The sequence below is a fragment of the Trichococcus sp. TS_SC_9 genome (assembly GCF_056156325.1).
In genome coordinates, this window is record NZ_CM149591.1 from 2,695,224 (window position 1) to 2,810,566 (window position 115,343).

Here is a 115,343-nt window from a genome sequence, read left to right on the forward strand (position 1 = left end):
CTTTCGATTAATTCAGCTTTGTTTGCCATGTTGTCCTTTCACCTCCTTTAAAGAAGAAGAATACATGCTTTCTTTGATAACACAACAAAACATGGAAAAACTATTTTTGAGTGGTCCAAAAACAGTTCTGAAATACCGCAGTCAAGTTGAAAAGATATTTCTAATAAAGAATATCACACAAACCGTGCTACTGCAACGATTATAGTGGATTTAATGCCTTCGGGAAGGTAATTTATTTTTTTTGACGGGCAATCAAATGGAATGGTGTCCCTTCGAAATCAAACGAATCTCGAATTCTGTTTTCAAGGAAACGCTCATAAGAGAAATGCAGCAATTCTGGGTCGTTGACAAAAACAACAAATGTCGGCGGTTTTACGGCCACTTGCGTCATGTAGTAAATCTTCAGACGACGTCCTTTGTCGGACGGCGTCGGATTGTGCGCGACAGCATCCATCAGGACATCATTCAACAAGGATGAAGAGATACGGCGGTTTTGATTTTCGCTGATCTCCTTGATTTTAGCAGGAATATTGGACAATCGCTGTTTCGTTACCGCTGAAACATACATGATTGGCGCATAAGAAAGATACTGGAATTCTTTGCGGATTTTGTCCTCGAATTCCTTCATTGTATGATTGTCTTTTTCTAAGGTGTCCCATTTGTTCACGAGAATGATGATCCCTTTGCCTGCTTCATGCGCATATCCGGCAACCTTTTTATCCTGCTCCTGGATGCCCTCTTCCGCATTCAGCACGACCATAACGATATCCGAACGCTCGATGGCACGGATGGCACGCATGACGCTGTATTTTTCCGTTGATTCGTAGACTTTGCCTTTTTTCCGGATTCCGGCTGTATCGATCATCCGGAATTTGGCACCCTCATCATCAACGAACATCGTATCGATAGCGTCACGGGTTGTGCCTGCAATATCCGATACGATTACGCGTTCTTCTCCCAAAATGGCATTCACCAAGGAAGATTTGCCTACGTTCGGACGGCCGATAAAGCTGAAGTTGATGATGCCTTCTTCTTCCGCATTCTCTTCTTCTGTTGGGAAATTCGCTACAACCGCATCAAGCAGATCTCCAAGACCTAAGCCGTGGCTTCCTGAAACAGGATAGGGTTCGCCTAATCCCAGACTGTAAAAATCGAATATTTCGGCGCGCATTTCCGGGTTATCCACTTTGTTTACCGCCAATATGACAGGTTTATCGGATTGGTACAGGATTCTTGCGACGTTTTCATCTGCATCCGTCACACCTTCTCTGACGCATGTCAAAAAGATGATGACGTCGGCTTCCTCGATCGCCACTTGCGCCTGCAATTTGATTTGGCTCATAAAAGGCTCATCCGTGATATCGATCCCGCCTGTATCGATGATATTGAATGTTTTGCCCAACCATTCTCCTTTTGCATAAATTCTGTCGCGTGTGACACCTGAGACGTCATCGACTATGGAAATTCTCTCTCCTGCCAGTCTATTGAATATTGTTGATTTTCCTACGTTTGGTCTGCCTACTATGGCTACTACTGGATTTGGCATCTAACCTCCGCCTTTCTTTTCCTCTACAACACAAATCTTTTTGGGTATTTGCTCACTGTGTATGGTTTTCTCAATGTTTTCGTCCATGTCAGTTATAACACACATCCGTCAATAATAACAACAAAAAAAGGGCATGGATGGAATTCCATGCCCTCACATGTTCATTTTCCTTGCTGATTAGGCTTCAGAATCGTCTTTCAAACCTGAAAGTTTGTCGCCTAATAAATCTGCTAATGTGAAGTTTCCGTCTGAATCGTCAGCAACATATTCTTCGGTTTTTTTCTCTTTTTTCTCTCTTTTCTCATCAGCTGCGGGTGCTTCAGTCACAGCTTTTTCTTCCAAAGCCTTGATGCTTAGAGATAGGCGTTGCTCATCTTCTTTGGCATCCAACACTTTGACTTGAATTTCTTGGCCTTCTTGCAGCACTTCATGCGGAGTCGCGATGTGTTGATGGGAAATTTGGGAAATGTGAACCAAACCTTCAACCCCAGGGAAAACTTCCACAAATGCACCGAAGCTTGTCAAACGTTTGACAACACCAGTCAATACAGCTCCGATTGGTGCTTTTTCAGCGATCGCATTCCAAGGACCAGCCAATGTGTCTTTGATGCTTAAGGAAACACGGCCATTTTCTTTGTCGATGGATAAAATTTTGACTTTGACGGATTGCCCGATCGCCAAAACATCACCCGGATTTTTCACGTGCTCGTGGGCAATTTGTGAAATGTGGACCAAACCATCCACGCCGCCCAAATCAACGAATGCACCGAAGTTGGTCAGACGAGCGACCGTTCCTTCGACAACGTCTCCGGCTACCAATTCGTCCATCAATTTGCCTTTATTGGCTTCTTTTTCTGTTTCCACAACCGCTTTATGCGATAAAATCAGACGGTTTTCGCTAGGTTCAAGTTCAACAATCTTGAAGGTCATCACTTTGCCTTTATAAGAACTGAAATCTTCCACAAAATGGTCTTCTACCATTGAAGCCGGAACAAAACCTCTCACGCCGACATCAACGACCAATCCGCCTTTAACGACGTCTTTGACGGGTGCTTCGATGATTTCGTTGTTTTCGAATTTATCTTGGATATCTTTCCAAACGATTTTAGCATCAACGCGACGCTTCGAAAGTAAGAAGCTTCCATTTTCTTTATCTTTGATTTGTTTTATGACAACCAAATCCACAACGTCACCTACGTTTAGGATTTCTGTAACTTCATCGAATGGTTTTGCAGATAATTCGTTGTAAGGAATAACCCCTTCTACCCCGCCCCCAATGATTCCTACGATGGCTTGTCTATCTTGGATACTTAAAACTTCTCCCTTGACAGTATCGCCCACCTCAATGGATAATGCTTCATCCAACACATCTTGCATAGTTTGCTCAACTTTATTGGACTCTTCTTCATTTAACTCTGGGTTTTCAATGTAATCTGACATGTAACTATTCCTCCTAAAAGTCTGCGGCAACCGATTGGCTAGTTCCCTTAACTCCCCGCCTTTCGGCTAAGAAATTAATCCTTGACTCTATATTTTTGAAAGCGTAATACTGCATACAATCATTCTAACATCTTTGCTTAAAATCGTCTAGTATTGTTAATCCAATGTTTGTAAGGGTTTTAGGTTCGCTTCGATAATGCCGAGAATCCGCTTCACCACTTCGTCGATCTCCAGATGCGTTGAGTCCAAAACGATGGCATCATCGGCTTTTTTCAACGGGGATATCGTCCGGGTGCTGTCCAAATGGTCGCGGCGCTTCATGTCTTCCGTCAGCTCTTCCAAGGAAGTGGTCATACCCTTCGCCATGTTTTCTTTGTAGCGGCGCAGCGCTCTTTCTTCGGCTGTGGCTGTCATGAATATCTTGACCTCAGCATCAGGTAACACGACCGTACCGATGTCCCTGCCGTCCATTACGACGCCGCCGGACCGTGCGATGCTTTTCTGGCGGGCAACCATCTCTTCACGCACTTTCGCGAACGACGAAACCAGGGAGACGTTTTGGGTCACTTGCTCCGACCTGATCGATTCGGTCACGTCCTCCTCATTCAGAAAAACACGCTGCATTTCGTTTTCGGCAGTCGAAAAGGTTATCCTGATTCCTTGCAGCAATGTATGCAAGACGTCTTCATCATGCAGATCACTTCCGTTGGATAAAGCTGCATAAGTCAACGTTCGGTACATCGCGCCTGTGTCCAAATAGATGTATCCCAACTTTTCCGCAACTTTTTTCGCGATGGTGCTTTTCCCTGCTGATGCTGGACCATCGATGGCAATATTCATTTTTTTCACAATAAACCTCCGACTTCATTCTGTTCGATTTCATTGAAAAAGCCGCCTTGACAGACGGCTTTCACTATTTAACTTTCAATGCCATACCGATTTGTGCTTCTGTGCTGCTCAACCCGTTGGCCTGCATCAATTCATCCAATGTCATCCCGTGGTTAATAGCAATCCGGTAAAGATTGTCACCCGCTTGGATGGTGTATGAATTACTGTATACCCCAGTAGTCGTTTCCGGTTCTTTAACTGTTTCAACAGGTGTTTCGACCACTGCAGGCGCGGCGCTCGAACTTGGCGTTTCCGCAATCGAAGCTTTGGGCTCCTCTGCGCTCTCGACCACTTCGCTGGAAACCTCTTCTGAAGCCTCTTCGGAAGACGTTTTCTCACTGCTTTCGACACTGGAACTGGCCACTCGCTTGTTGATCATCACTTGTTCAGCACTCTTAGGTGCGGGAGTATTTTGATTCTGTTTGTTAAAATAGATGGTTGCAAATGGAATAATCAGAATAGCCAAAAAGAGAAACAGCAATACTTTTAATAGAGGTGCTACTTCTTTGTTTTTTGTATTTCTGGCCGAACGTGAATACTGCCGGCTCTTCAGATTTTCATCTTCGCCGAATTTACGTGACCAAGGCTCTCCATTATTGCGATTGCGATTCTTTTTATCCATTCGGGTTCCTCCTATAAGTGATTCATGCTAATTGTAGCACATTTTCGTAATTTTTGGGTTAAATTTTATAAAAGAAAAAGGTCTGACAGGATTTTTTCCCAATGCGGTGTTTCTGTCATTGGAACCGTATTCCTGGTCCTGAATTCCCCCACTAAAGGCGGGTCTTCGTTCCCGCAGCTATCACAGCAGTATTCAGGTTTGACGAGACTGCTTTTCCCGAAATAGGCGGAAATAAAGTCTCGTTTGCATGTGTCGGTTTCGGCAAATCCCTTCATGCCCTTCAGTAAGTTTTTCTTCAGATCGTGGCGGGCTGCGATAAAATGCTTCGCCTCCTCTTTTGTGAATCGCTGGCGCAAGATATGCGACAACAAGGTTTGCTCAGTCGAACTCCCATGCTCTGGATTGATCGTCTTATTTTTGATGACACTTTCAATTGCATGATCGTTCGGAAAATCACTTTGCAGCATCTTCACTTTAAAGTTGAAGTCCGGTTCTGAATACAATAGGACCGCCGTGCTCTGTTGCTCGTCACGCCCCGCTCTCCCTATCTCCTGCACATATTCCTCAAGGGAATTCGGCATGTGGTAATGGATCACATAGCGAATGTTCGGCTTATTGATCCCCATTCCGAAAGCACTGGTGGCACAAATGACGTCCAACTCATCCTGAAGAAATTGATGCTGGATAGTGATCCTATCTTCATTTGTCCGGTCGGCATGATAGGCTTCTGCGCGCAAATTTGTTTTTTTCCGGATCATGAATGCGACCGCATCAGCTTGTGCCTTGCTGGAGAAGTAAATGATGCCCGGAGATGGATATTTCTCCAGAAGCTCCAGGAGGTACTCCTGCTTTCCCACTGGAGGCACTGCAACGACTTTGTAATAAATATTGGCACGGTCAACCGGGCCCTCAAATACGTTCAATTCACTTCCATCAATATGCAGGGAACCGATGATATCCTCCATCACGGTAGGCGTCGCTGTCGCAGTGAGCGCCAACGTCAAAGGGTTGCCCAATTCTTGCCTTGCAGCGCCCAAAAATAGATAATCGGAACGGAAATCCAAGCCCCACTGGGAAATGCAATGCGCTTCATCGACCACAAACAAAGCGAGCGGGATCTGCTTGAGTTTGTTCAACACAACTTGGTTCTGCAGCATCTCGGGAGAAAGGAACAAAAACTTGATTTGATTCAGGTTGCTTAATAATCTTTGCCTTTCTTCGAACTGCAGCATGCTGTTCAATGAGGCCGTCTTTTTTTCACCCATGAATTTCAGTTGGGCCACTTGATCTTCCATCAAAGATAAAAGAGGCGAAACGATAACGACTATCCCTTCCAAAAGGTATCCGCTCAACTGATATATCAAGGATTTCCCGGTTCCCGTGGGTAAAGTTGCCAGCGTGTGCTTGCCCGCCAAAACGGATTGGATGGGCTCCAATTGCCCGTCCTTGAATGCCGTGTAGCCGAAGTATTTCTGAAGTTCTGATTTCAATTGTGCTTCATCCATATTTAGCCGCAACCTCACTTCTTATTTGTATCAACCGGGACTCGAAAAAGTTGATTTCGGAAAATACTTTTTGGATTTCCCGATAATCGACACGTTCTTTTCGTTCCACGAGTTGTTGCAGATAGTGCAATTTTTCCTTATCCAAAAATTCTTGCGTTGGGAATTCTCGATAGATCAAGGCAATTTCAGCAAAATGATCTTGGATTGTGCTCTGTTTCAATCCACGCATCGAGATGATTTCATTTATGCTATGCCCGTTCATGAAATAACGCATAGTCGTTTCAGCACTGGCGGAAGCCAAGCCGTTTTCCTTTATCGTCATAAGCATGACCGAAGCAAGGACAGGGAACTTTTCTGGTTCTTTTTCCAATGCAGCATACAAACTCAGCCAATTTTGGTGAAGCAGTATTTTCACTTCGGCTTCATCCAACGAGAACAGGCCGGCCATCTGACCGGTTGTTTTCCTCAGGTGGTCCGTGCCTTCAAATTGCAGTGCAAAGAGCCCTGCATCCCTTTCAGGCAGCCGTGACAGGTAAGTATGCCATTCTTCTCCACAGGCGCGCGCAAAAGTGGCTTTATCTCCGGCATGCTGAGTCAACAAGCGCTTCATCCAAAGCTGCTCTTTCGCTTCCCTCTCAATGGGATAGTAATGCTTATTTTTATGCAGCATTTCGGAAAGGATTTGGATCAGAAAAAGCATCCGGCGGTGCAAAACACTCTGAACGAGGGCAAATCCCATTTGGTTTGGCAAAGAAAAATGCGCGTGACTGCTGAAAAAATCAGCTTGTATCTCGCTTCCCGCTTTGGTCAGAAGATAGCCCTCGCCATCGTTACCGATGATCAAACCATCCGAAAGCAATCGCTCGAGGCCTTTTTTCAACACGATCGGTTTCATGCCCGGCATGACAGTGAAATAGGCTTCCAGATCATATTGACGGCACTGGAGCATGGTGGACACAGTCCGTTTGCCAATCAGGTTATAAAAAAGAGTCGCTTCCTTGATGGGGCGTTCGGTTGAAATGCAATCCAAAAAAAGATACTCTATGTATGTCAAACTTTTCATGTTATCACCACCAAATTTTTGTAAAGAAGGTTACTCTATGTATTATACCAAAGTAAATCAAGATAACTGCATCGCTTGTGGACTTTGCCAAATAATTTCACCGGCTCTCTTCGACTATACTTCCGAAGGGATTGCTTTCTCCATAATGGATTCGAATACGGGCAAAGCACCGATACCCCCCGAACATTTTGGTGCGTTTCTGGATGCCTACCGAAAATGCCCCACTGGCGCCATCTTGCGCTCAGAATCTCCGTTTCCTCCTGTGGAACAGTGATTCCGAGACTTCCATACGGAGGGGACAACGCAAAAGAGGCTGCACTCTGAATCATCACTGATTCGGGTGCAGCCTCTTGTTCTTGAAACAATTAAAATATCAGTCCCTAATGATTACTGGGCAAAAGGAACTTTGTTATGCGCCAGCCAAGGTTTCAGCTTCGGCATCACCAAGAGGATGACCGCACTGACGACAAGTCCTTTGATGATATTGAAAGGCACTATGCCAGCCAATACCAATTCTTTGACAGAACCCATTTCAAAATTCAAAAGATACATGTACAACGGGGTGATGATGAACCAATTGGCCACTGATAAGACAACCGTCAAAACCAAAGTACCCGTCAACAGCGCCAAGATAACGGCTGTTTTTGTTTTTGCTTTTTTCAATAGGTAGTAGATAGGCAACGTGTAAGAGAGCGTCGCCAAGAGACTTGCGAAGTCCCCGATCGGATAGCCCATATCCCCGCCCGTCTGAAGGTAGTGCAAAATGGAGCGGATGACAGCAGAGATGATTCCGCCGGCTGGACCGTAAAGGAAAAATGAAAGCAGAATCGGTAAATCACTGAAGTCGATCTTCAGATAAGAAAATGCTGGAATTACCGGGAAAGCGATGAACATCAGCACAAATGCCAATGCCCCAAATAATGAAATACCGACCAATCTTTTTGTTTTGTTTTGTTGCATGTTAATGAATCCTCCCTGTTGACTGTCTCAGAGATGGGTTTCTCCAAATCCAAAAAGACCCTATTCTTATCATCCTCAAATGGACACATAAAAATAGAGCCTTTGAAATTGCAATTCAAAGAAACCCCATCTTCTCCCATCCAGACTGTACTGTCGGTACTGGAATTACACCAGTTCAGCCCGCAATGAACTATTGCGAGGTCGTGGACTTTTACCACCGGTCGGGAATTTCACCCTGCCCTGAAGACGAATCTTATTTATATTTTGTTATACACAAACTATAAGCGATGCACACACGATTGTCAAGGATAATATCACAGTTTCGAGATAATTATTTTCAGACTATCTTCCGATCGCTTTTCTCAACTTGCGTGAAATGGAAAACGGACCAAGAAAGTCGTCCCTACCCCCGGTTCGCTATGGACTTCTATTTCCCCGTCATGCGCTTCCACGATTGTCTTCACAATCGAAAGCCCGATGCCGGTTCCCTTTTGTTTCGAGTATGTCCGCGATTTATCATTTTTATAAAAACGCTCGAAAATGAACGGTAAACTTTCAGCCTGGATACCGATGCCGTTATCGCTGATTTCAAAGACAACTTTATCCAACATATCATCCAAACGGACCGTGATATGGATGAATTTTTGTCTTCGCGTACCGATTTCGGCTGAATAGCGTACCGCATTGTCGATCAGATTGTAAAACACCTGATTCATTTTCTCTTCGTCAAAAGAATAGACTTTGATGCCATCCGCCAGTTCATAAGAAAATTGGATGGCCGCTTCTTTAAAACTGTTTTCGAACCTGCCCGCCAAATGTTTGAAGAAGGCATCGAGATCGACATTTTGCTGGTTCAATTCTATGTAACCCGCTTGCATTCGCGACAAATCCAGAAGGTTGTTCACCATTTTGTTCATCTCGGTCGTTTCATCCAAAATGATTTGGGCCATTTCGATTTTCTCCTCATTGCTTTCAGCGATGTTATCGATAATGGCTTCGCTGTACCCTTTTATCATCTGCAACGGCGTCCGCAAGTCATGGGATACATTCGTGATGAAATCACCGCGGATAATATCCAATTGCCTTTCGTTCGTCACATCCTGCAACACAATCAGAACCCCGGCAGTTTTTTGCAGATCTGTTTGGATGACCGGCGTCACTTTAACGTTATAATGCCGCTGGGACCAACTGAGCTCCACTTCCGATCCGGATGTTGTGTTGAAGGCATGTTGGACCATTTCCTTGAACTGGTGCGGTATTGCTTTAGCTTCTGCATTCGGATCCACCCTTCGCCAAAAATCCAAAAATTCTTGGCCAGGTCCATTCACTAATTTCAAATGAAAATTTTGGTCAAAGTAAAGGATTCCTGCCGGCAAAGAATCAAACAGATGATTCAACAGTTCCCGCTCTTCCCTGTTCATCAGCGTCGTGGCTTGGAGAGTCTTTCCCAGCTTATTCATGGCGGTGCCCAATCCGGATATTTCATCATAGGATTCGAACGTAATCCGCTTGGAAAAATCATTCCGGGAGTATTTGAAGGCGATATCCTTCATAACCTCCAACGGTTCGGCAACATTCCTTATCAGGTACTGATAATAGATGATCGTCCCCATTAGATAGACTGTCAACAACAACAAAGTAATGCTTTTTGCGTTCAGTTCATAAGCCTGAAATTCGTCCAGCTCATAACTGATGACGAGCATTCCGGCTTGTCCCTGCAATTCAAAAGTATGAACAAAAACCATCAAAAGCAAGGGATTATTTTCCTCGTCCTCTATGGTGATCCGGCTGAAATCATCTACTTTACCATCGATTGCATCCAGAATTTCATCATTCGCCAGAATGTTCTCAAGAAGCAGTTCAGACTGCTCTTGAAGATCCGGTTTTTGTACGACGAAACGGCTCTGATCCGCTATTTTGATGTAATAGGATAATTCAGGATCCAGCGATTGCACAACCCCTGTTTGGGCGAGATAATCTTCGGGATCGGTCATAATCGTATCCTTATACGCAGTGATTTTCTCCTGCAGCAGTTTATTATAAGTATCTTCGATCGAGTTCACACTGATGATTGCGTGGCCGATATACATCAAAGTCATGATGGCTACAGTCAAAAAAGTCAATAGAACCCATGATTTGAGGAATATGCTCGTCCTTTTCATTGTTTGTCGTCTGCTGCTTGGTCATCATTCGGGGAAAATTTATAACCCATCCCCCAAACGGTCACTATCATTTTTGAAACTGGTTTCGATTGCTTCAACAATTTTTCTCGCAACCGCTTGACGTGCGTGTCGACTGTGCGCAAGTCTCCGAAAAATTCGTATTTCCAGACTTCTTTCAAAAGAACTTCCCTCGTAAAGATTTTCTCCGGGGACTTCGAAAGATAAAGAAGCAATTCAAATTCTTTAGGAGTCAAATTGATCGCCACCTCGTCAACCAGCACTTTCCTTGCATCCGGAAAAATCTTCAGCAGCGGATATTCGATTGTGCTCGATTCCGTTTCTGATGGCTTTGTCCGCTTCAGGATGGCTGCGACCCGCAACATGACTTCTCTTGGACTGAAAGGCTTCACGATGTAGTCGTCCGCTCCTGACAAGAATCCCTCTACGCGATTGTTCTCTTCGCCGCGGGCAGTAATCATCATGATCGGTATTTCTTTTTCCTTGCGGACAATTTTGGCTACTTCAATGCCAGTCATTCCAGGAAGCATGATATCCAACAACACCAAATCGTAATGGTTGTTCAAAATCATTTCCACCGCTGTTGTTCCATCCTCTGCTTCGGCTGTTTCATAACCATCCTTTTCCAGATAGAGTTTCAATAATCTTCGGATACGCTCCTCGTCATCCACAATCAATATTTTCCCGCTGGAATTTGTCATCGTGATCATCCTCTCCGATTAGATAAGAAAACTACCTTTTTGATGTTTTTTCGTTCGCAAGAGCCATGTTTTTCAGCTTATCGATTTCAAACGCCTTCAGCTCTCGGTGTTGCCCTGGCTTCAGATCACCGAGCGTAAGGAACCCAAACGATTCTCTTTTCAGTTTTTCGACGGGACAATCAATTTTTTCGAACATTTTTTTGACTTGATGGTTCCAACCTTCATGGATGGTCAACTCAATGATCGCTGTATTTTTTTGGGAATTGGCAGAAATCAACTTAGCTCGCGCTTTTGCAGTTTTTTTGCCGTCAATCACGATTCCGTTTTCCAATTTGTTCAGATCGGAGCGCGTAGGGATACAACCAACCTTAGCAACATAGGTTTTATCGATGTGGTATTTCGGGTGGGTCAACAGATTCGCAAATTCACCATCATTGGTCAAAAGCAGCAACCCGGTCGTATCATAGTCCAATCTGCCGATCGGATAAATCCGCTCTTTTACATTGAAGAAATCAGTGACGACAGTCCGATCTTTATCATCTTTCACAGATGATAGGGTATTCTTTGGTTTGTAGAACAAATAGTAAACCGGCTGTTCGCGATAAATCGGTAAGCCGTTCACTTCCACTCTATCATTTTTTGAAACTTTGACTCCTAATTCCGTTACCTTGTTTCCGTTAACGCTGACTGCACCAGAAGTGATCAGTTCTTCGGCTTTCCTCCGTGAAGCTATTCCTGCATGTGCAATGACTTTCTGTAATCTTTCCATTTATTCACCTATTATTCTTATTTGTTTTTGTCTGTCATTCTTGTTCCGATATGATGGAATCATTCTTAAAAAAAGCAAGTTGGTTATCTGTATCTTCGTCCGCGGGAAAATCAAAAAGATCGAAGGATTCGTTATCCTGCATCTGGAATAATTCGTCCACATTCGGCAGATCCTCTATTGTGGTCAATCCGAAATAATTCATGAAATAATCGGTTGTGCCGTAAATGATCGGTCTTCCTGGTGTTTCCGAACGGCCGATTTCCTTTACCAACCCTCTCAGCAACAACCTTTGGACCAAGCCTGCTGACTGGACGCCGCGGATCTGATCGATTTCCATCCGCGTCAAAGGCTGCTTGTATGCGATGATCGCCAGTGTCTCCAGGGCAGCTTGTGATAAATGGGTCGCGAATGGCGACACAGCGTACATTTTGATTAGTTCTGCATACTCTCTCTTTGTGGCTAGTTGGTATCTTTTGCGGGTTTCGAGAAGCGTCAAACCGGAGTGGATATTGTCGTTATGACTCGCACGCATTTCGGTCAACAAATTTTGTGCTTCCAGTGGTGTGGTCTCCAATAAAGAGGTGATTTCATCCATACTCAAGCCATCATCGCCTGCCACAAACAACAGACTCTCCAGTGCCCCTTTTTTATTCATTTATTAAAACTCCCATATTGCGTAGTATATAAATATCTCCGAATGTGTTCTCTTGCGAAAAATTGATTTTTCTTTCTTTAACCAATTCCAGCATTGCCAAAAATGTATTCACAATCTGCGATTTGGTTTGCACTTCAAAGAAGGCCGTAAAGGGAAGCCTTGGGTCAGAATCATAAGGCAGGTTTTCCAACTTCTCCATGATCCAAGTCATCGTCTGATCCACCGTATATTGATCCTGTTCCATTCTGGCCTGAAGTGGCTTCTTTTTCTGCAATTTTTGATACATTTTCTGAAGCGCGGCAATCAGATCCGCCGCAGAAACTTCGCCTGGAGCAAGAGGGACCGCTTGTTGGAGGTCCTCAAGATCCGTTGCCGGCTTCGTGAAATACAAGCCGCGTTCTTGTTCCATGGTTTTCAATGCCTTGGCGGCTTCCTGGAATTGCTTGTATTCCACCAATTGTTGAATCAAGCTCTCCCTCGGATCCTCGCCGTCTTCATAAAAATCCTCTTCGAAGGTCACTTCTTTTTTCGGAAGCAACATGCGGCTTTTTATCTCCAACAACGTCGCAGCCATCAGCAGATAATCGCCGGCGATATCCAATTTCATCTCCTGCATCGTGTCCAAGTAACGCAGATATTGAAAAGTCACTTCTGCAATCGGAATATCGAAAATATCGACTTTCAACTCTTTGATCAAGTGCAGGAGAAGATCCAATGGTCCCTCAAAATCCGGCAATATGAGGGTGAGTTCATTTTGTTCGCTCACAATGATCCACTCGTTTCCTCATCGCTTCGGTTCGGCTGTTTCTGGTTCCATTTGGCGATGAACGGCGCGGTTTCCAGAGTCCCGTTGATCGCGCTTGTTGGATAGTGTTGCTGCAAGCCATCCAACAACCGATGCACGATGCCTTCCTTCCGAAACGAAGGCGAGACAGCGATATGACGAACCAACACCATTGCTTCATGTATTTGCACACCTATCAAAGCAACGATATTCTCTGTCTCTTCATCTTTCCACAAGAATAGTTTCCTATCGACATTATCAATGTAGCTTTCCATTTCCGGCTTCAGCCTCGCTACATTTTTTAGATCTGTCACATAAGAAAGCAGACCCATAGCTATTTTTTCATATGATTGATTATAAGAAATGAACACTTCGATCTCCTTCTCACTTTGTATTTACCCTGACAGCCGTTCTGGGATGCACCATTCTGAACGGCTGCAGCTCTGCGCAGCAACGTTGTACGAGAGAGTTGTTTTCATGACCTGTTTGTTACAGGGTAGCCAATACATTCTTCAATAAGGCTTTGAATGTTTCCTTGACTCGAGTTGTCGTTTCAACGACTTCTTCATGATTTAGGGTCGCTTGCATTCCTGAAGCTAAATTAGTTATACAGGAAACACCGAAAATGCGCAAACCCGCATGACGCGCTACTATGGCTTCCGGCACTGTGGACATGCCGACAGCGTCAGCACCCAGCACCCGGCACATACGGATTTCTGCTGGCGTTTCATAAGTGGGACCTGTCAGTCCAAGATATACACCTTCCTTCAGATCCAATCCCATCTCGGAAGCGACTTGTTTTATTTTCTCTTGGTATTCGCCATCGTAGGCTTGGCTCATATCCGTAAAGCGTGGCCCCTGCTCAGGATCGTTCGGACCGATCAATGGATTTTGACCCGTCAGATTGATGTGATCCGTAATCAGCATCAAATCCCCCGGTGTAAATGCATAACTGATGCCTCCGGCCGCATTTGTCAGCGCCAAGGAATGGATACCCAGATACTTCATTACCCTGATCGGAAAAGTAACCGCTTCGAGCCCGTAGCCCTCATAGAAATGAAAGCGGCCTTGCATGGCGATGACTTTTTTCCCACTCAGGTTCCCGTATACGAGTTGGCCTTTGTGACCTTCAACCGTCGATACAGGGAAGTAAGGGATTTCCTCATATGGGATCGCAATCGCGTCCGTTATCTCATCAGCCAATTCGCCCAAGCCTGAACCCAAAATCAATCCAAATTCAGGTTCCAATAAACCTTTTTCTTCCAAATATTTGGCAGCTATCCGCACATTATTTTGATCATTTGTCATATTCCCACACCTCGCTAGTCCAATTCATCCAAAAAGCTGCGGCCGTTTTGAGTAGCGGCCACTCGAAAATTATCGGATACGGTTGCGCCGATATCCGCAAACTTGCCCTGATCCATCTTACCGCGGCCCGCCATTTTTTTCGAATAGGCCAATAATGGAACATATTCACGCGTATGATCTGTCCCCGGGAAAGTTGGATCATTCCCGTGATCTGCAGTGATCAACAACAAATCATCATCCGCTAAAGCAGCCAATATTTCAGGGATGCGCGCATCAAAGTCTTCGATTGCCTCAGCATACCCTTTCACATCCCGGCGGTGTCCGAACAGCGCATCGAAATCGACCAAGTTCAAGAAGCTTAAACCCCGAAAATCTTTTTCCATGATAGTCAACAACTGGTCGACACCGTCCATATTGCTCTTAGTGCGCACATATTCCGTTATGCCCTGGCCATTATAGATGTCATTGATTTTGCCGATTGCGATGACAGCGTAGCCGCCTTCCTTCAGATGATCCAACGTTGTTTGCCCGAATGGGTCCAAGGCGTAATCGTGCCGATTGCTTGTGCGGGTAAAATGGCCCGGAGTCCCGAGATACGGTCTGGCGATGATCCGCCCAATCATATAGGGGTCCTCCAAAGTGATTTCCCTGACATATTCGCAGATCGCGTACAATTCTTCAAGCGGAATGATCTCTTCGTGCGCAGCAATCTGCAGCACCGGATCCGCCGATGTGTAGACGATCAGATCACCGGTCTTCATTTGGTGCTCACCGAACTCATCCAGGATTTCAGTCCCGCTTGCCGGCTTGTTTCCGATAATTTTGCGGCCTGTATGATTTTCGATTTTTTCAATCAAATCCTGCGGGAAACCTTCAGGAAAAACGCGGAATGGCGATTGGATGTTCAGCCCCATGATTTCCCAATGGCCTGTCATCGTATCTTTCCCGACGGACTGCTCCTCGAGTTTCGTGTAGTAGCCGATGGATGCGCTGTCCGGCTTGACGCCGCTCAATTCGCGGATATTGCCCAAACCCAACTTTTCCAGATTAGGAATGTTCAGCCCGGCGACTTCAGCGATATGCCCAAGCGTATCCGAGCCGACATCTCCGAATTTGTCTGCATCAGCTGCTTCGCCAATGCCGACTGAATCCATCACGATCAAATGGATGCGATTAAATTTCATGATTCTATTCCTCCCTTATCCTCAGCGGACTTGAGCTGTTGCGCTTCAAGCGCGCGGATGATACTTTTGATAGATTTCTGCCATTCTTTCTGTTGTGATGTGCGTATAAATCTGAGTTGTTGAAATATCAGCATGCCCCAACAGTTCCTGCACAATCCGCAGATCCGCTCCGTTTTCAAGAATATGCGTTGCAAAGGAATGGCGCAACATATGCGGCGATACATTTTTTTGAATGCCGGCATCCCGCACGGTTTGCTTCAGATTTTTCCAGATCCCTTGGCGGGTGAACCCATTGCCATGGAAATTCAGGAACAGGAAGGCCGTTTCTTTCCTCCCATGCGCCAAAGCTGGCCGACTGTCCGACAAGTATTCCGAAATCCAGAAGGCGGCTTCCTCCCCCAAAGGCACGATTCTTTCTTTATCGCCTTTACCGATTGTTTGGATGAACCCGATATCCAGATGGATTTCACTCATCGTGATGTGGATGAGTTCACTGACGCGAAGACCGGTGGCATACAACAATTCTAATATGGCGCGATCCCTTAGTCCCAGGACAGTTTTGACATCCGGTGCAGCCATCAAGCGTTCGATTTCAGCCATCGAAAGCACTTTCGGCAACTTTTGTTGTTTTTTTGGCAGCTGAATGGTGACCATCGGATCATTTTCGATCAATCCTTCTTGCTTCAAGTATTGATGGAATCTCCGGAGACTGGTGATCATCCTTCCGATTGAGGCTGTCGCTAATTTTTCTTCATTCAAAAATTGAAGATACAAAAGCACGTCCGGTTTGGTCGCATCCCCGAATGCATGAATAGCATTCTTTTCCAGAAATTGACTGTATTTTCTGAGGTCTCGCAGATAACTGATGATTGTGTTATCGGACAACCCTCGCTCGATCCTCAAATAACGCCCATATTCATTGATTTCTTCTTCCATGTCGGTAACCCATTTCATCCTTTTGAGGCTATTTATTCCTCAGTTTTTGTTGGCATTCGCGGCAGATGCCATGAAAAGTCAAGCGATGGTCTTTTACCACGAATTGATAGCGGGATTCGACATCTTTTTCGACCTCACCTAACAAATCTTCGTGTATTTCCTCGATGTTGCCGCATTCGATGCACAAAAGATGATGATGGAAATGCTCATTGCTGGTTCTTCTTAAATCGTATCGAGATAACCCATCTTCAAAGACTACTTTGTACGTGATGTTCAATTCGGTCAAGATTTCCAATGTACGATAGACCGTCGCAAGGCCGATATCAGGATGTTTAAGCCGCAACAGCAGGAAAATTTCCTCCGCACTGAGATGCTCTTTTTCCTTTTCCAGCAGCACGCCGACAGTCGCTTCCCGTTGTGGAGTGAGCTTGAATCCTGCCTCTTGCAATTGTTTTTTGATGGTGTTTAATGACAATTCCGTCACTGCTGTCGGCTCCTTTGAGGACAGGCTGAATACCTAATCCTTTTTGATTAATTTTGTGTGTCCATCTTCTTGGATGATCAATCTGGCTTTCAACAAATGGCCCAACGCTCTTTTGAACTGCGCTTTGCTGATGCCGAAGTATTCTTTGATTGCTTCAGGATCACTCTTGTCCCAATAAGGCAAACTGTGCGTGGGACTCTGCTCCAACAATACCAAAATCATGGCTGCATCTTCACTGATAGCTTCATGCGCCCGCGGTTTCAGGGATAGATTCAGCATGCCGTGTTGACTGATTCCGACGACTCGCCCGCTGACGACTTCGCCCAAGCGCGGTTCAATCTCCCGCTCGGATGGGTGAATGAATCCGATATAATCATCATCCGTCAAAATGAACGTTCCCACTAATTTCAAACGGAAGACGGTTCCGGTAATGTCCTTGTTTTTCAATTCCTCACCCGGAGTACGGGAAATGGAACGGAATACCGGTTCGTCGGCGATGATGCCCCACAGACGATCTTTGCTGTCCTGTTCAAGGGCGATCAGAAGTCGGTCTCCCTTTTTCGGCCATAGCGATTTGATATCGGGCAAATTATCCAAAGAAACTACAATTTCTTTGTCATCTAGACCAATGTCCACAAATACGCCCAAATCTTTCCGGACAGCTACAACTGTTCCCCAACCATACTGTCCTACTTGGCTAGCCGGTTCCTTTAAGGTCATGCGTAGTTGCTTGTTCATTCCTTCGTAGACAAATCCTTTGACAGTGTCACCTAATTGCAATTCCGTTTCTGACTCTTCTTTATCCAATCTGTAGGTGATGCCGTCTTTCTGAACGAAGACACTTTTCTCGTTCTCGTCCACGATCACACCTGTAATGATTGTACCCAGTACTTTACTCATATTTTTCCTCCAGACGGTCTTTCCGTCGCTGTATTTCTTCCATTTTATCATATCACAAAATGATTTCCAAAGCGTCGTTGTTATGCGCTTGTTATATTTGTGATATTTCTGTTATTAAGCAAAGCAAATGGGTCCGAGACTCTCGTCCCAGACCCACAGATGCTCTCTAATTTAGTTAAGCTTAGATGGTAGTTGTTGCACCACGGTAGATGATGCCGCGACGTGAATCGATTGTGATCAATTCGTTGTCTTGCACTAATGTAGTCGCATTTTCTGCTCCTACGATTACTGGAATGCCGCTTGCGATTCCGACAACAGCAGCATGACTAGTCAAGCCGCCAGCTTCAACGATTACCGCTGCAGCTTTCTCAAATGCAGGCGTGTAGTCTTTATCAGAGTTCTTCAACACTAAGATGCAGTCCTGTGTCACTTTAGCGATTGCTTCTTCAGCTGAAAGAGCCACAACAGCTTTACCGATGACAGATTTGTCGCCGATACCTTGGCCGGAAGTCAATTTTGTTCCGATCAATTGAATCTTCATCAAGTTGGTAGTACCACGTTCGCCTACTGGTACGCCGGCAGTGATGATGATCAAGTCGCCTTCTTTAGCGAAGTTTTCTTCTTTGGCAACTTTTGCAGCCAATTCCATCATTTCATCAGTTGAATCCGGTTTTTCGGTAACGAACGGATACACACCCCATGAAAGGGCCAATCCACGTCTTTGACGTTCCGAGAAAGTGATTGCAACGATGTGTGATTTCGGACGGTATTTAGAGATCATGCGCGCTGTATGTCCAGACTCGGTAGCGGCAACGATAGTTTGAATGTTAAGGTTGCGTGCAGTATGTCCAACTGATTGACCGATTGCTTCAGCCATATCCGTGTTGCTGTATGCTTTCAAAGCAAATGCATCTTGTCCAACGATCGCTTCTTCCGTGCGGATAGCGATTGTAGCCATTGTCGTAACTGCTTCAACCGGGTAATCACCAGCAGCTGTTTCTCCGGATAGCATAACTGCATCCGTTCCGTCGAAGATAGCGTTGGCAACGTCTCCTGCTTCAGCACGTGTAGGACGTGGGTTGCGTTGCATAGAATCCAGCATTTGAGTTGCTGTAATGACTGGTTTGCCTAAAGCGTTACATTTTTTGATCAACATTTTTTGTGCGATAGGAACTTCTTCAGTAGGGATTTCTACTCCTAAGTCACCACGGGCAACCATCAAACCTTGAGAAACTTTCAAGATTTCATCGATGTTATCAAGACCTTCTTGGTTCTCGATTTTAGGGATGATTTGGATGTGGGTTGCGTTATGTTTTTCCAAAATTTCCGTGATAGCCAATACATCACTTGCGCGACGCACGAAGCTTGCTGCGATGAAATCGACGTCATTTTCGATACCGAAGATGATATCGTCAGCATCTTTCTGTGTAAGACCAGGGAAGTTTGTTTTGATACCAGGTAGATTAACGCCTTTTTTGTTTTTCAAGATGCCTGAGTTTTTGATCAAAGTTACAATTTCATTGTTCTCTTTGTCAAGTTCAGTCACTTCAAGGTCAATCAAGCCGTCATCCAATAGGATGTGGTTTCCGACAACAACATCGTTGATCAATTCTGGATAAGTGATAGAGAATTTATCCTTCGTGCCTTCAACTTCTGTCATAGAGATTCTTACTGTTTCGCCGGTGATCAACGACACGATGCCGTCTCTCATGTTGTTAGTACGGATTTCCGGACCTTTTGTATCCAATAAGATTGCGCACATTTTGCCTGTGATTTTTGATGCTTCGCGGATGTTGACGATACGAGCGCCATGCTCTTCAAAGTCTCCGTGTGAGAAGTTCAAGCGGGCAACGTTCATACCGGCATTCATCAATTTAACAAGTGTTTCTACAGATTCACTGGCAGGCCCGATCGTACATACAATTTTTGTCTTTTTCATAGAAAATAAGCACCTCATTTTATATTTTGTAAAACGTAAGTCAACTTTTCGTTAGAAAGAAATTTCTTTGTTGATTTGGTAAAGCGACAATAACGGCAAGTGTTTTTGGTTTTCAAGTGTGTCGATGATGTCGTTGAAAACAACTTCATCGCCCTTGACGCCTACACAGATTCCGCCTTTGCCTTCTTCCAACATTTTAACGGCATTGTAACCGAAGATGCTTCCCAATACGCGGTCCTTCGCTGACGGAGATCCGCCGCGTTGCACGTGGCCCAGAACAGTGACACGTGTGTGGAATTCTTCGAATTTGGAAAGTTTCTCTGCGAATTCATTCCCTGACATTACGCCTTCAGCCAACATGATGATCGTATGTTTTTTGCCGCGCGCTCTGCCTTCTTGAATTTCAGCAACTACTTCTTCCATTGTAAATTCTTTTTCGGGAATGACGATGGATTCCGCGCCACTGCCGATACCAGTCCATAAAGCGATGTCGCCGGCATTTCTGCCCATTACTTCAACAACGAATGTACGGATATGGCTTGTTGCCGTATCTCTGATTTTGTCCACAGATTCCAATACTGTATTGATCGCAGTATCAAAACCAAGCGTGTAATCAGTTCCTGGAATATCGTTATCGATTGTTCCTGGGATACCGATTGTCGGGAAGCCTAATTTAGTAAGCGCAGCTCCTCCACGGTAGGATCCATCTCCCCCGATTACGATCAGGCCATCGATGCCGAATTTTTTCAACTGCTCGATCCCTTTAAGCTGTCCTTCGACTTTTGCGAACTCCGGATAGCGGGCAGAATATAAAATTGTGCCCCCACGGCTGATTGTGTCTCCAACGTCATCAATCGTCAGACGACGGAAATCTCCGGCTACCATACCTGCATAACCATAATTAATACCATATACTTCCAAACCGTCATAAATGCCTTTGCGCACAACGGCGCGAATGGCTGCATTCATTCCGGGTGCATCTCCACCACTAGTTAATACTGCAATACGTTTCATTAGACTTCACCTCATCAATAAAGTTAAAAACTCTCAATTTCCAAAAAAAATCATGTGTTAAATATTTTTTGAATTTGTCCTTCACTATCTTATCATCTTTTTATGAAAATGTCTTTTAATTTCACGTTTTTTTGATTGTTAAAAAGGAAACAATGAAAAATAATGGCTTCTTGTCCGGAATATCGCCACATTCGGACAAATTGTTATTACTACTGCCTCGCTCTGGGGGAATTGTTCCGGGGAAGCTCAAACCAAACGGCAGAACAAGTCTAGGAAGCTTTTGCTTTTATGAAAACAGTATCCGGATATCAACTTTTAGCTTTCATTTGACGGCAATGTTTCCATTTCCAAAAATAGCCTGTAGTGCTTCCAGCAGATCTGGAGAAATCGCCACCCAGTTTTCAGCTGTTAAGCGCATCGTTTGTTTTGTGGATTCGTTGTAAAGGATCACAGGATGGTCCCCCGCTTGATTGTTCAGTATCCGATACATTTGCGCGAACAATTCAGGCGTGTTGTTTTCCGCCGTCAAACGGATGAAGACATTCTCCTTTTTTTGACCCATCATTTCCTGATAGGCTTCGGCATCCCAGATGTGCGTGACCAAAAAATTCGTTTTTTCGGCTTGTTTTGATCGCTCCAGCTTGCCTTCAACAACAAGCAACTGGTTTGCCTTCAGCAGTTTCATGAACCGGATATAGTACTCGGGGAAAATCGTGACACTGATTTCGCCGGTACTGTCTGTCATGTTTGCGAATGCCATTGGGTCGCCCTTCTTTGTCTGGATTCTTCGGATATCTTTGATCAATCCCATCGTGCTCATTTTTTTGTCGTAGACAAGCTCGGTGACGTACACAACTGCACCATTGTTGTACAATTTGCCGAATTGGTCGATCGGATGCCCTTTCAAAGAATGGCCCAGTGCCGCTTCCTCCAAATCCAGCAGTTCCAACAAGGGAAGTTCTTCCGTTTCGACATATTTCGGTTCCAGTATCGAAAAGAGATCGACGTTGTTTCCGCTGTAATCGATGCTGTTCAGCATACCCGGCAGCGACTCCAACAGCGTCGCGCGCGAATGCCCGAAACTGTCGAACGCTCCGCTATAGATGAGCGGTGCGATGTTTTCGTTCTTCAGCCACTTCGGATGGATCCTTCTCAAAAATTGAACGAAATCCTTGTAGTGCCCGTGACCTTGGCGTTCTTTGATGATCTCCTGGATGAAATCGCGTCTGAGGCCTTTGATCCCGCCCAAGCCGAATTGGATCGTCTGCTGTTGCAGCGCAAACCTCCAGTTGCTTGTGTTGATGTCCGGATAGGAAATGCTGATGTTGCGCCTTTTCAGTTCGATGAAATACTCCCTCATTTTATCCGAGTGCTGGTTGACGGAATTCAGCAACGCGGCGAAAAATGCTTCCGGAAAGTGCGCCTTCATGTAGGCAAGTTGGTAGGCTATGAAAGAATAGGCTACCGAATGCGAACGGTTGAAACCGTAATTGGCGAAGCGCTCGATATAGTCATAGACTTGCTCGGCCGTCTGATTGGAATAGCCTTGTTGCAGCGAGCCTTCAATGAAGTGTTTTCTTTCTTCATCGATGGCCGATTTTTGTTTTTTGCCTATCGCTCTTCTGAGGATATCCGCTTCCCCCAGGCTGAAGCCAGCCATCCGGGAAGCCACCTGCATGACCTGTTCCTGATAGACCATTACCCCGTAGGTTACCTCAAGGATCGATTTCAGATCGGGATGGAGATAATCGATTTCGGCCAACCCTTTTTTCCGCGAAATGAAGAGGTCTATCTGTTCCATCGGACCCGGTCGGTAAAGCGCGTTGACGGCGGCAATATCTTCGATCGATTCCGGACCGAGCTTGCGCAATACATTTTTAATGCCAGGGGATTCAAACTGGAACACCCCATTCGTGTCCGCTCTTCGGAATATATCGAGCGTCCGATCATCATCCATCGGTATTTCCCAAATGTTGATGCTCTCTTTGTGGTCATCGCTGGCCAACTGCACCGCATCGTTCAGTATCGTCAGATTTTTCAGCCCCAGGAAGTCCATTTTGAGCAGGCCGATTTCTTCGATGTTCCCCATCGTGTACTGCGTCAGATACAGATCGCTGTTTTTCTTCTGCAACGGCACGATGTCCCTTAACGGATTGTCGCTGATGACGACGCCCGCCGCATGAGTGGAAACATGCCGGGGAACGCCTTCGATTTTTTCGGCAGTCTCATACAAAAGACGATTCACATCGTTCGTACTGATCAGTTTCTGCAATTCTTTTGATTTCTGCTTTGCCTCTGCCAGACTGATGCCTAATTGATTCGGAATCGCATTCGACCAGGCTTGCGCCTCCGCTACAGTAAGGCCGAATACTCTGGCAGTATCCCGCAAAGACATTTTGGCGGCCAGCGTCCCAAATGTGGCTATCTGGGCGACATGGTCCGAACCGTATTTGTCCCTGACATAATGCAGAATGTCGTCCCTTCGGTTGTCCGGGAAATCCAAATCAATATCCGGCAGGTTGTAGCGTTCCTTGTTCAAAAAACGCTCAAACAAAAGATTGTATTTGATGGGATCGACATGGGTGATGCGTAGGACGTATGACACGAGTGAACCGGCGGCAGATCCCCGACCGGCTCCCGGCATGATCTTCGCTTTTCGGGCATACGCCATCACATCCCAAACGATAAGGAAGTAATCATCAAAACCCATTTCGTGGATGACTTCCAATTCGTACGCCAAGCGTTTTTCATACTCTGCTTCAGGAGTGGTGACCCGCTGACGCAGCCCTTCTTCACACAGCCTTCTGAGGTATGCCTGCGGTGTCGTCCCGGCAGGCAGCGGATAACGCGGCAACAGCGACTGATGCAACGGCAAATCGATTTCAATTTCGTCCGCAATTTTCTGGGTTGTTTCAGCCGATTCCAGCAAGCCAGCTTCCCGAAACTTCCTTTCGATTTCTTCGCAGGACGGCAAGTAATACGTGCCATCCAAAGCTTCCGATTGCAGATCCACTTTCTCATTCGCTTCAATCGCCTTCAGGACACGACAACTAAAATTGTCGCTCGGTTCCAAGTATCTGACATCATGCATAGCTGTAGTCGGAATATTTGTTGCCTGCGATAAACGCTTCAATTGCGGAATGATCGGTTTCATTTTCTCGTGGAGCTGAACACCTAAATAAAAATTGCCGTGGGTGAAGATTTTTTTCCATGCCAAACTGGCTGCTTTGGCGTTTTCCTGATCATTTCCGTTCAAAAAACTTTCGATTTCACCCTTTTCTCCGGGCGTGATCGCGATGATGCGGCTTGAATCATCCTCCAAAAGGGAAAGTAATTCCTTATCCGGAACATCCTGATTCCTGACCGTCGACAAAGCCATCAACTTTTTGTAGCCTTCAAAATCCTTTGCCAATAGGACCAAAGGAAAGGTGCGATCTTTACTGATGATTCCGGGCAAATCCAGTTGGATTCCCAGAATGGGTTGGATAGCATATTTTTTGCAAAGTTTGAAGAAGTCGACTTGACCATAAAGGACATTTTGGTCCGTCAATGCGATGGCCTGATAGCCTTTTGCCTTGGCGCTGCGCACCAAATCCTCTATTCGGCTAGTCGTCTGCAAAAGAGAATAGGCACTGATGACCTGCAAATGCACAAAAGACATGTCTGAGACCTCCTTTTTCTAATCAATACTATCATTATAGCGTACCCGTCCTAATCCAAGAAGCGAAAAAGTCGTTGGGCAAGTAATGCTTGTCATCTCCAAAAAAAGTGATAAAATGAATTTCGAGAAGAGGTGTAAACGACATGAAATATATTGCAATCATTTTTTGGGGATTTATCTTAGGGCAAGTATCTGTTTATCTGGGCAGCGCCTTATCCGGCGGCAGCTATGACTTTATGATCGCAACCATGACGGGTATCTTTACCGCGCTGATCGTAGTTCTTGTTTCTGCGTTGATGCCGAAGACGGCCTCCCATAAATAACCGATAGTTCGCTTTAGACACGGCAGAGAAAACGAAAAAACCTTCAGGGATAAATTTCCTGAAGGTTTTTTCCATTTATTTGATGAACATGGCATCGCCGAAACTGAAGAATCGGTACTTTTCTTTGACTGCGTGCTCGTAAGCAGACAAGACGTTGTCTCTGCCGGCAAAAGCACTGACCAGCATGACCAAGGTCGATTTCGGCAGATGGAAATTGGTGATGATGCCTTGGACAACCTTGAATGAATAGCCGGGCGAAATGAAAATTTTGGTCCATCCGCTATCCGCCTTGATTTCCCCATCAAATTTCGTGCCGATCGTTTCCAGTGTCCGCACGGAAGTCGTGCCCACAGCCACTATTTTGCCTCCGTTGGAACGGACCTCATTCAGCGTTTGCGCTGCCTCGTCCGTCAGTTGGTAGAATTCCGAATGCATTTCGTGGCTGGCGATGTCATCGACCGATACCGGGCGGAAAGTCCCCAAGCCCACATGCAATGTCAGATAGACGATCTTGACGCCTTTATTGGCTACTTCCTCAAGCAGTTCGGACGTGAAATGGAGCCCTGCTGTCGGTGCCGCTGCGGAGCCGACTTCTTTGGCGTAAACCGTCTGATAACGTTCCTGATCGTCCAGCGTCTCCTTGATGTATGGCGGCAACGGCATTTCGCCCAGCGATTCCAGTATTTCCAAAAATACGCCGTCATATTTGAAATCCAAAATGCGGCCACCGTGATCCAACGATTGGGTCACTTCGGCCGTCAAGCGTCCATCCCCGAAAGAGATGACTGTCCCGACTTTGACCCGTTTGCCTGGTTTGACGAGGGTCTCCCACTCATCCCCTTGGATATTGTTCAAAAGCAGGACTTCGATATGCCCGCCCGTGTCCGGTTTGACGCCATGCAGTCGTGCAGGCAGCACACGTGTATTGTTCAGCACCAGCGCATCGCCTTCTTGAAGTTCCTCCACCATGTCGGTGAAATGTTTGTCCGTGATTTCTCCAGTCTTGGAGTCCAGGGCAAGAAGCCGGGATGACGAACGATCCAGCAGCGGTGTCTGCGCAATCAACTCTTCCGGTAAATTAAAATCAAAATCACTTGTCCTCATTGATAAAATACCTCACTTATTTTTCTGTATCATACGTGATCCCCAAATGGTCATAGGCCATAGGGGTCGCTACCCTGCCGCGCGGGGTGCGCTGCAGGAAGCCCAATTGGAGCAGATAGGGTTCGTACATGTCCTCTATCGTTTCCATTTCTTCGCCGATGTTGGCGGCTATCGTCGAAAGACCGACGGGGCCGCCGTTATAGAACCGGATCATCGTCGTCAATATTTGCCGATCCAAGTCATCAAGGCCTTTGTTGTCCACGCTCAAAATGGACAAAGCCTTGTCGGCGATTTCCTTCGTGATCAGGCCGTCGAGATAGACTTGGGCGAAATCGCGCACACGGCGGAGCAGCCTGTTGGCAACACGCGGGGTGCCTCTGGATCTCAAGGCGATTTCGACAGCGCCTGACTCATCGATTTTCGTTGACAAAACATCCGAAGAGCGATGGACGATCTGTCGGAGATCCTCGAGGCTGTAATATTCCATCCGCGAAACGATCCCGAACCGGTCACGCAAGGGAGCCGAAAGACTGCCGGCTTTGGTCGTGGCACCAACCAGCGTGAACGGCGGCAAGGTAAAGTGGACCGGATGGGCTGTCGGCCCTTGCCCGATGATGATGTCCACATAATAATCCTCCATGGCAGAGTACAGCACTTCCTCCACGATCCGCGGCAAGCGATGGATTTCATCGATGAAGAGGACATCCCCCGCTTCCAGCTCATTGAGCAATACCATCAGGTCGCCCGGCCGTTCGATTGCGGGCCCGCTCGTGCTGTGGATGCGGACATCCAATTCATTGGCGATGACCATCGCCAGTGTCGTTTTACCCAACCCGGGCGGCCCGTACAACAACACATGATCCAAGGCTTCACTACGCGCTTTCGCGGCCTGGATGTACACTTTCAGTTCATTTTTCACTTTGTCTTGGCCGATGTATTGCGCCATCATTTGCGGCCGCAATGTTTTTTCGATCAAATCTTCTGTTAGGTCTTCCGTATTCCCGGAAACGATTCTGTTTTCAGCTGTCATCTATATCACCCTTTTAAAAGTAGCTTGAATGCCGTACGAAGCACTTCTTCGGCGCTGGAATAGTTTTCTTTTTCCAACAGCGGCAGTATTTTCTTCACTTCACGGTCCGAATATCCTAAACCGGCCAAAGCCTCCAAAGCTTCCGTCAACACAGCCGACTGTGCGCCAGCAGTTTCATGGACCGGATGCTCTTCCATCCAATACGTATCGGGGAGCAATTCGCCGAGTTTGCCTTTCAAGTCCAAGATGATCTGCGAGGCTGTCTTTTTGCCTACACCCGGGAATTTCACCAAATAACCCACATTATCCGTTTCGATCGCTTGAATCAGCCCCAGATGATCATCGCTCGCCAATATGGACAAGCCACTCTTCGGTCCGATTCCGGAGACGCTGATCAGTTTCAAGTACAACTGCTTTTCCGTATAATCCTTGAAACCAAAAAGTGTGATTGCATCCTCGCGGACTGCCTGATAGATGTAAAACGTTATCTCTTGGTTCAGGCTTCCGGAGAACCGGAAAGGATTCGCCACCTGCAATTGGTAGCCGATGCCACCGTTCTCCAGAACCACATAAAGCGGCCCCACATAGACTAATTTACCTTTTATGTATTCGTACATCATCTGACTCCTACTCTTCATTTCCTGATTGTCATTCATTTTCTATCATAACATAAAACGGAACGGAAATGACAGCCACTCGGCCATCTTATATGCGGGAACATTCGTTTGGTCTGTATGAGCTAAAAAAAGTCCCAGGACCGGTAGCCATGGGACGTGTCTTTGCTGCCTATTCGAATAATTGTTTATATTCAGAGTACCCTTCTGCATCCAATTGATTATAAGGAACAAAGCGCATCGCTGCTGAATTGATGCAATAGCGCAGTCCGCCCAATTCTGCAGGGCCATCCTCAAAAACATGCCCCAGGTGGGAATCGGCTTGAGCGCTGCGGACTTCTGTACGTTTGCGCATCAATTTTCGGTCTTCCAGCTCCTTCAGAGTAGAAATCGGTTTTGCAAAAGAAGGCCAACCGCAGCCGGCATCATACTTGTCGGCAGAACTGAATAAAGGCTCGCCGCTCACGACATCCACATAGATCCCTTTTTCATAAAAATCATCATATTCGCCGGAAAAAGGTCTTTCCGTAGCTTCGTTCTGGGTCACTTCATATTGTAAAGGCGTCAAGCGCTTCAATTGATCCTCTTTATTGTCCATCGTCATATCAGACCCCTTTCTTTTCATTGCTCCAGTATATCAAAAAATACAAAAAAGCAGAACAAAAAAGTCTTGTTCTGCTTCGCACGTACTTCAACAGGTTTGGATCAGAATAGATTCCCCAAAATGCTTCCCAGAATGCCTCCCAATCCGCCGGTTGCAGCTGGCGTTGTTGTTCCGGATTGTTTAGGGAAGAGATCGGTGATGTCGAAATTTTTCGTGGCTGCTTCCTCAGCTTGTTTGGAGAAGATGTCGGTCTGTTTAGCAACACCGTCGGAATCCAATCCATCAGCATCCTTTTTGTCAGCCAGCATGCCCAGGATCATCGGCGCCATGGAAGCCAAAACCTTGGAAACTTCGGATTTGCTGATGCCTGTTTGGGCAGCAATCTGATCCACGACTTTATCCTTATCCCCAAAGGCATGATCCAATATTTTATCGCCATCATCCGTATCGGCTTTCTTGACAACATCTTCGATAGAGGATACGTCTTTCGTCTGACCTTTGTGTTTTTCCAATGCATTTGATAAGGAATCTTTTCCGGATTTTGACTCTGCGTTTTTGCTTAATGCCCGAAGGATCAAGGGAATTGCCACAACAGCCAATTTCGGCAAAATGCTTGCATCAACGCCCGTTTTGCTGCCTAGAGCCTGGATCGAACTTTCTTTGTTCAGTTCCCCCATCATTTCGGAAATATCATTGATTTGCACCATTTTTTCCACTCCTATCTCTTATTTAACTATCCTGATTTTACAATAAATAAGCAGAAATAAGAAATGATACGCTTTTAGTGCGGGTCCTGAATCCGTTTGAACATCTTCTCCATATCCTGATTGGAGAATTGGATCAGCACCGGCCGGCCGTGCGGACAATTGTATGGGTTATCCGTTTTTGCAAGATCAATCAATAATTGTCGTGCTTCATTGTCGCTGATGAAATGATTCGCCTTGATCGAGCGCTTGCAGCTCATCATGATGGCAGTGGCTTCGCGAAGTTTCTTGATGGAGATATCTCCTTCAGTCAAAAACATCTCCACCAGTTCCTTCAAAATTTCTTCCTCCTCACCCGGTGTAAACCAGGCAGGATGTTTTTCGACGATGAAACTGTTTTGGCCGAACGGTTCCAGGAACAGGCCCATTTCTTCCAACACCTCGCGGCTTTCCTGGATCAGATGAAATTCATTCACCGGATAATCCAACATGATCGGTATCAACAAACCTTGGAGGTCGGTAGAAACCTTGCCTATCTCCTCGCGGTAATATTCATATTTGATGCGTTCTTGGGCAGCGTGCTGATCGATGATGTAAAGGCCATTTTCGTTCTGCGCGAACAGGTAAGTGCCGTGCATCTGGCCAAAAAAGTGCAAATCTGGGAACGGCCGCTTGCTCACCGGTCCCTTCTCCGTCTCGGCTTCGACTTTCTGAACGGTTTTCATGATTGGTTCTTCATGGGCAGCCGGATTTTTTGGCTCGGAAAATAGATAAGGTGCGCTCGGTTCGGTGCGGTCCAACTTTGGCTGGTCACTGAACGGCACAACGTAAGTTTCTTGTTCTTCACTTGAAAGTGGCTGTTCTTCACGAGTTTCAGATTCTGCAGAATCTGTAAAGGACTTTATGGATTCGTCATTTTCATTTTGAAGCGGCGCGTTGTCCCATGATGTCTCCAAAGATCGGAAATCCTCATTTTCACTTGTCGCCGGCAGCTTCGTTTCCGTTTCTTGCACGAACTCTTGATCGAATGACCGGAAAGAGACGCTCAATTGCTCGGTCCGGACCGGTTCAACAGGACTCTGGCGTTTGAATTTCAGATTTTCGATGCCGCTCGGGATGCGTTCTTCGGTCCGCAAAACAGCAGCGATTGCGTTTTGGATCAATTCCCCGAGCTCTTTTTCTTTGCTGATCCTGACTTCTTTTTTTGAAGGGTGGACGTTCACATCCAACAGCAGGGAATCCGCATCCATCACAATGACAGCGAGCGGATACCTTCCGACCATCAACTTGGAACCATAGCCATCGATGATGGCTTTATTCAAAGCGTAATTTTTTATGAAACGCCCGTTCAGTATCAAGGTTATGTAGTTGCGGCTTGCCCGCGTCGTGTCCGGCAAGCTGATGTAGCCCTTCACTTTGAAGTCCAGATTTTCGCCCTCGATCAATTTCATCTTCTTGGCCGTCATCGTCCCATAGACGCCCGCGATGGTCTGGCGCAGATCGCCATTGCCTGCCGTATGCAAGAGTTGGTTCCCCTCATGATGCAAACGGAAAGCGATTTCCGGATGACTCAAGGCGATCCGGTTCATGATGTCTGTGATGTTCGACAGCTCAGCCTGGAGGGACCGGATGTATTTCAAACGGGCTGGCGTGTTGTAGAACAGGTCTTCGACGATGATCGTGGTTCCTTTACGCGATTTGTTGGGCCTTTCCTCTCCGATGACACCGCCCCTTATGGACAAGTAAGTGCCGCTTTGATCGGCGACAGCCGTTTCGATCGAAACTTTGGCAACCGAAGCGATACTGGGCAATGCTTCACCCCGAAATCCCAGCGAGTGGATGCGGAAAAGATCATCCTGCGTATAGATTTTGCTGGTCGCGTGCCGCGTAAAGGCAAGTTTCACCTCGTCCGCCGCGATGCCGTCGCCATTGTCGGTGACCTGCACCTTTTTTAATCCTGCCTCTTCGATGAAAACATCGATCTGCGTACTGTTGGCATCGATCGCATTCTCCACCAATTCCTTAACGACCGACGCCGGGCGTTCAATCACTTCCCCGGCAGCGATTTGGTTTGTCAATATTTGGGAAAGCTCCCTGATTTTGGCCATCGTTCTCACCTACTTTTTTTGCGATTTCAGCAATTTTTTCCAACTGTCTATCATCAGCATGGCTTGCATCGGTGTGCAATCCTCCAGAGCCAAGTCCGACAATTCATCGAGAATGTGCTTCTCGTTCGGATGCATCGCGCTCTCTTGGAACAGCGCCAATTGTTCGATCGTATCATCCGGAACAGGCACGTCCGATCCAGAATGCAGCACGTGCTGTTCATTCAATGAATTGAGGATGACTTGCGCCTCTGAAATCAACTCATTCGGCATACCAGCCAGCTTGGCTACATGTAGGCCATAACTTTTGTCTGCTGGTCCCTGCATCAGTTTATGCAGAAACACCAATTCTCCGTCTTTTTCAATTGCCCCGACATGAACATTCTTTGTCCCCGCCAAATCGGCTTCGAGTTGGGTCAATTCATGGTAATGCGTCGAAAATAGCGTTTTGCCTTTGATGGTGCGATCGATGTAACGCAGAATCGCTTCCGCCAAGGCCATGCCGTCATACGTGGCAGTCCCTCTGCCGATTTCGTCGAATAAAATCAGACTCTTATCGGTCGCGAATCGAAGCGCTTGGTTCGTTTCGACCATTTCGACCATGAATGTGCTCTGCCCGGAATAGAGGTCATCCGCCGCACCTATGCGGGTAAATATTTGGTCAAAGATAGGCAAATGGGCCTTTTCGGCCGGCACAAAACAACCCATTTGGGCCAGGATGACAATCAGCGCAACCTGACGCATGTAAGTGCTCTTACCTGACATATTCGGTCCGGTAATGAGCAAGATATGATTGTCCTTATCCATGGAAATACTGTTGGGCACAAATTTATCTTTGCCGATGACACGTTCCACAACCGGATGCCGGCCTTCTTTGATGGACAGGTTCCGGTCGCTGTTGCTCAATTCCGGCTTGGAAAAATGATAGGCTTCGCTGACGTGGGCGAACGATTGAAGTACATCGATTTCTGCGACCAGTTTGGCCAGTGCCTGCAACTGTCGGCTGTATCCTTTTATCTCTTCCCGCAGTGCTACGAACAGCTCATGCTCCAATTCGACAGACTTTTCTTCCGCCTCCAAAATAAGCGTTTCTTTCTCCTTCAATGCAGGCGTGACGAAACGTTCTGCATTGGCGAGCGTCTGTTTGCGCTCATACGTGCCTTCAGGCAGCGCCGCAAGGTTCGCCTTCGTCACCTCTATGTAATAGCCAAAAATACGGTTGTAGCCGATTTTCAGCGTTTTGATGCCGGTTTTTTCTCTTTCCTCTTTTTGCAGCATCGCTATCCAAAGTTTTCCGTTGTTCATCGCATCGCGGTAGCGATCCAATTGTTCATGGTAGCCGTCGCGGATAATATTGCCTTCCGTGATCTGGATCGGCGGATTATCCGTAATCGCCCGCTCAATCAGTTCGATGACTTCTGGGTAAGCTTCCAATTTGTCGATGACAGCCTGCCAAACATCCGGTTCATCGATTGCAGCGATGGCTTGGACCAATCCTGGAATCTGCTGCAAAGAGGTTTTCAGCTGGATCAGATCTCGGCCGTTGATATTGCCCAATGACACTCGGGCGACCAAACGTTCCAGATCATACACCGATGTCAAGGCGTCATTGATGTCCATTCGTTCAAAGTAGTGATTGACTAGCGACTCTACTTTCCGTTGTCTTTCGAGTATGTCGCTCAGGTTGATCAACGGCTTTTCCAGCCATTGTTTTAGCATTCGTCCGCCCATAGCCGTTTTGGTTTCATCCAGCGTCCACAACAGGCTGCCTTTCTTCTGCTGCGTCCGGATGGATGCGGCCAGCTCGAGGTTGCGCCGCGCATAGGTATCCATCTTCAGGAAAGCATCCGTTTGATAGGCGACGGCTTTTTGGAGGTGGGACAGGCTGCGCTTTTGGGTATCCGAAAGATAGCTCAACAACAGGACAAGCACATCTTTTTCCGACTGTTGCGGCAATTCCGCAACCAGATCGTGGAAGTCCGTTTCCGGAATCAGCTTCGCCTGGATGGAAACCAGGATACCGAAGTGTTTTTCCAACTTCTCTTCAAGCTCTTCGGCTGTTTTTGTGTCCATGACGATCTCTTTGAACGGCAATGTCTGGAGCTCATTGAATACGGCGTCTTCATTGGTCAGAAGGGTGACTTTCAGTTCCCCCGTTCCGATATCGACATATCCCAGCCCATAACCGCCTGCTTCGTTTTTGATGACGCTGGCCAAGTAATTATTCGTCTTGCTTTCGCTGCCGTTCTCATTCAGGAATGTCCCGGGCGTAATGACCCGCACGACTTCCCGCCGTACCATGCCTTTTGTCAGTTTGGCATCTTCCATCTGTTCGCAAACGGCGACTTTGTACCCCATTTCCACGAGTCTGCGGATGTATTCCGCCGCCGCATGATAAGGAACCCCGCACATGGGAATGGGTTCATCGGCATTTTTGTTGCGGCTTGTCAGCGTGATTTCCAGTAATTTTGCGGCCTTCATGGCATCATCATGGAACAATTCATAGAAATCGCCCAAGCGGTAGAACAAAAACGCATCCGGATACTGTTCTTTTATGGATAAGTATTGCTCCATCATGGGCGTGTTTTTAGTCTTCTGTGGCATTCTTTCACCTCAATTAATATATCTCTTCAATCCTCATGCTTCATCTTTTTCGATAGCGTCATCGATGCCGCGTTGGATGATGCTGATGACATTTTCCAATAGTTCGTTGGCATCCCATAAAGCTTCGCGGTATTGTTGGACAGCTATGCTGTCCTTCAATTGCTTGTTCAGCTCCGCTAATTCAGTGGCTGTTTTTTCTGCCGCTGCCGGCTTAGCATAATGTTCAAAAGCCGCGGCTTCTTTCTGCTTGCTTTTGATGGTTTCAACCAATTGTTCCAGCGCCCGATTGTCTTTTGTGTTTTCTTCGGCCTCTTGATAGTGGACGATCACTTCATTTTTTTTCAGAATTTCGATCAGGCTGTTCAATTCTGCTTCTGCCGGGCCTTCGATAGGCAGTTCATGGGTCAATAGAATTCCCCTCCAAATGGGCGATCTTCATTAATTACGATGTTCTCGATTTTTACGCACTTACCGGTCTGATCATTGATTTCAATATAGCACCCGGAAAGCAATTTCCTGCCTTTTTCGGGCACTTCATGCCGAATCGGCATTTGCGTCAGAAATTTCTGGATGATGATTTCTTTTTCGACGCCTAAAATGCTGTCGTAAGCCCCGGTCATTCCGGCATCCGTCAAATAGCCTGTCCCGTCCGGCAAGATACGCGCATCATTTGTCTGCACATGCGTATGCGTACCGACCACAGCAGAAACGCGCCCATCCAAATACCAGCCCATCGCTTGTTTTTCGCTGGTCGTTTCGGCATGAAAATCGACAAAGATGCAATTCGTTTCTTTCCGTACCTGCTCCAGGATTTCATCCGCTTTGCGGAAAGGGTCATCCAGACTGTTCATGAAGACACGTCCGTGCAGGTTCACCACAGCCAATTTCAGTTGGTTCACTTTTATGATCGTAAAGCCGATGCCGGGAGTCCCTTCCGGGAAATTAGCCGGACGGATCATTTTATTGGCTGTTCCGATGAATTCGAATATGTCACGGTTATCCCACGTATGGTTCCCCATGGTGATGACATCAACACCGGTCTGCAAAAATTCTTTGTAAATTTTTTCCGTTATGCCTCTGCCGCCAGCCGCATTCTCCCCGTTCACGATAGTCACTTGCGGACGGTAATGTTTCTTCAGTTGTGGGAGTGTATCCTGCAGCATCTGTCTGCCGATTGAACCTACGACATCCCCAATAAATAATACTTTCATCTTCAGCCTCTTCTCTAAATTCTAGTCTTTTTATAGTAACATATTTTATCTGTTTAGATAAGCCGGTGCACCCTTGCCCATCAACTGGGATATCCATAAAAAGCAAAAAACGGGACAAAAGCATGTCCCGTTTGGTATTTCATTATTTGGCATATTCAATTACTCTTGTTTCGCGTATAACCGTAACCTTGATGTGTCCCGGATAATCTAGTTCTTCTTCGATTTTCTTTCTAATCTCACGAGCTACACGAATAGCTTGAGAATCGTCAAGTTGGTCTGGCTTGACCATGACGCGGATCTCTCTTCCTGCTTGGATAGCAAAACTGCTTGCTACGCCTTCAAAACTGTTCGCAATTCCTTCCAGTTTCTCCAAACGACGAATGTAGTTTTCCAGAGATTCACTTCTTGCGCCCGGACGAGCAGCAGATAAAGCGTCAGCAGATGCGACCAATACTGATATGATTGAGTTTGCTTCAACATCACCATGATGTGAAGCAATTGCATTGATGACAACCGGATTTTCTTTGTATTTCTGGGCGATTTCTGCGCCGATTTCAACGTGTGAACCCTCTATTTCATGATCGAGAGCTTTTCCGATGTCATGCAGCAGACCTGCACGTTTGGCCAGATTGATGTCTTCGCCTAGTTCCCCAGCCATTACGCCGCAAAGTTTTGCGACTTCGATGCTGTGGTTCAGGACATTTTGTCCATAACTAGTGCGGAAATGCAGACGTCCCAAAATTTTAATCAGATCAGGATGCAAAGAATGGATGCCAACTTCAAAAGTTGCTTGTTCGCCGATTTCTCTTATGCGTTCATCCATATCCTTACGGGCTTTCTCAACTGCTTCCTCAATTCTTGCAGGATGGATACGTCCATCTTGAATTAATTTCTCCAAAGCCATTTTCGCAATTTCTCTTCGGATAGGATCAAATCCACTTAACACGACAGCTTCTGGCGTATCATCGATGATCAGGTCAATACCTGTCAATGTCTCCAAAGTCCGAATGTTTCTTCCTTCGCGGCCAATGATACGGCCTTTCATGTCATCGTTAGGCAATGTAACAACTGAAACGGTTGCTTCCGAAACCAGATCGGCTGCACTTCTTTGAATCGCCTGCAGGATAATGTTTTTCGCATTACGATCTGCTTCATCTTTCGCTTTTTGGTCGGATTCTCTGATCATGACCGCAATTTCATGCGAAAGTTGATTTTCCGTTTCCTTCATGATGATGTTTCTTGCATCTTCACGGGATAAGGTAGCGATTCTTTCCAGTTCATGTTGTTGCTCTTCCACCAATGCTTGAATGCGATTTTCCTCAGAAACTAAAGCGTTTTGTCTTTTGACAAGATTATCCTCTTTTGACTCGATAGATTGCTCACGTTTCGAAAGACTGGTATCTTTTCTATCCAAATTTTCTTCTCTTTGGATCAATCGATTTTCTTGTTTTTGAACCTCACCGCGTCGTTCGCGCAATTCATCTTCTATTTCCGAGCGGTATTTGTGGTTCTCATCCTTCGCCTCTAACATAGCTTCTCTTTTTGTTGTTTCTGCTTCTTTACGAGCATCTTCAAGAATTAGGGAAGCGGTATTTTTGGCACCAGCTATTTCTTTTTCGTGATTCGATTTTCGATATAAATATCCGACAACGACACCAAAAATTAAAGCTATGATAGCGAAGGCTAAAGTCCATATATCCATAGTTTCACCTCCGTATCTATTTAATTTTGTTGTCAAAAAAAATGAATAAAAATTAGTTTTACAATGTGCAGAATGAAGAGATACACATAAATTCATTCTAAACGTAGAATACTGACATGTCAACGATAAAACGGTAACATAACCAAAATACATTTAAACCTGTTTCGATATTGCCCTTTTTTCCGATTTTGAAAAAAGAAAGAGGCCCGGATTTTGGTCCCGGCCTCTTGAAAAAAATTGTTTACTCGTCCAACAGATCGACCGATTCAACCGGCTCGTCTTTACTTTTTATTTTTGCCTCTACCACTTTTTTATCGCCTATGCCATATTCATCACGGACAAGCTTCTCGATTTCAGCTCTCATCTCTGGATGCTCAGTCAGGAATTTTTTTGCATTTTCGCGGCCTTGGCCGATGCGTTCCCCTTTGTAGGCATACCAAGCGCCACTCTTGTTGACGATATCCTTCTCTGAAGCCATATCGATGATTTCGCCGACTTGGGAAATGCCTTCCCCGTACATGATGTCCACTTCAGCTGTCCTGAATGGGGGTGCAACTTTATTTTTGACCACTTTGATTTTTGTGCGGTTACCCATAATCTCTGTTCCGCTCTTGATCTGTTCAGCTCTTCTGACTTCCAGACGGATAGTAGCGTAAAATTTAAGCGCTCTTCCTCCTGGCGTCGTTTCCGGATTTCCGAACATGATACCGATTTTCTCACGGACTTGGTTGATGAAGATTGCGATCGTTTTTGTTTTGTTGATCGATCCGGACAGTTTCCGTAAAGCTTGAGACATCAGACGCGCTTGCAGACCCATGTGAGAGTCTCCCATTTCGCCTTCTATTTCAGCACGCGGAACCAAGGCAGCAACCGAGTCGATGACCACAATATCGACGGCACCGGATGAAACCAAAGCGTCAGCGATTTCCAGCCCTTGCTCGCCTGTATCCGGTTGGGAAAGCAACAATTCATCGATATCCACACCCAAAGCTGCAGCATATTTTGGATCCAAAGCATGCTCAGCATCGATGAAGGCAGCAACGCCGCCTTTCTTTTGCACTTCAGCAATCGCATGGAGCGCAACGGTTGTTTTACCTGAAGATTCAGGACCGTACACTTCGATGATACGTCCTCTCGGATAGCCGCCTACGCCCAACGCAACATCCAGAGCCAACGAACCACTCGGTACAGTGGATATTTGTGTGTCCACTTTTTCGCCAAGCTTCATAACGGAACCTTTACCAAAATTTCTTTCTATCTTTTTCAGAGCCTCATCCAAGGCTTTTTGTCTATTTTCATTTAAATTAGCCATCTATTATTTCCTCCAAGCTTTCATTTGCATGCATTAACACCACAACGTAATACTATCCTGTTCCGGACAAAAAAGCAAGAATAAAGTGAACAGATGTTCGTTTTTTTATTGTTCAAAACCAGAATCCGACAAATTCCGCCGAATCATATCAAATCCCTGCATCACTGCCTGTTCCCTGTTTCCGAGGCGATCACGGGAGAATCGGAAGCCTTGGACGGCTGTCGGTCCATTTTTTTGGCTTAAGGCAATCCATACCGTCCCGGCTGGCTTGTTCTCCAGTTGATCAGGCCCGGCAACGCCCGTGAAAGAAATGGCCAACTGAGTATCAAACAGCTCGCGCGCACGTTCCGCCATCGCCATCGCGCATTCCGCGCTGACCATCCCGTATGTCTCGAGAATGTGTTCCGGAACGCCAAGGACCTTTTGTTTAGCGTTTTCTTGGTAAGAAACGATGCCGCCCGCGAAGACCTCGCTTATGCCGGGAACCTTGACGAGTTCGGCTTGAAAAAGCCCTCCGGTCAAGCTCTCAGCCGCACTGATTGATTGTTTGCCCTCCAATAATTTCTTCCCCACCACTTCGGCAAGGCTGGATTCGTCACCGTCGCCGTAATGATATTCCCCGACAAGCGCCAATATTTCCGCTTTTTTTTGATCCAATAGCTGTTCGCAGATCGCCTCTGTTGCAGCGTTTGCGGTGAGTCTCAAAGTCACTTCGTATTTCCCGGCATACGGGGCTACCGTTGGGTTGGTCTGATTGCGGATCAGCTCATCCAGCAGCGTAGTCAAGGTAGATTCGCCGATTCCGAAAAAGCGGAGCGTCTGCGATGAGATGACTTGCTGATCTTCATACTTGCTGGAAAGGAACGGCTTCACAAATTGCAGGAACATCTGCTCAAGTTCTCTTGGCGGGCCCGGCAGCAGCAAATAACCTTTCCCATCCTTTTCAGTATAGGTGCCCAGCGCTTGCCCGATCGGATTCGGGAAGACAATACCGCTCCCGAACACTAAAGCTTGAAGCTCATTGTTTTCCGTCATGTTCCTTCCCGAACGTTCGAACCATTGCCGGATATGCGCCAAACCCGCTTCATCCATGGCGAGTTCTTCCTCGAGGTGATCCGCCACGGTTTGTTTGGTCAAGTCATCTCGGGTGGGTCCGAGCCCTCCTGTGAAAATCAACAAGTCGCTTCGTGATTCAGCTATTTTGATCACTTCTTTTATTTTCCCCGGATTATCGCCGACAACCGTCTGGAAATACGAGTCTATGCCCAAACCTGTCAGTTCCTTGGCGATGAATGCCGCATCCGAATTCACTATTTGCCCCATCAACAATTCCGTGCCGACTGAAATGATTTCTGCATTCATATTTAATCCCTCACATTCATAGTATTCGCTCAAATAAAACAAAAACTCCAATTGCATAAAAAAGATAAAGAAAAAGAAGGGCACAAAAGAATCGCGTTTCCTTTTGTTCGAGTTGCAACCTGATGCAACCCAGCCCTTCTTATTTATAAAAACTACATGGATCCGACAAAAACATGTTTATTCTTGACGAAATAATCCACCCCTGAGTAGATGGTGAAAACTAAGCAAAGATACAACATGATGTCCGCAACCGGAATACCGGTTGCCTGAAAAGGAAAATTATCCACGAACAACAAAATGATGGCTACCATTTGCGTCGCCGTTTTGATTTTCCCTGGCCACGCCGCTGCCATGACTTCGCCTTCTTTCACAAGCAACAGGCGCAAGCCTGTGACTGCCAACTCCCGGCTGATGATGATGCTGACGACCCACGACGGAGCCAGACCTTGGCCGACCAGTACGATCAAGGCGGTGGCAACAAGCATCTTGTCCGCCAAGGGATCAGCAAATTTCCCGAAGTTGGTGACCAACCCGTCCCTTCTGGCGATGTAACCATCCAACCAATCCGTAAAACTGGCGATGGCAAAAATGATGGCTCCGACCAGTTGATTGACGGCAATCTCTGATTGGGCAACCTCAAGCGTTCCCCAATCGAAAGGAACCAAGGTGATAATCATGAACAAGGGAATCATCATAATCCGCAACGCTGTCAATTTATTAGGTAAATTCAACTTCTGCAACTCCTTTAATGTACCCTGCCTTATTCCACACCTTTGACGGTAAAGGATAAGGTTTGGGTCTGAATCTCTTGATGATCGGCTGGCATCGCAACAACTGTCCCATCCAGTTCGATGATCGTTGCCGGCATGACGCCGACTATCACTTCGATTTCACTTGTGTTCAACGGCAGAGTGACCGTCAACGGATTTTCGCTGCCTACGATCCCGGAAGGCTCTTGGACAATCCCGTTCACGCTTACGCTGATCCAAGAACTGCCTCCTGCCACCGCCGAGATTTTCAACTCTGATGGTAACGACAAACTGGTGACGTCATATTCCGCATAACCATCGGCAGACGAGACCAAGGTCACTTGCGCTGTTTGTTCTGCGACAACGGCACTGTCTATCTGATCTGTGCCACTGGTAACTGTCGCTTGCGATGCCATAGTTGTTTGGCTGATGTTCGATGCCACTTCGATCTGAACCTGCTCATCGTCATCGTTCAATGTGGCCTTCCAGACCACAAGTACGATGGCAATTACCGACACCGCCAACAGAAAAGTAGGCAACTGACTCTGGACGGAGCCGCCATAATTAAAATTCGTCTTTTTTGAAGCTCTTTTGGACTCGGAGCGACTGGGAGAAAAAGAACCGGATTCTTCCACTTGATTGCTCCCATGTATTTCCGGGATCACACTTGCATGATCCCCCAACAAGCGATCGCCATCCAAGCCCACAATATCCGCATACTGCTTGATGAAGGCACGCACATAGAAATTGCCCGGCATAATCTCAAAATCGCCTTCTTCTATCGCAATCAAATACCGCTTCTGTATTTTAGTCATCTGTTGCAGATCATCCAATGTGTATCCTTTGGAAAGTCTGGCACTTTTTAGTATTTCCCCAATTTGAACCATTTATTCACCTGCCTTCACTTGCAAATCCCGAAGTTACCATGGATATTATACCATAAAATTCCTTCATCAGGAGTTCCAATACTGTTTTACCTGAGCCATCCACCGGATACATAAATAGCTTGTCCCGTCATATAGCGACTGTCTTCCTTCAGAAGTTGGGATACCCAGAAACTGATTTCATCCGGTTTCCCCATTCTCCCTAAAGGGATTTCCTCAAGCAGAGCCTCTTTTTCATCATTATCCAGATGAGCGTTCATTTGCGTATCGATTGCTCCTGGGCAAATGGCATTGACTGTTACTCCCAGTGAAGCTACTTCCTTGCTGTAGGCTTTCACGAAGGCAATCTGCGCTCCTTTGACGGTACTGTAGAGCACTTCGAGCCCGCTGCCGACTTCCCCATAGACAGAGCTGATGAAGATGATGCGGCCCTCGCGTGAGCGGGCGATTTTGTCCTGTAGCGCTTGGATGATCAGGATAGGCATTTTGACGTGCATTTCCCACAAGGCATCCATTTGCAAGGGCGTCATATCCTGAAGTAAGCCATATTCGGTCTTGCCGTGCGCAAAAACAATCGCTTGGAGTGAGAAAATATGGTCAGCAAGTGTCGCAACACCCGCTTCATCGGTAAAATCCAGACAAAGCGGATAAAATTCCTGTTCGGGATAGGCCGATTGCAGTTCTGCCAGCAGCAGATTGATTTTTTCTTGATTGGAATGGTAATGCAGGTAAAGCGACCAGCCAGAGCGGGCTAAATCCCTTGCGATGGCGGTCCCGATGTCACCGGAGGCCCCCGTCACCAAAGCAGCTTTCATTGCTGTTTTGCTCCCTTCTGGAGGATCACATAGGTGCTCATGCTTTGTTCTTTGAGATACCCCTCGGCAAATTTACGGATGTCCTCCAGACTGGTTTCTTCGATCAACGGAACGACTTCAAAAAGTTCGGCACCAGAAAACAGCAAAGTGCTGTAGTGATTTGCGATGTATTCCAGGGAATTGAAAGCCTGCAATTGTTCTCCGATCATGCTCTTCTTCAGCAAATCAAATTTCTCATTCGTCAGATTTGCATCCGTTTCCCAATCCAACAGAATCTGTTTCAGCTTTTCTTCCAGCAGTTTCGGTTCTTCCGTATCCGATTCGATAGCCATAAAATGGAAGGAACGATCCAGATTGAAGGAGTAGCCAAAGCTGTCATCGATCAAACCACTGTCATAGAGATCGATGAAATGCGTGGAGCTCCGGCCGAAAAGCAATTCCAGCAACAGCGATCCATAGATTTTGTATTTTTCGGCTTGGTTTCCGGTCACGTCCGCATCCAAACCTTTCACACCAATCATCACTTTCGGGCGCTGCACATCCATTTCGATTTCTTTGTATGGAATGATGTCCTGAATCGAGGCCGGCGGCAAAGTGCGCTGGATCGGTTTGGCCGGAAGAAACGTCTTGTCTTCTTGGTTTTGTTTGATAGTTTCCATCATTTCTTCGGGAACGAAATTGCCGATCATCAATAAGTTCATGTTGGACGGATGGTAGAATGTGTCATAACAGATTTGCAGCAATTCCGGCGAGATTGCTTGGATGCTGTCCACCGTTCCGGCTATATCGACGGAAAGCGGATGTTCGGGATAAAGGTTACGCAGCAACCCGTAAAAGAGTTGCCATCCCGGGTTATCTTCATACATGCGGATTTCTTGCGCGATGATCCCTTTTTCCTTTTCAGTGCCTTCTGCCGTGAAATGCGGGTCTTGAACGAAGTCAAGCAGGCTGTTCGTGTTTTCCGAGATGCTGTCCGTTGCTGAAAAGAGATAGCTTGTCCGCGTGAAGGAAGTGAAAGCATTCGCTGAAGCACCGTATTTCGCAAAGTCTTCAAAAGCATCATGGTCTTCGCCTTCAAATAATTTATGTTCAAGGAAATGTGCGATGCCGTCTGGAATTTTGATTTCCTTGTCTCCGTTTATCGGAACAAACTGGTTATCGATCGAGCCGAAATCGGTGGTGAAGATGCCATAGGTTTTTGAATACTTATATTTTGGAATCAATACTACTTGCAATCCGTTGTCCAGTACTTCCGTATAGACTGTTTCGTTAAGTGCCTCATAGTGTACTTTATTCATCTGTAGCCTCGCCTTTCAAGAAAAATATCGCCTGCAAAGTCATTTTTTCCGCAACTGCAACGATCTGTTCCTTCGTCACCGCATTCAAGCCGGCGATCCATTGTTCCTGCGAAAGAGGGTTTTCTATGATCAGGATATCCTGGTACTGTTTCGCCAAGCTTCTGCCTTGATAATCATCATTTTGTTTATAGTGGTTGATCAACATACTTTTTGTTTGCGCGATCAAGTCATCCGAGAAATCACCCGCTTGCATATCCTGTAGTTGTTCCAAAACGATCTTCTCGACTTGCTCGCGCTTATCGAATTCGATGCCGGTGCCGACAGTCATGACTCCGCGCAGAAAGTCCAACCCGCTCGAAGCCGAGTAAGCCAAACTCTCTTTTTCACGGACATTCTGGAAGAGTTTCGAATGAGGGAAGCCCCCAAAGAGTCCATCAAAAACCAAGCCGGCAAAATAATGGTCATTCATGTAATAGACGGGTGAAGAAAAACCGAAAAACAGCTTGCCTTGATTGATGTCCTGGGCTTCGCTTGAAGTGACGGGTTCCGTATTCTTTGCGCGGAAATAGAATACTTCCTTTTCGGTTTCTTTCCTGTCCGAAAGCTTCTGGGCAGCCAATATATTCAATATCCGTTCCGGCGCTACATCACCTGAAACGAGTATATCAAGCTGATTCGACCCGATCATCTCTTCATAGCATTCAAACAGGTTGCCTGAGGTGATATCCTCGAGGAAACCGGCATCACCGATGCCTTGATAGGCTTGATCCGTCCCCTCGAACAGCACTTGGTTCAAGCGCGTGCGCGCATAGGCTGATTTGTCTTCGATCAGAGATTCGAAATAATTGTTCAGATTTTCCTTTTCCCTCAGAAACGTCTTCTCGTGGAACTTGCCGTCTTCGGCATTGGGCCTGAAGATGATTTCTTCCAGAAAAGCGAACGCCTCCTCAAGAAGTGTATCGTCGCCTCCGATGAATTTATCATTGACGACGGATAGACTCATAGTCACGACATGCTGCTTGCCGAAACGTTGGGATTGCGTATGCAGCGTCGCACCGTAGAGGCTGGCCATTTTCAGATCCATCTCGTTTTGGCTGGGATACTGTTTGCTGTTCGTTTCAAGCATGTTCTTCACTAAAGAACGTTCCGTTGCAGTTTTGCCGCCGAAACTCGTCCTGAATTTGTACTGGATCAATACGGTTTTGTATTTGTCGGAAGGCTCGATATAGGCCGTAACGCCTTGCTTTAATTTATATTCCATCCATTTCACGTCCTGTAAGCTATTTTATTTGTCGATAGGGAAAACTATACTCTAGTTCCGGCTTTTTTTCAATTAAGCCATTCCTTGTCCACTCCGCTCCCCTGCCTAGCGCAAAAAGAAAAGGCTGACTCGTGTTGAGCCAACCCTTCTCACTGTCAGAGATTACTTTGATTTGATGTAAGTTGTACCGTTGGCGGCTGGGCCTCTCGATTTACCGATAAAGCCTACAAGCACAATGATCGTAATGACGTATGGTGCAATTTGAAGGTAGACGGAAGGGATATTCTGGATGACCGGAATATAGCTGCCGATGACCCCCAAACTCTGGGCGAAACCGAAGAAAATTGCCGCGCCCATCACTCCGATCGGATTCCACTTACCGAAAATCATGGCAGCCATGGCGATGAATCCTTGACCGGCAATCGTTGATCCGGAAAAATTCAAGCTGATCGACTGAGAGACGATAGCACCGCCTACACCGCCTAAAAAGCCGGAAATCAAAACGCCCGCGTAGCGCATCACGTAGACGTTGATCCCCAACGTATCTGCCGCTTGCGGGTGCTCCCCGACTGAACGCAGTCGCAAACCGAAAGTCGTCTTGAAGATGATGAAGTAGCAGACAAGCGCTGTTGCGATTGCTGCATAGGCTGGAGCTGATGTATTCGTGAAAAATATCTCACCGATGATCGGGATATCCTTCAAGATAGGGAAACTGGTTTTCCCGAAGTTCTGGATGATGAAGGCGGTCTGGCCTTTCCCCTCATAAAGAACCTTAGTCAAAAATACCGCAAGCGCAGGGGCAAGCATATTGATGACCGTTCCGGAAACGATATGGTTCGCCCTTAGATTGATGGTGGCAACGGCATGGATAGTCGAGAAGAAGATGCCGACTGCTCCAGCCACCAACAACGCAACCCAAGGAGTCATTTTGCCCAGATTGTCGGCATAGTTCAGATTAAAGACTATTGCTGAGAAGGCTCCCATGACCATTGTTCCTTCCAAGCCCACGTTGACGATACCGCTCCGTTCCGAGAATGTTCCGCCAAGGCCTGTGAAGATCAACGGCGCAGAATAAATCAAAGCCGAGGATACGATAATCGATAGAATCGCTAGCATGTCCATCTCACGCCACCTCCTTTTTATTGACTTTGGACAGTTTATTGATTAAAAGTCGGATAATATAGCTCGCGCCAACGAAGAAGATGATTGATGCAATCACGATATCGACGATTTCGACCGGTACGCCTGACATAAGCGGCATACTTGTTCCGCCAATTTTCAGCGTACTGAACAGAAGTGCAGCAAACAGGATGCCTATAGGACTCCCAATGCCCAACAAGGCTACTGCCATGCCATCGAATCCGACTGCAGGCATCGCACCTTGAACAAACATATTTTGGAAATTCCCCAAGCCTTCCATTGCACCTCCCAAACCGGCCAACCCACCGCTGATCAACATGGCCAAAATGATGTTCTTTTTGGCGTTCATCCCTGCGTAATCCGCTGCGTCAGGATTCAATCCCACAGAACGGAATTCAAAACCGTATGTTGTTTTTTTCATCAGCACCCACACTACCGCAATCATGATGAGGGAAATGAAGATACCGGCATGCAGTGTCGAATTGCGTGTCACTTCCGATAAAAAGGGCACCCTTAAACTGGCATTTTCTGTGATTCTGGCCGTAGAGTCCCCGGAATCCGTCAAAACATTCCTGACGATGTGGTTGTTGATGTATAAGGCTGTGTGATTCAACATAATGGTGACAATCACTTCACTTGTATTGAAATAGGCACGTAAGACTCCAGCGATACCCGCCCACAGAGCTCCGGCCGCAACACCCGCCAAAATGCATAAGGGCAACAATACGATTTTCGGCAATTCAGGCAGCATCTGGGCGACACTGACGGAAGCCAGCCAGCCAAATAAAGTTTGACCCGCTACACCTATGTTGAAGAACCCGGCTGTATTGGCTACCGCAAAACCTAATGCGACCAGAATCAAAGGGGTAGCTTCACGCAGTAATTCGCCTATGTAAAATGGCGATCCGAATGCTCCCTTCAGCATTGCTGAATAACCTGCGACGGCATCGTAACCGAAAGACCACATGACGATTGCGCCGATCAACAGCCCTAATATGACTGAAAGTAAAGGGATGATAATCCCCTGGATGCGAGTGGCTCCTTGTTGATTACTCATGAAGGCTTCCCTCCTCTTCCTTGTTTTTTTCCAATTCTTCCCGAGCCTTTTCCAAAGAAGAACCAGCCATCAGTAAGCCCAGTTCCTGTTCAGAAGTTTCCTCAGGCTTGACGTAGGCCACAATCTCACCTTCAAACATCACGGCGATGATATCGGAGAGATTCAAGATTTCATCCAACTCGAAGCTCATCAGAAGGATTGCCTTGTCTTTATCCCTTTGCTCGATCAAGCGTTTATGGATAAATTCGATTGCTCCCACATCCAAGCCTCGGGTCGGTTGGGCTGCGATCAATAACGAAGGATTCCGATCAACTTCACGAGCGATGATTGCTTTTTGCTGATTTCCGCCGGACAACGAGCCCGCTGTCGACTTCTCGCTTTGCGTCCGCACATCAAACTCTCTGATTAATTCAATCGCGTGGTTCTCGATGGCGTTGTCATTCAGGAAGCTATTTTTGCTGTAAGGTTCTTGATAATAAGTCTGCAGCGCGATATTTTCGTCCAAACGCATCGGGAGGATCAGACCGAACTTTTGTCGGTCCTCGGGGATATGTCCCAAGCCTGACTCAGTTATTTTGCGCGGAGCCAAGTTGGTGATGGTTTCTCCGTTCAGCTTGACGGTTCCGCTCTCGGCCTTCCGCAAGCCAGTGATGGCTTGAATCAGTTCACTTTGGCCGTTCCCATCGATCCCGGCGATTCCGACGATTTCGCCGGCCCGTACCGTTAGGCTCAAATTACGCACGGCTTCCAGACCACGGCTCTCTTTAACCGTCAATCCCTCAACTTCCAACACAGCCTGGTTCGGTTGGGATGGTTTTTTGACTGTGCGGAACAGAACGGAACGCCCCACCATCATATCGGCCAGCTCTTGCTGGGAGGTCTGCTTCACGTCGACGGTGCCGATGCTCTTGCCTTTGCGGATTACCGTGCAACGATCAGCTACGGCTTTGATTTCATCCAGTTTATGCGTAATCAGGATGATTGACTTGCCTTCTTTCGTCAATTCCCTCATAATCGCCATCAATTCGTCAATTTCTTGGGGTGTCAACACTGCCGTTGGTTCGTCAAAAATGAGGACGTCCGCCCCGCGGTACAATGTTTTCAGGATTTCGACCCTTTGTTGCATCCCGACCGTGATGTCCTCGATTTTGGCGGAAGGATTGACTGCCAAGCGATATTTATTGGACAAATCTGCAATCACATCAGCGGCTGCCTTTTTATTCAAAACGCCGAGTCTGCTCGGCTCACTGCCTAAAATGATGTTTTCCGTAACCGTGAAGTCCTTGACCAGCATAAAATGTTGGTGCACCATTCCAATCCCCAATTTATCGGCAACACCAGGGGAACTGATTTTAACCTCTTGCCCTTTGACCTTGATGGTTCCGCTTGTAGGCTCCAAAAGACCAGAGAGAATATTCATCAAAGTCGACTTACCCGCGCCATTTTCACCCAACAAAGCGTGAATTTCACCTTTTTTCAAGCTGAGAAAAATATCATCATTCGCTTTATAATTGCCGAAAGCTTTTGTTACGCCAATCATCTCAATGACATAATTTTCTTCTGTCATGCTGATTCCACCCCTTACTAAAATTGAATGCATGCATTCCCTCATGCAGCAGTGAGACACGCTTATAAAATATAATACCGTAAAACACTATTTCACACCTATTATAAAGTATTTCCAAAATCCTATCCACTTTTGTTTGTCACAAAAAATAAACATTTGTTCCTTCAATTTGTGCGGAACGATTTTTTATTGGGGGACTATGCGCAAAAAAAAGAGAAGCAACTCAATATCCCAAACCGGAATCAAGTTGCTTCTTTAAAGATTTTAAAAAGTGATTAGTTTTCTGGAGCTTCCGGAACAGCAAGCGTTCCTTCCAAAATTTGTGCTTTCGCATCGTTGACAGCAGTCAAAGTTTCTTCGCTCAACTGGCCATCAGTAAGGTCGACGCCTTCTTCAGCCAATCCGAAATTCAACACTTCTCCTGCCGGGAATTCGCCGTTCATCGTTAATGTAGCGATATCCTTAGCTGCAGTCCCTACACCCTTTAACGTTGAAGTCAAAGTAAGGTTTCTTTCAGTGCCGTCATCAAGAGTCAACAAACCCTCTTCTGTTTGGTCACGGTCAACACCGATTACCCAGATTTCTTTTGAAGGATCAGCTTTTACGATATCCTTAGCTTCTGAGAATACGCCATTTCCGGAATCTCCGGCAGCTTGATAAATGACATCGATTCCGCTTGCATACATTGCGGCAGCTTTAGATTTCCCGCCCGCAGCATCGCCAAACGAGCCGACATATTCAACTTTCACATCTATATCAGGATTTACGGATTGGGCACCAGCTACGAATCCAGCTTCAAAGCGATCGATTACAACACTCTCTTGTCCGCCGATGAAGCCTAATTGGTTGGTTTTGGTTGTTTTAGCAGCAGCGACACCCGCCAAGAAAGCAGCTTCATTGTCTTTGAATGATACAGATACGGTATTTTCGCCTTCAATGACATCATCGATGATGGCAAACATTGTATCCGGGTTCTGCGTTGCCACATCCTGCATCGCCGACTTCAACTTATAGCCGATACCAAATACAAGATCAAAATTACTGTTTACGGCAGTGTTCAAGTTCGTCACAAATTCCGAATCGGCATTTGATTGGATGTAATCAAATCCATCGATTCCTTTTGTTTTGCCGTTCTCTTCGCCCCATGCAACAAGGCCTTCCCACGCGCTTTGGTTGAATGATTTGTCATCCACGCCGCCGACATCGGTAACCATTGCGATAGTGAAGTTATCTTCCGTTCCCTCTGCTGTGCTGGAACCTGTTGCACTGCTGTCAGCCGTGTCGCCGTTGCCACCGCAAGCTGCCAGGATTGTGCTGACACCTAAACCTAATGCCAATAAACTAACATATTTTTGCTTCTTCACCATGACCCCTCCAATAAACTTCAATTTTTTAAACTTGTAAGTACAAGCTTCTTACAAAAAATATCATATCATGTATTCCATAAAAAATAAATAATATTGATTTTTTTGTAATCGTTTTTTCATTTAATATCCATATATTTGTTGGAATGCTCCGGGTTAAACCTCGGAATCAAAGGGGATATCCGTATTATTTTCATATATTCCTTCGCTAATGTTCACCTTTCTCGGCTTGCTTCCATCAGCCGGTCCGACGATCCCTCTCGCCTCCATTTCGTCGATCAGGCGCGCGGCCCGGTTATAGCCGATCCGGAATCTCCTCTGCAATTTGGAAATGCTTGCCGTTTCATCCGATCTGATGAATTCTACAGCTTCCCCGAAGAGATCATCTTCCGGTTCCTCACTTGCAGCCGCCACATTTTCGGTCGGCATCATTTCCTCGACATAGTTCGCTTCTTGCTGATTTTTGACGAAAGTGACAATGTGCTCGACTTCCTCGTCGGAAATGAACGCTCCTTGCACACGGATCGGTTTGTTTTCACCCATCGGACGGAAGAGCATATCCCCTCTGCCCAATAACTTTTCTGCCCCGGAGCCATCGATTATCGTTCTGGAATCGATCGAACTGGATACGGCAAACGCAATCCGGGAAGGGACGTTCGCTTTGATGATGCCGGTGATGACATCGACACTTGGCCGTTGCGTGGCCAAAATCATGTGGATTCCCGCAGCCCGTGCCATCTGCGCCAATCTGGTGATTGCATCTTCCACCTCATTGCTCGCCACCATCATCAAATCGGCCAGCTCATCCACGATGACCACTATGTATGGCAACGTAGGATTGTTTTCCCCATTTTCAAGATTGTATTCAACAATCAGATTGTTATAACCGTCGATGTTACGCATACCGGTACCGGCAAACAATTCATACCTTCTTTCCATTTCCGTCACGACTTTTTGGAGCGCTTGCGCCGCTTTGCGTGGATTCGTGACCACCGGCGTCAGCAAGTGGGGAATCCCATTATAGACGTTCAATTCCACCATCTTCGGATCGATCATCATCATCTTCACTTCGTTCGGCTTGGCTTTCATCAAGATGCTCGTGATGATGCCGTTGATGCAGACTGATTTCCCGCTTCCGGTCGCACCCGCAATCAGGAGGTGGGGCATCTTCGTCAGATTCGCGCTTTGCACGACGCCGGAGATGTCACGGCCTAACGGCACCTCCAACAGTTTGTCGGTGTGCTTTTGCCCTTCCATGACATCTCGGAAGGATACGACACTGACTTCACTGTTCGGCACTTCTATGCCTATGAAGGATTTCCCGGGTATCGGCGCTTCGATGCGGATATCTTTTGCCGCCAAAGCCAGCGCCAAATCATCACTGAGGCTCACAATTTTGCTGACTTTCACTCCGACAGCCGGTTGGATCTCATATTTTGTCACGGCTGGTCCAAGGTTCGCTTTCGTGACTTTGGCCTCCACCCCGAAGCTCGCGAACGTCTCTTCCAGCTTCTTGACATTTTTTTCGATTGTCGCGTATTCATTCGATTGATCGATCGCTTTGATTTCATTCAATAAAGTGACCGGCGGCAAATGGTAATCCCTGTTCTCCTGCTCGGCAGTGATTTCGAACTCCAGTACGCCGCTGTTGTCTTCCTCGCTGCCTCCAGCCGTTGTTTTGGCAAGGCTGGCCGGTTGGGCGGACGTGCTCTTTTCATTGTCCGCATATTTGTGTTCGGCTGCTTTTTCAAGTTGCTTCTGGAAGCTGTCGATTTTCAGCTGAACGGGTTCGCGCTCTTTTTCGGCGAGTGCTTCATTTTTTGATGCCTCCAAAGCTTCCGCTTCTTCCTTCATCAATTTCTTCGCTGCCGATTCGCTTTTGATCTGATTTTTGGCTTTTTCGACTATTGAAGGTTTGTTGTCGGTCGGAACGCTATTTGACCTGGTCGATCTCTTCACTGTTTTCGAATCGATAATAGAGCCGGCCACTTTATCTTTCGTGTAAAGCACTGCCCGTTTACTGTTGTGCCCGAAAATCAAAGCAACTTTTCGCACGACTTCCATGACATCATGCGTCGTGAAGCCAAAGATGACCGCCACACCAAAAAATACAAGCAGGCCGATGATGATGTAAGTGCCCCATTGCGAAACCAAAAAATGGGTTCCAGTATAGAAGGCTGCTCCGATCAAGCCCCCGCCCATCTCTGAAGCCGTATCCGCTTGCCTGACATCGGTCAAAAAACGCGCAAGTGTAACGGACACGACCGACGCACCCTCTGTTACGACTGTTTCAAAAGCCTGTGAATGGAGATATAGCAGCGCTGCTGAATAAAGCAGGATGCCGCTGATCAACCAGTTCTTTCTTATTTTGGGTTCTTTTCCTCTCAAAATCAGGTACAGACCATAGGCACCGAATAGCGCCAGACTGACCGGGTAAGTTTCGCCGACAAAAAAACGGAAAAAATTCGCCAACGCTATCCCAGCAAAACCGAGTTGTCCGATCCCTAAAGCTGAACTGAAAAGAAACAGCACGCCGATAAGCTCGTAGGATATCTTCTGCCCGGTCGCCTTCTTTTTCTTTCTTGTTGTCGTCGTTCGTTTCGCCAAACATGCCAACTCCTTTTTTAACTTATTCCTCAAAACCACTGCCCGTCTGCATAAAACAGCGGGCCATAGATTATTCGTTTGATTACCCGTATCAGTTCATTATACTACAAAACGAACCCTTTACGAGGCTATTTTTTAATCAATCCGCGCGGACAAAAAGCTCCTGTTTCCCGTCAATACAGGCAGCAGAAGCTTTTTGGAATTGGATCCGTTATTCTTGATGAAGTTTTTTCCTGTCCTGCAGCAGCATCAGTCCATGATACAATTGCACATCGTCATCGCAATTCTCACAAAACCGGATTTCTCCGTCTGACCAGTAGGCAGTCAGGTAGTCTTCCTTTGTTTTTTGGAATGGGTAAACTTCTGATAGTCTTTCCGCAGCCCGCTCATAGGCAGTGACCGCCTCCTGGAAATCGGCATATTCTGTCGACTCCACAATGAAATCCATCCAATCTTCAAAAAACCACCAAGGTTCATATTCTCCCTCGGTCCGTATTACCTGGTACATGCTATCACCTTCTTTATTGTAAAAAGTATAGCATAGCCCGGAAAATTATTCCCGCCCAAGGTATCGGGATTGAAACTTCTTGAGGAAGGCTGTAAACTAGATTAATAAGCTACAGCGCAAGCTCATTCTAGAATTTGGAGGTAATCTGAATGAAGAAAATCAAGATGACCGTAAGTGGCCGGGTCCAAGGCGTTGGGTTCCGTTACATGACAAAAATGGTGGCTGACCAAATCGGCATTGCCGGCATCGTCCGGAACGAGGATGACGGAAGCGTGTATATTGAAGCCGTCGGACCGACCGATAAAATCGACGCCTTCATCGCAGCGGTCAAACGCAGTCCCTCACCAAGCGGAAAAGTCGAAGCCTATGACATCCATGAAGACGCCAACATTGAGAATTATATAAGTTTTCGCGTAACCAATTGAATATATTTTCCCCTTCATGTATAGTGGTAATGTTATCGAAAAATTGTAAAGGAACGTGAATGATGAAACTTAAAAAGAAGTTATTGCTTTCCGCGGAAATGATGTCCTTGTTAGTGGTTCTGACAGGCTGCATGCAATATGATGAGAATAAAAACCCAACCGGCTTCATATACGATTATTTGGTGGTACCTACAGGCAATTTGATCGTTATGCTGGCGGAAATGCTTAACGGTAATTATGGACTGGCCATCATCGCCATCACAATCATTGTCCGCTTGGCCATCATGCCCTTGAACTTTAGCCAGATCAAAAAAACGATGGTACAGCAAGAAAAAATGAAGTATATCAAACCAGAATTGGAAGATATCCAATTCCGTCAAAAAAATGCCCAGTCGCCTGAAGAAAAAGCGGCAGTTTCGCAAGAAATGATGGCATTGTACAAAGAAAACAACATCAGCATGACAGGCGGCGTCGGTTGCTTACCGATTCTGATCCAGATGCCGATTTTTACAGCAATGTATCAAGCTGTCAATTTGACGCCGGAAATTTCTGCAAGCACATTCCTTGGCATCAACCTTGGTGTCAGCAGTCCGTTATTGGCAATCCTGGCGGGTGTGGCCTATGTAATCCAAGGCTACGTTTCCACAATCGGCATGCCTCAGGAAACCAAATCACAGATGAAATCGATGATGCTGATGAATCCAATCATGATTCTCATGTTCTCGTGGTCTTCACCAGCAGGGTTGGCCCTTTATTGGCTAGCTGGCGGTATTTTCGCTGCAGCCCAAACTGCGCTTCAAAATCACATGATCAAACCTAAAATCCAGAAGCAAGTTGAAGAAGAAATGAAAGATCGTCCGGTCAAGAAGAACGTGAAAATGGCCAAGCCGGCTTCCTCTTCAGCACCTACGCAAACGGTAAAAGCTTTGTCCGACAAGAATCAACAAACGGATGGCAAAAAAGGCCGCAACGCGGGCAAACAATCAAAATTTTAATCTCAGCTAACTAAAAAAGCAGGAAGCGGCTCACGTATGAGTTCGCTTCCTGCTTTTTTGTATTTCAGCTTTTTTGCTGATGGTCGTTCCTCTGCCGAGAGGCTATAATTCCTCATCCGGCACATAATTCTTCAGTATCGGCAACTGGATGCGGAAAACAGATCCGTGTCCCAATACGCTTTCGACGGTGATGTCCCCCTTGTAGCCTTCCAACAATTCTTTTGCGATGGACAGGCCCAAACCGTTCCCGCCTTTATTCCGTGATCTGGCTTTATCGACGCGGTAAAAACGCGAAAAAATCTTCTGTTGATCTTCCTGGGACATCCCCTCGCCAAAATCTTGGATGGCAATCTGGACATAGGACATGGATTCGGAAATCGAAAGATGGATTTCATGCCGGTCAGTCGAATATTTAACGGCGTTGTCCATCAATATCACCAATATTTGCTCAAAATGGTTGCGGTAGATGTTCACATAGATTTCGCGGTTCAGATCATCATCCAGATTGAACACGAAATCCGGATACAGCATCTTAAAATTATGGAACGTATGCAGCACGACATTCCGGATCGGCGTCACTTCATTTTTATAATGGATTTCGACCTGTTCTGCACGGGAAAGATCCAGCATCTCCTGAACCAAAGTCTTCATTCTCTGGATTTCGGTCAAGGATGCGGCAAGCGATTCATCGAGAATCTGCGGATCTTCCTTGCCCCAACGGTTCAGCAATTTCAGATGCCCCTCGACAATGGCCGTCGGGGTACGGAGTTCGTGCGAAACGTCTTCCACGAATTGCTTTTGCTGGGTGACGTACAGCGCCATCTTATCCAGGAGGCCGTTGATGTGGACAGAAAGGTCGGTGAATTCGTCCTTGCTTTTGGAAATTTTGATGCGGGTCTCCGACAACGTGTCCTCCTCGATCGCATCCATCGTGTCCACCATCTGTTTGATGGGATTGAAGAAGTAAATCGCAATGCCGTAGCCGGCAGCCGCCGACAATACGAGCACGATTGCCGTGACTAACCAGAAATACCGCGTCATCTGGGAAACGATTTTATGATAATCATTCAATCGGAAAACGATCTGGACATACCCCAACAGGAAGGAGTCTTCTTCGCTGAGGATCGGACTGCCGGCGACAAACGCCTCAAGATCGTTCAGTTTTGTCTCGCGCAAATACGTATCGGGATTTTTGATGAATGTCGTATAGCTTTTCTGCGTCTCGTAGAGCAACTGTCCGTCTGTATCGAATACGCGTATGTTCGCCCCTCTATCCTTGAGATCCTCCAAAAAAGGGTAGTTCCCCACAGACTGGAGGCCCTTCGTCACAGTGGAAACAGAAATTTTCTCGAACATGCTTTCAACGCTGTTGACGGACAGTTTCGTATCGATTTCGGACAGCGCAATCTGGACCGAAGACAGTAGCTTCTCGGCGTCATCTTTTTGTTCGGCGTATTGATAGCCTTTATAGACATTCAGCATCAGCAAGGCAGACAGAAAGTACAGCAGGAAGAAAGCTATACTTAAAAGAAAACCCCATTTCCACCGAATGGACTTGGGATTTCCTCTTTTTTTGGTTGGCATATAATTGATTCTGCGCATAGTGTTATGAGCGCATGACGTATCCGGTGCCACGAACCGTTTGGATATAACTTTCTTGGCCGGCTACATCGATTTTATTGCGCAGATATCGGATATATACATCCACTACGTTTGTTTCCACTTCCGTCTTGTATCCCCATACTTTATTCAGCAATACGTCCCTTGAAAGGACAATGTTGATGTTTTCCATCAGGATCAACAATAACTCGTATTCGCGTTTGGTCAATTCGATGTGCTCGTCGCCACGGCGCACGACACGGTTTTCTTTTTCGATCGTCAAATCACGGTAAGTGACTGTCGTCTGCTTCACTTTGCGTTGCTCTTCTTCGATGTCGATACGGCGCAATAAAGCACGCACCCTTGCCAAAAGCTCTTCGATGGCAAATGGTTTCACGATATAGTCATCGGCACCGTGGTCCAAACCGGATACACGATCGATGACGGAGTCGCGGGCTGTCATGATGATGATTGGCGTATCTTTGACCGGACGCAAACGACGGCAAACTTCGATGCCGTTCAATTCAGGAAGCATCAAATCCAAAAGGATGACATCCCAGTCCTGGTTCATGGCAGCTTCAAGGCCGGCTCTGCCGTTGTAGCAAATTTCCGTTTCGTAGCCTTCGTGTTTTAATTCAAGCTCAATGAAACGCGCCAGATTTTTTTCATCTTCAATAATCAATATTCTTTGTTTGTCTCTATTTTCCATAGAATTCTCCCCTAATGTCTCATTTGAATAATAACAACATGCCATTACAATTTCATTTTATTTTAACATACTGTCGGGAATTAGTCTTAATTAAATGATCCTGATAGTAAAATGTCATCCGAAGCACGGCTTCGGATGACATAAATGTAGCCCAGAATGGCGCTATATCGCTTTAGTCTTGTGGAACTTCCACTTCTTTATCCCACTCGAAATGATAAGAACCAGCTTTGTCTGTGCGTTCATACGTATGCGCTCCAAAGTAATCGCGTTGCGCTTGGATGATGTTTGCAGGCAAGACAGCTGAACGGTAAGAATCGAAATAAGCTACTGCAGATGAGAATGTCGGTACAGGAACGCCTGCAACCACAGCCGTAGCAACCACTTCACGTACAGCACCCTGGTATTGTTTCGTGATTTCCACGAAGTAGTCATCCAACAACAAGTTCTGCAGTTCAGGATTCTTCCCGTAAGCATCGGTAATGTTCTGCAGGAATTGCGCACGGATGATGCAGCCCGCACGCCAAATTTTAGCGATTTCGCCATAATTCAGATCCCAATCATTTTCTTCGCTGGCAACGCGCATTTGAGCGAACCCTTGCGCGTAGCTCATGATTTTGCTGAAGTACAGTGCCTTGCGGATACTCTCCACAAATGCTGCTTTATCAAGACCCTCTTTAGCCGTAAAAGCAGGGGCAGTCAGAATTTCGCTGGCAGCGACACGTTCTGTCTTCAAAGCGGAAATGTAACGGGCAAAAACGGATTCGGTGATCAACGGCAACGGAACACCCAAGTCCAACGCACTTTGGGAAGTCCATTTACCCGTGCCTTTATTGCCGGCGCGGTCCAAGATGATCTCGACCATTGGCTTCCCTGTTTCAGGATCGTATTTAGTCAAGATGTCAGCAGTGATGTCGATAAGGAAGCTGTCCAACTCGCCTTTGTTCCATTCGATGAAGACAGCAGCAATTTCTTCCACTGACATGCCAAGGTACTTGTGCATGATGTCATAGGCTTCTGCGATCAATTGCATATCCCCGTACTCGATTCCATTGTGAACCATCTTAACGAAATGGCCGGCGCCACCTTTGCCGATGTATGCTACGCAAGCTTCGCCATCCGGAGCTTTAGCGGAAATCTGTTCCAAAATCGGTGCAACCAGATCATATGCATCGCGTTGTCCGCCCGGCATGATTGAAGGGCCTTTCAGTGCGCCTTCTTCACCACCGGAAACACCAGTTCCGATGAAATTAATGCCTGAGTTTTCCAATTCTTTGCTGCGGCGGATCGTATCTTTGTAGAAAGTATTCCCGCCGTCGATCAGGATATCGCCTTTATCCAAATGAGGCAGCAACGATTGGATCGTTTTGTCGGTTGCCTCCCCAGCTTTTACCATCATCATGATTTTTCTTGGCTTTTCCAAAGAATCAACAAATTCTTCGATTGTATAAGTAGGAACCAGTTTTTTATCTGGATTTTCCGCGATCACTTGCTCGGTCTTTGAACCGGAGCGGTTGAATACAGATACGGAATAACCTCTGCTTTCAATGTTCAATGCTAGATTTTTGCCCATTACGGCCATCCCGACAACGCCAATTTGCTGTTTTGACATAAATAAATTCTCCCTTCATGATAAACACATCATTCTATAATCTTAATCCTAACAAAAATCCGCCTAAATGGAAAGCAAACAATTGAAAATAATGGCTTTCTTTTCCTTTACCTGATTCCCCAACGTTTACTTTTGGATGTTATTGTTGTAAACTATGCCATGTAAAAAACAAAAGGTGGGAATAATGTTGATAAAGAAAACTGGCGCTACCTCTTCAAAATTCAATAAATTCAGCAAATTCGTCATTTGGATCATGTTGCTGGCCATGGTCGGCGGATCGATTCTTTCTGTCTTGTACTCTTTGTTCATAAATATGTAAGAAACAACATTCAAAAAAGGTTCCCGGAATCCACTAGCTGATTCCGGGAACCTTTTTTGAATGACTCAGATACCTTTTTTGACTTTACCGTCCCAGCCGGCATAGCCGCCCTTCAGGATAAAAATATTTTTGTAGCCATTTTTTTTCAAAATTGCTGCGCAGCGTCCGCTCAACATAGAATTTTGATCGTAGAGATAAATCGGTTGATCTTTGCGGATTTCTGGGTAGCGCTGTTTGAAAGCAGAGTAAGCGATATTTCTCGCTCCCAATATGTGGCCCGCATCGAACTCAGTTTTTTCGCGGACATCGATCAATTGTGCTTTACGCAGGTCTTTTCTGAATTCCTCTGCAGTCAGCGTGGTCGCTGCATTCTTTCTTTGGAAATAAAAATAAGCTTGATAAATGGCATATCCGATGATGAATATCCATAATGCGATATTAAAAATATCAATTCCAGTTAAATTCAAATAAATCCATCCTTTCCATACTCTTGCTCTCATATTTTACACTTGTGGAAGGCGCATTGCTACAGTTTTAACGACTTTTTTTCTATTCTGCTAATTGTATCCAATGATTGCGTTCCACATCGTACAGATACTCGTAACGCCTTCCGTAAAGCACATAGGTCGAATCTGGCGATGCCGAAATCGGAGCCATTCGCTCGACTTCAGTCAGCGCCTCTGTAGCGTTTGTGGAAAAGTCGATCTTTGCGAGTTCGAAGATGATGCCATTAACGCTCCCAGTCTCTTGTTTCGGGATGACAGCAAACGTTTCATCTGAGGCAATCCCTTTTGTAAATTCCGGGATGATAAGTCCGTTTCCATCGGTGATGCGCGGCAGGGTAACATAGCCTTGGGTAATCAAAAGCGGATAGTAGGAAATGCCAAGCAGCTCCTCCTCATTGAAATCTGAAGGTGTCACTACCCATACGGATTCGCCTTCAAGTCCGTAAGCGAGTATTTCCTGATCAATGACCGTATCTTTGCCTGGAAACCGGATATCACTCAATACCAATGCAGATGCGCCATCCGTCCCGCTCTTCATGTGGAGATACATATTTTCTGAATACCAAACCGGCATATCCTCTGTATCCGGCACCTCTTTCCATTCTTCATTAGCCAAATCCCAATGGTAATTGATGGGCCTATCCACAGTTTTTTGGACAGAAAGGAACAGCTCCCCTTCGTTTGTCGGATTCCAGGAAACGCTCGTTAAAATCCCTTCCGAATAATGAGAATCAGCCAATGATTTCCCTGTTTTGTCAATCATCATGACGTTATTTCCTTGTTGGGTTGCGATCTGGACCAGAATCCGTTGGCCGTTTGCCGAGAGCGCAGCAAAAACAAGCCGGTCTGAAAAAGTCCGGATCAGCTGTTCTTCCCCTGTGAGCAGATCATGGCTGTACAAACCGTATTCTCCATTTGATTCCAACGCGACAAGAATAGTCTTGTCGTCCAACCAACCCACAGCATAAAGGAATTCATCCTTGGAAATGGATGGGAAGTCGCTGCCGGAAGAAAGGCTCGGCTTACTTGCGGCAGGCTGGTCGGGATACGACAAACGTTGTGTACAGGCCGCCAACATAACCACACTTGAGAGTGAGAGAATGAACCATGCTAGTCCTCTTTTCACCATGCCATCCTCCATCTCCCGCATTTTCTTTATTCGAAAATATTCAGGTCTTATTTACTGATCTCCGTTAGCGCTAGATACCCTGCTCCAACTATTCCGGCATCATTCCCAAGTGCGGCTAATTTGATATGCGTAGTCTTCTTGACGTTCGGGAATGAGAATTCAGCAAAATAAGTTCTTACTTGCTCCAAAAGGTATTCCCCGGCTGCGGATACACCGCCACCGATGACGATATAAGCCGGATTCAAAAGATTGCCGATATGGCTGCAAGCCAAACCCAGATAATAGGCAGCGCGATCGACTACAAGCACAGCCAATTCATCGTTTTGTTTCGCTAAATCAAAAATCATCTTTGAAGTGATCTCCTGGCCATCGTCGATGATGAATTTGAGCTGCGAGTCACCGGCATATTCTTCCGCATGTTTGCGCGCCAATTTGACGACACCGGTTGCGCTGGCAACAGTCTCCAAACAGCCTTTCTTCCCGCATGTGCAGTCAAATCCGCCTGGTTCTACAGTCATATGGCCGATTTCGCCGCCGGAACCTGCAGTCCCGTGGATCAGATTGCCTTCCGCTATGATTCCACCGCCGACACCTGTGCCAAGTGTCACAAATACGACGTCGCGATCATCCGCACCGGCGCCTCGCCATTTTTCCCCAAGCGCGGCAACGTTTGCATCATTATCAATAAAAATAGGGATCCCGATTTCCCGTTCAATCGCTTCACGCACAGGCTGAGGTGTTTTCCAGTTCAAGTTAAAGGCTCCCTCAACCGTACCCGCTTCACGGTCCACCGCTCCCGGCGATCCCATACCGATGCCTTGAAAGTCATTAGCAGTCAGTTGGTAGAGATCCAGATGGTGTTTGATCGAAGCTATGATATCAGATACGATGTGCGTCCCCTCATCATTTATGTTCGTAGGAATACTCCACTTTTGCTGGATATCCCCTTCTGCTGTTAAGATAGCCAATTTTACTGAAGTGCCGCCTAAATCAATACCGATAAATTTTTTATACACGTCATTTCCTCCAATTGTTCAATTTTTATCTAGTATAACGCAAAACCGGTCCGCATTAAACCCGAATACGCAAAGAATATAGCGCTCACAACATAAATGACCAGAAAAAGAAGCCTAAGTCCATTTTGACTTTTGGCAGTGCGGGGCATCGCGATGAACACAGCCGAGAGCGCTCCGCCAAGTGCCCCGCCAAGATGCCCGAAATTATCGACTGCTGAGGAAAAAAAACCGAAGAAGAAATTCAGGAAAATCAGCATCGTAAAATTCCGGGCCATAAGCTGAATCCCAGAATTGTGCGGAAACTGACGTCCCAGAACGATAGCAGCAGCAAACAACCCGAAGAGCGAGGTACTTGCACCAGCGGAAATCGAATCATTGAAGGCGAAACTCATAAGATTCCCCATCAAGCCGCTCAGGAGATAGATCAGTGCAAAACGCAAAGAGCCATAGAGACTTTCCATCTGCGTGCCCAAATAATACAGGGTGATGCTGTTCACCAGAATGTGCGTGAAGCCTATATGGATGAACATCGGCGCAATCAAACGCCACCATTCCCCTTGCGCGATGGCTGGGTTGAATTTGGCGCCGAACAGGATAAGCGTCAGTACATTGGTGCTTCCCCCGTTCAGGGTCATCAGTAGGAAAATCACGATCTGAATGGCCAAGAACAAGTGTGTTACAGAGAATTGATCCGGTAAATAGGATCTTTTGGTATTATATGCCCGCATCGTGACACTCCCTTCCATTATTATCTTATTTTATACTAGAATGCTGTTGTCAACAACTTTTGGACTGGCACATCAAATGCTTCAATTTCCCAATGCGGATCCTTGAACAATTGGAATGGGAACAGCACCGACAAGGTGTGCCCTCTGTATGCAGCCAGATAGCGATCATAGTAGCCGCCACCAAACCCGACGCGGTACCCCGTTTCAGAAAACGCCAATCCAGGAACAAGCAGCAGATCGATTGCTTCAGGCGGAACCGGGTTGCTCTTATCGACAGGTTCAAGGATGCCGAACTTGCTCTTCGCCATGGCTGTATCCGGCAAGTATTCATGAAAAGTCATTACGCGGTTCTTGCCGGAATAGGGAACGACCATCCGCTTTCCTTCTTGAAGCCCTTTTTGGATGATTTTATGCGTATCGATTTCCGGAAAATTCGACCTGGTGACTCCGATCGTCTTTGAAGCACGCCACTCGTCGCTGCTGCAGACTGCCGTTGTCAGTTCTTGCTCCATCCGGATGCGTTCTTGGGACGGCAAACTTCTCAATTTCCCCAGCATCTCTTTTCTTATTTGTTCTTTCATCCTAATCCCTCCTTAAGCAGTCTGTCGCAAGCCATTTTCCCTCTATAAAACATCCTTCCGGATAAAATAAAAAAACAACAGGATATCCTGTTGTCGTTTTAATTATTTTGTTTCACGATGCAAAGTCACGCGTCTTTCACGTGGACAATATTTTTTCACTTCAAGACGGTCCGGGTTGTTACGTTTGTTTTTCTTTGATAAGTAATTACGTTCTTTACACTCCGTACATTCCAATGTAATATTTAACCGCATATTCTTCCCTCCAAACATAAAAAAATTGAAGATCGAATCATCTTCTGCGTTTCTCATTGTATCACTTATAGAAAAATTATGCCACTATTTTTTGAACAAGTTCTGTACAAGTCCACTTTTTTTGAGCTTTAAGCTAATAAAATCCCAGATTAGGTTGCAGAAACACCCGAATTTCATTAGAATGTTATCAGGCGTCAAAAAGAAGAATTGAGGTGACAAAGATGGAACAATGGACCATCGTGATTGTCTTACTGACAATCGCAATCATATTGCTGTTTGCATCATTTTTCGTAAAAGATAATGATCGCAAATTCGCTGATGAGATGAGTGAATACACATTACAATTAACGGAGGAAATCCATGAATTGAAGCAACGACTCATCGCTGTAGAAGAGGAATTGGGAAAAGAAGTACCCGTCTCCGAAGATTCGCAGACCGTCAAAAAAGTACACAATTTGACTAAGCAGCATATCATCACTTTGTATACTAGCGGAAGAACGTTTGATGAGATTGCAGAGCAACTGTCCGTCCCTATCACCACCGTGCAACTCGTTGTCGATAACTACATAGAGCAATCAATCGTATAGAGGAGAAAATAAAGTGAACAAACAAAAGCTTCGTTTTATATCCATCGGTTTTTTGTTGTCTGCCGTTCTGTTGGCCGGCTTCCAGCTTTTTTATCCGGAAGCACTCCCTGGCAGCACCTTCAACGGAGAAGCAAATGCCGATTCAACGGATTATCAAGAGAAATATGAAAGTACTGCGGCGGAATTGGAATTGCAGAAGCAACTGAATGAAGCTGCAACAAGCATCACACCTGTTGACGAAGCTGCAGTGGCCTCCAGTGCCCCAGCCGAAACAGCAAGCGTGGTCGAAAGTTCAGCTGTCCCTGCCGCAAATGTACCCGTCACATTCGTCATCACTTCCGGACAACCGACTTCCGTTGTCATCGACAATCTGGTTAGTGCGGGACTCATTACGGATCGGGCAGTCTTTGAACAGTATCTGAATGACCGGAATCTTGTCATGAAGATCAATATCGGAGAGTACCAATTATCCCAGGACATGGGCTATGAAGTCATCGCCGATATGATTACACTGGAATAATACCCCGCCGTTCAACAAAGAAGGAGCCGGAACAAGGATGTTGCAATCCTTGTTCCGGCTCCTTCTTTTTGTTTATTTGACGGTCGTCAGTCGTTTGTCTCTTCTGAGCTGACTGGTTATTCCGCTGCCGTTGCGTAATCCCCAGTGTTGAAATAAGCATCAAAGACCTTTTTGGCTATCGGTGTAGCCCGACCCGTTTCCGATTTGAGATAAGGGACCACAACGGTTACGGTAATTTCTGGATTGTCGAAGGGTGCATAGCCGACAAAGGTGGAGTTGAAGACACTCTCACCCTTCAGATTCTCATTGTTCCCGTCATAGAAGGCCTCCGCCGTACCTGTCTTGGCGGCAACGTTATTCGCGTCCTTCCCGAATGTCGAATAGGCCGTTCCGTTCGCGCTGTGGGTCACTTGATAAAACCCTTGTTGGACACGTTCCATCGCTTCGACGCCGACATCGACCTGATTCATTACTTTTGTCTCTAGAGTCGTTTCCAAAGCCCCCAGCGATCCGTTCGCATCCGTGCTGCGAATTTCCGAAACCAGTTGCGGCGCGTACCGGGTGCCGCCATTAGCAATGGTATTGATGTATTGCGACAATTGCAGGGTCGTGTACAGATCGTACTGTCCGAATGATTGGTCGACTACGTTAACTGCCGCCTGATCGAATCCGGTCAGTCCGCTGCCTTCGTTCGGCAGGTCGATCCCCGTCTTCACACCCAAGCCGAACTGGGCAAAGTAGCTGCGCAGCTCGTCGATCAGATCTGCGGAAATATTCAAGGTGCCTCCCGATTCATAGCTGGATTGTCCCCCCATCAGCATCGCCAATTTGACCATGTAAATATTCGATGAGCGGGCTAACGCTTCGATGTCGTTGATGGCCACTTGGCTGCCGATGGACGGGTTGAAAACTGACTTTTTCAGATTGGACCCTTGGAATTGCAAAGGTTCATCAACGAGGACATTGTTGTCCGTGCTGATGACACCGCTCATGTATCCGGTCAGCACCATCGCACCTTTCACAGCCGAACCCATCCCGTAACTGGAATTGATGACGCCCAATGCATCATCCACAATTTCGTTGGATGTCGAGCGTTGCTTCCCGGTCATGCCCAGGATCTCTCCTGTATTCGGATCCGATGCCACTATGTACACCCGGTCGTTATAGGAATCGACATTGCTGTTCAGGAACTCGGTAGCAATCTGTTCAATTTCCTTTTGAAAATCGATATCGATGGTCAGAACCAGGTTATCACCGGCTTTCCCTTCGTAGGATTCCTCCCGCGTCACAACCTCACCAGATTGATCCGTGATCGTTTCCCATTGCGATTTCGTGCCTGAGAGCACCGATTCGTATTCCTGCTCCAAGTAGGAGTTTCCGACGCGGTCGTTCCTGGCGTACCCTTTTGCCAAATAGGTGGCGACTTGGTCGCTCGGCAAACCGATCTTCTCGCTGGTCACTCCACCCAATATACTCTTCAGCAAGTCGGATTCTGGGTAGATCCTGACCCAATCCGTCGCAACATCCACACCGGACAGACCGGACAGATTTTCGCTCACCTGAGCCAGTTCTTCATTCGAAACATCCTTATTTTTGATGCTTGTTGTCGACAGGGCATACGCGCTGTTCATCCGCTTAAAGATTGCGGCAATTTCTTTTTGTTCATCAGAATAAGCGATGTCTTCCGCCGTTATTTTCGCTAGCTCCACTTCATACAATTCGGAACCCGGCAACAGCTTTTCATCATCCGACAGACGCTTTAACATGACTTCATTGTTTACAGCCATCCAATAATCCTTCAGATCACGCTCCGTCAGTTCTTCAATGCTGACGTTTATCAAACCCGCCAATGAAGAGGCAACCTTTGCCATTTCCTCGGCTGTCGTGTTTGCTCCTCTGGTGTAAGTTATGGAATGCTGTGGTTCATTGCCCACAAGTATGGTGCCATCTCTGTCATATATCAAACCGCGCGGCACTGATTCCGTGACAAGTGTCGTTTCCGTACGTTTCACGATGGCTTCGAATTCATCTCCGCGAACGATCTGCAGGTATCCCAACCGGAATATCACTGCGGAAAACAGCGAGAACACGATAAAAAAGAGCAGGTTCAAGCGAAACGGGATATGCGATTTTCTCTTCCTTTTGCTTTGGGTATTATCTTCCAATTTTACACCTTCCTAAAACCATAGTTCGACAACCTATTATAGCAAAAAAAGCATGCATTACAAACGAAGCAACAAATTTTTAACATGTATCCTTGCTGGATATGCCAAGACGCATTCGGATTCTTCATAAAACCAGCGGGATATGCTAAAATAGCAGAAGCACTTGTGAATTATTCGCTTCAACTATCAGGAGCGTTCCCTCACGGTCAGCCGACTCTGCAGGAATGCCAAAAAATTACCGGTTCATAAGGAGGAATGTGCAGCATGCTGAAGCGTTTCACAACTCTATCCCCGCAAAAAAATATGCTTTTCCTTTCGTTCTTACTGCCTTTATTTGTAATGACGGTCATTTATGCCACCATGGGAGTTTTTCCTTTCGGCAATAGCACATTGCTGACGGTCGATCTCGGCCAGCAATATGTAGATTTTTTCAGTTATTACCGCACAACCTTATTGTCCGATCCTTCTGCCATTTTCTTTTCGTTCACAAAATCATTCGGTGGAGAAATGCTGGGGTTGTGGGCTTATTATCTGATGAGTCCTTTCAATTTGATTTTTCTGATGTTTCCGCAATCCCTGTTGCCCTTGGCGGTTACCCTCTTGATTTTGTTGAAGGTTTCCGTGTCGGGTTTGACTTTTGCTCATCTGTTGATTTCCCGCTTCGAAGGAAAAGGTTTGTTAGTTCCGTCCTTCGCATTGAGCTATGCCTTGATGGGTTATGTCATCGTCAATCAATTAAACGTCATGTGGCTGGATGGGCTCGTTTTCCTGCCTCTGATCATTCTTGGTTTGGAAAAACTGATGTCGGGTGACAGTGGTCTGTCTTACAGCTTATTTCTGGGCGTGATGTTGATTTCCAATTATTATATCGGATTCATGATATGTGTTTTCCTGGTCTTCTATTACCTTTTCGTGTTTTCAAGACAAGAGGTTGTCGGCCCGAATAATCTGAAGGCGCAGCTGAAACACTTCTTCATCCAATCAGCCCGATTCATCGGTTATTCTTTGCTGGGAGCTGGTTTTGCCTCCGTCTTGCTGCTGCCAACTTTTTATTCGCTCTTGGGGAGCAAAGCAAGTTATGCCAATAATCTGATCGATTGGAGTTTCGCCTATGATCCTTTCGAAGTCGTTTCAAAGTTTTATATCGGGGCTTTCAATTTCGACCAGATGCCCAGCGGACATCCCAATCTCTTTATCGGCACTGTCGCTCTGACAGCGTATATCTATTATTTTTTCCATCCCGCCTTCTCCAAAAAAGAACGGTTCACGTCGCTTGTGCTGACCGCCCTCTTTTTTCTGGCGATGAACGTCCAGTTTCTGAATAAAATCTGGCATGCCGGACAATACCCAATCTGGTACCCTTACCGCTTTTCGTTCACAGTTTGCTTCTTTTTCCTGTTGAACGGTTTTCGGGCGTTGCGTACCTATCGTCCTTTTCCCTTTTCGCTGGCCTGCTCTCTTTTGATTGCGAATGCAGTCACCGCCATATATGTGCTGAAAATGGATTTTGAATTTCTGGAGCCTGTCCAGGTATTGATCACAGCAGTCGTTTCTGTGCTTGTCCTAGTGTTGCTGATGCTCAGGGATCAGCCCCGAAAATGGCTGACCTATGCTTTGCTTTTCGTGGTCACCGCAGAGATGACGGCCAACGCAGCCATCGATTTGTTTCGATTAGGCTACGTCAAGCAGGACGAATTCGCCGATTATCAAACGAATCTGAATACGATGTTGGCGGATGTGCGGACACCCAAAGATACGTTCTACCGGATCGAAAAAACGTTCCAACGCTCCAAAAACGACAGCTTTCAAGCCAATTATGCCGGAATCAATCATTTCAGCTCTACTTTCGAAAAGGAGATTCCCGCCTTGTTCGGATCATTGGGTTTTCCGGACGGGAACGGGTTTATCGTTTACTCAACCGGAACTTTGTTTACGGATGCACTGTTCGGCGTGAAATATTTCATTCAGGACAAGAAGTTGCCGGAAGCATTTTATGACCTCAATGACGGCTTATATCGGTTGAACCGTAACTCCACCCGCCCGGATTTGACCCAGTACAATTTTTATTCCGAAACGGATAGATCCACCACCTACGAAAATCCATATGCTTTGTCATTGGCATTCGGGGTTTCCGAAAGTGTATTGGAACTTGATTTGGTCGAGGATCAGCCCATATTGATGCAGGAACAGCTGCTGGATGCCTTCAACAATCAGGAAAGCATCGAACCTTATTTCTCCTTGCGTCCGTTCGATTCCAACGTTTTTCAGAATGTCACATCCTCTGCCGGTGATGCACAGAACACAACCTACTATAGGTCTGTGGATGGTGCCATCTCCAGGATCGAATTCCAGTTCACGCCTACGAGCGATAATCCTTATTATCTGATTCTGGATGCGGGCATCGACGACGATGATGCGACTCTTTATGTGAATAATGTTAAGTTGGATTATTATACGACCTTCCGGAATGATCAGGTCATCAACATCGCAAGCAACCAACAGGGTGAAAACATCACCTTTACAATCGAACTGCGCGAGGATTCGATTCGGGTACAGGACCTGAAACTTTACGAATTGAACAAAGCTCTGTTTGAGGAAACCATTTCATCCCGTCAAGCGGAAAGCATGAGGATCTCCTCGTTCAGTCAGACGCACATCACAGGTTCCGTCACTATTGGGGATAGAAATGAAATATTGTTGACGACAATCCCTTATAGCCAGGGCTGGGAAGTGACAATCGATGGTAAAATGGCCAAAACGGCAACCGCTCTGAATGGTCTGCTGGCGGTGCCGATCAGCGCAGGCAAACATACCATCGCGTTGACGTACCGCACCCCCTATCTGATAACCGGACTTTCAATCAGCGTCGTTTCAATCGCTGGTGCCTTATTATTGAGAAAATATCGTAAAAATAAATAAGAAAAGCGGTTGGGGGCAATGGTATGCCACCCGTCAATAGGACAGTAAAATATTTAAACAGTTTTACAGACTGCTCCCCGTAATGTGGGGGCAGTTTTTTTGCATATATATATCTGCCGCGCTTACGCTTGGCGGCCCACACGTTTTATGAGCGAAGCACAACCCGCTCCCCTCACAAAACGTGAGGGGTCATTAGGCTGCCTCGAAATACTGGTCATGGAACTCCATCGGAGTCATGATATGCAGCTTTCTTTGAATGCGTCTATTATTGTAATATTCCATATAGTTGTGAATCATATCAATCAAAGAGGAACGACTCGTAAATTTGCGACGGTAATATTTTTCACGCTTGATGAGCGCCCAAAACCCTTCCATAGGGCCATTGTCAATACAACGAGCGACACGGGACATGCTTTGTATCATACCAGCCTCGCTTAAACGCGCACAGAATTGCTTACTTGTATATTGAAATCCGCGGTCACTGTGGAACAACGGCTGAGCTTCTGGCTCATTTTGTATGGCTGCATCAAAAGTCTGGAGGACTAGCGGCATATCGTTTTGATCACTGATTATGTATGCGACAATTCGACGGTCATAAAGATCCAAAATGGCACTCAAATATACTTTCTTGATTGCCGGTCCTTCGTAATACTTGAATTCGGTCACATCGGTCAACCATTTTTCATTTGGTGCGTCTGCACGAAAGTTCCGGTTGAGGCGATTTTCGGCGATATGATACGGATTCTGTGCACCTTTGGTGATGCTATTCGCACGATGTTTGATTCGGGATTGGATTTGTTGACTACGGCATAACCGAAGGGCGCGGTTGTCACTGATGATCATGCCATGGGTATATTCCAACTCATCGCGTATCCGACGATGACCCATATCGTCATGTTCTTCATGGATCTGTTTTGCCACTTCAGCGATTTGGTTGTTGCGAATTTCCCTTGGACTTTGTGGTTGCTCAAGCCAGCGGTAATAAGCGGAGCGTGTCACATGTAAGATTTCGCACATAACTTGCACCGGATAACCTTTTTCTGTATGGAATTGCTTGATGGTTTCGTACTCAGCTTGTTTTCTTATTTCGCTCAACGATTCCTCCTTTCTAATTCTTGGAATTTTTTTGTTACATCAAGTTCCATTTTTAGACGTTGATTTTCGCGTTTTAAACGTGCTAATTCGTCTTGAAGTAATTCCTCGGGAGTCCGGCTGGGCATTGTCCCTTTCCTGCGCCCACGGCGGTCTTCCAACCCTGCTTCTCCCAATTCCGCATATCTCTTTACCCATTGATAGACGTTTTGATAGGAGACTTGATATTTTATAGCCATAGCACCATAATCTTTTCCATTCTCTAAACAGTCCAACACAATTTTTAAACGCTCATCTATGGTTGTTATCCGACCTTTGCTCATAGTACTTCCTCCACTGGTTGTTTTGAAGTCTTTATGAGTATTATAATCCTTTAGCCAGTTCTGCAGTGGCGTTTTGCTCCGCAAACCATATTTTTTGGCGATTTCAATCATGCTGCCCAGGCCGTTCAGATAGTCCGTGACGGCTGCCAACTTTAACTCCTTGGAGTAATGACTGTTCTTCTTTACCGGTAAAAGGGCCGATGGACCGCCGTTCTCATAAAGTCTAATCCAATTGCGAATGGTCTCTTGAGATACTCCAGCGTTCTGTGCTGCCCTTGATATACCGATTTCATTTCTCACATATTGCTCGACAATGTTGACTCTGTTTTCGACAGATAATTTCATAGCTCTTTTAGACATAGAAAAAACCCCCATATAAGACTTGAAATAATTCAATGTCCTATATAGAGGTAGCATATCACAAAATCCCAGCCGCTTTTCTTGTCTATTTCAGGGCTGAACGAACCCGCTCAGCTTTTAGTCATTTTGGGAACCATGGGAAGGCCGGTCCCAAAAAACTATCCACAATCGAATTATTGTTAAGATATTGCGCGACTATGAATAGAATTGTAAAGAAGATTCATAGTGCCAGAGCACTTAATAGAAAAGCATTCATCTATGATTCCTCTTCACACATATATGAAATCGCCACAGTGCCGACACCGGCGCTCATTCCGACGATTGTAGAAATGTTCATGATATACTCCGGTTCCTTGCCAAGCAAAGCGACGCTGCGCTTCCGATAGGCTTCAGCTTTTTCGGGATTATTGGCATGCACGATCGCATATCTCGAAATCTTCTCCTGTGCATTCACCTTTTCCAGCAAGCGGAACAGCTTCTTTTCATTTCCTTTTTCGCTGAAGGCTTTTTCGGCTATCGAACCTTTGCCTTTCGCATCGATGGACACGACAGGTTTGAGGTTGATCGTCATCGCCGCCATCCCGGACACTTTGCTTAACCTTCCGGATCTCACCATGTATTTCAGGTTGTTGACGCTGACGAAGATATTTGTGCGGTCCCTCAAGCGTTCAATCGCTCCAACGATTTCATCAAAAGGCGTTTTCGCCGCAATCATTTCTGCCGCTTTCATGACAAGCAACCCTTCCGCACCTGAATTGCGCTTCGAATCGATCACGGCAATTTTTTTGCCTTCATGCAGTTTTTTCGAGACAGCATTTTGGAACACGCTGTTGGTTCCGCTCTGCTCTTTCGCAACAGTCAGAATGATGACTTTATCGTAATGAGAGAGCACCGTGTCTAGATATCTCTCTACAACAACCGGATTCGGCTGTGAACTCTTCGGGTATTCGATGGCTTCTTCCAATAAAGGATAGAAAAGTTCTGGGGTCATCGTCACCTTATCAAGATAGGAAGTGTTGTCAAAATTCAGGTTAAGCGGCAGCATGTGCACTTGGTAGCGATCCAGCATTTCCTGCGGAAGATCCGCGATCGAGTCCGTGATCAGTGCCGTGTCGTATTTCCGGTCAAAGGCTGATTCGTTCTGTCTGACCATATCATCCGCCTTCTGCTGAAGGATAATGCCTTTTTTGCGCAAAACCTGGAATACTTGTTCCGGCGCATTGGAGTGAATATGGATCCTGGCTTTGTGGTTATTGCCTGCCACAATTAAGGAATCTCCATACAGTGCCAGTTCCGCTCTCAGTGCTTCCAGATTAATCGAATCCGCTGACAACAGCGCTTCGGTACAGTAGCGATGGCGAATCTCCCCTTGACTATGGATCAATTCCTCATTGAAAGAAAGATCTTCCGGTTCATCGCTGACCTCTAAGTCCACCTTCCCGGTGCGCAAAAATGTTGCAAATCCTTGCAGAAAGTAGACAAACCCCTTCGCGCCGGAATCGACGACTTTGGAGTCTTGAAGCACTTTTAAACGAGAAGTTGTCGCTTCCAAAGATTTGTTGGCCGTGATCATCGATTTTGAAAACAATTCGGAGAAGTTAGTCGAAAGGTCTTTATGGCTGTACACCGCATCCGCCCATTCCCGGATGACGGTGATGATTGTCCCTTCCACCGGATCGGAAATCGCCTGATAGGCATAAGGAACCGCATTTTTGACCGTTTCTGCAAATGAAGGAATGGTTATCGTCTCCTCATCCATCAGACTGAGAAAGATCCCGTTGATGTATTGCGCAATGATGATACCGGAATTTCCCCTGGCACCCGTCAAAGCAGCATCGGCTATACTGTTCATGGTTTCCTTAACGGATCCGGAGATTCTCGCATCCAAGATGATCGCATGCATGGTTGAAGAAAGGTTGCTGCCAGTGTCCCCGTCAGCGACCGGAAACACGTTGATTTCATTCAGGCTGTTTTTGTTTTTTATGACCTCCTGTGCACCCGACACAAAAGAATAGTAAAGATTTTCGCTGTCCAATTTTGAAATATCCATTGGTCTTCCCCCATCCGCTCTTAGGCTTTTTTGGTTGCTCAAAGAAATCTTTGTGCCGCAACATATGTGATGCCTGCAGTTGCAGCGTTCAAAAACGTTCCCCAGGCCAAATCGATCAGGGTAATCGTAATCGGCCAATCTTTCAAAGTGGCCAGATTGGTCAAATCATAGGTCGCATACGCGATCAATCCAAAAAAACTGCCAGCCAAAATGGCATATTGCAGACTTTCTTTCAAAAGCGCTGGATGAATCACGAAAAATACGAGACCGCCTATGAACAATAAATAGAAGATTATTGCTGCCACCCAATTGACATTCGGGGCCATAAGGTGACCCAAATACTTGCTGTAAATATTTTTGGATAACACGCCTAACCAGACAATATCCACTAAAAAGAACACAAAAAATGTCAAGAAATACAATTTGATGCTGTCCATCATTTCTTCCTCCCTTTCGTTACCCGTTGTTGTTTCAGCTTCCGATTCTTTCCGTCAAAATGCCGTCTTTCATTACATAAACTTTATCACAATAGTCTATCAAACGCTCATCATGCGTCACCATGATGGTAGCCTTTTTCTTCAGTTTTGTTTCCCGCGCCAAAATCTCCACCACTTCGAAAGCCTTTTGCGTATCCAAACTCGCTGTCGGTTCATCCGCAAGAATGACAGCAGGGTCATGGTAGAGGGCACGGGCGATAGCGACTCGTTGCCTCTGGCCTCCGGAGAGGTCACTCGGAAATTTATTTTTCAATTCGAAGATACCCAATTCTTTCAATAAGTCATCCCGTTTTTGTTTATCCACTTTGCTACGTTCGACTTTATTGGCCAAATGCAATTGATCCTGGACAGTCAGAAACGGGACCAGATTCGAGGCTTGGAGTATGAATCCGATCTCCTCGAACCGTAATTTTGCTCGTTTCTTCTCGCTCACATCACTGAATGGATTGCCGTTGATCAGCACCCGGCCTTCAGAAGGCGACTGCAATCCACCTGTAATGGTCAAAAATGTACTTTTACCCGATCCACTCGGCCCGATGATTGCGACAAATTCTCCGGCTTCGACAGCAAGATTGGTTGACTTCAATGCGTCGATCCTCAATTCGCCTTCCCCAAATGAACGGGATACATCTATCAATTCGATTAATTTCATATGCTCACTCCTATCCGATTGCTTTCAATGGATCGATTTTGACTACTGCTCTTACTGAAAATGCGCCGCCGACCATGGCCATGATGACCAGCAAGGCCGCAATGACGCCCAGGAAATTGAGGTTCGTTTGGTAAGGGACAGCTGCCGGCAACACCATAGCCGTTGCGCCCGTCAACAATAACCCGATGCCGACTCCCATAGCAGCCAATAAAAACGTTTGGATGACAACCGATTTTGCGATATAACCGCTCGAAATCCCTTGCGCTTTCATGACACCGAACATACTGGTTTTCTGCATAGTCAGCACATAGATGAAGATTCCGATCACGACGGCAGCGATGACGATCAGAAAGCCGATCATCAGTCCAAACGTCAACACTTGGGCAGTGTAGCCCGGAATTTCACTGATGTAGTCAGCAATCGAATAGATTTTCAAGTCCGTGCTTCCTGTGTCCACATCAGCGATGGCATCACCATTGTCCCGAACAACGATGGCACTGACGCGCCCTTCATCCGATTCGTCAATTTGTTCAAAGCGGACTTCCTGATAAGAACTGACTGTTGTATAAAGCACGGGTGCGACGCTGAATCTGGCATCTTCCGTAAAACCGACAACCGTCACTTCTTTGTCGGAACCCGCGAGCTGCAGAATGTCGCCCAACTCGATGCCCTCTTCTTCCTTCAGACTGATGTCGGCAACGACCTCATCATCGCTTTGGAAGGGCGCCCCTTCGATTACTTCAGGCATCAGGAATTGATCCGCTTCGATTCCGAAGAACGTCGTATCGATCTTGGCATCATCACCTGATGTTCCTTTTTTGTTGACGACATTCGGCGCGATCCCGATTACCGCAGCCTCATCCGCCGCAACTTCATTGATCGCACCTTTCGGGAGCATCGACATGTTGATGTTTGTATTCGATTCGTCCGTCAGAATGATGCCGTCCGCATCCCATTTATCTACGCTGGTTCGATTGTCCTGGGCCAATCCATAGGCAAGGCCCACCAAAAAGAACACCAAGTAGGACACCAGCACCATGACGCCGATGATCAACGAAAACCTTGTTTTTGCATGCTTAATTTCTTTCCAAGCTAAGAACATTTTTACAACTCCTTCATTTCTTCAGTTTTTTATCTATCGTTGAGGAAAAATATCTTGATGCCTCAAATAAGATGTCTGTCCAGTTCTAGCCTGCATGGTCATCTGCCTGATTCATCGCGGTATTCAGTATTTTCAACTGTTTCATCAAGAATAAGCCATCGATGCCCTCGAGGTTACAGGCATTCACTTCGGATAAAACAGACAAATGGATTGCTCTCTTAGAAGTGATGCTTTTCTTACTCAAGGAAATGATCGTAGCGCGCTTATCCAAAAGGGACGTTTCTTTCGTGAGCCAGCCTTGTTTCTCGAGACGATTCAAGATGGGATTCAACGTTCCCATACCCATCCCTAAACGCTCCCCAATGTTTTTGATCAATACTTTGTCTTCATCCCATAGAGCAAGCAAAACGAGATACTGCGGGAATGTCAAATGGAATTCTTTCAAAGCGCGGTTATACATTTTGCCAAAAGCATTTGCAGCCCGATAAGCCTCGAAACAAAGCTGATCCTCAAGCGGCCTTTCAAAAATAGATTCCTCCATCCCGATACCGCCTCCTTTCCAAATTTTCCTCATCGATTAATATATATCTTACAAGATATATATTAATCGATAGAATCCGGAAAGTAAAACATTCGCCCTTGGAAGTGCCCAAAAGTGAAACCAGTCCTGAATCACAATATTTTGATAGTAAAAAAAGGATTCAGAGCGTTTGCCCTGAATCCTTTAAGTGGATTGCAATAACTTTGTTGCTTATTTTGCGGCTGCTAAACGGCTGTTGACTTCATCCCAGTTCACAAGGTTCCAGAATGCTTTGATGTACTCAGGACGGACGTTTTTGTAGTTCAAGTAATAAGCATGTTCCCATACATCAAGACCTAAGATCGGCGTTTTGCCTTCACTGATCGGTGAATCTTGGTTTGGTGTAGATGTGATTTCCAATTTACCATCGGAAACTACCAGCCAAGCCCAACCGGATCCGAAACGACCCACTGCTGCTGCTGCGAATTTTTCTTTCATAGCATCAAAGCTGCCGAATGCTTCTTCGATTCCGTCCTTGACAGCTCCTGTAGGTTCTCCGCCTGCATTAGGCGCCAAAACTGTCCAGAATAAGCTGTGGTTTGCATGTCCGCCACCGTTGTTGCGGACAGCCGTACGGATGTCTTCCGGAACGCTGTTCAAGTCAGCCAATAATTCCTCAATCGTTTTTTCAGCCAACTCAGGGTGTTTCTCCAATGCTGCGTTCACATTCGTAATGTAGGTATTATGATGTTTCTCATGATGCAAATGCATCGTTTCCTCATCGATGTATGGTGTCAAAGCGTCGTACGCGTAAGGTAATGCTGGTAATGTAAAAGCCATGATAAATTCCTCCTAAAATAGTTTAGTGATTTCTGACTGATTTCACTGTATCATCAATTGCTCACTTTATCAAAAATAAAGCCTCGAAGCCGTAGCAATTTTTGATTGCTAAATGAATCCATTTTCGATAGACTGGACAAGTATGATGCAGAAAGCGGTGATCACAATCTCAATCGTTAGTTTAGTCAAAGACAGTTTTATGGATCCAAAACAATTGTTGGATGCCAAGGCATTAAAAAAAGGCTCTGCCTTTTTGCTCTTCTTCTTGCTCTCTCTAACCGTCAGCATCCCTCTGTTTCTCGATGGGTACGCCACACTACAAAAATTTTCGGCAGATGCAGGTGTGATAGCGGATAAAATACCTTCATTCACTATTTCCGACAACGAATTGCAGTTGGAGAATGCTACGGAAAAAGGATTCATCTACAAAACCGATACAGTCCTGTTGGCTTTCGATAGTCAGGAAGTTTACACGCAGAGGGAAATCGAAAAAGAAATGTCATCACCTGTTTTGATTTTGAGCCTCGTATTTTCAAAGGATGCCTTCACCCTTTACGCTCAAGATGTGCCCTTCAGGTTGCCCTATGAGCAGGCAGATGACCTGACGGACCAGTCGTTCAAAAAGTTGCTGCGCAATTTTTCCAGCGATCAGCTTTTTTCCGGCGTGATCATGCTTTTGTTCAGTCTTTTCATTTCTTCGTTCAGTGTGCTTCTGACGCTATTGATAATCGCGCTGTTCGCGAATGTATTGACAGGATTCATGCGAAAAAAACTCCCTTTCCGCGAAATACTGAAGATGGCGTTGATAGCCTCCGTAGTCCCGTTAGTTTTCTTTAGTCTATTGAACGGATTCGGCCTCTACCCGATGATTCAGGATGAAGCGATTGCTCTCATCGGTATGTTCTATTTCTACAAAGCCCTTAAAGAATAGCACGGGAAGCCGTAATTCTTCAGTAACATCCGGTTCCTGCCCAAAAAGAGGCCGCAGCAAGATGATCTTTCGATCATGTGCTGCGGCCTCTTTTTTGTATTGAAAGTATAAATTATTTGAATGCAAAAGTGCATCACAGTGTTTCCTTAATAAGGGCTGAACGAACCCGTTCTGCTTTTCTTATCTTTTACCCATGGTTGCGGGTTTGGCTTGCTCTTCTTTTGCGTTTCTGTTGGCTGGCGATATTTTCTTTCAATTTGCGTTTGTAGCCAGGCTTCACTTGTTTCTTAGCCTTGTTTACCATTCCGCGGATGCGGTGATCGGGTTCCAATTGACTCGGAGCGTTTCTCATCTCACGGCGTTTTCTTTCGTACGTTTCGACAAGTTGATCTTTTTCGATAGCGACCGGTTTGAAAACAACACCGTACTTCTCCAGATCGTCGATTGCCTTTTCCTCACCGGGTGCGTACAAAGTGATCGCAGTTCCTTTTAAGTTGCTGCGTCCCGTTCTGCCCGTACGGTGTACGAAAAATTCCATGTCCTTCGGCAATTCATAGTTGATGACGTGTGACACGCCTTCGATATCGATGCCGCGTGCCGCTAAATCGGTAGCCACCATGAATTGGTACTCCATATTATGGACTCTTCTCATGATGCGTTTGCGTTCACGAGCCGGCACATCGCCATGCAAGACAGCGGGCTGAATGCCACGTTGTCTCAGTCCATCAGCGATTTCCTCGACATTTTGTTTTGTATTGGCAAAAATCAAGGCCAGATACGGTTCCCCCATTGTCAACACTTGGTACAGAACATCAATTTTTGCATGGCCTTTAGTGGACAGCAACAGATTATCGATTGCCGGTGCAATGATATGTTCCGGTTTCAATTGGACAACGACAGGGTTTTCGACATATTTCTTCAAGAAGCCCTTCAGTTTTTCAGGGATCGTAGCGGAGAATACCATCATCTGCAGTTTCTCCGGCAAGCGGCCGGCAATCTGATCGACATCATGCAGAAAGCCTAGATCCAGTGTCATATCCGCCTCGTCAATGACCATCTTTTTAGCTGTATGGATCTTAAGTGCTTGCTCATTGATCAGGTCAAGGATTCTGCCCGGAGTCCCGATGACGATATGCGGTTGGTTGTTGACTAGTTTCGACATTTGACGTTTTTTGTCTGTGCCGCCTACGTAGCTGACGATACGGATTTCTTCGGGCGCGTTTGAGACCAGTTGACTGGCTGTCTGATACAGTTGTTCAGCTAGCTCACGGCTAGGTGAAGTGATGACAACTTGGACTTCATTTTTTGATGGATCAATGCCATCGATCAAGGGCAGCAAGAAGCTATGGCTTTTCCCTGTTCCTGTCTGCGATTGACCAATCACGCTCTTACCGGTTCGAATGATCGGGATAATTTGTTTTTGGATATCGGTCGGTTCTTTGAAATTCAATTTGCTGATTGCTTCCAGCAAAAATGGCTTCAATTGAAAGTCTTTAAATTCCACGTTTACACCTCTTGTTTTTCTTCTGCGTATTTTATGCCTTACCATTATAACACATGCGCAAGGTTTAAACCTTAATTTCAAATAAGAATTTGAAAATCAAACGCGTAAATTTATTCGCAATATATTTACACAAGCAAGCGAAAGCATCCCGTCAAAGATACCTTCAACATGAAAACAGACGCTTTCTTTCATTGCCAACCGTATATGATAATAGTATAATGATATAATGAATAGAATCTAATCATAATAAAAGGGGGGCATGTAATGATTACCCAAAATACTGCTCTGTTCACTATTTTCGGAGCAACTGGTGATTTGGCTCACCGTAAACTGTATCCATCATTATTTCGCTTATACAAAAAAGGATTTATTAAAGATAATTTTGCCGTTATCGGAACAGCGCGACGCGATTGGTCCGATGAACATTTCCGTGAAGTGGTCTTGGATTCCATCAAAGATTTGACTGAGGATACGGAAGACGCTGTTTCTTTCGCAGCCCATTTCTATTACATCGCCCACAACGTCAACGACTCGGAACACTACGTCAAATTGAAGGTCTTGTCCGAATCCTTGGATGCCAAGTATTCGCTGTCAGGTAACCGTATTTTCTATTTGGCGATGTCTCCTGAATTTTTCGGTATCATTGCCGAAAAACTGAAAGAACAAAAACTGATCACAGAAGACGGATTCAACCGCTTGATCATCGAGAAACCATTCGGGCGCGATTTCGTATCCGCGGATGAGCTAAATACTAAGCTGCGCAAATCGTTTGACGAGAACCAAATCTTCCGTATCGATCATTATTTGGGCAAAGAAATGGTGCAGAACATCTCTGCCGTCCGTTTTTCCAATATGATTTTCGAATCGCTGTGGAACAACAAGTACATCGACAATGTTCAGATCACCCTCTCCGAGACCGTTGGCGTGGAAGAACGCGGTGCTTATTACGACAACAATGGCGCTTTGCGCGATATGGTGCAAAATCATATCCTTCAGATCGTTGCCTTGTTGGTTATGGAACCGCCGCTTTCCTTGCAAGGCGAAGATGTCCGTTCCGAAAAAATTAAAGCTCTTCGTTCCCTTCGTCTGTACAACACACCCGAAGAGGTCAACCGCAACTTTATCCGGGCCCAGTACGCCGGAAACCCTGCAAAAGCATTGCAAGCCTACCGGGAGGAACCTAACGTCAACCCTGCTTCATCAACCGAAACCTTTGTGGCCGGTAAAATATTAGTCGATAATTTCCGTTGGAAAGGCGTTCCTTTCTACATCCGGACCGGTAAACAAATGGCTTCTAAAGAAACATACATCCATATTCAGTTCAAACACGTCTCGATGAACATCTTCCCTACTGAAGGCGTCGACGAAATCGCTGAACCGAATGTACTGACAATCCATGTTTCTCCGCTCGAAGGCTTCTCCTTACGCCTGAACGCCAAGCGTGTCGGTCAAGGAACTGAGATGAAAAATATTCGCATGCATCACATCTACGATGAGGAAACGCAAGCAAATAGTCCTGAAGCATATGAACGCCTCTTATTGGATTGCCTGAACGGCGATCCGACCAACTTTTCCCATTGGGATGAAGTCGCACAATCTTGGCACTTCGTTGATGAAATACGCAAAGTTTGGGACGCCCAAGAAGATTGCTCGGATACCCTTTTCGCGTATGAGAGCCACTCGATGGGTCCAAAAGAAAGCGACGCTTTGCTTGAGCAGGACGGTTTCCACTGGACTGAATTCAACTGGAGTCAAAGTTACAAAGAAAAACAGGAAAACGAGTAAAATCAAAAGCCGTACAAAAGCGTTGTTTCGCTTTTGTACGGCTTTTTTTGATTCAAGTCTGCTTCATTAATGCGTATTCTGCCATTCGATCGCCAATTCTTCCAATTCCAAAATGATGTCGTTTATTTCCGACTTATCCTTCGCATTCGCTCCACTCGCAAGCGGGTGGCCGCCCCCGCCGTGCTGTTTGGCGACCTCATTGATGATGGGACCTTTTGAGCGCAATCTGCAACGATAGGTACCGTTCGGTTGCTCCACAAAAATCCCCCAGCATAAAACGCCCTCTACGGTACCCGGTAACGGGACAACCGGAGCAGTATCGCTGTCGACCGCACCGAATTTCCCAAGGATTTCTTGGGAGAGGATGATGCTGGCAACCCCGACATCATTGATTGTCAAACTCTGCAGGACGAACCCTGACAAATTGGCCGTTTTCAAAGAATTTGTATTCATCATTTGACTGATATCCGACGCGGAAAAATCAAACTGCATCAGTTTGGAGGCTATTTCCATAGTCACTGCTGTAGTCGCCGGATAAAGGAATCTGCCTGTATCACCGACGATGCCGGCATATAAAAGTCGCGCCGCTGCAGTGTTCATCGGCAGCTTGTCCTCAGTTGAAAAAGAAATTTTTGCGATGATTTCGCTGCTGCTGCTGGCTTGCGTCTCCACAAGGCAAATATCACCGTAGGGATCTTCATTCGGATGATGATCGATTTTGATCAGATAATCCCCTTTGACAAAACGTTTGTCGCTGACTCGGGGCTGATTCGCGGTGTCCGTGACAATCACCAAAGCACCTTCATAGGCCTCATCCGGTATGCTGTCCATGCTGCCAAGGTAGGAAAGGCTGTCTTCATTTTCGCCGACAACGAATACTTTTTTCTCAGGATAGGCTTGCCTGATCAAGTTGGCGAGGCCGTTCTGAGACCCCAACGCATCCGGATCCGGACGCAGGTGCCGGTGGATGATGATGGTGGCATACTCTTGAATTTTACTTATTATATCTGCATAAATCGGATTTCCCACTTACTTACCTCCTAGGATTTTTCCATCAGTTGGCAAATGACGATCGCTTTGCTGACCAGTGAATTTTCTAAATAGACTTCGACATCCAATTTGGATGATCTTCTGCCCAACTCCAATATTTTAGAACGTATCTCAATGACGCTGTCTATCTGGATCATCTTCAATTGATAGATGTCCATCTGCTCGATGACAGCATTCCGTTTCTGTAAGGTATATAAGATTTTCTTGGTTGTGCTCGCCAAAACTTCGCTCAGCACTCCGAACGACACGGTCCCCAGACTGTTCGTCATTTGCGGTGTAATCCTGAAGCGATAAGCGGGTAAGCTGTCTCCTTCTTCCGAGCTGGTCAAGGATAGGTTTTCTACAACTTGGTCCTCGATTGTGTTGCCGACTTGCGGCTGACGCTGCGCAAGCTGCATGGCCTTCATGACATCCTGGCGCGAAATGATGCCCAGCAGTTGCAGGTTATCTTTCACCACAGGCATCACTTCCAAGCCATCCCAGATCATCCGGTGCGCCACACTCGCTACACTCATGTGCGTTTTTGCGACTATCGGATCCCGGGTCATTACCCGTTCAAGTGAAAGTGTATCTGCTTTTCCCAGGATGTCTTTCGCTGTGATGATGCCCACAAGGCGCATATTGTGATTGACGATTGGAAAACGCGAGTGGGTGCTTTCGGTATTGAGATTACGGTATTGGAAAACGGTGTCGTCCAACGAGAGAAATTTCGTCTCATCTATTGGAGTGTAGATATCCTCCACCAACATAATTTCTTTTTTGATCAGTTGATCCGTCATGGCGCGGTTGATCATTGTCGCTACGGTAAAGGTGTCATAGGTTGTGCGCAGTATCGGCATTTCGACCTGATCAGCCAAATGGACGATGCCATCATCCGTATCGAACCCCCCCGTAATCAGGACAGCTGCGCCTTTCTCCAATGCGAATTCCTGGATATCGTTCCGGTTACCGACGATCATAAGCGATCCGGGTGAAATGTATCGCTCCATCGCTTCGCGTTGCATAGCGCCGATGATGAATTTGCTCAACGTCTTATCCAGGCCTTTCTTGCCGCCCAAAATATCCCCATCGATGATTTTGCAGATCTGGCCGAAAGTGAGCGTTTCGATGTTCTCTTTCGACTTGCGTTCGATCCGGATGGTGCCTACCCGCTCAATAGTTGAAACCAATCCTATATTCTCTGCATCTTTGATGGCGCGGTAAGCCGTCCCTTCAGACATGTTCAAATTTTTAGCTATCGTGCGGACGGAAAGCTTTTCTCCGACCGGCAGCGTTTCGATGTATTGAATGATTTGCTCGTGTTTCGTTGCCATAGTGCACTCCCTTGCTTTCTTTATTATATTGAAATGAAATCTCCCGGTTGCATGATGAGGCCGACTCCATCATCCAAAAGGGACAAAAAATCATTCGGATCCTGCTTGATCAACGGAAACGTGTTGTAGTGGATTGGAACTGCCATTCGGGGTTCCAAAAACGCCACAGCTTTGGCGGCGTCTTTTGGTCCCATCGTGTAGTTGTCTCCAATTGGCAGAAATGCCACATCGATCGGATAATCTTTCCCAATCAATTTCATATCGGAAAACAGCGCTGTATCGCCCGCATGATAGATCGTTTTACCTTCAGCGTTCAGGAGGATGCCGGTTGCCAACCCAAATGTATAAGGAAGGCCATCCACAGTCATTGCCGACCCATGGATGGCCTGGGTCAGTTTCACATAACCGAAATCGAAGAGATGCCCCCCGCCCGGTTGCATGCCATGTGTACGGAATCCTTTCGCGGCAAAATAGCCCGCCAGTTCAACAGTCGAAATAATCAGCGGATTTGTTCTGCGCGCGATCCTTTCTGTATCACCGACATGATCACCGTGTGCATGTGTCAATAGGATCACATCGCAAAGTACCGTGTCCGGATCCAGGTCGCTCAGTGGGTTTCCCGACAGGAACGGATCGATCAGCAGATGCTTTTGTTCCGCTGTTTCGATGCATACGCAGGATTGCCCGTGAAAAGATATCCTCATGCGATTCCTCACCTTTCTCTTTGACAAAAAACTGTATTATTCAGTGTTCATCGTATCATGAAACAGTTTATTAGTACAACTAAAAGCGAGTGCTATTAGTTTGTTCTGCATACATTAAAAGGCCTTCCGCATAGAAGGCCTTTTAATGTATTATTCATCATCCTAAAGCGACGTCAAGAATCATCATGACTGAGAAGCCTACCATAAGTCCCATCGTGGCGATATCGCTGTTGCCGTTCGTTTGCGACTCCGGTATCAGTTCTTCGACGACAACAAAAATCATGGCCCCGGCAGCGAACGCAAGTGCGTACGGCAAAATTGCACTCATCGATATGACGGCGGCTGCCCCGATGACTGCCGCAATCGGCTCAACGATGGCGGAAAGCTGGCCGTAATTGAAGGCCTTCATCCTGCTGTTTCCATCAGCCCGGATTGGCATAGACAAGGCCGATCCTTCAGGTATGTTCTGGATGCCGATACCGATTGCCAGACCGATGGCACTCAATAACGTATTATCCTCGGATATGCCGGCTGCCACCGCACCAAAACCGACCCCGACTGCCAAGCCCTCGGGAATGTTATGGATCGTGATTGCAAGGAACAACAACAGGTTTCGGGAAGCTTGTGTCTGCGGACCTTCCCGGTGTTCCATCGGTTCACCTAAGTGCAGATGGGGAACGATTTTATCCGTCATGCGTAGGAACACGCCACCCAACAAAAAACCGATTGCTGCTGGAACCCATGATAAGCCGCCGTAGCCGTTCTCTTCGGCATGGGATATGGATGGGGCCAATAATGACCAAAATGATGCCGCAATCATGACCCCGGCAGCGAAGCCGCTCATGACGTCAAGAACTTTGCGGTTGACGGATTTGAAGAAAAACACAAACGAGGCACCTATGATGGTACAACCCCAGGTGAACAACCCCGCTATGAATGCTTGCATAATTGGATTTAATTGACTGAATGACTCTAACATGATTTTTATCTCCCCTTTATAATGAAATGATGAATGATTTCTATAGATGCGTCGTGTCCCATAATGGCAACTGAATGTTCTCATAATGGATTGGGTCGAGTTGTGTGACGGTTATCCCCAATAAACGTACGTGCCGTTCTATCGTGCCGTGGTCCAACCACAGTTCCCAAGCATGACGGAAAATATCCTCTGCTTGGGAAAAATGATCGACACGGGTCTTTCTTCTGGTTATGGTATCGAAATCAGCGTAGCGGATTTTCAATACAATCGACCGACCGTGCAACTTATTGGTGTGCAGGGCTATTTGGACAGCCAGAGCGATTTGTTTCAGTTCCATTCTGACCTGTTCCTCATCAGTCAGGAATTGTGTAAAGGTGTGTTCTTTCCCGACTGATTTCCTTTCTCTTTCGGGCTCCACAGCTCGGTTGTCAATGCCTCTGACCCGTTGATACAGGATATATCCATGCTTGCCGAATTGCGAAATCAGTTCACTTTGATCAAAAAGATAGAGATCTTCTCCAGAATGGATGCCCAATAGCTTCATCTTTTCGACAGTTTTCTTGCCGACGCCATAAAACTTTTCGATGGGTAGCCCCCGCAAAAAATCGGCTGCATCGGTTGGTGCGATAACAGTCATGCCAGCCGGTTTGCGGAAGTCTGAAGCAATCTTTGCAATGAATTTATTGTAGGAAACACCGGCCGAGCAAGTGAGACCCGTTTCCTGCCAGACTTCTCTTTGGATTTGTCGGGCAATCATTGTCGCACTGGACAGATTCTGCTTATTCTTGGTGACATCCAAATAGGCTTCATCAAGCGACAAAGGCTCTATCAAATCGGTATAGCGCGCGAATATCCCTCTAATCTGTTGGGAAACAGTCTTGTAATGACCCATGCGCGGAGCAATGAAGATAGCATCCGGGCAGAGTTCAAAAGCTTTCTGCGCACTCATTGCCGAATAGATGCCGAATTTCCTGGCGGCATAATTGGCTGTGGTCACAACCCCCTTGCGCCCGGTATCTCTCGGATGATTCGCAATGACGATCGGTTTGCCGCGATGTTCCGGATGATCCCTTTCCTCGATTGAAGCGTAGAAGGCATCCATATCCACGTGGATGATTTTTCTGCTTTTATCATTTTCGGGTTCCTTGAAGGTCAAGATCCCAATCTGCATACTGTTCTCCTTGTATTGAACTGCTTTATTGAACGTGAATTTTACTTGCTGCTTTGAAGCTGATTTGGTAAGACTGGTGATTCTGGGCCTCAAAAGTATACGGGCCTTCGTACGGTTCCACGTTCGTCAACAGATAAGGGATGCTTAACTTTACGTCCTTGTTGAGCAAATACGCCAGAAATTCCTGATCGTCATCAACTTCCCTGATGATGAAGCGGCTGCCGACTTCCAGCTCGATCAATGGTTTGCTCTCATAAACTTCGATCCGGCCCTCTTTGTCGGGGATCACGCCCCCATGCGGATCATATTTAGGAAAACCTAGATAGGCATCCAAACTATTGATCAACCGATCCGAGGAGACATGCTCCAACAGTTCCGCTTCGTCATGTACTTCATCCCAGTTGAAATCCAATTTTTCCGAGAGGAACACTTCCCAAAGTCGGTGTTTCCGGATCAGCTTATTTGCGATCAATTGGCCTTTGTCGGTGATCTGCACCCCTTGGTACGGGATGTGGCTAATCAGGCCATCCTTGAGCAACTTGACGGACATTTCGGTGACAGAAGCGGCAGATACGGATAAAGCCTGCCCGATTTGCTTATTATTGACAAGCTGTTTGTCTCCACCCAATTCCATGATCACTTTCAGATAATCCTCTTTGTGCGGCGTCATGCGCTCCCTCCTCTTTTTAGGTTTACCTAAACTACATTTTATATTATACGACAAATTCACTTGATTACAAGCCTAAAACCCACAATAATCCGTTCGCTGTCAGTATATACCCTGCTTCAGCAACAGAATATGTTGGCTGGCTACAAATTGGCGGAACCTGTTGGACAATACGGACAATACGGCGTGCCCAGGCTGTTACCTGATCATGAAAATTTTTTTGAACAAAAAAAAAGCCAGGAGCGTGTCCCGGCTTTTCCTTATCTGCTATTAACCTTTGTAGGCTGCGTAGATGATTTCTTTCAATTCTGAGATCAGTGGTTGTTTAGGGTTAGCTGTTGTACATTGATCTTCGAATGCCAATTCAGCTAAGCGGTCCGCATCGCGATCAAGCATTTCATCAGTGATGCCTTGATCCTTGAAGTTCATCTTGATGCCGATATCTTGACCTAATTTAGTGATTTCAGTAGCCAAAGCTTCTACCAATTCAGCAGTCGTGTTGCCTTTGAAGCCTAGGTAACGAGCGATTTCAGCGTAGTCTTCGTCTGCACGGAAGTACTCGTATTTAGCCCACAATGCATGTTTTTGCGGATCAAGCGCATTGTAGCGGACGATATGCGGCAACAGGATAGCGTTCGTACGGCCGTGGATCAGATCCCATTGTCCGCCGATTTTGTGTGCGATCGAGTGGGAAATACCCAGGAACGCATTCGCGAAGGCCATACCAGCGATTGTTGAAGCGTTGTGCATTTTTTCGCGGGATTCTTGGTCGCCGTAGTTGTATGAATTTCTCAAGTTTTCGAATACCAGTTTGATGGCTTGCAAGCTCAAACCTTTAGTGTAGTCGTTTGCCAATACGGAAACAAAAGATTCGATGGCATGCGTCAATACGTCCATACCAGTATCTGCAGTTACAGATTTAGGAACACTGTATACGAATTGTGGATCCACGATGGCAACATCCGGAGTCAATGCGTAGTCAGCCAATGGGTACTTGATGTGTGTTTCGCTGTCTGTGATAACCGCGAATGGCGTTACTTCCGAACCAGTACCTGATGTGGTAGGGATGCAGACAAGTTTCGCTTTTTCCATGTCCTTGATCTTGTAAGTACGTTTGCGGATATCCAAGAATTTTTGTTTAGCGCCGAAGAAGTCGCTTTCTGGGTGCTCATAGAACAACCACATCGCTTTGGCAGCATCCATCGGGGAACCTCCGCCGATTGCGATGATTGTATCCGGTTTGAAGTCGCGCATTTTTTCAGTACCACGGTTTACAGTGTTTGTTGTCGGGTTAGGTTCAACATCTGAGAAGATTGCGTAAGATACTTTGTTGTTGCGTTGTTTCAATTGTTCGATGACTACATCCACATAGCCGAATTTGACCATGCCGTCGTCGCAGACGATGAAGACTCTTTCGACATCTTTCATGTCACGTAAGTATCTAACTGAATTTTCTTCGAAGTAAACCTTCTCTGGCAATTTAATCCACTGCATATTATTTCTCCTTTTAGCAACAGTTTTCACGTTCAATAAATCTAATGCAGAAACGTTATGAGAAACTGAGTTTCTGCCGTAAGATCCGCAACCCAAAGTTAATGAAGCGATATTATTGTTGTACAAGTCACCGATACCAGCTTGAGAAGATGGAGAGTTGATAAGAACGCGGCAAGCTTTCATTTCTTTTCCGAATTGTTCGATCAAATCATTGCGGCGAGTATGCAGTGAAGCCGAGTGACCTAAACCACCCAAATCCAGCATTTGTTTGCATAGTTCGAAGCCATGCTCTGTACTGTCTGATTTCATCATAGCCAATACTGGAGATAATTTTTCTCTTGACATTGGGTATTCTGCTCCGACGCCCGGTAATTCAGCGATCAACAATTTAGTGTTTGCAGGAACGTTTAATCCAGCCAATTCAGCGATTTTACGAGCGTGCATACCGACAACATTCGGTCTCACGCCAGTTTTAGCATCATTCATCACGACGTCTTCCAATTGTTGAATTTCTTCAGGTTTAGCGAAGTATACATTGTGCAATTGGAATTCTTTTTTGACTTCATCATAGATTTCGCTGTCGACGATTGCAGCTTGTTCTGAAGCACAGATCATACCGTTGTCGAACGTTTTTGAAACGATGATGTCGTTTACAGCGCGTTTAACGTTTGCTGATTTTTCGATGTAAGCCGGAACGTTACCAGGACCAACTCCCAATGCTGGTTTACCAGTAGAATAAGCAGCTTTAACCATTGCAGCTCCACCTGTAGCCAATACGACAGCAACTTCTGGATGGTTGATCAATTCAGCTGTTTTTTCCATTGATACGCCTTCTACCCATTGGATACAGTCAGCAGGTGCGCCTGCTTTGATGGCAGCATCGTAAACAACTTTTGCAGTTGCAGCCGAACATTTTTCTGCGCTTGGGTGGAAAGAGAAGATGATCGGGTTTCTTGTTTTCATACAGATCATCGCTTTGAAGATTGTTGTCGAAGTTGGGTTGGTTGTCGGGATGATACCGGCAACAACGCCTACAGGAGCGGCAACCTTCATGATTTGATCAACTTTATTGTCTTCGATGATTCCGACTGTTTTATTTTTTCTGATTGAATGCCAAATGTTTTCAGCGGCATACATGTTTTTGATACATTTATCTTCATAAACGCCTCGGCCTGTTTCTTCAACTGCCATTTTTGCAAGTGGCATATGTTGCTCCATTGCAGCTAATGCCATTTCGTGGACGATGTGGTCGACTTGTTCTTGGGTATAATCTTCAAATAGAGTCAAAGCTTTTTGGGCTTTTCCAGTGTAGTTGCTGATTTCTTCTTTTGCAGTCATCATGGGTTTTTTCTCCTCTAAAACTACTTTTTCTTTACTCATGTGAGATCCTCCTAAAAATGTATGTTATCCTTTTCACATGCTTATTATATTTCATGGAATTTCGTTTGTAAAGCGAATAAATGTGATGTTCTTCACTTATTTTCCATACAGGCCATGTAAGCGTGTTCAACGGATGTTTTTGTCTCTACTGGTTTTCACAAATAGTCATTGGAAACATTCTGTTTCTCAACCTTTTGATTGTGAAATTATTATCATTGTTCGGAATCCGCGCTGAAAAAAGTTTTTTTGAGATAATTTTTATGACGAAAATATGCATGGTCGTTTAACGTCCCTGTTCGATAGATTCCCGCATTATCACGCTGATCAATCTGCATAAATCCGCTTACTAATTGTTGAATCCGACTGAATCAGCGATTAACTTTGAATATTCAAGCGATAAGATTATTTTGCTCGATTCAAAGGGCTGAAATCGTCCCGGTTAAATGACGACATTTCAAAAATGGATCCTTAGGGCACAGATTGCACCGCAAACTCAGATTTACATTTACAAAAAAAGCACAATACTCTGAAGTATTGTACTTTTCGCGTGTAACGTTTCATAGGAAATCATCAAAATTCATTTCATCCAATGAAGAGACCTTATAGACTTGCGCTTCCAAAGCAACAAAGTCGAAGTAGTGGTTTACCGTCGTCTTCATGATATCCCGGATCTGTTGGTAATAATGGGGAGGGACAGTATGCTTCCAAGAAAATTCCTTGAAATAGCGATAGATATCGTCGACTTTGATGTTCTCGTAGCCCAGTTGATTGAACTCAGTTGCTTTCAGTTTGAACCAAGGCTCCAATTGAGCATATTGCTTCTCAGATATATTCGGCATTCGCCGTCCCTCCTTTCCGATGAATCAAATCGTGTTACTCTTCGCTTTTGTCTTCTTGTTCTTGCTCTGATTCGGTTGCTGAATAATCTTCGACAATCGCATCATCAGTTGTGATTGTGGCAACCTTTGAAATACGTGAAATAGAACGTTTTTCAAAAGTCAGGAAGATCCCTTCACAATCCAATACGACTGTGTTATCAGCGGAATTGATTTCTTCGACAATTCCGTGCAGGCCGCCGATGGTGACTACTTTATCCCCTGGCTTAATTTGACTCAGCATATCTTGCGTTTTTTGCGCTTGTTTCTTTTGTGGTCTGATCAGGATGAAATACATTACGCCGAACAGCACCCCATAAAAGGCAATCATGATTACTGTATCCATACATTTTCCTCCATCTGTGGATTATTTTTATCTATCATCCACTTTACCAAACTTTAGGATAGACTACCACCCAAAACCTAAAACTTCTTCGGATTTTCAACGTTGAAGCCATATTCTTCCACAAACGCTTCCCTGAATTCCAACAGATTGTCATCCATGATGGCTTGGCGCACATTTTTCATCAGGTTTATCAAGAAATGGAGATTATGATACGAGGTCAAGCGCAAGCCAAATGTTTCATCAGCTTTGATTAAATGACGAATGTACGCACGTGTATAGTTTTTGCAGGTGTAGCAATCGCATTTTTCATCCAATGGACGAAAATCCCGTTCATATTTCGCATTTTTGATGACCAAACGACCGCTGCTTGTCATACAAGTGCCGTTCCGCGCTATACGGGTGGGCAAGACACAGTCGAACATATCGATTCCGCGGATGACGCCGTCGATCAAGGAATCCGGCGCCCCTACGCCCATCAGATACCTTGGTTTGTCCTCAGGCATGACTGGCGTCAGGTAATCCAGCACACCATTCATTTCTTCTTTCGTTTCGCCGACCGAAAGTCCACCAATCGAATAGCCTGGAAAATCCAAGGAAATCAGTTCTTTGGCGCTCTGCAGCCTTAAATCCTTGTAGCCTGCTCCTTGGATTATTCCGAACAAGCCTTGTTGATTGGGCTTTTTGTGGGCTTCAAGGCCACGCTCTGCCCATCTGGTCGTTCTTTCGACAGATGCTTTGATGTAATCATAGCTTTCGCTGTAAGGAGGGCATTCATCAAAACTCATGATGATGTCGGCACCCAGTTGATTTTCGATGTGGATCGCTTTTTCCGGTGACAGGAACATTTTCGAACCGTTCAGATGATTGCGGAAATGTACACCGGCCTCAGTGATCTGTCTGTTCTGGCTTAATGAGAAAACCTGGAAGCCGCCTGAATCGGTCAAAATCCCTCTGTCCCAATTCATGAATTTATGCAGGCCTCCTGCCTCTTCCACCAAGTCTGAGCCCGGTCTGAGCCAGAGGTGATAAGTATTGCTCAGAATGATCTGAGAGCCCATCGCTTTCAATTCTTCAGGAGCCATCGTCTTCACGGTGGCTAAAGTTCCTACCGGCATAAACATGGGTGTTTGAAAAGTGCCGTGGGGGGTGATGATTTCTCCCAAGCGCGCACCTGTATGTTTTTCTTTTTTGATAAGGCGATAACGAATCGCTGGTTCAGTCAATGTATTCACTTCTTTCTTATAGATATCCGGCAATCAGTATACCACAGTCGCACACTATTTTCTTGTATTCGCTACTAAAAAAATACAATCCGAAAGTTTCGGATTGCATTTTCTGATTCGTAAGGATATAGGCAAAAGCACGTTCACCAAGATTGAATCTTTTTGTAATCGGCGCTGATGGTTTTTGTCACTTCATCGCCGCCACCGCAGGGATATTCGATGCTGGCTGGCACCGATTCCGCGAACAACGACAAAAGACGGCGCATATCCACCAACCCGGATTCCAGTCCGGATAAAACAATTCCGCTGTCCGTGATGGCAACGTTCTTGATGTGGATGTAGGTTACCGCTTCGCGCATTTGCTCTGCCGCGGCGAAGGGATCGCTATCGATGTAAACGAAATTGCCTGTGTCAAAAGTCAGTCCGATGTCCAATGAGGCTTTGCGGGTTTCTGCAATGAAACCCATCAGGACAGGCGGGCTACCCTTCTTGGTGCTCTGATCATTTTCGATTGTCAGATGGATGGGATAGGTCGTCAACAATTCGCGTAATTCTTCAGCCAACTTGGATGTAAATCCCCGGAATTCCCCCAAAGTAAGTTTCAGTTGGACTGCGTTCAATAGGGAAGCCTCTTCAAAATAGCTGCTCAGCTGTCCGTTCAACGCACCCTCTGTAAACAGTTCTGCCGGGACGGAATAGAACACCTTCAAACCCAAGTCAGCGGCTTGCTGGGCTATTTCCTTCATTTCCGTTTTGCCGGATAGAATGTATTCTCTTCTGACTTCCACAATCGGGAAGCCCATTTCCTTGATTTCCTTCAGTATTTCTTTTTGTTCCACTTTATTGTCCGCAGCTCTGTGCATGTACGCTAAAGTGTTCAATCCGATCTCTCTGGGCATCCATCTGTCTCCTTCAATTTCCTATTTGTGGTCAAAGTCCGGCCTATCGAGTATTTCTTTGGCAATGACGGCTCGCATCAACGCTTTTTGATTGCCGGAATATTTTTTCTTCTTATGAATGGTGGATTTCTCCATTCTTTTGGCAGTCTTTAATTCTTTTTTGTCTTCAGAAAAGACGGTGAAGTCATCGGCCAACCCCACGGCAGGATCCATATTATAGTCCGTAAACACTTGTACTTCAACGGTTTCATCCGCAGGTTCCGTGTTCTTTTGGTCGCTGCCTGTTTTTGGCGGATTCGCGCGCAACAGCAACTGCCATAAATTCTCGCGGTTAACGAAAATCAGGATTTCCCTCCGCCAATTTCTGTTGGTCAAGATCCGGCTGACTTCCCGCAGATATTTTTCGGGCAGGCGCTCTTGAAAAAAACCATACACCTCTTCAGGCTTCAATGTAGCCAATTTTTTGATCAGTTGTTTCGCATTCTCATTTCCGGCACCGTCCAACGACTGGCGAAATGTCTGCTGCAGAGCAGCTGTTTGGGCTGTGCCCACTCGAAGTCTGGCGTTCTCCGATAGACGGTTTATCCTCTTGACTATCGATAGGAGCACAGAGAGAAAGAACACCAGGAAAAGGATCGGCAACAGAATCGGTAATAGAAATGCTAGGCTAGTCATTCCGGTTCGCTTCTATCTGTCGGAAACTCCGAAATGCTGCTCCTCATTTCAGTATCCGCTATGATATTTTTCATTTTATAATAATCCATCACGCCTAGGTTTCCATTGCGCAGCGCTTCAGCCAACGCCAACGGCACTTGCGCTTCGGCTTCAACCACTTTCGCCCGCATCCTTTGCACCTCAGCGATCATTTCTTGTTCTTCTGCGACCGCAAAAGCACGGCGCTCTTCTGCTTTCGCCTGAGCCACCCGCTTATCCGCCTCTGCTTGTTCCGCCTGCAGTTTGGCGCCCACGTTACGGCCGACATCAACATCGGCGATATCGATGGACAGTATCTCAAAGGCGGTACCCGAATCCAGTCCTTTTTTCAGGATCGTTTGGGATATGGAGTCCGGATTTTCCAGGACGGAAGTGTGCATCTTGGCAGATCCGACGGTTGTGACGATCCCCTCTCCGACACGGGCGATGATTGTTTCTTCTCCAGCACCACCGACCAATCGTTCTATGTTGGCGCGTACCGTTACTTTTGCTTTGGCTTTTACTTCAATCCCGTTCATAGCGACACCCGCAATGATTGGTGTTTCGATGACTTTTGGGTTAACACTCATTTTCACTGCTTCCAATACATTACGGCCGGCCAAATCGATGGCAGCCGCTTTTTCAAAACCTAAATCAATATCGGCACGCTGCGCCGCAATCAGCGCGTCGATGACCATATTAACATCTCCGCCAGCAAGATGATGCGCCTCCAATTCATTTATATCAATTATCAGTCCCGCTTTTGTGGCTTTTATCATCGGCTGTACGATCATAGAAGGAACCACCCGCCGCAGTCGCATGCCGACCAGATTCGAAATTTTGACTTTCACTCCCGAAAAGTAAGCCGTGATCCATAGACCAACCGGCACAAAGCGGAAAAATAAAGATAAAAACAGTACGACAAACAATGCAATAAAGATGAGTCCTATCAATCCTTCTGTCATTTTCCATCCAACTCCTTGACTGTAATTTTGACCCCTTCAACCTGGATAACTTGAATCTGTTTCCCTTCAAATATAATCTTCCCGTCACTGACTACGTCGAGCACCACATCTCCGATAGAGACTTTGCCCGCAGGCCGCAGCGTCGTCGTTGCTGTACCGGTCATTCCCAAGAATTCGGAATAGTCTTTGCTGGACGAATACCCGCGCTCACGATTCAGGGATGTATCCAAAATCAATTTGCTGCGGTCCGGCAGGAATTTATAGCCTTTTTTCAACAGCACAGATGTCGCTATCCCGGAAAAGATGATCGCCAAACTGACATCCAGCACACTTTCCAAAATACGCTCATTGTTCAAAAACAGGCCTGCCACGACCATCAGGAAACCCGCGATCCCCACCAACCCAAAATCGGGTATGAACAATTCAACCACCAACAACATGATCCCGAACAGGAACAACAACAAAGTCAGCCAGTTACCGCTTCCGAAATACAGGAAATACAACAAAAAACTTAGGATGGCCGCACCTCCGAAGACATAATATCTCGAAGTGAACAGCATAAAAACCAGACACAGAAATCCAATAACCAAAAACAGCAAAATGAACGCCTCCTTCGGCTTTGTTCCGATAAAAGCAATAAACGGCCACACTCGTGAAGTTAAAAATAAGAAAATTTATATTATCATTTTACCGCAAATACAAAAATAACAAAAGGAAATCCCTTTCAGGACTTCCTCTCTGCGTACTGACTTGTCAAATTATTGTTGAAATTCAGCGAGATCGATGGTCTGGAATCCGACCTGATTGCCCACCAACGTCACCGTCACCGCCTGATTTTCATGGATATCGCCCTTTATGATGGCACGCGCCAAGGGATTCTCGATCTCAGCTGAGATGAATCTTCTGAGCGGCCGAGCGCCATAAATTGGATCGTAAGCATTATCTGCTATCCAGGCTGCAACCTCATCAGAAACGGAGAGCTGGATCTGTTTGTCCGCCAGCCGGCCGGATAGTTCCTTGACCATTTTGACGATGATCTTTTTGACGTCCTCTTTACTTAATGGCGTAAAGAGGATGGTATCATCAATCCTATTCAAAAATTCAGGCTTGAACGATCCTTTCAATACTTTCATGACTTCATTGGCCACTTCTTCCGGAATCGTACCATCGGACTGGACGCCTTCCAACAGGAGCTGCGATCCAATGTTACTGGTCATGATCAGAACGGTGTTTTTGAAATCGACTACGCGCCCCTTCGAATCGGTCAAGCGCCCATCATCCAATACTTGCAGCAAAATATTGAATACATCCGGGTGGGCCTTTTCGATTTCATCCAAGAGAATGATCGTATAGGGACTTCGGCGGACCGCCTCCGTCAATTGGCCGCCTTCTTCGTAGCCGACATAGCCAGGGGGCGCCCCGATGAGTCGAGAAACCGAAAATTTTTCCATGTATTCGCTCATATCGAGCCGCACCATATGTTCATCGGAGTCGAACAAATTTTCCGCCAAAGCTTTCGCCAATTCCGTTTTCCCGACCCCTGTAGGCCCCAGAAACAAGAAGGATCCGATCGGACGGTTAGGCGACTGCAGACCGGCACGCGAACGCAGAACGGCATTCGTGACGCTTTCCACCGCTTCCTCCTGGCCGATGACCCGTTTATGCAGCGTTTCCTCCAATTTCAGGAGTTTGTCCCTTTCGCCCTCAACCAGCTTCGTCACCGGGATGCCGGTCATCCGTCCCACAACTGTTGCGATTTCGTTCTCGGTCACTGATTCCTGGACAAGATTGCCTTCTTTATTCCTGCGGGTTGCATTCTCTTTTTCGAGAGCCGCCAATTCCTTTTCCATCTGCGGGATGCTGCCGTGGCGCAAAACTGCTGCCCGTTCCAGGTCATAGTCTGCTTCCGCATCCTCCAACTGCCTGCGCGCGTCCTCCAGGTCCTCCCGTTTGGCACGCAGCTTTTCGACCTCTTCCTTTTCGTTGCCCCATTTCATGCGCAATTCGTTTGATTCTTCGCGCAGATCGGCCAACTCGACTTGCAGCGTCGCCAATCTTTTCTTGCTCTGATCATCGGATTCCTTCTTCAGGGCCGCTTCTTCTATCTCCAGTTGCATCAGTTTGCGGCTCACTTGATCCAACTCGGTAGGCATCGAATTCATTTCCACTTTTATGTTTGCGCACGCCTCATCGACAAGATCGATTGCTTTATCGGGCAGAAACCGGTCAGTGATGTAGCGATCGGATAAGGTCGCTGCCGCCACAAGGGCATTGTCATGGATGTTGACGCTGTGGTGGATTTCGTACCGTTCCTTCAACCCCCTTAAGATGCTGATTGTGTCGGCGACTGTCGGTTCTTTCACCAATACCTTCTGGAATCTCCGCTCCAAGGCCTTGTCCTTCTCCAGATTTTGGCGGTATTCATCCAAAGTAGTCGCTCCGATACAGTGCAATTCACCTCTCGCCAGCATAGGTTTCAGCAGATTGCCGGCATCCATGCTCCCCTCGGTTTTCCCTGCCCCGACGATCGTATGGATCTCATCAATGAAAAGGATGATGCGGCCGTCGCTTTTCTTCACTTCTTTCAATACCGCTTTCAGGCGTTCCTCGAATTCTCCGCGGTACTTGGCTCCCGCAATCAATGAGCCCATATCCAACGAAAAGATCGTTTTGTCCTTCAGGTTATCCGGCACGTCTTTTTTCACGATCCGCTGGGCCAAGCCTTCCACGATGGCGGTCTTGCCGACGCCCGGTTCGCCGATCAGTATCGGGTTATTTTTTGTTTTGCGCGATAAAATGCGGATGACATCCCTTATTTCTTCGTCCCGGCCAATGACCGGATCTTGTTTCCCACTCCTGACCGCCTGCACAAGGTCTATGCCATACTTTTCCAATGCTTCATACTGATCTTCCTGATTCTGCGAAGTCACTCGGTCTCCACCTCTCATATCCTTGATTTTTTCGGCGATGATTTTTTCAGTCAGGCCTTGATTTGCCAGAAATTTGGTCAATGGATGATTTTTCAGTGTCATCAAACTCAAAAGTACTGTATCCGTGGAGATGAAGTCATCCTTCAGCTCCGAACGCTTGCGGTCGGCTTCCAAAAAAAGGTTGTACAGATTCTGGCTGAATGTTTGTCCATACTGTACAGAAGTCCCTTCAATCACTACTGATTTGTCCAGTTCCTTATCAACGGCCGATTCAAATGCATCGACTGCAACCCCTGAATCAATATAAAAATTACGCGCAAAACTATCCGGCTGCAGAAATATTTTCCACAGATGCGCGACATCGATGGTCTGGTGCTTGCGCACCATGGCGATGCGTTGCGCTTCCGCAATTGCCTCCTGCAGTGCTGTCGTCATTTTTTCCATTTCCATGTTAGTACCTCCTCGAAATTCTACTGCTTTGGCGCTTTATAGGACAAGTATACGACCATGGTCAGAATTGGTCAAATTATAACGTAAAAAAAAAGAGCAACAAAGGAAATTTCCTTTGTTGCTCTTCTCATCATCGGATTCCAAGCGCGATGCGTGCATATCGGGACATTCTGTCTGTTGTCCAGGCAGGGTACCAAACCAATTTCACTTGCGTTTCGGTTACTTCAGGAACGCTTTTCAAAGCACGGTGAATTTCATCGGTGATGACATCCGCCAATGGGCAGCCCATCGTTGTCAGCGTCATTTTGATCAGGCAGAACCCATCCTGTTCCAACTCCACTTCATAGATCAAACCCAAATTGACGATATCTATTCCTAATTCAGGATCTATCACTTGCTCAAGCGCCGCTAAGACGCGTTCTTTTATGCTATCCAATTCTTCTTGCGAATATTGGGGATTTATTTCTTCAGTCATTGCATACACCTCTAACCTTTCAGGATTAATTTGATGATAACAGTTTGTGCGCAGAAATTCAATGTTAATATACGTTCCCCAAAAATACAGCCATTTCCTCAAAAATAGCGTAAGGAACCCGATGCCCTGCGCCTTCTGTGGTACGGAAGCAAATGTTCTCCGCAAAAGCTTCCTCGCTGATGGAGTTGACGAACTGAGCCATCTGTTGGTACGGAACGCTTTCGTCGGCTGTGCCGTGCCAAATGTAAAACGGCGTGTCCACGAGCGACTCCGGATGTTCTTTGAGGCTCAGGCTTTCAAAAGGCGCCATCAAGGATTTGACTTTCTCATCATCAATCGGCGGCAAGCCTTCCACCCAGCGGGACTTCAATGCCCAATAGGATAACCCAATAGGATCCGGACTGCCCATCAGGCAGGCTGCCGAATGGATCCATGGATATTGCGTCAAGGCGATGCAAGTGGTGATGCCTCCCATCGAAAGTCCTGTGACCGAAACCTTGTCTCTTTTTGCCAATCCCGCTTCGACGTAAAACGCTACAAGATCAGGAAGTTCCTTGATGTTTTGCAGGACTACCGACCAGAATTCTGCTGCCGGTTCACCAGCATAGGCTTCATCTTTGCGTTCACCATGACGATAGGCATCTGGAATGACAACCCGCATGCCGTTGCTGGCTAATGCATAGCCCGGCTCCAAACCTCTTTCCTTTTGGTTCGTGATACCATGGTAAAAGAACGCGAGCGGAATAGTCTTGTTTTTCTTGTCTTCCTCTACGATTTCCAGAATTGGTATATTATTTATGATTTTTCTTTCGATTACGATCAATTGGATCCCTCTTTTTCAGCTCTGATTGGCTGCTATAGGCAAAAATATTTTTCCAGATAGATGGCTAAGCCATCCTCATGATTCGTATGCATCGTTACATCGTCGGCAATACTCTTTAATGCCGCAATCCCATTCTGCATGACGACACCATGTCCGGCAAAGCGAATCATTTCCATATCGTTATCCTCGTCACCAAAGGCAAGAATATCTTCCCGCTTGATGCCGTAGTTATTAGCGACCACTTCAACGCCAAGCGCTTTTTGGACACCAGCGGATACGATCTCAAGACAAGGCATCGTGCCACCCCATGTGCGGATTTCAATGGAATTCCCATAACGCGCCAAAATCCGGTCACGGATGGCTTCCAAATTTCGTTCCTCCGAAAATACATTCATGGAAGTAGGATTTTCCGACAGCGTATCCTTAGAAGTGATTTGCGTCGCCAGCAAATTTTTAGGGAAATATTCGTTGGCAGGCAACGTTGCGGTGGATGCAAAAAGTTTATTTTTGCCTTCTACACAGATGAAGTCGATTCCCATCTCTTCACGTTGTTCGATCAGATCCATCGCAAAATCTTTGTTGAGCGTCTTATGGTAATAATTGATCCAGTTGCTGTCATGGGGATTATGGCATAAGGCACCGTTGAAGTTCACCAACGGTGTGGTCATCTTGAGCGTCTCATAAAATTCTTTGCTGTTTCTGTAAGGACGGCCAGTTGCGATCATAACCAGGTGATTATCTTTTTGTAACCTTGCCAGCACATTTTTGGTCCGATCGCTCAACAACGACTGATTGTTGAGTGTAGTTCCATCCAAATCTAAAGCGATTAATTTTTGTTTCATAATTCCTCCTGCGGTTTCCGCTACAGAGACGAATACTCATTCGATCCCAAGAGACGGAAATTTGCTTTTTAATTCTGCTATCATGACCTTTGCGATATTCGATCCGATCACGAGCATTTCGTATAATGGTTTAACATCCGTTGTCGAGCGGCCCAAAAGTCGAAGGAAAATCTCGCCATCCCCCGCCAGGCAAAGTGTATAATAAAAAGTTTTGGTTTGGTTCAATTCATTGATCAGTTCCAACAGGTTCACTTTATCAGCATAATTATTCAGGTAAGCCAATTTTCTGTAGCTGATCTGAAAATCACTTTCGGCCTCATCTTTAGCGATGACTACACCAAACGGCAAGGAATGTTCTTTATCGAGATTGAATTTTCCTTGATACAAATACTGACCATTTTGGATGGGATGACTTTTCAGTGGCATGCCTTTTTCTTGGAATTTTTGATCAAGCGCTGCTAATATCGTCAAAACTATCACTCTTTTCATATATAGTGCTACAAGTATAGCACATTTTTCCCAAGAAAAACGTTTCTCACGGTATACAAAAAAGGTCCGGAACCGAAGTCCAGACCTTTCCGTATGATATGCGGAATATTAACGACGTTTTTCTCTGATACGAGCAGCTTTTCCGTGTAATGCGCGCAAGTAATAAAGTTTTGCACGACGCACTTTACCGAAACGAACAACTTCGATTTGAGCTACACGAGGTGTGTGCAATGGGAATGTACGTTCCACACCTACACCGTTGGAAATTTTACGTACTGTATATGTTTCGCTGATTCCGAATCCGCGACGTTTGATAACTACGCCTTCGAATAATTGGATACGTTCTCTTGTTCCTTCGACTACGCGAGCGTGGACGCGAACAGTGTCTCCTGGACGGAATGTAGGGATATCACTACGTAATTGTCCTTGTGTAATTGCTTCAATCAATGGTAATTGACTCATGTTTTTTTCTCCTTCCAACCGACATTCATACACAATCATTCTGCACAGCGGAATATCGTATTATGGAGCAGTCTCTCTGCTCACCTGTAGAATTCTACCACAATAATTTTGACGTGTAAAGTATTTTTCGTTTACATTGTTTGAATTTTAAAACGCACTATTGCGCTTAATTATCAGCCTTTTCTTCCAGCAGTATCTCCGCCAACCAGGCTTGCTGTTTTTTTGACAAAGTAATCTTTCCCAACATTTCCGGACGTCTCAGCCAGGTTTTGCGCAAAGATTCTTTTTCTTGCCAATCAGCGATTTTTTGGTGGTTGCCGCTGAAAAGCACCTCAGGGACGACATCCCCCCGGAAATCGCGCGGTCGCGTAAATTGTGGATGCTCGAGCAAGCCGGTCGAGAAAGAATCCGTCTTGTTCGATTGTTCATTGCCCAATACTGCCGGCAACAGCCGGACTGTAGCGTCGATCATGACCATCGCACCCAGTTCGCCTCCGGTCAGAATATAATCACCGATCGAAACTTCATCCGTTACGTGTTGCTTGATACGTTCATCGAAACCCTCGTAATGGCCGCAGATGAAGACAAGGTGCTCTTCTTCGGCAAACTCTTCCGCCAGTTCCTGATTGAAGGTTTTTCCGGATGGATCCAAAAGGACAATCCTTTTTTTGGTTTCAGGCGACTGGACCTCGATGTCCGTCAGCGCGTCCACGATCGGTTGCGCCCGCAGCAACATGCCTGCTCCGCCGCCGAAAGGATAATCGTCGACGGAATTGTGTTTGTTTTCGGAATAATCGCGGAAGTTCGTGCAAGTGATCGAAACACGCCCGCTCTCGATCGCCTTTCCGATGATTGACTCGGATAAAGGGCCTTCGAACATCGCCGGAAACAATGTCAATACATCTATCTTCATCAGTCCATCATTCCTTCTAGAATGTGGATTGTGACTTGTTTATCTTCCAAAGATACCTTTTCCACTACGGAAGCGATATACGGAACCAATAAATCTTTACGGCCTGGTTGGGATACAACCCACACATCATTCGCCCCAAGCGGCAAGATTTCTTTGATGATACCCAATTCTTCGCCGGCATCACTGACGACGGACAATCCGATGATCTCATGATAATAGAACTCATGATCCGAAAGGTCCTCCAACTGTGTTTCGGAAACCCGCAGGATTCCCCCTCTGAACGGCTCGACCTCTTCGATCCGGTTATATCCCTCGAATGTCAGCATATTGAAATTCTTGTGAACGCGGTGGCTGGCTACCTTCAGAGTGATTGGCTCACTGTTTTCGCGGAACAAGTAGAGCGTAGCCCCTTTTTTGTAGCGTTCATCCGCAAAATCAGTGCTGGAAATGACACGCACTTCACCCTTAAGCCCTTGCGTGTTCACAACTTTTCCTACATCATAAAATTTTTCCATTTTTCACCTCTCCTTACATAAATCGCACTGTCAACGTTTCTGTACATAATAAAATAGAAGGGATAAGTGCTACAATTGTATCATCATCCGCTTCTATCTATTCGCTATTAAGTTAGGCATCCACCGAATGGAAACGACCGGATCCGCAATTGAAGCGGATTATTCGGCCCCTTCGATCACAAGGCGGACACGTTTTGTGCCTTTGGTTCTGACACTGTATACAATTGTACGGATCGCTCTGGCGACACGTCCCTGTTTCCCGATCACACGGCCGACATCCTCGACATCAAGATGCAAGTGATATTCCATGAACTCACTTGTCTCTTTGATTTCGATGGACATCTTATCATCGTGGACGATCAAAGGTTTGACAATTGCCAGGATTAAATCTGAAATTTCAGGCATTTAAACCACCCTTTTATTTAGCTAACTTAGAGTCGTGGAATTTTTTCATAATACCTTGTTGAGAAAGTAAGTTACGAACTGTATCAGAAGGTTGTGCACCTTCAGCTAACCATTTCAAAACTAACTCTTCGTCAAATTTAACTTCAGCTGGTTCAACAACTGGATTGTATGTACCTACTTTTTCGATGAAACGTCCATCACGTGGAGAACGTGAATCAGCTACAACGACGCGGTAAAAAGGGTTTCTTTTAGAACCCATACGTTTTAAACGAATTTTAACTGCCATTTATATAACACCTCCATATATCTATATCTCACATTTTTATATATTACCAGTTTTCCATTTGCTTGTAAAGTGTTTTCTCTTTACACTTGAAATTATTTTTTCTTTTTCTTCTTTTTGTTCATCCGTCTGGCCATTTGCTGCATGGCCATCTTGCCCATCTTGCCTTTCGGGCCTTGTCCAAGGAGACCTTCCATCCCTGCAAAATTGCCTTTGGACATCTTGTTCATCATTTCCCTGGATTCGTTGAACTGCTTGATCAGACGGTTGACTTCCGCCAATGATCTTGCGGAACCTTTCGAGATCCGTCTGCGTCTGCTCTGCGACAGAAGCTCAGGGTTTTCGCGTTCAGCGGGCGTCATCGAAAGCACGATTGCCTTCATGTGGGCCACATCTTTGGGATCGATCTTCATTTTGTCCAGTCCCGGAACGTTGCTCATGCCCGGAATCATCTTCAGGAGGTCTTCAAGCGGCCCCATGTTGGTGACTTGATCCATCTGCTCGATGAAATCATTGAAGTTGAAGGTATTCTCACGGATTTTCTCAGCCATTTCTGCCGCTTTTGTCTCATCAAAATCTTGTTGCGCACGTTCGATCAGCGTCATCAGATCGCCCATGCCCAGTATTCTGGAAGCCATGCGTTCAGGGTAGAACGGTTCAAAGTCTTCCAGTTTTTCGCCTTGACCCGTAAATTTGATTGGCTTACCGGTTACGGAACGGATGGATAGCGCAGCCCCACCGCGTGTGTCCCCGTCCAATTTGGTAAGGATGACACCGGTTATGCCGAGCTGTTCATTGAAGGATTGCGCCACATTGACGGCATCCTGTCCTGTCATCGCATCTACCGTAAACAGGATTTCTGTGGGATTGACGGCAGCTTTGATGTTCTTCAACTCTGTCATCAGCACCTCATCCACGTGCAGTCGGCCAGCCGTATCGATGATGACCAGATCGCGTCCATCGAGTTTGGCTTGTTCAACTGCCTGCTTCGCTATATCGACCGGATTTGCTTCGGTACCCAATGCATAGACCGGGAAATCCAATTGTTTGCCCAATGTCTGCAACTGATTGATCGCTGCTGGACGATAGACGTCGGCTGCGACCAGCATGGGGCGTTTGTTCTCTTTTTTCTTCATGTAATTGGCTAGTTTCCCGGCCGTGGTGGTCTTACCTGCACCCTGCAGGCCGACCAGCATTACGACAGTCGGTGGCTTGGCAGAAAATTGGAATGGTTCCTGCTGCCCGCCCATCAATTCCGTCAGTTCTTCGTTGACGATTTTGATGACTTGCTGTGTCGGCGAAAGCGACTCGAGCACATCAGAGCCCAACGCTCGTTCATTCACTTTTTTGACGAATTCTTTTACGACTTTAAAATTCACGTCAGCTTCCAGCAAAGCCAGACGTACTTCACGCATCATTTCCTTCAGATCGGCTTCCGTAATTTTACCTTTTTTGCCGATTTTGGTCATCGCACCTTGGAGACGCTCGGATAACCCTTCAAATGCCATATTTGCCACTTCCTTACTGTTTATTCGTCTTTGTCATCCAGTTCTTCCAGATTGTTGATCAAGCTCTGCAAAGTTCTGTCTGCGGGATATTTTTCTTCGGCATAGTTCGCCAATTCGTCCAATTTTTTGTTTCGAAGGCTATAGTTTTGCGCCAATTTCAATTTCTGTTCATAATCCATCAGAATTTTTTCGGTGCGCTTGATATTATCGTACACTGCCTGCCGGCTGATCGCGAATTCTTCGGCGATTTCGCCCAACGAATAGTCATCGCCATAATACAAAGAAAGATAGCCTTTCTGTTTGTTCGTCAACAGGACATTATAGAATTCATAAAGAGTATTCATATTATTGGTTTTTTCCAGTTCCATCAGAATACCTTCCTTCTCGTACGGATTGTCAAGAAAAAAACTTTACACTTCATTAGATTACCGATTTTGCTAAGCTTAGTCAACCATAAATTGCACTGATGCCGTGTTGCCGCAGCAAAAAGTAAGATCAGGCCGGCAATCGCAACGGGATTGCCGGCCTGACCATGCTTCTGTCGCCTTTTGCTTATGCAGCGTGCCTCATCGGAATGGGCAAACCGTTTCGTTATTTTTTCTCAAGCAGATCTTTAACCAATCCGTAGATGTACTGTTCCGGATCGAAAGCCTGCAGATCGTCCAAACCTTCGCCCAGACCAACGAATTTGACGGGTATATCCATTTCCTGGCGGATAGCCAGGATGACGCCGCCTTTCGCCGTGCCATCCAACTTCGTCAGGATCAAGCCGGTGACATCCGTCGTCTCCTTGAATTGTTTCGCCTGTATCAAAGCGTTCTGACCCGTCGTGGCATCCAGCACCAACAACGTTTCGGTTGCGCCGCCGGGGATTTCCCTTGCGATGATCCGATTGATCTTCTCCAATTCCTTCATCAGGTTCACTTTGTTCTGCAGTCTGCCCGCTGTATCGATCAGCAGATAGTCGTAGTTTTCTTCTTTGGCTTGTTTCAACGCATCGTAAACGACGGAAGCGGGATCGCTTTTTGCATCGCTCGTCACGACCGGAACACCGACACGTTGTCCCCAAACTTCCAGCTGTTCGATTGCGCCGGCTCGGAAAGTGTCTCCGGCCGCCAATAAGACGCTATTCCCTTGGTTCTTCAACTGATAAGCGTATTTACCGATGGTCGTCGTTTTCCCCACTCCATTTACGCCCACAAACAGGATGACGGTCGGCCCATTTTCATTTATTTTGATGGTAGGCAATTCCGTCTGGCCTTTTTCATAGATTTCGACCATTTTTTCGATGATGACATTCTTCACTTGTTCTCCGGTGCGCACGTTCTTCATCTTGACTTCATCCCGCAGCACATCCGAAAGTGCCAACGTCATATCAAAACCGACGTCTGCGGATATCAGCGTTTCCTCCAAGTCGTCAAAAAAATCTTCATCCACCTCCCTGAAGCCGGCGAACAGTTCATTCATCTTATCCGAAAAGCTTTTGCGCGTCTTCTCCATGCCTTTGTCGAATTTGTCGATGACGATCTTATTTTCTTCGGTTACCGGTGTCTGAACGACATCTTCACCTGTAAATGCGCGTTTTATTCGATCAAATAATCCCATTTGAACACTTCCTCTCTAGTGGCAGCCTGTTTTTACGCAAAGACAAATGTTTCGATTGCGTGTGCGACGCCATCTTCTCCGTTTGTCTTCGTGACGAAGCTCGCCCGTTCCTTGATTTTATCGGGGGCGTTGCCCATCGCGACGCTTACGCCCGCAAAATCCAGCATCGCCAAATCGTTCTCTTCATCTCCGCAAGCCATGACTTCATCGGCAGTGATGCCCAGATGATTGCATAAAGCCGCGATGCCGTTGCCTTTGTCGACTTCGGGATGCATGACTTCAAACAGAAGCGGACGTGATTTCATCATCGAATATTTGCTGTAGAAGTCCGCCGGTATTTTGGCGATCGCTTCATCCAAAACAGCAGGCGCGATACAAAAAACAACTTTATTGAACGCATGTTGTTCCTGAAAGTCTTCGATCTTTTTTTCAACGAACGGCAAGCTCGAGCTTTGCAGGCTCTTGTACAAGGACTCTCTGCCTTGCGGATACTCCGGTTCGTATACAGACTCCAGATCCAGCATGTTCATCGGGATGTTCAGTTCCTTGCTCAAATCATAGAGTTCCACGATCTGACCGTAGTTCAGCACTTTTTGGGAAATGATTTCCGATGTTTTATTTTTTTGGACCAATCCGCCGTTATAGGTGATTGAGTAATCTTCTGCTTGGAGCAGGTCCAGTTCATCCACATAGTCTTTGATGCCCATAAGCGGGCGTCCAGTGCAAAGGACAATCTTCACGCCGGCTTCCCGAGCGCGGTGGATTGCCTGTTTATTTGCTTCACTGATTTTTTTGTCAGGATTCAACAATGTGCCATCCAAGTCGAGTGCTATCAATTTAATCATTTATCTTCATCCCCTTAACCTATGTCTTCGTAATCTTCAAATTTGACTGATGCCAGGCGGGATACGCCGGAATCCTGCATGGTCACACCGTACAATGCATCCGCTTCTTCCATCGTGCCTTTACGATGCGTGATCACGATGAACTGGGTCAATTCGGTTGATGCTGCCAGATATTTCCCGAAACGGGATACATTCGCTTCATCCAAGGCAGCCTCCACTTCATCCAAAATACAGAAAGGCACCGGTTTGACTTCGATGATGGCGAACAGGAGCGCAATCGCCGTGAAGGCTTTTTCTCCGCCGGAGAGCAAGCTGAGCTGCTGGAGTTTCTTGCCTGGCGGCTGCGCGACAATTTCAATGCCGGTCTCCAACAGGTCATTCGGATCTGTCAGCTCCAACGTCGCTTTTCCGCCACCGAATAATTTCGGGAAGGTTTTTTCGAATTGCTTTTTGATCTGGATGAAAGTCTCTTTGAAACGCAAGCGGACTTCATCATCCATTTCGTTCATCGTGTTCAGAAGGTTCCCACGGGCAGACAGCAGATCCGTTTGCTGTTCCGAAAGGAAAGTGAACCTTTCGGAAATGCGATCGTATTCCTCGATTGCACCCATATTGATTGGGCCCAGCCCTTCGATGTCCTTTTTCAACTGTTTCACTTGGCGGGCTGCCTCTTCGGGCTCTTGGGTCAACTGATGGTCCTGTTTCGCGGCTTCAAAGCTGAGACCGTACTCCTCGCTCAAATGCGCAAGGTGATGGTCGATGGCGATTTCGTAGCGCCCGGCATTCGTTTCCAGCTTGGCGTGCTCACTCCATAATTTTTGGAGATCCTTATTTTTTTCGTTCTGTTCGGTTTCCTGAACGGCACGATTTTGTTCGGTTTGCTTTTTCAGCTCCCGCAACTGTCTCAAATCTGTATCGAATCCAGCTTTTTCTGCAGTCGTGGACTTCAGCTGCGTCGTGATTTCTTGGATGGTCAGCGTCTCCGTATCGGCCAGCTTGGCGACTTGATCTTGTTTGCCTTTCAGCGAGCTGATGGCTTCCTGCTCCGTTTGGATGCGCTCAGTCGACAGTTTCACGTCACGCCGCAATTGCTTTTCCTGCTCCTGCAGGACCGCAAGCTCTTGGTCTGCTTGCTGCCGGTTTGACTGGACGCCCTGCAGCAGTTTCAAGCGCTCCTCTTCATCCAAGCTGGATTCGGCTATATCCTTCTGAAGCTGATCGATTTCGCTGTTGAGGACGAGCAAATTTTGTTGGGCTTGGGCCAATCGCGTTTGTCTGTCCTCTTTGTCTTCATAAAACATGCGCTTTTCATATTCATGTGCAGCCGATTCTTTTTCTTTCGTTGCGATTTCAGCTGTCACTTGCTGCAGGGAAGCTTCCCTTTGCTGCAGTTCGAACTGTTTGATTGTCGCTTTTTGGCGCTTGTCATCCAGTTCCTCCTGCAGACTTTGTTGCTGCAGCGACCATTTCTCTTGTTCGCGTTTCAGCTGATTGTATTGGACGGACAACTGTTGCACATAATCGGTCAGCTTGTTCAGATTGTTTTTACGGGCCAATAAGGATGCCTCTTGTTGACGCCTTGTCGCGCCACCTGTCATTGATCCGCCGGCATGGATGACATCCCCTTCGAGGGTCACGATCCGATAACGGCTCTGCAATTTCTTGGAGATCTGCAACCCGTCCTGGATATTCGACGCTACGATCGTTGTCCCCAACAAACTGCTGACGATTGCCTTGTACATTTCCTCATGACCGATCAGCTCATTCGCGATGCCGATATACCCGGGGCTGGCTTCCAATGTCGTCCGCACAGATGCAGGCAAAGACTTGCCCTGGATGACTGTCATCGGCAGGAAAGTGGCGCGCCCCAAGTGTTGGGCTTTCAGAATGCCGATGCATTGGGAAGCCGTGCGTTCGTCCGCGACCACGATGTGTTGCATCGTGGCTCCCAGAGCGATTTCGATGGCTAGGGTGTACTTTTCAGGAACTTGGATCAGTTCGGCGACAGGCCCACGGATACCGGGAACGCTTTCCCTTCTCCTCAGCATTTCCTTTACGCCTTGATAATAACTGGCATAGCTGTCATCCAACTCCTGTTGGCTTTCGCGACGGGCTTCCGCCTGCTGCAGATTCCGGGTTACGGTATCCAGCTCCGCGTTCAGTTGTTGGAGTTTGGAGACAAGCTGGAAGCTTTTTTGTTTGCAGTCCTGCAGTTCCGACTCTCGATTGGCATTTTCTTCCACAAACTGGACGTGTTCCTCATTCAACGATTGCTGTTTCGCCTTTAGTTGGCGCAGATTCTTCCTGATTTCGTCGCCTTTCGAAAGAAAACGGTGCTCCTGTTCGGTTGCGAGCGTCATTTCTTTTTCAAGATGGACGGTTGTGTTCCGGTTGCTGGATTGTTCCTGCAGCCTAGTGATGTAATCGTTCCGGAGTTGCTGGACAAGCTCCGCCTTATTTTGCGTCAGCTGGGCTTCCTTTTCGGAAAGGCTCGCTCTTTTTTCCGAAAGCTCTTTCCTCGCTTCCACTTTCGCCGCAAGTTCCGTACGCAAGCCTGCTAGATTGGCTTTTTCCGCCTTGATCAGCGCCTCTTTTTCAGCGATGATCTGTGCTTGCTCTTCTTGATTTTTTGACGAGTACATCGCCCTCTGTTGGAAGACTTGCTTTTGCCCTTCCAGCTGTTCCAATTTCTGGATGACAGTGACGTAGCCGGTCTGCAGTGTTTCCAACTGTTCGTCGCATACATCCAACTTTTGTTTCAGTTGCTGCAAAGCAGTCTGCGTGCTTGCTAAGGACCGTTCTTCCGTGCTGATTTTCCGGTCGTACTCGCTCAGCTCGCGTTTGCTCGTCTGCCACTGCGCATTCAGGCGCTCAATTTCGGAAGCGGTCAAAGCAATTTCGATCTCGCTTAATGACGCTTTTTTGTCCTTGTACGCCAAAGCCGTTTTCCGTTGGGTTTCCAGGGGGGCGAGTTGGCTGTTGATTTCGTGCAGGATGTCCTCAATCCGATTCAGATGCTCTTCCGTTTGGGAGAGCTTCCGTTCGGCGCTCGTTTTGCGGTTTTTGTATCTGGCTACCCCGGCAGCCTCTTCCAGGATGATCCTTCTGTCCTCGGGTTTATTCTGAAAAATCTGTTCCACTTTCCCTTGCGAAATCATGGAAAAAGAGTCTTTTCCGATGCCCGAATCCATCAATAATTCCGTTATGTCTTTCAATCTGCATGGCTTTTTGTTGATGAAACAGTCACTGTCGCCATTGCGGTTGTATCTCCTGGTGATGCTCACTTCGCTGAACTCCAGCGGCAGGAATCCGTCCTCGTTGTTCAGGACGAGGGTAACTTCGGCAATGTTGACAGGTTTGCGTGTCTGCGATCCGGCAAAAACGATGTCGTCCATTTTTTTCCCGCGCAGATTTTTTGCGGATTGTTCCCCCAATACCCAGCGGACAGCTTCCGAAAGATTGCTCTTGCCGCTTCCGTTCGGCCCTACTACTGCTGTCACACCTTCATCAAATTCGATCACGGTTTTGTCGGCGAATGATTTGAAACCCGACATTTCTATTCTTTCAAGATGCAAAGATAACATCCTTTCCGGTGAAACTTGCTTTTCATTTTTTTAGAGATTCCAAAGCATTTTGTGCCGCTTTCTGTTCGGCGGCTTTTTTGCTTGGGCCTTGTCCTTGGCCCATGACTTTTCCGAAAGCTCGCACTTCCACGTCAAACTGTTTTGCATGAGCAGGACCGTCTTCGTTCAGGAGGATATATTGGATATCCACGTCCCCATTTTTTTGCAGTTCTTCCTGAAGGCTGGTCTTGTAATCCATCACATGTGAAAAAGCATCCTCTGTTAACTTCATGATCATGACTTGGTTAATGAATTTTCTGGCAGCTTCGATTCCTTGGTCTAGGTATACGGCTCCGATGAATGCTTCGAATACATCACATAGCAAAGCCGGACGTTGCCTTCCGCCCATATTCTCTTCCCCTTTACCCAAACGGATATAGGAGTCGAAATGGCAGTCCTTCGCGAAAGCGGATAAGCTTGGCTCGCAGACGATCTGCGCACGCAGACGGGTCATTTTGCCTTCATGCCACGTATCATAGGTATGAAACAAATAATCGGAAATGACGACTTCCAAAACTGCGTCGCCTAAAAATTCCAATCGTTCATTGTCCTGCAATGCCAGATGACGATGCTCATTCACATAAGATGAATGGGTAAATGCTTCATGCAAAAGTTTCTCATTCCTGAAAACAATCGAGAAATCAATTGCTATTTGTTTGACTATTTTTTCCAATTCGTTCCCTCCTTTCCTTGAATGGACTCCTTGCTGTCAAGGTACTTTTGAAAATAGAGTCCTTTTTCATTATACGACAAATGCTTGCCATAAGCACGCAAATTTCGTTCTCGAACAGTCTGTCCGTTTTCATAAGAAAGAGGCTCAGACAAAAGTCCAGGCCTCTTCCTCCTTTCTGTTAAATAAACTGAGCGCGCTTTACCGGACTGGTTCTGCTGACGTCAGTTCGATGGTTTCCCAGCCTCTGGTTGCACCATAGCGGATATTGAAGTTCTTGACGCGGTTATTGACAGCAAAAATCTGCGTACGCCAGAAAGTGGGGATGACAGGAACTTCCTCAAACAGCAACGCTTGCCATTCTTGATAGATTTCCATCCGCGCATTTTCGTCCAAGGCAACCTCAGCGTTGATCTGATCCAATAAGGTGTCATTCTTTTCGTTGGTCCAACGGGTATAATTGAGAGAACTGGTACGACCAAACATTTCGGTCGGATTGGGGTCCATGCCTGTCCCCCAGGTTGCTTGATAGACATCGATAGCCGGACTGTCGGATGCAAGCATGTCATGGAACTTCTGATATTCAATTAATCTTCCTGTGGCGAGCGAGACATCCAAACCGATTTCATGCCATTGCTGGATATAGTAGGCAACAACCGTCTCCGTAGCGTCTCCCCCTGCCACGGCCGCAAAGCTGATTTTGAGCGGCTCTCCGTCCGGTGTTTCCCGAAAACCATCGCCATCACTGTCCAGATAGCCGGCCTCATCCAGCAAGCCTGCGGCTTTTATAGGGTCGTAACTGAAGCCCTTTGACTCATCCTCACTGAATCCTTCAAACGCTGGCGGAATCATAGCGTTTGCCGGTTGCTGCAGCCCGTCGAATAGCACCGCGGCAACAAATTCATTGTCCAGTGCATATGCCATCGCTTGCCGCAATGCCGCATTCGCCATTTTTGAACTCAGATTAAGGCTGTTGTTGCCTGATTTAACATCTTGGGATCCTAATTTGAACCCGATGTAAGTTGTCGCCAATTCTTCTCTGCCCAGCAAGGTTATATTGTCGAAATCTTTGTAGCTTTCGTAAGAACTTGCCGGCATGACAGCGACGTCGTAATTTCCTGCTTCCATTTCGGATACGATTGTTGCCGACCCGACTAATTCAACAAGGATATTATCCAGTTTCGGTTTCCCTTTCCAATAATATTCATTGGCTTCAAAAAGGACCGACTCGCCCGGAACAATGGCCTTGACCCGGAACGGACCCGTCCCTACCGGTTGTTCCCGCAGTTGGGACGACCTCATCATATCAGCTACAGGGACACGTTCCAGTTGGTGCCTTGGCAGTGGTTGGCTCCACAAGGCTCCTCCTGCCTGCATAAGGGACGGATTCAATTCTTTGAAAGCAATGGTGAGGTGCGTATCATCCAAAACTTCGATACCGGCAATCGTATCTGCAGTGCCTTCATGGTATTCGCTCATGCCCACGATAGTCGCAAAAGCCTCTCCATAAAGGGATCCGGCATAGTCCGGATGCCCGATCACCTCATAGGCATACAGGATATCATCGACTGTAAGTGCCGCTCCATCCGACCACTTCAGGTTATCCCGTAATGTAATCGAAACTGTTTTTAAATTTTCATTGCGCACAAACGTGGCCATGCCATCTTGCGTAAGCTGAAACTTCTCATCATACGTAAAAATGGATTCATGGGAAAAACCCATGAGTTCTTCGTCGTAAGCATCTTCGGAAAAAACAGGGCTAAAAATACCTTGGAAGGAGGATTCGGCAACCAGAGCATATTTCAACACTCCGCCGGCAATGGCAGGAGCATCGCTGTTCATGACAGTATCGAATTCTTGGATGACAGCTGATGAATTGGACAAGTCTCCGTCCGTTTGCAATAAGACATCCTTGTTTCCGCAACCCGCCAACAGCGCAGCCAACAAGAACGGAACAATCATTTTATTCAGCATACCTCATCCTCCTTATTATCCTTGTATTTGTTTAGCATCTGCCGCCCGCCGCAATGCTTGTCCGACATAAATGATGCACAACAACACTGCAAAGATGAGTGTGGATGCTGGTAACCATACCCATACATAATTTCCAAAGACTGTGGGGGAAATGGCATAGCGCAGCAGCTTGCCTATACTCGGCATGCTGTATGGTAACCCTAAGCCCAAAAAACTCAAACCTATTTCCATCCCGATATTCCTTGCCAAGGACATCGTCGTATTGATGATGACCAGGGAACTTAAATTAGGCAGGATTTCACGGAACATGATCAGCAAGTCACTTGTCCCTGCAGTTCTGGATGCCCGCACATAGCCATGTTTGGCCTCCGCACGCGTCCGGTTACGAAAAACCTTCGATTTCCCAGCCCAGCTGAATGCGCTCATAAGCAATATGAACGTAAAGAAATTGTATTCCGATACGATGGCTACCAGCACGAGAACCAATACACTTGCAGGAAGAACCATGATGGAATCAACAGAGCGCATAAGAAGGACATCCAGAATCCCCCCGTAGTAGCCTGAAAACAGACCCAATCCGATTCCGATAAATCCGGTCAAAACTGTCACGGCGGTCCCAGCCACTAGCGAGGTACGCGCTCCCAGCAAGAGTTGGCCCAGTATATCCCGTCCTGCTTCATCCGTCCCCAACAGATGGGTTTTCCCCGGCGAAGCATACCTGTTCAACAAGTCTACCTGCAGGACTTGACTCTCATCAAAAAAAAGAGAGCCAACAAAGACCAAAAACAAGAGCAAAACGAGCGTACCAAAAGCAATGACCGCAAACTTGTCTTTTCGGAATTCTCTTAGCATACCGCGGAAATCAACAACTATTTTGGTTTCCTCATTCACTTCGTGGCTCAAACGGTTCTCGCCTGCCGCAATGGAGGCAAGCTCCGTCTTCAACTCTTCCATTCTGCCTGCTTTCTTTTCTTCCTCCGTATTCAACATATCCCCCCTTCCCTCTTGCTATCTCATCCGGACGCGCGGATCCAAAATGGTCAAAATGATGTCAGAAACCAACGTGCCAATCAAAGCGGCCAGCCCATAAATAAGCAACAGAGCCACGATGACACTGAAGTCGCGTGATTCTAAAGAACTGATGAATAATCGGCCGATCCCCGGGTAGGAGAAGATGTATTCGATAAAAATGCTGCTCCCTATGAAACCGGTAATGTCATAGCCCAACAGAGAGGTTACCGGCATACTCGCGTTCCTGAAGATGTGCCTCCGATACACCATGCTCTCCGGAACGCCTTTTGAGCGGGCTGTCAACACGTAATCTTCTTGTTTTGCCTCGATAATGCCTGACCTTAAACGTTGGATGTTGCCGGCGGATGCCGAGAGTGCAAAAGCCAGCGCCGGCAGCGCTAAGTGGTGGAGCCTATTCCAAAGAGAGGCAAATATGCTCTGCGTTTCCGGCAACAAGGGCATCCCCCGCGTCGGAAACAATTCCAGTTGAAATCCAAAAAGCCAAACCAACAACAGGGCAACAATGAAAATCGGCAAGGCAAAACTGATGTTGTTCAAAAAACGAATGACTTTATCACCCAAAGAACCATTAAAACGCCCTGCATAAATGCCAAGCGGAACAGCAATCAGATGCGACAACAAGAGTGAGGCCATTGCCAACCAGAGTGTGTTGCCAATCCTTGCACCAACCAGAACACCCACAGGCATCCGGTAAGTGTAACTGAGGCCGAAATCCCCGCTGAGCATATTTGCGATCCATTGCAGATACCGAACAGGCCATGGGTTGTCAAGAACTGCATTCGCTTGGATCGCATCGACGCTGCTCTGCTTCATCCCCGGAATGATCAGCCCAGTCAGAGGATCTCCGGGCATCCATTGAGCCAATGCAAACACCAACAAACTGAACGCCAACAGTTGCGGAATGATAAAGAAGAAGCGTCTCAGAATTCTGTTCCACATCGCTAACGCTCTCCTTTCGATGGTTTACCGGCAATCCGATGCGTTTCCGACAACGGGATCAAATCCCCGACGCGACCGTCCTTTGCCAGATAACTCCCCATGCTTTGTTTGTATTCTGATTCTATTTCCCGCCGCAGACGCTTGTGCAACTCCCGGTTGCCCGGATCCAGGTTCGGAATTGCGGAAAGGAGCCTTTTCGTATAGATGTGCTGCGGGTTGAGGTAGATGTCCTGCCTGTCCCCGTATTCCACGAACCTCCCCCGGTACATGATGGCCAATTCATCGCACATCTGCTTCACCACGCCTAGGTCATGGGAAATGAAAAGGTAGCTGAGTTTGTATTGTTCTTGGATGCGTTTCATGTAATTCAGCACTTGCGCCTGAACGGAAAGGTCCAATACCGAAACGGGTTCATCAGCTATGACAAATTTTGGCCGCAGGGCAACCGCCCTTGCCAAAGCGATGCGTTGCCTCTGTCCACCGGTGAATTCGTGGGGATACTTCCGCAGCGCATCTTCCGGCAACCCTACCATTTCCAGCAGTTCCAGCACGCGTTTTTGCTCTTCCTGCTGGGATAGCTGCTCAAAATTATGCAAAGGTTCGCAAATGATCTGACCGATTT

Annotated in this window: 108 protein-coding genes and 1 riboswitch (2 of these 109 cut by a window edge); of the genes, 10 read left to right on the plus strand and 98 right to left on the minus strand. The window is 46.4% G+C overall.

Features of this window, described 5'->3' with window-relative positions; genetic code table 11:
* From AC0J5I_RS13085 to AC0J5I_RS13115, 7 genes are all read right to left on the minus strand, one after another.
* Window positions 1-29 carry the beginning of an HU family DNA-binding protein gene (locus tag AC0J5I_RS13085; protein ID WP_068560639.1) on the minus strand. 247 nt of this gene lie to the left of the window's left edge, so only the first 29 of its 276 coding nucleotides appear in the window; it begins with the start codon at window positions 27-29; its stop codon lies beyond the left edge, outside the window.
* A 203-nt stretch (window positions 30-232) separates the two neighbouring features.
* A complete protein-coding gene (gene der, locus AC0J5I_RS13090) occupies window positions 233-1,546 on the minus strand; it encodes a ribosome biogenesis GTPase Der (RefSeq protein ID WP_107995373.1) in 1,314 nt (437 codons plus the stop codon).
* Window positions 1,547-1,723: 177 nt separating this feature from the next.
* Entirely contained in the window at window positions 1,724-2,986 is a 1,263-nt protein-coding gene (rpsA, locus tag AC0J5I_RS13095; protein WP_107995374.1) for a 30S ribosomal protein S1, read from the minus strand.
* Window positions 2,987-3,142: 156 nt separating this feature from the next.
* Window positions 3,143-3,838 carry a (d)CMP kinase gene (cmk, locus tag AC0J5I_RS13100; RefSeq protein WP_107995375.1) on the minus strand — a complete coding sequence of 232 codons (696 nt, stop codon included), beginning with the start codon at window positions 3,836-3,838 and terminating at the stop codon, window positions 3,143-3,145.
* Between the two features lie 61 nt (window positions 3,839-3,899).
* Window positions 3,900-4,496: a LysM peptidoglycan-binding domain-containing protein gene (locus AC0J5I_RS13105; protein ID WP_107995376.1), complete on the minus strand. Its 597-nt coding sequence runs from the start codon at window positions 4,494-4,496 to the stop codon at window positions 3,900-3,902.
* A gap of 65 nt (window positions 4,497-4,561) precedes the next feature.
* Window positions 4,562-6,001, minus strand: coding sequence for a RecQ family ATP-dependent DNA helicase (locus AC0J5I_RS13110; protein ID WP_475300721.1), 1,440 nt, complete (start codon window positions 5,999-6,001; stop codon window positions 4,562-4,564).
* Window positions 5,994-7,064 (minus strand): helix-turn-helix domain-containing protein, encoded by a 1,071-nt coding sequence (locus tag AC0J5I_RS13115; RefSeq protein ID WP_475300725.1) that lies wholly within the window; start codon window positions 7,062-7,064, stop codon window positions 5,994-5,996. Before AC0J5I_RS13115 ends, AC0J5I_RS13110 begins: the two co-directional genes overlap by 8 nt.
* A gap of 37 nt (window positions 7,065-7,101) precedes the next feature.
* Here AC0J5I_RS13115 and AC0J5I_RS13120 point away from each other — a divergent pair, with 37 nt between their 5' ends.
* The gene (locus AC0J5I_RS13120; protein ID WP_475300729.1) at window positions 7,102-7,338 is read left to right on the plus strand and encodes a ferredoxin; all 237 of its coding nucleotides are present in this window, start codon (window positions 7,102-7,104) and stop codon (window positions 7,336-7,338) included.
* A 113-nt stretch (window positions 7,339-7,451) separates the two neighbouring features.
* Here AC0J5I_RS13120 and AC0J5I_RS13125 read toward each other — a convergent pair whose 3' ends face one another.
* From AC0J5I_RS13125 to dnaE, 15 genes are all read right to left on the minus strand, one after another.
* Window positions 7,452-8,024 carry an ECF transporter S component gene (locus tag AC0J5I_RS13125; protein WP_475300734.1) on the minus strand — a complete coding sequence of 191 codons (573 nt, stop codon included), beginning with the start codon at window positions 8,022-8,024 and terminating at the stop codon, window positions 7,452-7,454.
* 124 nt (window positions 8,025-8,148) lie between these two features.
* A riboswitch (FMN riboswitch) is annotated at window positions 8,149-8,276 on the minus strand.
* Window positions 8,277-8,386: 110 nt separating this feature from the next.
* A complete protein-coding gene (locus tag AC0J5I_RS13130; protein WP_475300738.1) occupies window positions 8,387-10,186 on the minus strand; it encodes a sensor histidine kinase in 1,800 nt (599 codons plus the stop codon).
* Window positions 10,183-10,905 (minus strand): response regulator transcription factor, encoded by a 723-nt coding sequence (locus tag AC0J5I_RS13135; protein WP_107995382.1) that lies wholly within the window; start codon window positions 10,903-10,905, stop codon window positions 10,183-10,185. The genes AC0J5I_RS13130 and AC0J5I_RS13135 overlap by 4 nt, the downstream gene beginning before the upstream one ends.
* A 31-nt stretch (window positions 10,906-10,936) precedes the next feature.
* Window positions 10,937-11,674, minus strand: coding sequence for a pseudouridine synthase (locus AC0J5I_RS13140; protein ID WP_107995383.1), 738 nt, complete (start codon window positions 11,672-11,674; stop codon window positions 10,937-10,939).
* Between the two features lie 34 nt (window positions 11,675-11,708).
* Window positions 11,709-12,329 (minus strand): SMC-Scp complex subunit ScpB, encoded by a 621-nt coding sequence (gene scpB, locus AC0J5I_RS13145; protein ID WP_107995384.1) that lies wholly within the window; start codon window positions 12,327-12,329, stop codon window positions 11,709-11,711.
* Entirely contained in the window at window positions 12,322-13,095 is a 774-nt protein-coding gene (locus AC0J5I_RS13150) for a segregation/condensation protein A (protein ID WP_475300749.1), read from the minus strand. Before AC0J5I_RS13150 ends, scpB begins: the two co-directional genes overlap by 8 nt.
* A complete protein-coding gene (locus AC0J5I_RS13155) occupies window positions 13,092-13,484 on the minus strand; it encodes a GNAT family N-acetyltransferase (RefSeq protein ID WP_107995386.1) in 393 nt (130 codons plus the stop codon). The genes AC0J5I_RS13150 and AC0J5I_RS13155 overlap by 4 nt, the downstream gene beginning before the upstream one ends.
* Window positions 13,485-13,602: 118 nt before the next feature.
* Entirely contained in the window at window positions 13,603-14,421 is an 819-nt protein-coding gene (locus AC0J5I_RS13160) for a purine-nucleoside phosphorylase (protein WP_107995387.1), read from the minus strand.
* A 14-nt stretch (window positions 14,422-14,435) separates the two neighbouring features.
* A complete protein-coding gene (gene deoB, locus AC0J5I_RS13165) occupies window positions 14,436-15,605 on the minus strand; it encodes a phosphopentomutase (RefSeq protein ID WP_107995388.1) in 1,170 nt (389 codons plus the stop codon).
* A 45-nt stretch (window positions 15,606-15,650) separates the two neighbouring features.
* The gene (gene xerD, locus AC0J5I_RS13170; RefSeq protein ID WP_086985160.1) at window positions 15,651-16,541 is read right to left on the minus strand and encodes a site-specific tyrosine recombinase XerD; all 891 of its coding nucleotides are present in this window, start codon (window positions 16,539-16,541) and stop codon (window positions 15,651-15,653) included.
* 28 nt (window positions 16,542-16,569) lie between these two features.
* On the minus strand, window positions 16,570-17,025 hold the full coding sequence (gene fur / locus AC0J5I_RS13175; protein WP_107995389.1) for a ferric iron uptake transcriptional regulator: 456 nt from the start codon (window positions 17,023-17,025) through the stop codon (window positions 16,570-16,572).
* Between the two features lie 33 nt (window positions 17,026-17,058).
* Window positions 17,059-17,925: a CvfB family protein gene (locus tag AC0J5I_RS13180; RefSeq protein ID WP_475300765.1), complete on the minus strand. Its 867-nt coding sequence runs from the start codon at window positions 17,923-17,925 to the stop codon at window positions 17,059-17,061.
* A gap of 181 nt (window positions 17,926-18,106) precedes the next feature.
* Entirely contained in the window at window positions 18,107-19,864 is a 1,758-nt protein-coding gene (gene pyk / locus AC0J5I_RS13185) for a pyruvate kinase (RefSeq protein WP_107995391.1), read from the minus strand.
* Between the two features lie 51 nt (window positions 19,865-19,915).
* Window positions 19,916-20,878, minus strand: coding sequence for a 6-phosphofructokinase (gene pfkA / locus AC0J5I_RS13190; RefSeq protein ID WP_107995392.1), 963 nt, complete (start codon window positions 20,876-20,878; stop codon window positions 19,916-19,918).
* A gap of 322 nt (window positions 20,879-21,200) precedes the next feature.
* Window positions 21,201-24,539 carry a DNA polymerase III subunit alpha gene (dnaE, locus tag AC0J5I_RS13195; protein ID WP_475300770.1) on the minus strand — a complete coding sequence of 1,113 codons (3,339 nt, stop codon included), beginning with the start codon at window positions 24,537-24,539 and terminating at the stop codon, window positions 21,201-21,203.
* Window positions 24,540-24,682: 143 nt separating this feature from the next.
* Between dnaE and AC0J5I_RS13200 the strand changes: the two genes are divergently transcribed.
* A complete protein-coding gene (locus tag AC0J5I_RS13200; protein WP_068560596.1) occupies window positions 24,683-24,862 on the plus strand; it encodes a YjzD family protein in 180 nt (59 codons plus the stop codon).
* A gap of 75 nt (window positions 24,863-24,937) precedes the next feature.
* Here AC0J5I_RS13200 and queA read toward each other — a convergent pair whose 3' ends face one another.
* The 23 genes from queA to AC0J5I_RS13315 all read right to left on the minus strand — a co-directional run bounded on the left by queA (window position 24,938) and on the right by AC0J5I_RS13315 (window position 52,464).
* Complete coding sequence (gene queA, locus AC0J5I_RS13205; RefSeq protein WP_107995394.1) at window positions 24,938-25,966, minus strand: tRNA preQ1(34) S-adenosylmethionine ribosyltransferase-isomerase QueA; 1,029 nt, start codon at window positions 25,964-25,966, stop codon at window positions 24,938-24,940.
* Between the two features lie 16 nt (window positions 25,967-25,982).
* A complete protein-coding gene (gene ruvB, locus AC0J5I_RS13210) occupies window positions 25,983-26,996 on the minus strand; it encodes a Holliday junction branch migration DNA helicase RuvB (RefSeq protein ID WP_475300777.1) in 1,014 nt (337 codons plus the stop codon).
* 5 nt (window positions 26,997-27,001) lie between these two features.
* Window positions 27,002-27,613, minus strand: coding sequence for a Holliday junction branch migration protein RuvA (ruvA, locus tag AC0J5I_RS13215; RefSeq protein ID WP_107995396.1), 612 nt, complete (start codon window positions 27,611-27,613; stop codon window positions 27,002-27,004).
* 169 nt (window positions 27,614-27,782) lie between these two features.
* The gene (gene msrB, locus AC0J5I_RS13220) at window positions 27,783-28,208 is read right to left on the minus strand and encodes a peptide-methionine (R)-S-oxide reductase MsrB (RefSeq protein ID WP_475305724.1); all 426 of its coding nucleotides are present in this window, start codon (window positions 28,206-28,208) and stop codon (window positions 27,783-27,785) included.
* Between the two features lie 107 nt (window positions 28,209-28,315).
* Entirely contained in the window at window positions 28,316-28,921 is a 606-nt protein-coding gene (locus tag AC0J5I_RS13225; protein WP_107995398.1) for a DUF937 domain-containing protein, read from the minus strand.
* A gap of 74 nt (window positions 28,922-28,995) precedes the next feature.
* On the minus strand, window positions 28,996-31,026 hold the full coding sequence (gene mutL / locus AC0J5I_RS13230) for a DNA mismatch repair endonuclease MutL (protein ID WP_475300785.1): 2,031 nt from the start codon (window positions 31,024-31,026) through the stop codon (window positions 28,996-28,998).
* 9 nt (window positions 31,027-31,035) lie between these two features.
* Window positions 31,036-33,627, minus strand: a complete 2,592-nt coding sequence (gene mutS / locus AC0J5I_RS13235) for a DNA mismatch repair protein MutS (RefSeq protein WP_475300789.1) — start codon at window positions 33,625-33,627, stop codon at window positions 31,036-31,038.
* 33 nt (window positions 33,628-33,660) lie between these two features.
* Window positions 33,661-34,035, minus strand: coding sequence for a YlbF family regulator (locus tag AC0J5I_RS13240; RefSeq protein ID WP_475300793.1), 375 nt, complete (start codon window positions 34,033-34,035; stop codon window positions 33,661-33,663).
* Window positions 34,032-34,838 carry a TIGR00282 family metallophosphoesterase gene (locus AC0J5I_RS13245; RefSeq protein WP_107995402.1) on the minus strand — a complete coding sequence of 269 codons (807 nt, stop codon included), beginning with the start codon at window positions 34,836-34,838 and terminating at the stop codon, window positions 34,032-34,034. The genes AC0J5I_RS13240 and AC0J5I_RS13245 overlap by 4 nt, the downstream gene beginning before the upstream one ends.
* 142 nt (window positions 34,839-34,980) lie before the next feature.
* On the minus strand, window positions 34,981-36,540 hold the full coding sequence (gene rny / locus AC0J5I_RS13250; protein WP_107995403.1) for a ribonuclease Y: 1,560 nt from the start codon (window positions 36,538-36,540) through the stop codon (window positions 34,981-34,983).
* 241 nt (window positions 36,541-36,781) lie between these two features.
* Complete coding sequence (gene recA / locus AC0J5I_RS13255; RefSeq protein ID WP_475300800.1) at window positions 36,782-37,852, minus strand: recombinase RecA; 1,071 nt, start codon at window positions 37,850-37,852, stop codon at window positions 36,782-36,784.
* A gap of 105 nt (window positions 37,853-37,957) precedes the next feature.
* Entirely contained in the window at window positions 37,958-39,214 is a 1,257-nt protein-coding gene (locus AC0J5I_RS13260) for a competence/damage-inducible protein A (protein ID WP_475300804.1), read from the minus strand.
* Window positions 39,215-39,366: 152 nt separating this feature from the next.
* Window positions 39,367-39,945 carry a CDP-diacylglycerol--glycerol-3-phosphate 3-phosphatidyltransferase gene (gene pgsA, locus AC0J5I_RS13265; protein WP_107995406.1) on the minus strand — a complete coding sequence of 193 codons (579 nt, stop codon included), beginning with the start codon at window positions 39,943-39,945 and terminating at the stop codon, window positions 39,367-39,369.
* Window positions 39,946-39,974: 29 nt separating this feature from the next.
* Complete coding sequence (locus AC0J5I_RS13270; RefSeq protein WP_107995407.1) at window positions 39,975-40,850, minus strand: helix-turn-helix domain-containing protein; 876 nt, start codon at window positions 40,848-40,850, stop codon at window positions 39,975-39,977.
* 86 nt (window positions 40,851-40,936) lie between these two features.
* Complete coding sequence (gene ymfI / locus AC0J5I_RS13275) at window positions 40,937-41,662, minus strand: elongation factor P 5-aminopentanone reductase (RefSeq protein WP_475300813.1); 726 nt, start codon at window positions 41,660-41,662, stop codon at window positions 40,937-40,939.
* Window positions 41,659-42,960, minus strand: coding sequence for an EF-P 5-aminopentanol modification-associated protein YfmH (gene yfmH / locus AC0J5I_RS13280; RefSeq protein ID WP_475300816.1), 1,302 nt, complete (start codon window positions 42,958-42,960; stop codon window positions 41,659-41,661). Before yfmH ends, ymfI begins: the two co-directional genes overlap by 4 nt.
* Window positions 42,953-44,221 (minus strand): EF-P 5-aminopentanol modification-associated protein YfmF, encoded by a 1,269-nt coding sequence (gene yfmF, locus AC0J5I_RS13285; RefSeq protein WP_107995410.1) that lies wholly within the window; start codon window positions 44,219-44,221, stop codon window positions 42,953-42,955. Before yfmF ends, yfmH begins: the two co-directional genes overlap by 8 nt.
* A gap of 162 nt (window positions 44,222-44,383) precedes the next feature.
* On the minus strand, window positions 44,384-45,343 hold the full coding sequence (locus AC0J5I_RS13290) for an ABC transporter permease (RefSeq protein ID WP_086985205.1): 960 nt from the start codon (window positions 45,341-45,343) through the stop codon (window positions 44,384-44,386).
* A 1-nt stretch (window position 45,344) separates the two neighbouring features.
* Window positions 45,345-46,418, minus strand: a complete 1,074-nt coding sequence (locus AC0J5I_RS13295) for an ABC transporter permease (protein WP_107995411.1) — start codon at window positions 46,416-46,418, stop codon at window positions 45,345-45,347.
* Window positions 46,411-47,985 carry an ABC transporter ATP-binding protein gene (locus AC0J5I_RS13300; protein WP_107995412.1) on the minus strand — a complete coding sequence of 525 codons (1,575 nt, stop codon included), beginning with the start codon at window positions 47,983-47,985 and terminating at the stop codon, window positions 46,411-46,413. Before AC0J5I_RS13300 ends, AC0J5I_RS13295 begins: the two co-directional genes overlap by 8 nt.
* Before the next feature lie 275 nt (window positions 47,986-48,260).
* Window positions 48,261-49,349 carry a BMP family lipoprotein gene (locus AC0J5I_RS13305; RefSeq protein ID WP_107995461.1) on the minus strand — a complete coding sequence of 363 codons (1,089 nt, stop codon included), beginning with the start codon at window positions 49,347-49,349 and terminating at the stop codon, window positions 48,261-48,263.
* Between the two features lie 156 nt (window positions 49,350-49,505).
* Window positions 49,506-51,956 carry a DNA translocase FtsK gene (locus AC0J5I_RS13310; protein ID WP_475300831.1) on the minus strand — a complete coding sequence of 817 codons (2,451 nt, stop codon included), beginning with the start codon at window positions 51,954-51,956 and terminating at the stop codon, window positions 49,506-49,508.
* A 211-nt stretch (window positions 51,957-52,167) separates the two neighbouring features.
* Window positions 52,168-52,464: a DUF1033 family protein gene (locus AC0J5I_RS13315; protein ID WP_475300836.1), complete on the minus strand. Its 297-nt coding sequence runs from the start codon at window positions 52,462-52,464 to the stop codon at window positions 52,168-52,170.
* Window positions 52,465-52,613: 149 nt separating this feature from the next.
* Here AC0J5I_RS13315 and AC0J5I_RS13320 point away from each other — a divergent pair, with 149 nt between their 5' ends.
* Together AC0J5I_RS13320 and yidC are read left to right on the plus strand one after the other, a co-directional pair.
* Window positions 52,614-52,889, plus strand: coding sequence for an acylphosphatase (locus AC0J5I_RS13320; RefSeq protein ID WP_107995415.1), 276 nt, complete (start codon window positions 52,614-52,616; stop codon window positions 52,887-52,889).
* Between the two features lie 59 nt (window positions 52,890-52,948).
* Window positions 52,949-53,884, plus strand: a complete 936-nt coding sequence (gene yidC / locus AC0J5I_RS13325; protein ID WP_475300842.1) for a membrane protein insertase YidC — start codon at window positions 52,949-52,951, stop codon at window positions 53,882-53,884.
* A gap of 102 nt (window positions 53,885-53,986) precedes the next feature.
* Here yidC and AC0J5I_RS13330 read toward each other — a convergent pair whose 3' ends face one another.
* The 3 genes from AC0J5I_RS13330 to gndA form a co-directional block, all read right to left on the minus strand.
* The gene (locus AC0J5I_RS13330) at window positions 53,987-55,468 is read right to left on the minus strand and encodes a HAMP domain-containing sensor histidine kinase (RefSeq protein WP_475300846.1); all 1,482 of its coding nucleotides are present in this window, start codon (window positions 55,466-55,468) and stop codon (window positions 53,987-53,989) included.
* Window positions 55,469-55,490: 22 nt separating this feature from the next.
* Window positions 55,491-56,192, minus strand: coding sequence for a response regulator transcription factor (locus AC0J5I_RS13335; RefSeq protein ID WP_475300849.1), 702 nt, complete (start codon window positions 56,190-56,192; stop codon window positions 55,491-55,493).
* 172 nt (window positions 56,193-56,364) lie between these two features.
* On the minus strand, window positions 56,365-57,801 hold the full coding sequence (gene gndA, locus AC0J5I_RS13340; protein ID WP_107995418.1) for an NADP-dependent phosphogluconate dehydrogenase: 1,437 nt from the start codon (window positions 57,799-57,801) through the stop codon (window positions 56,365-56,367).
* A 184-nt stretch (window positions 57,802-57,985) separates the two neighbouring features.
* Between gndA and AC0J5I_RS13345 the strand changes: the two genes are divergently transcribed.
* Window positions 57,986-58,120 carry a DUF4044 domain-containing protein gene (locus AC0J5I_RS13345; RefSeq protein WP_107995419.1) on the plus strand — a complete coding sequence of 45 codons (135 nt, stop codon included), beginning with the start codon at window positions 57,986-57,988 and terminating at the stop codon, window positions 58,118-58,120.
* Window positions 58,121-58,185: 65 nt separating this feature from the next.
* Here AC0J5I_RS13345 and AC0J5I_RS13350 read toward each other — a convergent pair whose 3' ends face one another.
* From AC0J5I_RS13350 to rpmG, 6 genes are all read right to left on the minus strand, one after another.
* A complete protein-coding gene (locus AC0J5I_RS13350) occupies window positions 58,186-58,620 on the minus strand; it encodes a rhodanese-like domain-containing protein (RefSeq protein WP_107995420.1) in 435 nt (144 codons plus the stop codon).
* Window positions 58,621-58,669: 49 nt separating this feature from the next.
* Window positions 58,670-59,755 (minus strand): YqgU-like beta propeller domain-containing protein, encoded by a 1,086-nt coding sequence (locus tag AC0J5I_RS13355; RefSeq protein WP_475300860.1) that lies wholly within the window; start codon window positions 59,753-59,755, stop codon window positions 58,670-58,672.
* Window positions 59,756-59,802: 47 nt separating this feature from the next.
* Window positions 59,803-60,771, minus strand: a complete 969-nt coding sequence (locus AC0J5I_RS13360; RefSeq protein ID WP_475300865.1) for an ROK family glucokinase — start codon at window positions 60,769-60,771, stop codon at window positions 59,803-59,805.
* A 29-nt stretch (window positions 60,772-60,800) separates the two neighbouring features.
* The gene (locus AC0J5I_RS13365) at window positions 60,801-61,499 is read right to left on the minus strand and encodes a rhomboid family intramembrane serine protease (protein WP_107995423.1); all 699 of its coding nucleotides are present in this window, start codon (window positions 61,497-61,499) and stop codon (window positions 60,801-60,803) included.
* A 35-nt stretch (window positions 61,500-61,534) separates the two neighbouring features.
* Window positions 61,535-62,080 (minus strand): 5-formyltetrahydrofolate cyclo-ligase, encoded by a 546-nt coding sequence (locus tag AC0J5I_RS13370; protein WP_475300871.1) that lies wholly within the window; start codon window positions 62,078-62,080, stop codon window positions 61,535-61,537.
* 102 nt (window positions 62,081-62,182) lie between these two features.
* Window positions 62,183-62,332 carry a 50S ribosomal protein L33 gene (rpmG, locus tag AC0J5I_RS13375; protein ID WP_068560829.1) on the minus strand — a complete coding sequence of 50 codons (150 nt, stop codon included), beginning with the start codon at window positions 62,330-62,332 and terminating at the stop codon, window positions 62,183-62,185.
* Between the two features lie 221 nt (window positions 62,333-62,553).
* On the opposite strand from rpmG, the gene AC0J5I_RS13380 reads away from it, so the two are divergent.
* Both AC0J5I_RS13380 and AC0J5I_RS13385 read left to right on the plus strand, forming a co-directional pair.
* Complete coding sequence (locus AC0J5I_RS13380) at window positions 62,554-62,919, plus strand: DUF6115 domain-containing protein (protein ID WP_086941608.1); 366 nt, start codon at window positions 62,554-62,556, stop codon at window positions 62,917-62,919.
* A 13-nt stretch (window positions 62,920-62,932) separates the two neighbouring features.
* Window positions 62,933-63,439, plus strand: coding sequence for a hypothetical protein (locus AC0J5I_RS13385; RefSeq protein ID WP_107995425.1), 507 nt, complete (start codon window positions 62,933-62,935; stop codon window positions 63,437-63,439).
* Between the two features lie 116 nt (window positions 63,440-63,555).
* Here the strand turns inward: AC0J5I_RS13385 and AC0J5I_RS13390 are convergent, their stop codons facing one another.
* The gene (locus AC0J5I_RS13390; protein ID WP_107995426.1) at window positions 63,556-65,604 is read right to left on the minus strand and encodes a peptidoglycan D,D-transpeptidase FtsI family protein; all 2,049 of its coding nucleotides are present in this window, start codon (window positions 65,602-65,604) and stop codon (window positions 63,556-63,558) included.
* Window positions 65,605-65,868: 264 nt separating this feature from the next.
* Between AC0J5I_RS13390 and AC0J5I_RS13395 the strand changes: the two genes are divergently transcribed.
* Entirely contained in the window at window positions 65,869-68,523 is a 2,655-nt protein-coding gene (locus AC0J5I_RS13395; protein ID WP_475300884.1) for a YfhO family protein, read from the plus strand.
* 192 nt (window positions 68,524-68,715) lie between these two features.
* On the opposite strand, the gene AC0J5I_RS13400 is transcribed toward AC0J5I_RS13395, so the two are convergent.
* From AC0J5I_RS13400 to AC0J5I_RS13435, 8 genes are all read right to left on the minus strand, one after another.
* Entirely contained in the window at window positions 68,716-69,618 is a 903-nt protein-coding gene (locus tag AC0J5I_RS13400) for an IS3 family transposase (protein WP_475299478.1), read from the minus strand.
* The gene (locus AC0J5I_RS13405; RefSeq protein WP_475299477.1) at window positions 69,615-70,298 is read right to left on the minus strand and encodes a helix-turn-helix domain containing protein; all 684 of its coding nucleotides are present in this window, start codon (window positions 70,296-70,298) and stop codon (window positions 69,615-69,617) included. Before AC0J5I_RS13405 ends, AC0J5I_RS13400 begins: the two co-directional genes overlap by 4 nt.
* Before the next feature lie 256 nt (window positions 70,299-70,554).
* Complete coding sequence (locus AC0J5I_RS13410) at window positions 70,555-72,348, minus strand: DAK2 domain-containing protein (RefSeq protein ID WP_475300888.1); 1,794 nt, start codon at window positions 72,346-72,348, stop codon at window positions 70,555-70,557.
* A gap of 38 nt (window positions 72,349-72,386) precedes the next feature.
* Window positions 72,387-72,788: a DUF2177 family protein gene (locus AC0J5I_RS13415; RefSeq protein ID WP_475300891.1), complete on the minus strand. Its 402-nt coding sequence runs from the start codon at window positions 72,786-72,788 to the stop codon at window positions 72,387-72,389.
* A 31-nt stretch (window positions 72,789-72,819) separates the two neighbouring features.
* On the minus strand, window positions 72,820-73,497 hold the full coding sequence (locus tag AC0J5I_RS13420) for an ABC transporter ATP-binding protein (protein ID WP_107995430.1): 678 nt from the start codon (window positions 73,495-73,497) through the stop codon (window positions 72,820-72,822).
* Window positions 73,498-73,507: 10 nt separating this feature from the next.
* Window positions 73,508-74,599, minus strand: a complete 1,092-nt coding sequence (locus tag AC0J5I_RS13425) for an ABC transporter permease (protein WP_475300900.1) — start codon at window positions 74,597-74,599, stop codon at window positions 73,508-73,510.
* Window positions 74,600-74,684: 85 nt separating this feature from the next.
* On the minus strand, window positions 74,685-75,140 hold the full coding sequence (locus AC0J5I_RS13430) for a MarR family winged helix-turn-helix transcriptional regulator (protein ID WP_475300903.1): 456 nt from the start codon (window positions 75,138-75,140) through the stop codon (window positions 74,685-74,687).
* A gap of 210 nt (window positions 75,141-75,350) precedes the next feature.
* Window positions 75,351-75,959: a superoxide dismutase gene (locus tag AC0J5I_RS13435; RefSeq protein ID WP_106448676.1), complete on the minus strand. Its 609-nt coding sequence runs from the start codon at window positions 75,957-75,959 to the stop codon at window positions 75,351-75,353.
* Window positions 75,960-76,101: 142 nt separating this feature from the next.
* On the opposite strand from AC0J5I_RS13435, the gene AC0J5I_RS13440 reads away from it, so the two are divergent.
* A complete protein-coding gene (locus tag AC0J5I_RS13440) occupies window positions 76,102-76,890 on the plus strand; it encodes a DUF1189 family protein (protein ID WP_159072160.1) in 789 nt (262 codons plus the stop codon).
* Between the two features lie 187 nt (window positions 76,891-77,077).
* On the opposite strand, the gene AC0J5I_RS13445 is transcribed toward AC0J5I_RS13440, so the two are convergent.
* Window positions 77,078-78,394, minus strand: coding sequence for a DEAD/DEAH box helicase (locus AC0J5I_RS13445; RefSeq protein WP_475300911.1), 1,317 nt, complete (start codon window positions 78,392-78,394; stop codon window positions 77,078-77,080).
* A gap of 264 nt (window positions 78,395-78,658) precedes the next feature.
* Between AC0J5I_RS13445 and zwf the strand changes: the two genes are divergently transcribed.
* Window positions 78,659-80,179, plus strand: a complete 1,521-nt coding sequence (gene zwf, locus AC0J5I_RS13450; protein ID WP_107995435.1) for a glucose-6-phosphate dehydrogenase — start codon at window positions 78,659-78,661, stop codon at window positions 80,177-80,179.
* A gap of 66 nt (window positions 80,180-80,245) precedes the next feature.
* Here zwf and AC0J5I_RS13455 read toward each other — a convergent pair whose 3' ends face one another.
* From AC0J5I_RS13455 to AC0J5I_RS13620, 34 genes are all read right to left on the minus strand, one after another.
* Complete coding sequence (locus AC0J5I_RS13455) at window positions 80,246-81,208, minus strand: DHH family phosphoesterase (RefSeq protein ID WP_475300915.1); 963 nt, start codon at window positions 81,206-81,208, stop codon at window positions 80,246-80,248.
* Between the two features lie 11 nt (window positions 81,209-81,219).
* Complete coding sequence (locus tag AC0J5I_RS13460) at window positions 81,220-82,542, minus strand: DRTGG domain-containing protein (RefSeq protein ID WP_107995437.1); 1,323 nt, start codon at window positions 82,540-82,542, stop codon at window positions 81,220-81,222.
* Between the two features lie 23 nt (window positions 82,543-82,565).
* On the minus strand, window positions 82,566-83,246 hold the full coding sequence (locus AC0J5I_RS13465; RefSeq protein WP_107995438.1) for a metal-dependent hydrolase: 681 nt from the start codon (window positions 83,244-83,246) through the stop codon (window positions 82,566-82,568).
* Between the two features lie 157 nt (window positions 83,247-83,403).
* Window positions 83,404-84,225, minus strand: coding sequence for a ZIP family metal transporter (locus AC0J5I_RS13470; RefSeq protein WP_086985266.1), 822 nt, complete (start codon window positions 84,223-84,225; stop codon window positions 83,404-83,406).
* Between the two features lie 40 nt (window positions 84,226-84,265).
* Window positions 84,266-85,396 carry a DNA polymerase IV gene (gene dinB / locus AC0J5I_RS13475; RefSeq protein ID WP_475300928.1) on the minus strand — a complete coding sequence of 377 codons (1,131 nt, stop codon included), beginning with the start codon at window positions 85,394-85,396 and terminating at the stop codon, window positions 84,266-84,268.
* A gap of 25 nt (window positions 85,397-85,421) precedes the next feature.
* Window positions 85,422-86,066, minus strand: a complete 645-nt coding sequence (locus AC0J5I_RS13480) for a metal-dependent transcriptional regulator (protein ID WP_107995440.1) — start codon at window positions 86,064-86,066, stop codon at window positions 85,422-85,424.
* A gap of 267 nt (window positions 86,067-86,333) precedes the next feature.
* Window positions 86,334-88,937, minus strand: a complete 2,604-nt coding sequence (adhE, locus tag AC0J5I_RS13485; RefSeq protein WP_107995794.1) for a bifunctional acetaldehyde-CoA/alcohol dehydrogenase — start codon at window positions 88,935-88,937, stop codon at window positions 86,334-86,336.
* A 557-nt stretch (window positions 88,938-89,494) separates the two neighbouring features.
* On the minus strand, window positions 89,495-89,776 hold the full coding sequence (locus AC0J5I_RS13490; protein WP_107995795.1) for a post-transcriptional regulator: 282 nt from the start codon (window positions 89,774-89,776) through the stop codon (window positions 89,495-89,497).
* Between the two features lie 34 nt (window positions 89,777-89,810).
* A complete protein-coding gene (gene yajC / locus AC0J5I_RS13495; protein ID WP_106448688.1) occupies window positions 89,811-90,158 on the minus strand; it encodes a preprotein translocase subunit YajC in 348 nt (115 codons plus the stop codon).
* Between the two features lie 77 nt (window positions 90,159-90,235).
* On the minus strand, window positions 90,236-91,381 hold the full coding sequence (gene tgt, locus AC0J5I_RS13500) for a tRNA guanosine(34) transglycosylase Tgt (RefSeq protein ID WP_107996018.1): 1,146 nt from the start codon (window positions 91,379-91,381) through the stop codon (window positions 90,236-90,238).
* Window positions 91,382-91,524: 143 nt separating this feature from the next.
* Window positions 91,525-92,280 (minus strand): sugar phosphate isomerase/epimerase family protein, encoded by a 756-nt coding sequence (locus tag AC0J5I_RS13505; RefSeq protein ID WP_475300941.1) that lies wholly within the window; start codon window positions 92,278-92,280, stop codon window positions 91,525-91,527.
* Between the two features lie 21 nt (window positions 92,281-92,301).
* Window positions 92,302-92,955, minus strand: coding sequence for a hypothetical protein (locus tag AC0J5I_RS13510; protein WP_475300945.1), 654 nt, complete (start codon window positions 92,953-92,955; stop codon window positions 92,302-92,304).
* Window positions 92,952-93,938, minus strand: coding sequence for a flotillin-like protein FloA (floA, locus tag AC0J5I_RS13515; RefSeq protein WP_107995798.1), 987 nt, complete (start codon window positions 93,936-93,938; stop codon window positions 92,952-92,954). The genes AC0J5I_RS13510 and floA overlap by 4 nt, the downstream gene beginning before the upstream one ends.
* Window positions 93,935-94,537, minus strand: a complete 603-nt coding sequence (locus AC0J5I_RS13520) for an NfeD family protein (protein WP_107995799.1) — start codon at window positions 94,535-94,537, stop codon at window positions 93,935-93,937. The genes floA and AC0J5I_RS13520 overlap by 4 nt, the downstream gene beginning before the upstream one ends.
* Window positions 94,538-94,696: 159 nt before the next feature.
* Window positions 94,697-97,318 (minus strand): ATP-dependent chaperone ClpB, encoded by a 2,622-nt coding sequence (gene clpB / locus AC0J5I_RS13525; protein WP_107995800.1) that lies wholly within the window; start codon window positions 97,316-97,318, stop codon window positions 94,697-94,699.
* Between the two features lie 130 nt (window positions 97,319-97,448).
* Window positions 97,449-97,793 (minus strand): metal-sulfur cluster assembly factor, encoded by a 345-nt coding sequence (locus tag AC0J5I_RS13530; RefSeq protein ID WP_107995801.1) that lies wholly within the window; start codon window positions 97,791-97,793, stop codon window positions 97,449-97,451.
* A gap of 64 nt (window positions 97,794-97,857) precedes the next feature.
* Window positions 97,858-98,616: a prolyl oligopeptidase family serine peptidase gene (locus AC0J5I_RS13535; protein WP_107995802.1), complete on the minus strand. Its 759-nt coding sequence runs from the start codon at window positions 98,614-98,616 to the stop codon at window positions 97,858-97,860.
* Window positions 98,617-98,648: 32 nt separating this feature from the next.
* On the minus strand, window positions 98,649-99,458 hold the full coding sequence (locus tag AC0J5I_RS13540; RefSeq protein WP_107995803.1) for a Cof-type HAD-IIB family hydrolase: 810 nt from the start codon (window positions 99,456-99,458) through the stop codon (window positions 98,649-98,651).
* Between the two features lie 36 nt (window positions 99,459-99,494).
* Complete coding sequence (locus AC0J5I_RS13545; RefSeq protein ID WP_234402599.1) at window positions 99,495-99,929, minus strand: hypothetical protein; 435 nt, start codon at window positions 99,927-99,929, stop codon at window positions 99,495-99,497.
* A 126-nt stretch (window positions 99,930-100,055) separates the two neighbouring features.
* On the minus strand, window positions 100,056-100,409 hold the full coding sequence (gene rplS, locus AC0J5I_RS13550) for a 50S ribosomal protein L19 (protein WP_106448696.1): 354 nt from the start codon (window positions 100,407-100,409) through the stop codon (window positions 100,056-100,058).
* 166 nt (window positions 100,410-100,575) lie between these two features.
* On the minus strand, window positions 100,576-101,322 hold the full coding sequence (gene trmD / locus AC0J5I_RS13555) for a tRNA (guanosine(37)-N1)-methyltransferase TrmD (RefSeq protein ID WP_475300961.1): 747 nt from the start codon (window positions 101,320-101,322) through the stop codon (window positions 100,576-100,578).
* Window positions 101,322-101,837: a ribosome maturation factor RimM gene (gene rimM / locus AC0J5I_RS13560; protein ID WP_107995806.1), complete on the minus strand. Its 516-nt coding sequence runs from the start codon at window positions 101,835-101,837 to the stop codon at window positions 101,322-101,324. The genes trmD and rimM overlap by 1 nt, the downstream gene beginning before the upstream one ends.
* 159 nt (window positions 101,838-101,996) lie before the next feature.
* Window positions 101,997-102,242, minus strand: coding sequence for a KH domain-containing protein (locus tag AC0J5I_RS13565; RefSeq protein ID WP_107995807.1), 246 nt, complete (start codon window positions 102,240-102,242; stop codon window positions 101,997-101,999).
* A 13-nt stretch (window positions 102,243-102,255) separates the two neighbouring features.
* Window positions 102,256-102,528, minus strand: a complete 273-nt coding sequence (rpsP, locus tag AC0J5I_RS13570; RefSeq protein WP_068560440.1) for a 30S ribosomal protein S16 — start codon at window positions 102,526-102,528, stop codon at window positions 102,256-102,258.
* Between the two features lie 92 nt (window positions 102,529-102,620).
* The gene (gene ffh / locus AC0J5I_RS13575; protein ID WP_106448699.1) at window positions 102,621-104,033 is read right to left on the minus strand and encodes a signal recognition particle protein; all 1,413 of its coding nucleotides are present in this window, start codon (window positions 104,031-104,033) and stop codon (window positions 102,621-102,623) included.
* A gap of 20 nt (window positions 104,034-104,053) precedes the next feature.
* A complete protein-coding gene (locus AC0J5I_RS13580) occupies window positions 104,054-104,401 on the minus strand; it encodes a putative DNA-binding protein (protein ID WP_086628138.1) in 348 nt (115 codons plus the stop codon).
* A 223-nt stretch (window positions 104,402-104,624) separates the two neighbouring features.
* The gene (gene ftsY, locus AC0J5I_RS13585) at window positions 104,625-105,638 is read right to left on the minus strand and encodes a signal recognition particle-docking protein FtsY (RefSeq protein WP_107995808.1); all 1,014 of its coding nucleotides are present in this window, start codon (window positions 105,636-105,638) and stop codon (window positions 104,625-104,627) included.
* A gap of 32 nt (window positions 105,639-105,670) precedes the next feature.
* A complete protein-coding gene (yidA, locus tag AC0J5I_RS13590; RefSeq protein WP_107995809.1) occupies window positions 105,671-106,483 on the minus strand; it encodes a sugar-phosphatase in 813 nt (270 codons plus the stop codon).
* 14 nt (window positions 106,484-106,497) lie between these two features.
* Window positions 106,498-110,058: a chromosome segregation protein SMC gene (gene smc / locus AC0J5I_RS13595; RefSeq protein ID WP_475300974.1), complete on the minus strand. Its 3,561-nt coding sequence runs from the start codon at window positions 110,056-110,058 to the stop codon at window positions 106,498-106,500.
* Between the two features lie 31 nt (window positions 110,059-110,089).
* Window positions 110,090-110,779, minus strand: a complete 690-nt coding sequence (gene rnc / locus AC0J5I_RS13600; RefSeq protein WP_107995811.1) for a ribonuclease III — start codon at window positions 110,777-110,779, stop codon at window positions 110,090-110,092.
* Window positions 110,780-110,977: 198 nt separating this feature from the next.
* On the minus strand, window positions 110,978-112,750 hold the full coding sequence (locus AC0J5I_RS13605) for an oligopeptide ABC transporter substrate-binding protein (RefSeq protein WP_107995812.1): 1,773 nt from the start codon (window positions 112,748-112,750) through the stop codon (window positions 110,978-110,980).
* Window positions 112,751-112,765: 15 nt separating this feature from the next.
* Window positions 112,766-113,602: an ABC transporter permease gene (locus AC0J5I_RS13610; protein WP_475305732.1), complete on the minus strand. Its 837-nt coding sequence runs from the start codon at window positions 113,600-113,602 to the stop codon at window positions 112,766-112,768.
* Window positions 113,603-113,758: 156 nt separating this feature from the next.
* The gene (locus AC0J5I_RS13615; RefSeq protein WP_475300978.1) at window positions 113,759-114,721 is read right to left on the minus strand and encodes an ABC transporter permease; all 963 of its coding nucleotides are present in this window, start codon (window positions 114,719-114,721) and stop codon (window positions 113,759-113,761) included.
* A gap of 2 nt (window positions 114,722-114,723) precedes the next feature.
* On the minus strand, window positions 114,724-115,343 hold the 3' portion of the coding sequence (locus AC0J5I_RS13620) for an ATP-binding cassette domain-containing protein (RefSeq protein ID WP_107995814.1). 322 nt of this gene lie beyond the right edge of the window; the window shows 620 of its 942 coding nt (coding positions 323-942); its start codon lies off the right edge, out of view — the gene reads right to left on this strand; its stop codon occupies window positions 114,724-114,726.

Coding starts and splice junctions, on each gene's coding strand:
- der (WP_107995373.1), bottom strand. CDS start 1,546: ATGCCAAATCCAGTAGTAGCCATAGTAGGCAGACCAAACGTAGGAAAA.
- rpsA (WP_107995374.1), bottom strand. CDS start 2,986: ATGTCAGATTACATTGAAAACCCAGAGTTAAATGAAGAAGAGTCCAAT.
- AC0J5I_RS13105 (WP_107995376.1), bottom strand. CDS start 4,496: ATGGATAAAAAGAATCGCAATCGCAATAATGGAGAGCCTTGGTCACGT.
- AC0J5I_RS13110 (WP_475300721.1), bottom strand. CDS start 6,001: ATGGATGAAGCACAATTGAAATCAGAACTTCAGAAATACTTCGGCTAC.
- AC0J5I_RS13115 (WP_475300725.1), bottom strand. CDS start 7,064: ATGAAAAGTTTGACATACATAGAGTATCTTTTTTTGGATTGCATTTCA.
- AC0J5I_RS13120 (WP_475300729.1), top strand. CDS start 7,102: ATGTATTATACCAAAGTAAATCAAGATAACTGCATCGCTTGTGGACTT.
- AC0J5I_RS13125 (WP_475300734.1), bottom strand. CDS start 8,024: ATGCAACAAAACAAAACAAAAAGATTGGTCGGTATTTCATTATTTGGG.
- AC0J5I_RS13130 (WP_475300738.1), bottom strand. CDS start 10,186: ATGAAAAGGACGAGCATATTCCTCAAATCATGGGTTCTATTGACTTTT.
- AC0J5I_RS13135 (WP_107995382.1), bottom strand. CDS start 10,905: ATGACAAATTCCAGCGGGAAAATATTGATTGTGGATGACGAGGAGCGT.
- AC0J5I_RS13140 (WP_107995383.1), bottom strand. CDS start 11,674: ATGGAAAGATTACAGAAAGTCATTGCACATGCAGGAATAGCTTCACGG.
- scpB (WP_107995384.1), bottom strand. CDS start 12,329: ATGAATAAAAAAGGGGCACTGGAGAGTCTGTTGTTTGTGGCAGGCGAT.
- AC0J5I_RS13160 (WP_107995387.1), bottom strand. CDS start 14,421: ATGACAAATGATCAAAATAATGTGCGGATAGCTGCCAAATATTTGGAA.
- deoB (WP_107995388.1), bottom strand. CDS start 15,605: ATGAAATTTAATCGCATCCATTTGATCGTGATGGATTCAGTCGGCATT.
- xerD (WP_086985160.1), bottom strand. CDS start 16,541: ATGGAAGAAGAAATCAATGAATATGGGCGTTATTTGAGGATCGAGCGA.
- AC0J5I_RS13180 (WP_475300765.1), bottom strand. CDS start 17,925: ATGAGTAAAGTACTGGGTACAATCATTACAGGTGTGATCGTGGACGAG.
- pyk (WP_107995391.1), bottom strand. CDS start 19,864: ATGAAAAAGACAAAAATTGTATGTACGATCGGGCCTGCCAGTGAATCT.
- pfkA (WP_107995392.1), bottom strand. CDS start 20,878: ATGAAACGTATTGCAGTATTAACTAGTGGTGGAGATGCACCCGGAATG.
- dnaE (WP_475300770.1), bottom strand. CDS start 24,539: ATGTCTTTTGTGCATTTGCAGGTCATCAGTGCCTATTCTCTTTTGCAG.
- AC0J5I_RS13200 (WP_068560596.1), top strand. CDS start 24,683: ATGAAATATATTGCAATCATTTTTTGGGGATTTATCTTAGGGCAAGTA.
- queA (WP_107995394.1), bottom strand. CDS start 25,966: ATGAGGACAAGTGATTTTGATTTTAATTTACCGGAAGAGTTGATTGCG.
- ruvB (WP_475300777.1), bottom strand. CDS start 26,996: ATGACAGCTGAAAACAGAATCGTTTCCGGGAATACGGAAGACCTAACA.
- ruvA (WP_107995396.1), bottom strand. CDS start 27,613: ATGTACGAATACATAAAAGGTAAATTAGTCTATGTGGGGCCGCTTTAT.
- msrB (WP_475305724.1), bottom strand. CDS start 28,208: ATGGACAATAAAGAGGATCAATTGAAGCGCTTGACGCCTTTACAATAT.
- AC0J5I_RS13225 (WP_107995398.1), bottom strand. CDS start 28,921: ATGGTGCAAATCAATGATATTTCCGAAATGATGGGGGAACTGAACAAA.
- mutL (WP_475300785.1), bottom strand. CDS start 31,026: ATGGCCAAAATCAGGGAGCTTTCCCAAATATTGACAAACCAAATCGCT.
- mutS (WP_475300789.1), bottom strand. CDS start 33,627: ATGCCACAGAAGACTAAAAACACGCCCATGATGGAGCAATACTTATCC.
- AC0J5I_RS13245 (WP_107995402.1), bottom strand. CDS start 34,838: ATGAAAGTATTATTTATTGGGGATGTCGTAGGTTCAATCGGCAGACAG.
- rny (WP_107995403.1), bottom strand. CDS start 36,540: ATGGATATATGGACTTTAGCCTTCGCTATCATAGCTTTAATTTTTGGT.
- recA (WP_475300800.1), bottom strand. CDS start 37,852: ATGGCTAATTTAAATGAAAATAGACAAAAAGCCTTGGATGAGGCTCTG.
- AC0J5I_RS13260 (WP_475300804.1), bottom strand. CDS start 39,214: ATGAATGCAGAAATCATTTCAGTCGGCACGGAATTGTTGATGGGGCAA.
- AC0J5I_RS13270 (WP_107995407.1), bottom strand. CDS start 40,850: ATGGTTCAAATTGGGGAAATACTAAAAAGTGCCAGACTTTCCAAAGGA.
- ymfI (WP_475300813.1), bottom strand. CDS start 41,662: ATGAAAGCTGCTTTGGTGACGGGGGCCTCCGGTGACATCGGGACCGCC.
- yfmH (WP_475300816.1), bottom strand. CDS start 42,960: ATGAATAAAGTACACTATGAGGCACTTAACGAAACAGTCTATACGGAA.
- yfmF (WP_107995410.1), bottom strand. CDS start 44,221: ATGGAATATAAATTAAAGCAAGGCGTTACGGCCTATATCGAGCCTTCC.
- AC0J5I_RS13290 (WP_086985205.1), bottom strand. CDS start 45,343: ATGGACATGCTAGCGATTCTATCGATTATCGTATCCTCGGCTTTGATT.
- AC0J5I_RS13295 (WP_107995411.1), bottom strand. CDS start 46,418: ATGAGTAATCAACAAGGAGCCACTCGCATCCAGGGGATTATCATCCCT.
- AC0J5I_RS13300 (WP_107995412.1), bottom strand. CDS start 47,985: ATGACAGAAGAAAATTATGTCATTGAGATGATTGGCGTAACAAAAGCT.
- AC0J5I_RS13315 (WP_475300836.1), bottom strand. CDS start 52,464: ATGTACCAGGTAATACGGACCGAGGGAGAATATGAACCTTGGTGGTTT.
- AC0J5I_RS13320 (WP_107995415.1), top strand. CDS start 52,614: ATGAAGAAAATCAAGATGACCGTAAGTGGCCGGGTCCAAGGCGTTGGG.
- yidC (WP_475300842.1), top strand. CDS start 52,949: ATGATGAAACTTAAAAAGAAGTTATTGCTTTCCGCGGAAATGATGTCC.
- AC0J5I_RS13330 (WP_475300846.1), bottom strand. CDS start 55,468: ATGCCAACCAAAAAAAGAGGAAATCCCAAGTCCATTCGGTGGAAATGG.
- AC0J5I_RS13335 (WP_475300849.1), bottom strand. CDS start 56,192: ATGGAAAATAGAGACAAACAAAGAATATTGATTATTGAAGATGAAAAA.
- gndA (WP_107995418.1), bottom strand. CDS start 57,801: ATGTCAAAACAGCAAATTGGCGTTGTCGGGATGGCCGTAATGGGCAAA.
- AC0J5I_RS13345 (WP_107995419.1), top strand. CDS start 57,986: ATGTTGATAAAGAAAACTGGCGCTACCTCTTCAAAATTCAATAAATTC.
- AC0J5I_RS13350 (WP_107995420.1), bottom strand. CDS start 58,620: ATGAGAGCAAGAGTATGGAAAGGATGGATTTATTTGAATTTAACTGGA.
- AC0J5I_RS13355 (WP_475300860.1), bottom strand. CDS start 59,755: ATGGTGAAAAGAGGACTAGCATGGTTCATTCTCTCACTCTCAAGTGTG.
- AC0J5I_RS13365 (WP_107995423.1), bottom strand. CDS start 61,499: ATGCGGGCATATAATACCAAAAGATCCTATTTACCGGATCAATTCTCT.
- AC0J5I_RS13370 (WP_475300871.1), bottom strand. CDS start 62,080: ATGAAAGAACAAATAAGAAAAGAGATGCTGGGGAAATTGAGAAGTTTG.
- rpmG (WP_068560829.1), bottom strand. CDS start 62,332: ATGCGGTTAAATATTACATTGGAATGTACGGAGTGTAAAGAACGTAAT.
- AC0J5I_RS13380 (WP_086941608.1), top strand. CDS start 62,554: ATGGAACAATGGACCATCGTGATTGTCTTACTGACAATCGCAATCATA.
- AC0J5I_RS13395 (WP_475300884.1), top strand. CDS start 65,869: ATGCTGAAGCGTTTCACAACTCTATCCCCGCAAAAAAATATGCTTTTC.
- AC0J5I_RS13405 (WP_475299477.1), bottom strand. CDS start 70,298: ATGTCTAAAAGAGCTATGAAATTATCTGTCGAAAACAGAGTCAACATT.
- AC0J5I_RS13410 (WP_475300888.1), bottom strand. CDS start 72,348: ATGGATATTTCAAAATTGGACAGCGAAAATCTTTACTATTCTTTTGTG.
- AC0J5I_RS13415 (WP_475300891.1), bottom strand. CDS start 72,788: ATGATGGACAGCATCAAATTGTATTTCTTGACATTTTTTGTGTTCTTT.
- AC0J5I_RS13420 (WP_107995430.1), bottom strand. CDS start 73,497: ATGAAATTAATCGAATTGATAGATGTATCCCGTTCATTTGGGGAAGGC.
- AC0J5I_RS13425 (WP_475300900.1), bottom strand. CDS start 74,599: ATGTTCTTAGCTTGGAAAGAAATTAAGCATGCAAAAACAAGGTTTTCG.
- AC0J5I_RS13430 (WP_475300903.1), bottom strand. CDS start 75,140: ATGGAGGAATCTATTTTTGAAAGGCCGCTTGAGGATCAGCTTTGTTTC.
- AC0J5I_RS13435 (WP_106448676.1), bottom strand. CDS start 75,959: ATGGCTTTTACATTACCAGCATTACCTTACGCGTACGACGCTTTGACA.
- AC0J5I_RS13440 (WP_159072160.1), top strand. CDS start 76,102: ATGATGCAGAAAGCGGTGATCACAATCTCAATCGTTAGTTTAGTCAAA.
- zwf (WP_107995435.1), top strand. CDS start 78,659: ATGATTACCCAAAATACTGCTCTGTTCACTATTTTCGGAGCAACTGGT.
- AC0J5I_RS13460 (WP_107995437.1), bottom strand. CDS start 82,542: ATGGCAACGAAACACGAGCAAATCATTCAATACATCGAAACGCTGCCG.
- AC0J5I_RS13465 (WP_107995438.1), bottom strand. CDS start 83,246: ATGAGGATATCTTTTCACGGGCAATCCTGCGTATGCATCGAAACAGCG.
- AC0J5I_RS13470 (WP_086985266.1), bottom strand. CDS start 84,225: ATGTTAGAGTCATTCAGTCAATTAAATCCAATTATGCAAGCATTCATA.
- dinB (WP_475300928.1), bottom strand. CDS start 85,396: ATGCAGATTGGGATCTTGACCTTCAAGGAACCCGAAAATGATAAAAGC.
- AC0J5I_RS13480 (WP_107995440.1), bottom strand. CDS start 86,066: ATGACGCCGCACAAAGAGGATTATCTGAAAGTGATCATGGAATTGGGT.
- adhE (WP_107995794.1), bottom strand. CDS start 88,937: ATGAGTAAAGAAAAAGTAGTTTTAGAGGAGAAAAAACCCATGATGACT.
- AC0J5I_RS13490 (WP_107995795.1), bottom strand. CDS start 89,776: ATGCCGAATATATCTGAGAAGCAATATGCTCAATTGGAGCCTTGGTTC.
- yajC (WP_106448688.1), bottom strand. CDS start 90,158: ATGGATACAGTAATCATGATTGCCTTTTATGGGGTGCTGTTCGGCGTA.
- AC0J5I_RS13505 (WP_475300941.1), bottom strand. CDS start 92,280: ATGCCCAGAGAGATCGGATTGAACACTTTAGCGTACATGCACAGAGCT.
- AC0J5I_RS13510 (WP_475300945.1), bottom strand. CDS start 92,955: ATGACTAGCCTAGCATTTCTATTACCGATTCTGTTGCCGATCCTTTTC.
- floA (WP_107995798.1), bottom strand. CDS start 93,938: ATGACAGAAGGATTGATAGGACTCATCTTTATTGCATTGTTTGTCGTA.
- clpB (WP_107995800.1), bottom strand. CDS start 97,318: ATGGAAATGGAAAAAATGACGACAGCACTGCAGGAGGCAATTGCGGAA.
- AC0J5I_RS13530 (WP_107995801.1), bottom strand. CDS start 97,793: ATGACTGAAGAAATAAATCCCCAATATTCGCAAGAAGAATTGGATAGC.
- AC0J5I_RS13540 (WP_107995803.1), bottom strand. CDS start 99,458: ATGAAACAAAAATTAATCGCTTTAGATTTGGATGGAACTACACTCAAC.
- rplS (WP_106448696.1), bottom strand. CDS start 100,409: ATGAGTCAATTACCATTGATTGAAGCAATTACACAAGGACAATTACGT.
- trmD (WP_475300961.1), bottom strand. CDS start 101,322: ATGAAGATAGATGTATTGACATTGTTTCCGGCGATGTTCGAAGGCCCT.
- rimM (WP_107995806.1), bottom strand. CDS start 101,837: ATGGAAAAATTTTATGATGTAGGAAAAGTTGTGAACACGCAAGGGCTT.
- AC0J5I_RS13565 (WP_107995807.1), bottom strand. CDS start 102,242: ATGCCTGAAATTTCAGATTTAATCCTGGCAATTGTCAAACCTTTGATC.
- rpsP (WP_068560440.1), bottom strand. CDS start 102,528: ATGGCAGTTAAAATTCGTTTAAAACGTATGGGTTCTAAAAGAAACCCT.
- ffh (WP_106448699.1), bottom strand. CDS start 104,033: ATGGCATTTGAAGGGTTATCCGAGCGTCTCCAAGGTGCGATGACCAAA.
- AC0J5I_RS13580 (WP_086628138.1), bottom strand. CDS start 104,401: ATGGAACTGGAAAAAACCAATAATATGAATACTCTTTATGAATTCTAT.
- ftsY (WP_107995808.1), bottom strand. CDS start 105,638: ATGGGATTATTTGATCGAATAAAACGCGCATTTACAGGTGAAGATGTC.
- yidA (WP_107995809.1), bottom strand. CDS start 106,483: ATGATTAAATTGATAGCACTCGACTTGGATGGCACATTGTTGAATCCT.
- AC0J5I_RS13605 (WP_107995812.1), bottom strand. CDS start 112,750: ATGCTGAATAAAATGATTGTTCCGTTCTTGTTGGCTGCGCTGTTGGCG.
- AC0J5I_RS13610 (WP_475305732.1), bottom strand. CDS start 113,602: ATGCTAAGAGAATTCCGAAAAGACAAGTTTGCGGTCATTGCTTTTGGT.
- AC0J5I_RS13615 (WP_475300978.1), bottom strand. CDS start 114,721: ATGTGGAACAGAATTCTGAGACGCTTCTTCTTTATCATTCCGCAACTG.